Source organism: Flavobacterium sp. ACN6, assembly GCF_002304005.1.
In the GTDB taxonomy this organism is placed as follows: Bacteria; Bacteroidota; Bacteroidia; order Flavobacteriales; family Flavobacteriaceae; genus Flavobacterium.
In genome coordinates, this window is sequence record NZ_MRCQ01000011.1 from 1 (window position 1) to 115343 (window position 115343).

The 115343-nt window shown below is 34.1% G+C and carries 91 protein-coding genes, 1 tRNA gene and 2 pseudogenes (1 of these 94 running past the window's edge); 46 read left to right on the forward strand and 48 right to left on the reverse strand.

Annotation, left to right across the window (positions count from 1 at the left end):
- From BSF42_RS16275 to BSF42_RS16325, 11 genes and pseudogenes are all read right to left on the reverse strand, one after another.
- Positions 1-1298 (reverse strand): annotated as a pseudogene (locus BSF42_RS16275) (hypothetical protein); the annotation flags it as partial.
- A 457-nt stretch (positions 1299-1755) separates the two neighbouring features.
- Complete coding sequence (locus BSF42_RS16280) at positions 1756-2499, reverse strand: rhamnogalacturonan acetylesterase (RefSeq protein ID WP_172426709.1); 744 nt, start codon at positions 2497-2499, stop codon at positions 1756-1758.
- Positions 2500-2865: 366 nt separating this feature from the next.
- Complete coding sequence (locus tag BSF42_RS16285; protein WP_095954154.1) at positions 2866-4221, reverse strand: glycoside hydrolase family 28 protein; 1356 nt, start codon at positions 4219-4221, stop codon at positions 2866-2868.
- Between the two features lie 20 nt (positions 4222-4241).
- Complete coding sequence (gene pelA, locus BSF42_RS16290) at positions 4242-6242, reverse strand: pectate lyase (RefSeq protein WP_095954155.1); 2001 nt, start codon at positions 6240-6242, stop codon at positions 4242-4244.
- A gap of 224 nt (positions 6243-6466) precedes the next feature.
- Complete coding sequence (locus BSF42_RS16295) at positions 6467-8056, reverse strand: glycoside hydrolase 43 family protein (protein WP_095954156.1); 1590 nt, start codon at positions 8054-8056, stop codon at positions 6467-6469.
- 1119 nt (positions 8057-9175) lie between these two features.
- The gene (locus tag BSF42_RS16300; RefSeq protein ID WP_095954157.1) at positions 9176-10399 is read right to left on the reverse strand and encodes a glycoside hydrolase family 105 protein; all 1224 of its coding nucleotides are present in this window, start codon (positions 10397-10399) and stop codon (positions 9176-9178) included.
- A gap of 22 nt (positions 10400-10421) precedes the next feature.
- Positions 10422-11642 carry a glycoside hydrolase family 105 protein gene (locus tag BSF42_RS16305; RefSeq protein ID WP_095954158.1) on the reverse strand — a complete coding sequence of 407 codons (1221 nt, stop codon included), beginning with the start codon at positions 11640-11642 and terminating at the stop codon, positions 10422-10424.
- 30 nt (positions 11643-11672) lie between these two features.
- The gene (locus BSF42_RS16310) at positions 11673-12611 is read right to left on the reverse strand and encodes an alpha/beta hydrolase (protein ID WP_095954159.1); all 939 of its coding nucleotides are present in this window, start codon (positions 12609-12611) and stop codon (positions 11673-11675) included.
- Between the two features lie 92 nt (positions 12612-12703).
- A complete protein-coding gene (locus BSF42_RS16315; RefSeq protein WP_095954160.1) occupies positions 12704-14386 on the reverse strand; it encodes a RagB/SusD family nutrient uptake outer membrane protein in 1683 nt (560 codons plus the stop codon).
- Positions 14387-14398: 12 nt separating this feature from the next.
- Entirely contained in the window at positions 14399-17530 is a 3132-nt protein-coding gene (locus tag BSF42_RS16320; protein ID WP_095954161.1) for a TonB-dependent receptor, read from the reverse strand.
- Between the two features lie 33 nt (positions 17531-17563).
- Positions 17564-19006 carry a glycoside hydrolase family 28 protein gene (locus BSF42_RS16325; protein ID WP_095954162.1) on the reverse strand — a complete coding sequence of 481 codons (1443 nt, stop codon included), beginning with the start codon at positions 19004-19006 and terminating at the stop codon, positions 17564-17566.
- Positions 19007-19292: 286 nt separating this feature from the next.
- Here BSF42_RS16325 and BSF42_RS16330 point away from each other — a divergent pair, with 286 nt between their 5' ends.
- Positions 19293-20321, forward strand: coding sequence for a LacI family DNA-binding transcriptional regulator (locus tag BSF42_RS16330; protein WP_095954163.1), 1029 nt, complete (start codon positions 19293-19295; stop codon positions 20319-20321).
- Between the two features lie 323 nt (positions 20322-20644).
- Here BSF42_RS16330 and BSF42_RS16335 read toward each other — a convergent pair whose 3' ends face one another.
- From BSF42_RS16335 to BSF42_RS16370, 8 genes are all read right to left on the reverse strand, one after another.
- Positions 20645-22267 (reverse strand): UxaA family hydrolase, encoded by a 1623-nt coding sequence (locus BSF42_RS16335; protein ID WP_095954164.1) that lies wholly within the window; start codon positions 22265-22267, stop codon positions 20645-20647.
- A gap of 39 nt (positions 22268-22306) precedes the next feature.
- The gene (locus BSF42_RS16340; RefSeq protein WP_095954165.1) at positions 22307-23752 is read right to left on the reverse strand and encodes a tagaturonate reductase; all 1446 of its coding nucleotides are present in this window, start codon (positions 23750-23752) and stop codon (positions 22307-22309) included.
- Between the two features lie 218 nt (positions 23753-23970).
- Positions 23971-24639 carry a bifunctional 4-hydroxy-2-oxoglutarate aldolase/2-dehydro-3-deoxy-phosphogluconate aldolase gene (locus BSF42_RS16345; RefSeq protein WP_095954166.1) on the reverse strand — a complete coding sequence of 223 codons (669 nt, stop codon included), beginning with the start codon at positions 24637-24639 and terminating at the stop codon, positions 23971-23973.
- Positions 24640-24649: 10 nt separating this feature from the next.
- Positions 24650-25672 (reverse strand): sugar kinase, encoded by a 1023-nt coding sequence (locus tag BSF42_RS16350; RefSeq protein ID WP_095954167.1) that lies wholly within the window; start codon positions 25670-25672, stop codon positions 24650-24652.
- Positions 25673-25770: 98 nt separating this feature from the next.
- Positions 25771-27174 carry a glucuronate isomerase gene (gene uxaC, locus BSF42_RS16355; protein ID WP_095954168.1) on the reverse strand — a complete coding sequence of 468 codons (1404 nt, stop codon included), beginning with the start codon at positions 27172-27174 and terminating at the stop codon, positions 25771-25773.
- Between the two features lie 24 nt (positions 27175-27198).
- On the reverse strand, positions 27199-27990 hold the full coding sequence (locus tag BSF42_RS16360) for a gluconate 5-dehydrogenase (protein ID WP_095954169.1): 792 nt from the start codon (positions 27988-27990) through the stop codon (positions 27199-27201).
- A gap of 4 nt (positions 27991-27994) precedes the next feature.
- Positions 27995-28834, reverse strand: a complete 840-nt coding sequence (kduI, locus tag BSF42_RS16365) for a 5-dehydro-4-deoxy-D-glucuronate isomerase (protein WP_095954170.1) — start codon at positions 28832-28834, stop codon at positions 27995-27997.
- Positions 28835-28931: 97 nt separating this feature from the next.
- Entirely contained in the window at positions 28932-30401 is a 1470-nt protein-coding gene (locus tag BSF42_RS16370) for an MFS transporter (RefSeq protein ID WP_095954171.1), read from the reverse strand.
- 407 nt (positions 30402-30808) lie between these two features.
- Between BSF42_RS16370 and BSF42_RS16375 the strand changes: the two genes are divergently transcribed.
- A complete protein-coding gene (locus BSF42_RS16375; protein WP_095954172.1) occupies positions 30809-31747 on the forward strand; it encodes an alpha/beta hydrolase in 939 nt (312 codons plus the stop codon).
- Between the two features lie 86 nt (positions 31748-31833).
- Here the strand turns inward: BSF42_RS16375 and BSF42_RS16380 are convergent, their stop codons facing one another.
- From BSF42_RS16380 to BSF42_RS16390, 3 genes are all read right to left on the reverse strand, one after another.
- Positions 31834-33297 carry a PepSY domain-containing protein gene (locus BSF42_RS16380; protein ID WP_095954173.1) on the reverse strand — a complete coding sequence of 488 codons (1464 nt, stop codon included), beginning with the start codon at positions 33295-33297 and terminating at the stop codon, positions 31834-31836.
- 76 nt (positions 33298-33373) lie between these two features.
- A complete protein-coding gene (locus BSF42_RS16385) occupies positions 33374-34603 on the reverse strand; it encodes a DUF4374 domain-containing protein (RefSeq protein WP_095954174.1) in 1230 nt (409 codons plus the stop codon).
- Between the two features lie 24 nt (positions 34604-34627).
- Complete coding sequence (locus tag BSF42_RS16390; protein WP_095954175.1) at positions 34628-37021, reverse strand: TonB-dependent receptor; 2394 nt, start codon at positions 37019-37021, stop codon at positions 34628-34630.
- 107 nt (positions 37022-37128) lie between these two features.
- On the opposite strand from BSF42_RS16390, the gene BSF42_RS16395 reads away from it, so the two are divergent.
- The 8 genes from BSF42_RS16395 to BSF42_RS16430 all read left to right on the forward strand — a co-directional run bounded on the left by BSF42_RS16395 (position 37129) and on the right by BSF42_RS16430 (position 46001).
- The gene (locus BSF42_RS16395) at positions 37129-38160 is read left to right on the forward strand and encodes an AraC family transcriptional regulator (RefSeq protein ID WP_095954176.1); all 1032 of its coding nucleotides are present in this window, start codon (positions 37129-37131) and stop codon (positions 38158-38160) included.
- 663 nt (positions 38161-38823) lie between these two features.
- Positions 38824-39138 carry a hypothetical protein gene (locus BSF42_RS16400; RefSeq protein WP_095954177.1) on the forward strand — a complete coding sequence of 105 codons (315 nt, stop codon included), beginning with the start codon at positions 38824-38826 and terminating at the stop codon, positions 39136-39138.
- 231 nt (positions 39139-39369) lie between these two features.
- Positions 39370-40059 carry a hydrolase gene (locus BSF42_RS16405; protein WP_095954178.1) on the forward strand — a complete coding sequence of 230 codons (690 nt, stop codon included), beginning with the start codon at positions 39370-39372 and terminating at the stop codon, positions 40057-40059.
- 210 nt (positions 40060-40269) lie between these two features.
- Complete coding sequence (locus tag BSF42_RS16410; RefSeq protein WP_095954179.1) at positions 40270-42057, forward strand: amidohydrolase; 1788 nt, start codon at positions 40270-40272, stop codon at positions 42055-42057.
- Between the two features lie 83 nt (positions 42058-42140).
- On the forward strand, positions 42141-42701 hold the full coding sequence (locus BSF42_RS16415; protein WP_095954180.1) for a 2'-5' RNA ligase family protein: 561 nt from the start codon (positions 42141-42143) through the stop codon (positions 42699-42701).
- A gap of 428 nt (positions 42702-43129) precedes the next feature.
- Positions 43130-44053, forward strand: coding sequence for an AraC family transcriptional regulator (locus BSF42_RS16420; protein WP_095954181.1), 924 nt, complete (start codon positions 43130-43132; stop codon positions 44051-44053).
- A gap of 236 nt (positions 44054-44289) precedes the next feature.
- Positions 44290-45018, forward strand: a complete 729-nt coding sequence (locus BSF42_RS16425; protein ID WP_095954182.1) for an SDR family oxidoreductase — start codon at positions 44290-44292, stop codon at positions 45016-45018.
- A gap of 218 nt (positions 45019-45236) precedes the next feature.
- A complete protein-coding gene (locus BSF42_RS16430; protein ID WP_095954183.1) occupies positions 45237-46001 on the forward strand; it encodes an SDR family oxidoreductase in 765 nt (254 codons plus the stop codon).
- 196 nt (positions 46002-46197) lie between these two features.
- Here BSF42_RS16430 and BSF42_RS16435 read toward each other — a convergent pair whose 3' ends face one another.
- From BSF42_RS16435 to BSF42_RS16445, 3 genes are all read right to left on the reverse strand, one after another.
- On the reverse strand, positions 46198-46671 hold the full coding sequence (locus tag BSF42_RS16435) for a hypothetical protein (RefSeq protein ID WP_095954184.1): 474 nt from the start codon (positions 46669-46671) through the stop codon (positions 46198-46200).
- A 132-nt stretch (positions 46672-46803) separates the two neighbouring features.
- Entirely contained in the window at positions 46804-47511 is a 708-nt protein-coding gene (locus BSF42_RS16440; RefSeq protein ID WP_095954185.1) for a LytTR family DNA-binding domain-containing protein, read from the reverse strand.
- On the reverse strand, positions 47508-48545 hold the full coding sequence (locus BSF42_RS16445; RefSeq protein WP_095954186.1) for a sensor histidine kinase: 1038 nt from the start codon (positions 48543-48545) through the stop codon (positions 47508-47510). The genes BSF42_RS16440 and BSF42_RS16445 overlap by 4 nt, the downstream gene beginning before the upstream one ends.
- 174 nt (positions 48546-48719) lie before the next feature.
- Here BSF42_RS16445 and BSF42_RS16450 point away from each other — a divergent pair, with 174 nt between their 5' ends.
- From BSF42_RS16450 to BSF42_RS16460, 3 genes are all read left to right on the forward strand, one after another.
- On the forward strand, positions 48720-50105 hold the full coding sequence (locus tag BSF42_RS16450; protein ID WP_095954187.1) for a TolC family protein: 1386 nt from the start codon (positions 48720-48722) through the stop codon (positions 50103-50105).
- A 10-nt stretch (positions 50106-50115) separates the two neighbouring features.
- Complete coding sequence (locus tag BSF42_RS16455) at positions 50116-53403, forward strand: efflux RND transporter permease subunit (protein WP_095954188.1); 3288 nt, start codon at positions 50116-50118, stop codon at positions 53401-53403.
- Positions 53404-53622: 219 nt separating this feature from the next.
- The gene (locus BSF42_RS16460; protein ID WP_095954189.1) at positions 53623-54708 is read left to right on the forward strand and encodes an efflux RND transporter periplasmic adaptor subunit; all 1086 of its coding nucleotides are present in this window, start codon (positions 53623-53625) and stop codon (positions 54706-54708) included.
- Positions 54709-54863: 155 nt separating this feature from the next.
- Here the strand turns inward: BSF42_RS16460 and BSF42_RS16465 are convergent, their stop codons facing one another.
- Complete coding sequence (locus tag BSF42_RS16465) at positions 54864-55163, reverse strand: hypothetical protein (protein WP_095954190.1); 300 nt, start codon at positions 55161-55163, stop codon at positions 54864-54866.
- A 202-nt stretch (positions 55164-55365) separates the two neighbouring features.
- Here BSF42_RS16465 and BSF42_RS16470 point away from each other — a divergent pair, with 202 nt between their 5' ends.
- The 3 genes from BSF42_RS16470 to BSF42_RS16475 all read left to right on the forward strand — a co-directional run bounded on the left by BSF42_RS16470 (position 55366) and on the right by BSF42_RS16475 (position 57655).
- Positions 55366-56553: a hypothetical protein gene (locus tag BSF42_RS16470; protein ID WP_095954191.1), complete on the forward strand. Its 1188-nt coding sequence runs from the start codon at positions 55366-55368 to the stop codon at positions 56551-56553.
- A gap of 438 nt (positions 56554-56991) precedes the next feature.
- Positions 56992-57159 carry a hypothetical protein gene (locus tag BSF42_RS22510; RefSeq protein ID WP_172426711.1) on the forward strand — a complete coding sequence of 56 codons (168 nt, stop codon included), beginning with the start codon at positions 56992-56994 and terminating at the stop codon, positions 57157-57159.
- A 76-nt stretch (positions 57160-57235) separates the two neighbouring features.
- Positions 57236-57655, forward strand: a complete 420-nt coding sequence (locus BSF42_RS16475) for a DUF4359 domain-containing protein (protein WP_095954192.1) — start codon at positions 57236-57238, stop codon at positions 57653-57655.
- 110 nt (positions 57656-57765) lie between these two features.
- On the opposite strand, the gene BSF42_RS16480 is transcribed toward BSF42_RS16475, so the two are convergent.
- From BSF42_RS16480 to BSF42_RS16495, 3 genes are all read right to left on the reverse strand, one after another.
- A complete protein-coding gene (locus tag BSF42_RS16480; RefSeq protein ID WP_095954283.1) occupies positions 57766-57999 on the reverse strand; it encodes a hypothetical protein in 234 nt (77 codons plus the stop codon).
- Positions 58000-59017: 1018 nt separating this feature from the next.
- The gene (locus BSF42_RS16490; protein WP_095954194.1) at positions 59018-59566 is read right to left on the reverse strand and encodes a type 1 glutamine amidotransferase domain-containing protein; all 549 of its coding nucleotides are present in this window, start codon (positions 59564-59566) and stop codon (positions 59018-59020) included.
- Between the two features lie 226 nt (positions 59567-59792).
- Entirely contained in the window at positions 59793-60227 is a 435-nt protein-coding gene (locus BSF42_RS16495) for a cupin domain-containing protein (protein WP_095954195.1), read from the reverse strand.
- 654 nt (positions 60228-60881) lie between these two features.
- On the opposite strand from BSF42_RS16495, the gene BSF42_RS16500 reads away from it, so the two are divergent.
- The 11 genes from BSF42_RS16500 to BSF42_RS16550 all read left to right on the forward strand — a co-directional run bounded on the left by BSF42_RS16500 (position 60882) and on the right by BSF42_RS16550 (position 72529).
- Complete coding sequence (locus BSF42_RS16500) at positions 60882-61475, forward strand: TetR/AcrR family transcriptional regulator (protein WP_095954196.1); 594 nt, start codon at positions 60882-60884, stop codon at positions 61473-61475.
- A gap of 246 nt (positions 61476-61721) precedes the next feature.
- On the forward strand, positions 61722-62936 hold the full coding sequence (locus tag BSF42_RS16505; RefSeq protein ID WP_095954284.1) for an efflux RND transporter periplasmic adaptor subunit: 1215 nt from the start codon (positions 61722-61724) through the stop codon (positions 62934-62936).
- Positions 62937-62948: 12 nt separating this feature from the next.
- Positions 62949-66119, forward strand: a complete 3171-nt coding sequence (locus BSF42_RS16510) for an efflux RND transporter permease subunit (protein WP_095954197.1) — start codon at positions 62949-62951, stop codon at positions 66117-66119.
- 336 nt (positions 66120-66455) lie between these two features.
- Entirely contained in the window at positions 66456-67874 is a 1419-nt protein-coding gene (locus BSF42_RS16515) for a TolC family protein (protein WP_095954285.1), read from the forward strand.
- A gap of 642 nt (positions 67875-68516) precedes the next feature.
- The gene (locus tag BSF42_RS16520; RefSeq protein WP_095954198.1) at positions 68517-69122 is read left to right on the forward strand and encodes a Crp/Fnr family transcriptional regulator; all 606 of its coding nucleotides are present in this window, start codon (positions 68517-68519) and stop codon (positions 69120-69122) included.
- Between the two features lie 71 nt (positions 69123-69193).
- Positions 69194-69925, forward strand: coding sequence for a GNAT family N-acetyltransferase (locus tag BSF42_RS16525; RefSeq protein WP_095954199.1), 732 nt, complete (start codon positions 69194-69196; stop codon positions 69923-69925).
- Between the two features lie 374 nt (positions 69926-70299).
- Entirely contained in the window at positions 70300-70680 is a 381-nt protein-coding gene (locus BSF42_RS16530) for a DoxX family protein (RefSeq protein ID WP_095954200.1), read from the forward strand.
- A 13-nt stretch (positions 70681-70693) separates the two neighbouring features.
- On the forward strand, positions 70694-70903 hold the full coding sequence (locus BSF42_RS16535) for a hypothetical protein (RefSeq protein WP_095954201.1): 210 nt from the start codon (positions 70694-70696) through the stop codon (positions 70901-70903).
- A gap of 76 nt (positions 70904-70979) precedes the next feature.
- Complete coding sequence (locus BSF42_RS16540; protein ID WP_095954202.1) at positions 70980-71363, forward strand: VOC family protein; 384 nt, start codon at positions 70980-70982, stop codon at positions 71361-71363.
- 162 nt (positions 71364-71525) lie between these two features.
- A complete protein-coding gene (locus BSF42_RS16545) occupies positions 71526-72035 on the forward strand; it encodes a DinB family protein (RefSeq protein ID WP_095954203.1) in 510 nt (169 codons plus the stop codon).
- 26 nt (positions 72036-72061) lie between these two features.
- Positions 72062-72529, forward strand: a complete 468-nt coding sequence (locus BSF42_RS16550; RefSeq protein ID WP_095954204.1) for a DUF1440 domain-containing protein — start codon at positions 72062-72064, stop codon at positions 72527-72529.
- 160 nt (positions 72530-72689) lie between these two features.
- Here the strand turns inward: BSF42_RS16550 and BSF42_RS16555 are convergent, their stop codons facing one another.
- A complete protein-coding gene (locus BSF42_RS16555; protein WP_095954205.1) occupies positions 72690-72851 on the reverse strand; it encodes a DUF1328 family protein in 162 nt (53 codons plus the stop codon).
- A gap of 537 nt (positions 72852-73388) precedes the next feature.
- Here BSF42_RS16555 and BSF42_RS16560 point away from each other — a divergent pair.
- The 7 genes from BSF42_RS16560 (at position 73389) to BSF42_RS16590 (ending at position 83035) form a co-directional block, all read left to right on the forward strand.
- Positions 73389-75659: a glycosyltransferase gene (locus BSF42_RS16560; RefSeq protein ID WP_095954206.1), complete on the forward strand. Its 2271-nt coding sequence runs from the start codon at positions 73389-73391 to the stop codon at positions 75657-75659.
- Positions 75660-75924: 265 nt separating this feature from the next.
- A complete protein-coding gene (locus tag BSF42_RS16565; protein WP_095954207.1) occupies positions 75925-76683 on the forward strand; it encodes an ABC transporter permease in 759 nt (252 codons plus the stop codon).
- Between the two features lie 3 nt (positions 76684-76686).
- The gene (locus BSF42_RS16570; protein ID WP_095954208.1) at positions 76687-77466 is read left to right on the forward strand and encodes an ABC transporter ATP-binding protein; all 780 of its coding nucleotides are present in this window, start codon (positions 76687-76689) and stop codon (positions 77464-77466) included.
- A gap of 22 nt (positions 77467-77488) precedes the next feature.
- Positions 77489-78319 carry an MlaD family protein gene (locus BSF42_RS16575; protein ID WP_095954209.1) on the forward strand — a complete coding sequence of 277 codons (831 nt, stop codon included), beginning with the start codon at positions 77489-77491 and terminating at the stop codon, positions 78317-78319.
- Positions 78320-78468: 149 nt separating this feature from the next.
- Positions 78469-81291 carry an AsmA family protein gene (locus BSF42_RS16580; RefSeq protein ID WP_095954210.1) on the forward strand — a complete coding sequence of 941 codons (2823 nt, stop codon included), beginning with the start codon at positions 78469-78471 and terminating at the stop codon, positions 81289-81291.
- Entirely contained in the window at positions 81291-81839 is a 549-nt protein-coding gene (locus BSF42_RS16585) for a low affinity iron permease family protein (protein ID WP_095954211.1), read from the forward strand. The genes BSF42_RS16580 and BSF42_RS16585 overlap by 1 nt, the downstream gene beginning before the upstream one ends.
- Positions 81836-83035 carry an FAD-binding oxidoreductase gene (locus BSF42_RS16590; RefSeq protein ID WP_095954212.1) on the forward strand — a complete coding sequence of 400 codons (1200 nt, stop codon included), beginning with the start codon at positions 81836-81838 and terminating at the stop codon, positions 83033-83035. Before BSF42_RS16585 ends, BSF42_RS16590 begins: the two co-directional genes overlap by 4 nt.
- Before the next feature lie 90 nt (positions 83036-83125).
- Here the strand turns inward: BSF42_RS16590 and BSF42_RS16595 are convergent, their stop codons facing one another.
- Both BSF42_RS16595 and BSF42_RS16600 read right to left on the reverse strand, forming a co-directional pair.
- Positions 83126-84076, reverse strand: a complete 951-nt coding sequence (locus tag BSF42_RS16595) for a bifunctional helix-turn-helix transcriptional regulator/GNAT family N-acetyltransferase (RefSeq protein WP_095954213.1) — start codon at positions 84074-84076, stop codon at positions 83126-83128.
- A 327-nt stretch (positions 84077-84403) separates the two neighbouring features.
- A complete protein-coding gene (locus tag BSF42_RS16600; protein WP_095954214.1) occupies positions 84404-85429 on the reverse strand; it encodes an AraC family transcriptional regulator in 1026 nt (341 codons plus the stop codon).
- Between the two features lie 192 nt (positions 85430-85621).
- Between BSF42_RS16600 and BSF42_RS16605 the strand changes: the two genes are divergently transcribed.
- The 3 genes from BSF42_RS16605 to BSF42_RS16615 all read left to right on the forward strand — a co-directional run bounded on the left by BSF42_RS16605 (position 85622) and on the right by BSF42_RS16615 (position 88060).
- On the forward strand, positions 85622-86107 hold the full coding sequence (locus tag BSF42_RS16605) for a DNA-deoxyinosine glycosylase (protein WP_095954215.1): 486 nt from the start codon (positions 85622-85624) through the stop codon (positions 86105-86107).
- 306 nt (positions 86108-86413) lie between these two features.
- Positions 86414-86848, forward strand: a complete 435-nt coding sequence (locus BSF42_RS16610) for a DUF6526 family protein (RefSeq protein ID WP_095954216.1) — start codon at positions 86414-86416, stop codon at positions 86846-86848.
- 297 nt (positions 86849-87145) lie between these two features.
- Entirely contained in the window at positions 87146-88060 is a 915-nt protein-coding gene (locus BSF42_RS16615; protein WP_095954217.1) for a hypothetical protein, read from the forward strand.
- Between the two features lie 356 nt (positions 88061-88416).
- Here BSF42_RS16615 and BSF42_RS16620 read toward each other — a convergent pair whose 3' ends face one another.
- The 6 genes from BSF42_RS16620 to BSF42_RS16645 form a co-directional block, all read right to left on the reverse strand.
- Positions 88417-90435, reverse strand: coding sequence for a glycoside hydrolase family 97 protein (locus BSF42_RS16620; RefSeq protein ID WP_095954218.1), 2019 nt, complete (start codon positions 90433-90435; stop codon positions 88417-88419).
- 24 nt (positions 90436-90459) lie between these two features.
- Positions 90460-91704 carry a glycoside hydrolase family 71/99-like protein gene (locus tag BSF42_RS16625; RefSeq protein ID WP_095954219.1) on the reverse strand — a complete coding sequence of 415 codons (1245 nt, stop codon included), beginning with the start codon at positions 91702-91704 and terminating at the stop codon, positions 90460-90462.
- A gap of 343 nt (positions 91705-92047) precedes the next feature.
- Positions 92048-93559 carry a RagB/SusD family nutrient uptake outer membrane protein gene (locus BSF42_RS16630; protein ID WP_095954220.1) on the reverse strand — a complete coding sequence of 504 codons (1512 nt, stop codon included), beginning with the start codon at positions 93557-93559 and terminating at the stop codon, positions 92048-92050.
- 28 nt (positions 93560-93587) lie between these two features.
- Positions 93588-96605 carry a TonB-dependent receptor gene (locus BSF42_RS16635; protein WP_253251089.1) on the reverse strand — a complete coding sequence of 1006 codons (3018 nt, stop codon included), beginning with the start codon at positions 96603-96605 and terminating at the stop codon, positions 93588-93590.
- Between the two features lie 29 nt (positions 96606-96634).
- Positions 96635-97717, reverse strand: a complete 1083-nt coding sequence (locus BSF42_RS16640) for a hypothetical protein (RefSeq protein ID WP_095954222.1) — start codon at positions 97715-97717, stop codon at positions 96635-96637.
- Between the two features lie 8 nt (positions 97718-97725).
- On the reverse strand, positions 97726-98247 hold the full coding sequence (locus tag BSF42_RS16645) for a DUF5004 domain-containing protein (RefSeq protein ID WP_095954223.1): 522 nt from the start codon (positions 98245-98247) through the stop codon (positions 97726-97728).
- A 480-nt stretch (positions 98248-98727) separates the two neighbouring features.
- Here BSF42_RS16645 and BSF42_RS16650 point away from each other — a divergent pair, with 480 nt between their 5' ends.
- Positions 98728-100326 carry a DUF6377 domain-containing protein gene (locus tag BSF42_RS16650; RefSeq protein WP_095954224.1) on the forward strand — a complete coding sequence of 533 codons (1599 nt, stop codon included), beginning with the start codon at positions 98728-98730 and terminating at the stop codon, positions 100324-100326.
- Between the two features lie 328 nt (positions 100327-100654).
- Here BSF42_RS16650 and BSF42_RS16655 read toward each other — a convergent pair whose 3' ends face one another.
- The 9 genes from BSF42_RS16655 to BSF42_RS16695 all read right to left on the reverse strand — a co-directional run bounded on the left by BSF42_RS16655 (position 100655) and on the right by BSF42_RS16695 (position 109255).
- Positions 100655-101878, reverse strand: coding sequence for a sterol desaturase family protein (locus BSF42_RS16655; protein ID WP_095954286.1), 1224 nt, complete (start codon positions 101876-101878; stop codon positions 100655-100657).
- Between the two features lie 130 nt (positions 101879-102008).
- The gene (locus BSF42_RS16660) at positions 102009-103295 is read right to left on the reverse strand and encodes a Glu/Leu/Phe/Val dehydrogenase (RefSeq protein ID WP_172426712.1); all 1287 of its coding nucleotides are present in this window, start codon (positions 103293-103295) and stop codon (positions 102009-102011) included.
- A 426-nt stretch (positions 103296-103721) separates the two neighbouring features.
- Positions 103722-104576 (reverse strand): DMT family transporter, encoded by an 855-nt coding sequence (locus BSF42_RS16665; protein WP_095954226.1) that lies wholly within the window; start codon positions 104574-104576, stop codon positions 103722-103724.
- A gap of 104 nt (positions 104577-104680) precedes the next feature.
- A complete protein-coding gene (locus tag BSF42_RS16670; protein ID WP_095954227.1) occupies positions 104681-106144 on the reverse strand; it encodes an AAA family ATPase in 1464 nt (487 codons plus the stop codon).
- Positions 106145-106647: 503 nt separating this feature from the next.
- Positions 106648-107766 carry a VWA domain-containing protein gene (locus tag BSF42_RS16675; protein ID WP_095954228.1) on the reverse strand — a complete coding sequence of 373 codons (1119 nt, stop codon included), beginning with the start codon at positions 107764-107766 and terminating at the stop codon, positions 106648-106650.
- A gap of 106 nt (positions 107767-107872) precedes the next feature.
- Complete coding sequence (locus BSF42_RS16680; protein ID WP_253251091.1) at positions 107873-108271, reverse strand: YchJ family protein; 399 nt, start codon at positions 108269-108271, stop codon at positions 107873-107875.
- Positions 108243-108476: a hypothetical protein gene (locus BSF42_RS16685; protein WP_095954230.1), complete on the reverse strand. Its 234-nt coding sequence runs from the start codon at positions 108474-108476 to the stop codon at positions 108243-108245. Before BSF42_RS16685 ends, BSF42_RS16680 begins: the two co-directional genes overlap by 29 nt.
- Positions 108477-108567: 91 nt before the next feature.
- Positions 108568-108714, reverse strand: a complete 147-nt coding sequence (locus BSF42_RS22515; RefSeq protein ID WP_095954231.1) for a hypothetical protein — start codon at positions 108712-108714, stop codon at positions 108568-108570.
- Positions 108701-109255 (reverse strand): hypothetical protein, encoded by a 555-nt coding sequence (locus BSF42_RS16695; RefSeq protein ID WP_095954232.1) that lies wholly within the window; start codon positions 109253-109255, stop codon positions 108701-108703. Before BSF42_RS16695 ends, BSF42_RS22515 begins: the two co-directional genes overlap by 14 nt.
- Before the next feature lie 86 nt (positions 109256-109341).
- Between BSF42_RS16695 and BSF42_RS16700 the strand changes: the two genes are divergently transcribed.
- The 7 genes and pseudogenes from BSF42_RS16700 to BSF42_RS16730 all read left to right on the forward strand — a co-directional run bounded on the left by BSF42_RS16700 (position 109342) and on the right by BSF42_RS16730 (position 114046).
- Positions 109342-109587 (forward strand): hypothetical protein, encoded by a 246-nt coding sequence (locus tag BSF42_RS16700; RefSeq protein WP_095954233.1) that lies wholly within the window; start codon positions 109342-109344, stop codon positions 109585-109587.
- 585 nt (positions 109588-110172) lie between these two features.
- Positions 110173-110613, forward strand: coding sequence for a KTSC domain-containing protein (locus BSF42_RS16705; RefSeq protein WP_095954234.1), 441 nt, complete (start codon positions 110173-110175; stop codon positions 110611-110613).
- A 260-nt stretch (positions 110614-110873) separates the two neighbouring features.
- The gene (locus tag BSF42_RS16710; RefSeq protein ID WP_095954235.1) at positions 110874-111635 is read left to right on the forward strand and encodes a DUF4369 domain-containing protein; all 762 of its coding nucleotides are present in this window, start codon (positions 110874-110876) and stop codon (positions 111633-111635) included.
- 18 nt (positions 111636-111653) lie between these two features.
- Positions 111654-112040 (forward strand): annotated as a pseudogene (locus BSF42_RS22520) (peroxiredoxin family protein); the annotation flags it as partial.
- 186 nt (positions 112041-112226) lie between these two features.
- Positions 112227-112310: transfer RNA gene (locus BSF42_RS16720), tRNA-Tyr, on the forward strand.
- A gap of 311 nt (positions 112311-112621) precedes the next feature.
- Positions 112622-113203 (forward strand): TetR/AcrR family transcriptional regulator, encoded by a 582-nt coding sequence (locus BSF42_RS16725; RefSeq protein WP_095954237.1) that lies wholly within the window; start codon positions 112622-112624, stop codon positions 113201-113203.
- Between the two features lie 51 nt (positions 113204-113254).
- Complete coding sequence (locus tag BSF42_RS16730) at positions 113255-114046, forward strand: glucose 1-dehydrogenase (RefSeq protein WP_095954238.1); 792 nt, start codon at positions 113255-113257, stop codon at positions 114044-114046.
- A gap of 172 nt (positions 114047-114218) precedes the next feature.
- Here BSF42_RS16730 and BSF42_RS22715 read toward each other — a convergent pair whose 3' ends face one another.
- Complete coding sequence (locus BSF42_RS22715) at positions 114219-114986, reverse strand: response regulator transcription factor (protein ID WP_095954239.1); 768 nt, start codon at positions 114984-114986, stop codon at positions 114219-114221.
- 141 nt (positions 114987-115127) lie between these two features.
- On the opposite strand from BSF42_RS22715, the gene BSF42_RS16740 reads away from it, so the two are divergent.
- Positions 115128-115343, forward strand: partial view of a DUF1349 domain-containing protein gene (locus BSF42_RS16740; protein WP_095954240.1) — the beginning only. The gene runs 435 nt beyond the window's last position; the window shows 216 of its 651 coding nt (coding positions 1-216); it begins with the start codon at positions 115128-115130; its stop codon lies off the right edge, out of view.

The following is a 115343-nucleotide window of genomic DNA, read 5'->3' on the forward strand; positions in this document are numbered from 1 at the left end:
GTAGAAGCAATTCCTTTTCCGTCTGCTCCATCTTTTCCGTCTAGCCCTTTTATTTTTCCTAAATCAGAAGTCGTTCCGTCGGTATAGGTAATTACAAGATTTCCTGATGCATCAACAGTTGAAGAAGCAATTCCTTTTCCGTCTGCTCCATCTTTTCCGTCTATCCCTTTTATTTTTCCTAAATCAGAAGTCGTTCCGTCTGTATAGGTAACAATCAGATTTCCTGATGCATCAACAGTTGTAGAAGCAATTCCTTTTCCGTCTGCTCCATCTTTTCCGTCAATACCTTTTATTTTTCCTAAATCAGAAGTCGTTCCGTCTGTATAGGTAACAATCAGATTTCCTGATGCATCAACAGTTGTAGAAGCAATTCCTTTTCCGTCTGCTCCATCTTTTCCGTCTAGCCCTTTTATTTTTCCTAAATCAGAAGTCGTTCCGTCGGTATAGGTAATTACAAGATTTCCTGATGCATCAACAGTTGAAGAAGCAATTCCTTTTCCGTCTGCTCCATCTTTTCCGTCTAGCCCTTTTACTTTTCCTAAATCAGAAGTCGTTCCGTCGGTATAGGTAACAATCAGATTTCCTGCTGCATTAATAATTGTATACGTAATTCCTTTTCCGTCTTTTCCGTCTATTCCGTCTTTTCCATCCAGCCCTTTTATTTTTCCTAAACTAGAAGTTGTTCCGTCTGTATAAGTAATAATAAGATTTCCTGATCCGTCAACAATTGAAGAAGCAATTCCTTTTCCGTCCGCTCCATCTTTTCCGTCAAGTCCTTTTATTTTCCCTAAACTAGAAGTCGTTCCGTCTGTATAAGTAATAACAAGATTACCTGCCGCATCAATAGTCGAAAATGCAATTCCTTTTCCAGGCAGTCCCTGAGGTCCTTGATCACCTTTTACTTTTCCAGCGTCAGTATTTGAACCATCGGTGTAGTTTATAATAAGATTACCTGCGGGATTAATAACGGTACCCGAAATTTGTTTACCGTCTCCAGCTTCGCCAGAAAGTGCAATTCGCCACCATTTATTAATATACCAGTAGTAGTAACCTGGTGTAACATCTGCGGTAGGATGCGTATTAAAAACCAGCAGACTGTTTACATTTCCATTTGTAATGGTTGTTCGGTCTGTGGTTCCTGTCAACTGCACCTGCGGGATCAAAATTCCCTGATTTCTGTCTTTGGAGTAAACCTCTAATTGAGCAGAAGCGTTCATCTCTTTTTTTCCTATTACAACTTGCGAATAGGCAGAATAACTACCTAGCACAAATAGTAAAGGAAGTAATTTATTTTTCATAACAATTTAATTATCAATTACTTTTAAATTATTTTACAACAAAATGTTTTTTAATTTGTAGATGAGCCATGAAACACAACTCATTAAGAATCAAAAAAACAATTCAACCAACATTCTGTTTGATGCTGCAAAGTTCTCTTGTAATTGATTTTTTTTATGCCAGTAGAAGTTTTAAAACTTATATTTTAGGGTATAATTTTAAGTGTACAAAAAATATAACACTAAGATAATCAGCGCTTTTAAAAACTAAAAAAAGGAGTTGCATAAAAAAAGTGAGGACGTAGATCCTCACTTTTCTATAATAATCAAAATATTAAAAACCATAAATATTAAGAATTCCAAAAACAACTAAATACTACACTGGTAATTATTACTGCAAACTTCGTACTGATTTAAACTGCCAATTACCTTTAAAAGTTTAATAAATTGCATATTAGGACATTTAAATCTGCACGGCTTATTTAATTCCTTTTTTAATGTTTTCCAAAGCTGTATCATTGGAAGTTTTTAACTGCTCGATAACTATTTGAGCAATGCTTTTGGCTCCCAATAGTGATAAATGGGTATCATCTGCTTTTTCTTTATCGTAAAAAGCATTTTCACCTGCTTTAAAATGCAAATGCAGCTCTTTCGATTTTTCTGGTCCGTACGACTGCTCCAAAAGTTCTGTATAATATTCTAAGTCGATAAATGGGACTTTATATTCTTGCGCGACTAATCTGGTTTCTAAAGGATAATCGCCATGTGTAGGAACTAAAACTCCTTTTTCGTTAAAGTTACGTCTGGCAATTGAAGTCAATAAAACGGGAACTGCGCCTTTTGCCCTGCTTTCTTTTACAAATCGGATCAAATTATACCTATAAGCGGTATGCGGATTTGTATATCGTGTAGAGTCTTCTATTTTTTCATCGTTATGTCCGAATTCGATAAATACGTAATCTCCTTTTTTTAGTTTATTGTAAATCGAATCCCAGCGCTTTTCGTTGATAAAACTTTTGGTGCTTCTGCCATTTACGGCTTTGTTTACCACCACAATATTATCTTTAAAAAAAGGCTGCAATACCTGCGCCCACCCATGTTCTGGATTACGTTCCGGATCTTTTTTATTCGCCATGGTAGAATCGCCTATGGTGTATAAGGTCGTCTTTTGTGCGAAACAAATGTAGGAGATTAGAAACGTTAGAAGAATATATTTTTTCATTTCTGGTTGATTGATAATTGGTAATTGTTAATTGTTAATTGTTAATTGTTAATTGATAATTGATAATTGTAATTGTTAATTGGTAATTGGTAATTGTTAAATGATAATTGGTAATTGTTAATTGTTAATTGTTAAATGATAATTGTTAAATGATAATTGGTAATTGGTAATTGTGCTGTATGCGTGTCTACAGGAACAAATCTTTGTGGATTCTCTTTGCGGAGACGCACTGCTGTGCGTCTCTACAGTACAATCTGAACCTTTAAACCTTTGTCCCTCTGAACCTTTGTCCCTCTGCACCTCTGCACTTTGAACCTCTGCACTTTGAACCTTTGCCCCTCTGCACCTCTACACCTCCAAAAAAACCTATTTTTTCGAAACCGCAGAAGGCACTGTAGCTCTCTGACCTATAAATACATCTGTCATTAAAACGTTTTCTGCATTTTCGTTGGATAATGCGTTTTTTGCCGATTTGATTTCGATATTTTTTAAAGTTATGTTCCTGATTTTTTTATCTGGGAATCCCTGAATTACAATTCCAGATTCTGATGCTTTGCTGCAGGTAATATTCGAAAAATATACATTTGATATATCCGATTGAAAGCCTTTGCCTTCTCCGTGATAATTTGCGGTAATGTAAATACAGTCTTCTACTTCGTCTAATTGAATATTGTTTACAAATATATTTTTGATATACCCTCCTCTATCGGCATTGGTTTTTAAATAAATTCCTCTTTTTAAATAACCCGCTGTTTTACAATTTTCAACAAAAACATTCTGAACTCCTGCAGACATTTCACTGCCTATTACTACACCGTGAAGTCCTTTGAAATTGCAATTTCTAATTACTATATTTTCGCTCGGAGTTGCTGTGTTTGCTCTTCCTTCGTGATCTCTTCCTGCTTTTATGGCAACGTTATCATCGCCATTATTAAAGGTTACATTTTCTATTAAAACATCTTTTGCATATTCAGGGTCAATTCCGTCATTGTTATGATTTAAGGATTTGTAACTGATTCCTCGCACTGTAATACTTTGAGATTTTAAAAGATGCAGACACCAAAATGGCGAGTTTTCAATTCGAACATTTTCTACTAAAACATTTTTGCAATTTAAAAACTGGATCATCTGCGGTCTTAAGAAATAACCTTCTCCAAATTTTCTTTCTGCAATTGGAGTATTGTTATGATTCATTTCGCGGCTTCGATTTTTACCTTCGCCTTCTTTTGCCTTAAATGTTTTCCATATTTTACCGCCTTCACCATCGATTGTTCCTTCTCCGGTAAGGGCAATATTGGTGCAGTTACTGGCATAAATTAACGGACTGTAATTGTAGAGCATTGTTCCTTCCCAGCTTGTTAAAACCAAAGGCAGATAGTCTTTTGGATTGTCGCTGAATTTAATTTTTGCGCCTTTTTCTATTTTCAAATTGACATTGCTGACAAAGTGAATTGGTCCATTAATTTTATAAATTCCACTGGGTACGATAATGGTTCCGCCGTTATTTTTTTTGCACAATGCCATCGCTTTATCAAAAACCTTTTTGTTATCGGTAACAGAGTCGCCTTTGGCACCCAGTTTTGTTACATTTATTTGATATGCAGGAATTACCGGCAGCTGAATTCTTTTTACAATCGAATCTACTCTGCTAGAAGGGAAATTATTGTTCTGTGAAAATGATGCCCACGAAAGCAATAAAAAAAAGATATATTTTAATTTCATGAATACTGTTTTTTACCGATTTAATTTGAATACCAATTTGCTGTCTTATCCTTAAGAATATTTTCTATTGTATATTTTCCCGCTTCTTTCTTAGAGAGCTGATGGGACCAGCTTACTCTTTTTGTAGGTTGAAAACCAGCACCTGTACAATTATACTCTGCATAAAAAGCGTTTTTTTCTGCTTCTGGTTTTGACCAATTTTCCCAGCCTTCAGCTTTAATCTGGCTGCCCATTTCGCAATTAATGTAAACTGTTTTAGCATAAATACGCCAAGGTCTGCCCAGATAAACATCTTTTGCTTCAGGGTTTGCAGTGAGTTTACAGTTTTTAAAAACAAACCCAAAAGGAGTTCCTTCTGGTGTTGAAGCGGCAGTGATATACGAACTTTTAATGCTGTGAATAGTACAATTTTCAAACAACGCTGTTGCACTTCCAAAAATAAAATCGGTTGTTCCTTCGATATAGCAGTCTTTAAAATACTGTTTGGCGTCTTTTCCAGAAAGGTACAAAGTGTCCTGATTTCCTAAAAGATTACAATTTGAAAATTTAGCGCGATTTGCCACAACGGATAACGCAATTGCCTGCCCGCGTTCGCCTGAAGTATTTTTAATCGTTAGGTTAGATGCTGCAAAATCATCTCCTTCTACCAAAAGTGTGTAGGTATAAAAGGTGCTGTTTCGTCCTAAAGCAATTTTGGAGAAGTTATCATCAAAAGTAATGATGGTATTTTCTTTGCTTTCGCCTTTCAAAATAACATTGGTGTTCCATTCTGGAATTCGGACTTTTTCGTTGTAGGTTCCGTTTTTTACCATTATGGTAATTTTCTCATACGGAAACGCCGGACAAGCATAAACGGCATCCTGAATTTTGGTAAAGTCTCCAGATCCGTCTTGTGCAACCGTAATTAAAGTCACATTTTTCTTTTCTGCGGCACCTGCTTTTGTACCGTTTTTTAATGCCCAGTCTGGAAATTTTTTTAAAACTTCTTTTGGTGCTTCAGTATACCAAGAATAGCCGTTTCGTCTTTCTGAACCAATTTGATCCAATGATTTTTTCTTAATTCCGTCACGATCGCAAAAGAATGGTTCGTTGGTTTCCAAATCCATAAATCTAGCCCAAAGTGGTGCTGCATTTGTGGCAGGAATCATCTTTTTATCTATAATTTTCCCAGCATCATTCAGCACTCTTTTTTCTTCTAAATTGGTAATTTTTGTTTTTTCAAACCAAGCCACAGCACTCTTTACAGCAGTAACAATTTCTGGTGAAGGCTTTTCTAGTGACATTAAAAGCAATACAATTTTGGCAGATTCATAACCGCTTAAAGAAGCCAGTTCAAAAGCTCTTGCATTTGCCGGTGCGAGTGTAACTTCGTCATGCTGCGCGCACCAGGCTGTTAAAACGCCATTTTGTTTGTATTGTGTTTTTAAAATACAGTCAATTCCTTTATCAAATGCTTTTTTAGATTTTTCAACTATTTCTTTTGAAGGTTTAATGCTGTAATAATCCGTTTCATCTGCCACGGCTTTTATTACATTTAGAATATTAACCATCGAATCGTCATTGTACGTTATATGCGTGTAATATCCTTTTTTTAAGGGATAAAACTGAGGCCAGCCGCCGTTTGCATATTGTGCTTCAAGTAAATAATTTAATCCTTTTAAAAAAGAGTCTTTATAGCGCTCGTCTTTTACCTGAGCATACATTTTTGACATAAAAAGCATTTCCTGACAAGTTGCTCCATTGTCTGTAGTGGTTTCTACAGCTGTTTTTTTAAGCGCCGTTAAATCTTTCTTTTGCGTTTCGGTCAGCTGTTGCTGCATCTGAATATTTTTTGGCCACCCTCCAATATCTCTTTGGTACAACAAAACATTTTCGGCAATTCTTTTGGCTTCCGCCGAAGCAAACCAAGAGGCATCACTCTTTCGAATAATTTCAGACCAGCTTTTATAAGTGTTTTGAGCTGTAAGTCCGATACTTAGAAAGAACAAAAAAACTAAAGCTGTATTTTTTAATCGAATCATTATAATGTGTTTTAATTCGTAAGGTATAATTTAAAACTTGTCTAAAACCGTGTATTCAAAAATTCAAAAACATAATTTGTAAGAAAAATCATTTATAATATGTTTTTAATCACTTTCTCTATTGAAAATGTATCTAACTATTATTTTTTAAAATTCATTTAATACACGCGATTTATGAAAGCCTTTTTTTTCAAAAAATCAATAAAAGTCGTTTTTCTGCTCTTTTATTTTGTTATTCTAAACCAATCAAAAGCTGCATTTCCAGAATCGTTTTTCACTTCTTCCCCTAAAGCAAAAAGTCCAACTTTTGCTCCAATCCATCTTCCTTCCTTTGCTGTAAAATCTTTTCCTATCGCTTGGTACTTTTTATCGTCTAAACTGTAGAAGAAACTGCAGATTCCTCCTTTTTTAATTTGTACTCTTAAATAAATCGTATTATTTTCAATTACTATCGGTTTCGTTTCTGTTTCTGAAATGGCTTTATCAAAAGTTCCCGTTTTCTGATTGAGATACAATTTTCCGTTATCATTTTTAAAACACAAGTAACTATAATCCAATCCCATAATAATGAGACCAGTTGATTCCCCGTTTAATCTGGGATTAAAAGTAAGTTTTGTTGTTGCTGTAAATTCTTCTGCTGGGAATTTTTGAAGCAGTAAATTTGGAGCATTAAAAATATTTTTAGTAGTCGTATTGCAAAACAAATTGAGATAACCCAAACTTGTTGGAAAACCAAAGTTGATTTGTTTGTTTGCCTGCCACTGCCATTGTAAACCTAATTTTGGTAAATTAAATTCATCTGATTCTGCGGGAGTTTCTATTGGATATTTTTTTCCAACATTTGGTTTTTTATAAGTTGTAACAGGTTCGCCAATTCCGTTTTTATCAAAATCCTGCCCCATAACCGGCCAGTCATTTTCCCACTTCATGGGCTGTAAATGCACAATTCTTCCGTATGCTCCTTTGTCCTGAAAATGGAAAAACCAATCTTCGCCTGTCTGCGTCTGTACCCACGAACCTTGGTGCGGCCCGTTGACAGCAGTTGATCCTTGTTCTAAAACCTTTTTCTTTTCATAAGGCCCAAAAACGTTTTTAGATCGCAAAATGGTCTGCCATCCCGTTGGTACTCCCCCCGCTGGCGCAAAAATGTAGTAATAATTATTACGCTTGTAAAATTTCGGTCCCTCGATTGTTCCTTCTCCATCATGTCCGTCAATTACCATTACTTCGTCATTATTCACCACAGTACCTTCTGAATTCATAGTACAAACGACTAATAAACTCTTAATCTGAGCACGACTTCCTGCAAAAGCATGAACCAAATACGCTTTACCATCTGTATCCCAAAGCGGACTCGGATCTATTAAACCAACTCCTGCTTTTACCAAAAGTGGTTCAGACCACGGTCCTTCTGCTTTTTTGGCTTTGATCATATAAATTCCGAAATCTGGATCTGGGTAATAAATATAAAATTCGTTGTTATGATAATTAATGCTCGGCGCCCAAACTCCATTTCCGTGTTGTACTTTATTGTACGTTTCAAACGGCGGCTGTTTCACAAGTGCGTGGCCAATAATTTTCCAGTTTATTAAATCTTTAGAATGTAAAATAGGTAATCCCGGAATACAATTAAAAGAGGAAGCTGTCATATAATAATCATCGCCTGCGCGAACAACATCCGGATCTGAATAATCGGCATGAATAATAGGATTTGTATACGTTCCATCTCCATTATCAGACACCCAGACTTGCGCAGTATTCTTCTCAAAAGAAAAAATGGAAAGAAGAAAAAGAATAATTTTTATATTTTTCATTTTAATAACAATTTCTTATTTAATTAAACCCGACAGGTTTATAAAACCTGTCGGGTTTGTATAGCGAGTGATTTCTCTATTTAAGACCTAACACTTTTTAGTTTTTTCTCACTTCCGAAAAATAATTTTCGTGTCTCGTTTTTCGTTTCGTTAAACCCGACAGGTTTTTAAAACCTGTCGGGTTTCTATAGCGAGTAAATTTCTTTTTAAAACCTAACACTTTTTAGTTTTTTCTCACTTCCGAAAAATAATTTTCGTCTCGTTCTTCGTTTCGTTAAACCCGACAGGTTTTTAAAACCTGTCGGGTTTGTACAGCGAGTAAATTTCTTTTTAAGACCTAACACTTTTTAGTTTTTTCTCACTTCCGAAAAATAATTTTCGTCTCGTTCTTCGTTTCGTTAAACCCGACAGGTTTTTAAAACCTGTCGGGTTTGTATAGCGAGTAAATTTCTTTTTAAAACCTAACACATTTTAGTTTTTTCTCACTTCCGAAAATAATTTTCGTCTCGTTCTTCGTTTCGTTAAACCCGACAGGTTTTTAAAAACCTGTCGGGTTTCTATAGCGAGTAAATTTCTTTTTAAAACCTAACACATTTTAGTTTTTTCTCACTTCCGAAAAATAATTTTCGTGTATCGTTTTTCGTTTCGTTAAACCCGACAGGTTTTTAAAAACCTGTCGGGTTTCTATAGCGAGTAAATTTCTTTTTAAAACCTAACACATTTTAGTTTTTTCTCACTTCCGAAAAATAATTTTCGTCTCGTTTTTCGTTTCGTTAAACCCGACAGGTTTTTAAAACCTGTCGGGTTTCTATAGCGAGTAAATTAGGTTAGCATCCTTCGACTTCGCTCAGGAAGACAAGTGCAACATTCAATTTAAACAATTAATAATTAACCTTCAACAACCAACCATTAACAATCAATCATTAACAATCAACCTTCAACAACCAACCATTAACAATTAACCATTAACCATTAACAATTGACAATCAACCATTCACAATTAACCATTCACAATTAACAATTAACCATTAACCATTAACAATTGACAATCAACCATTCACAATTAACCATTCACAATTAACCATTAACCATTCACAATTAACAATTAACCATTAAAAATTATCTATTCAACTCCAAAGCAGCCAAAATAAAAGGCCCAGTCGCTTTAGGATCGTTGTCTTTTTTTCTTTCGTTTACATAATATTCATAAGAACCATCACGATATGGATTGCCGCCTAAACCAGCAACCTGACAGCAGTTTGTCAGGGTAATGCCGCCGTCTTCGTCTACTTTTTTGATTAAAACTTTCGTTAATCCGTCAAAAGCTTTGTTGGCCGCTTTTTTAAATTTAGCTGGTAAATATCCTTTGTTCGCTCCTTTCGCAAAAGAATAAGCAAACATAGCCGAACCTGAAGCTTCTAAGTAATTTCCTTTTCCATCAACTTTGTCTGTAACCTGATACCACAAGCCCGATTTATCTTGAAATTTAAGTAAAGCCTCAGATACATTGTTTAAATATTTTACCAATTCTTTTTGTTTTGGATGATCTTTCGGCATATAATCTAAAACATCAACCAAAGCCATTGCGTACCATCCTAAAGATCTAGACCAAAAGTTTGGAGAATTTCCTGTTTCTTTATCTGCCCAAGGCATTTGTTTGCTTTCGTCCCATCCGTGGTACAATAATCCTGTTTTTGGATCTGTAGCGTGAAGCTGAATCAACTCAAATTGTTTTGCGATATCATCAAAGCTTTTTCCGTTTTCAAATGTCATTGTATACTGCGCGTAAAATGGTTCTCCCATATACAAACCGTCTAACCACATTTGATTTGGATAAATTTGTTTGTGCCAGAATCCGCCGCTTGCCGTTCTTGGCTGTTCTGCAATTTGCTTACGGATTAACTGCATTGCTTTTAAGTATTTATCTTCTTTTGATTGGGCATATACATCAAAAAGCAAACGTCCCGGCAGCACTAAATCGATATTGAATTTGTCGAATTCGTATGTTTTAATACTTCCATCAGCCTGAACCAACTCGTCTACATAACCTCTTACGTAGGCTTTATATCTTGGATCTGGATTTTTTTTGTATAATTCTTCAATAGAATGAAGAACTAGAGCGTGTACATAATCCCATTTTGGTTTTTTAGCATCATCCAGCATATATCCTTCTGTATGGCGTTTCATCAAGGTTAAAGCCATTTTATCAGACCACTTCGCGTTCTTTGCAATTACAATATCTTTTTTTGCCGGCTCTTGAGAGGTTACTTTACAACTTGTAATGGTCATAACGCAGATCATCAAAACTGACATCAAATAACTGTGCTTTCTAGTGTTTTTCATTTCAAAATATATTTAAATTCTTTTATTTTTCTAATTCTATTGCAGCCAATAAAAATGCTCCAATGCCTATTGCACCATTTTCTTTTGGTTTTGCCATAAGGTAATATTGGTTGGTTCCGTCGCGAAAAGGTTTTCCTCCTAAACCAACATTCGACGAAACATTCAAAATATTTACTTCTCCTTTTTTATCTACTTTTACAAATTCTTTTACAAAACTGTCAAAAGATTTTTTGGCTGCCGATTTATAACTTCCTGCTAAATAGCCTTTATTAGCTCCTTTTGCAAAAGCATAAATAATCATTCCCGAAGCAGATGGCTCAACATAATTCCCATATATTTCTGATTTATCTGCTACTTGATACCACAATCCAGATTCACTTTTGTACTGATTTACATTTTTAGAAATCTGATTCAAATACCCCACCAAAACTTTATATTTTGGATGTGATTTCGGAAAATAATCTAAAGTTTCCACCAGCGCCACCATGTACCAGCCAATGCCGCGTCCCCAAATAGTTGGCGAAGTGCCCGTTTGTTTATCTGCCCAGCCAATTTCTTTTCTTTCGTCCCAAGCCTGATAAACTAAACCTGTTTTTTTGTCTACAAAATGATTTTGAACCAATTCAAACTGCTTGGCAATATCGTCTAAGCTTTTTCCTTTTTCGTACTTCACAGTAAATTGTGTGTAAAAAGGTTCTGCCATATACAAACCGTCAATCCACATTTGATTGGGATAAATCTGTTTGTGCCAAAAGCCACCGCTCGGCGTTCTAGGCTGACTTTCCAGCTGATTTCTCAATTTTCCTATGATCTGGAAATAGCGTGAATCTTTTGTAATATCATACAAATTGAACAGCAGTTTTCCTGGATTTAAATAATCGATATTGTATTGTTTGATATCGTATTTTTTAATATTTCCGGTGCTGTCAATCATTCCATCGACATAATCTTTTATATAATTCAGGTATTTTTTATCGTTGGTTTTTTGATATAATTTTTCAAAACCAGACAATACAAATCCCATTTTATAATCCCATTTCGGTTTATCATTTCCGTCCAGCTGCCAAGCCTGCGGATATTTATTTAAAATGGTAAGTGCTGTTCTTTCCGACCATTTTAATTCGTATGGAATTACAGCTTTTTCTGAATCGTTTTGATTCTGAGCAATACTTTTTCCGCCGAAAACAAGCAGTAAAATAATTACGGTTTTAAGATTAATCTTTTTAGAAAGAGATATACGCATAGGTTATATTGGTTTCATTTTTATTCTAAATTACTTAAAAATTTTATCTAAAAATCGCACTGTGTACGAAATCGTTTGTCCAAACCAAGGCTCGTAAAACCAAAATGAATGAGGTGAATCTGAAATTGTATGTACCTCATTATAGATTTTGTTCTCATCCAAAATTTTAATCATATCGTCGCGTCCTGCATGGAATCTTGGAATACTGCTGCAGATGTACAAAGTTGGCGGTGTATTTTTATCGGTATGGGTTAAAGCAGAAGCATTCTTCCAGTTTTCTGGAATTTCATCTGATTTCCCGCCTAACCAAAACGCAGCCATATCTCCCTCTGATGATTCTGGATGCTTGAATGCTAAAACCCCGTCGACATCAATTATCGCATTTACATTTGAAGAAGATTTACTTTTAAATAATGGATCTTCAAACAACGGATTATTATTTGTTGTACCAATCAAAGCTGCCATTTGCCCTCCCGAAGAACAGCCTAAAACAGCAATTTTGTTTGGATCTACATTTAATTTAACCGCATTGTCTTTTATAAATTTGATTGCATTTTTGACATCAACAATCCCTGTAGGATATTTTGCTTCTAATGATAATCTGTATTCAATAGCAAAACAAGAATAACCTTTTGCTGCAATTTCTTTTCCTAAAAACTGCATCTGCCCTTTGTTTCCAGATCTCCATCCGCCGCCGTGAATCATAATTACGGCTGGATTCTTTTTCTTTTTTGTATTAATAAATGCATCGAAATGCAAAATTCTTTCTTTTTCCTGATGGTAAACCAGATCAAACTTTTCTTGAACGTCTGCGTTTGATTTAATTTCTGGAATTGTTATAAAGGGATATTTCTTAATTAATTTTTCGTACGTAGTTTTAATGGTATAAGACGTATCTACCTTATACTGCTGGCAATGCGCCGCAATAACATAAAAGAACAATACTACAATTAATCTATTTTTTTTCATTTTACTCTTTAACTTTTCAGTTAAGAAAGGAGTTCAACATTCGTTAAACTCCTTTTTAACCGCTTCAAAAAACTCAAAAAACTATCAAATTACTAATAACCAGGATTTTGAGGAAAATCTTTATTTTGGTTTAAATCTAAAACCGTTTGTGGAATAGGTCTTAAGATTTTAAGCTTGCCATCTATACCAACAAAATTTGCTTCTTTAATTTTATAATTATAAGCCGAAGCTCTTGCTACAAGTGTTCCTGTACGCTTTAAGTCGAACCAGCGGTGGTATTCACCAAGTAATTCTCTGCCTCGTTCGTCTAATATGTAATCGATATTAAATTGTGCTAAAGTTGCATTTGCTACTCCGGCTCTTCTTCTAACTTCGTTTAAACGATCTAAACCTGTTCCTGGATTTCCAGCTTTAAGATAAGCTTCAGCTGCCACTAAATAAGTTTCTCCCAGTCTAGAAAGAATAATATCTCTTGTACTTACCGGACCAGTACTTGATGGTGTTGTTAATTCTGGATCATCAAACTTTTTAACTGGGATCGTATAACAATCTAAGTTTTTGATCAAAGTATGTTCTGCAGAATATTCTCCCCAAGGATGATACACAAAAGTTGATGCTTTTCTAGAAGCATTTGCTGTATTCCAAGCTTCTCTGTCTGCTGCAGTAAACCATTTTGGCTCATAGAAGTGTCTCACTTTTAAACTGCTCGGATTTGTACTTCTGTAATACGGATAATACAAGATTAATTTTTTAGTTCCGTTTGACTGCGTTTCTTCGCCTTCAACAATTTCGGTCATAAAAGTAGCTTCCCATCTTTTATCTCCTTTTTCATATAAACCTAATGCATAACCTGTTGGACATAAATTGTAGCTTCTTAACGGAGCGCCGCTTTCTGCGCCTCCTAAATAAGAACTGAAATAATAAAATTGACTATTTCCAAGTTTTGTAGGATCTGTGCTTGTAGAAGCTTTATCATACTGAACAGAAAAAATAGTCTCTGCGTTCAAATCATTTCCAGGTTTAAATAATTGGTCAAAAGCAACATTCAGAGCTTGCCCTGCAATTGCTAAATCTGCATAAGCAGCTGCTTTTGTAAAATCATCTGGAGCAGCGAATGATTCGTAACCTCTTGTTAAATGTACCTTTGCTAATAAATCTTGTACGGCTCTTTTATTTACTTTTCCGTTTGCTGCATAAGATCCAGTTCCAACAGCCGCTAACGACGCTTCTAAATCTGTTATAATTTGTTTGTAGACTTCTTCTGCCGAATTTCTGGTGAAAGATAAAACCGGCGTTGTGAAATTGTCTAAAACAATTGGAACTCCTCCATAAGTTTGAACTAACAAAAAGTATGCATTGGCTCTTAAATAACGAGCTTCTCCAACAAGTGTACTTACATTTGCAGTCTGCTCTGTTATTGTAGAATAATATACTGTTTTGTTCACAGCCTGAATCTGCTGATAACATGAATTATACAATTCGCCAACATAATCTGACGACGGAATTAAAAGCGTATACTGGCTTAAACCTGCTGGTTCTGGAGATCTTCCTTCTGCATACATATCTGTACCGGCGCAAAATAACCATGGACTATTGCTAGTACCATAGATTCCTTTTAACCACGCATAATTAGAATTAACCAATAACTGAAATCCTGATGCGGTTTTGTATGTCTCATCAGCGGGCACGTAAGAACGGCTGTCTTCTTCAATATAATCACTGCATGAACTTACAGAAGCAGCAATTATTCCTAACATTACTATAAATTTTTTCATTTTATATCTTTATTAAAATTTAACACTTAATCCTAATTGTGTAGTTACAGATGCAGGACGATTCACACCAAAAGGCGAACCTGCCCATTCTGGATCATACCCATCAAAATTTGTAAACACAAATGGATCGAGAACATTTACATAAACTCTTAAATTACTTATTTTTAATCTTTTAAGTAACTCTGAGTCTAAGGTGTAACCTAAAGATATATTTTTGATTTTTACATAAGATGCGTCTCTGTAATAACCAAATAAAGAAGTCCAATAAGCACCAGCTCCAGTTGCAACTGGTCCTGGTCTTGGGTTTGTATTGTTTGCATTTGCTTCGATGCCTGTACCATTAGTTGGAATAAAATAATCCATTGCTAATTTTTGACGGCCTCTATCACTTACGTCGGCAAAGTTTTGGTGAAAAGTACTTAAAACTGTCTGCCCCTGACTTGTCAGCACTGAGAAATTAAAATCAAACTGACCTACAGTCAATTTTGAATATAAACTTCCCTGCCATTCTGGATTCGGATTTCCAATTACCGTTCTGTCGTCTTGATTAAATTTTCCGTCTCCGTTTAAGTCTTTTGGTCTCGCCTGCCCTGGAGCCATTCCGTAAGATGCTGCCTGTGCTGCTTCGCTTTCCTGCCAAACTCCGTCGTAAACATAATTGTAATTTGGATTTAACGGTGCACCAAGAATTAATTTATTACCAATATCACTAACCTGATCTTGATTGTAAATTGACTCTAGTTTATTTACGTTTTTAGTAAATGTAAAAGTAGTTTCCCAATTTACATTTTTAGATTTGATGTTTTTAGTCGTTAATAAAACCTCTATCCCTTTGTTGCTTACCGATCCAACATTTGCAAAAGTATTTTTCCATCCTGTTTCTGCTGGTAACTGCTGTTTGTAAATTAAGTCATCTGAAAGTCTATCATAAACATCTACACTACCTGAAATTCTATTTTGTAAAAATCCGAAATCAATCCCTAAATTGTATTCTCTGGTTTTTTCCCAAGTTAAATTCGGATTTGCTAAATTCTCTGACTGCCATCCAGGAACAACATTTGGTCCTGCAGCATAAAACGTCTGCTGGTTTAATAAAGCCTGAGAAGTATATGGAGCTACGTTGTCATTTCCTGTATAACCAATACTTGCACGTATTTTTAAGTCCGAAACCACTGAGCTGTTTTCCAAAAATGATTCTTTACTTAATTTCCATCCTAAAGCAAGCGACGGAAAACTCTGCCATTTGTTGCCTTCTGATAAAACAGAAGAACCATCCCATCTGGTAGATGCTGTAACTAAATATTTGTCTCTAAATGCATAGTTCAAACGTACCGCATATGAATTTAAGGTATTTTTAGCATAAGCAGATTTGATTACATAACTGGTCTGCACACCAGACCCCATATTATCTGTACCTACATCAAAAGGCTGATTGTTTGAAGCCATATAAGAACTTTCGTCAACATTAGAATACAAACTTTGAAGTAGCAATAAGCTAAAATCGTGTACTTCATTAAAAGTATGTTTCAAATCTATTTGATTATCCCAAGTATAATTAAAGTTATTAGAACTTTCTAAAATGGCAGAATTCTTTCCATTTAATGTCACACCTGCATTTGTCTGCGCGGTATAAGCTGCAGATTCTGATGTATCCATAATTCCTGCTGCAAAAGTAGTTTTAAACGAAAGCCATTTTATAGGCTGGTACTGGAAATAAACATTTCCAACTGTCTGCCATGTTTTTTCTGTTTGAGAAGAATTAGCAATCTCCATTAACGGATTTACAGTTGATGTTTTATTAATTGCCCAAGAACCATCAGGATAAGTCAGTTTTCCAGGAAGGAAAAACAAAGTTCCTACTTTCTCATTACCCGCAGCATCGACTGCCCAAGGAGACATTAATGGACTTAATCTAAATGCATCCTGCATTGCTAAATCGCTACCTAATTGATTGTTTAATCTGGCGATTGTAACATTTACTCCTGTAGAAAATTTATCATTTATTTTGTGATTTAGTCCTAATTTGAAAGAGTATTTATCTGTAGCATCGTTTTCTATAAGACCACGATCACTCTGAATTCCGAAACCTAAATTATAACTTAAGCCAGAATCTGAACGACCTGTAATATTTAAATAATTATTCTCGGTCATACCAGTTCTAAGCACCGCATCGTACCAATCAAAATTGTAACCGCTGTTGGCACGAGAAACCAGAAGCGGACTTTGATTTCCTGCCAAAGATGCCAGTTGCGCCGGAGTCTGAGTTTGAGGTGTAGCGCTCATATAAGCAACTTGGTGAAATTTCCACCATTCTTCACCGCTCATCATTTTTGGTAGTCTAGCAGCAGTTTTATTTCCATAAGAAGTATCAAAAGTTACACTAATGCCTGCTTTGGCACTTGTTCCACTTTTAGTCGTTACTATAATTACACCATTTGATCCTCTAGAACCATAAATAGCTGCAGATGAAGCATCTTTTAAAACGTCCATTCTAGCAATGTCTTGTGGATTTAAAAAGTCGATTCCGTCCATTGGAACACCATCCACAACATATAAAGGTGAAGAACCAACCATATTTGGATTACTAGAATCGGCGATTAATGAATTATTTCCTCTAATTACAACTTTAAATCCGTCTCCAGCACGACCAGATGAAGATGAAATCTGCACTCCAGGCGTACTTCCCTGAATTGCTTCCAATGGATTAATTGTATTTCTTTCTGTAATTGTAGCGGCACTAATTGTACTTACAGATCCTGTAAGATCTGTCTTTTTTACAGAACCGTATCCAACAACAACAACTTCATTAAGTGAGTTTGATTGTTCTGCAAGACTTACATTAATTTTAGATTTTCCAGCGACACTTATTTCTTGTGTTTGAAAACCTAAATAACTGATTATTAAAGTAGCTTTTGAATTGGTTACATTAATTTTAAAACTTCCTTCAAAATCTGTTGAAGTTCCGTTTTTAGTTCCTTTTTCCTGAACATTTACGCCTGGCAGAGATAATCCTGCTGCATCTGTAATTTTTCCTTCAATTGTGGTTGATTGTGCATTTACATTACTGCACAAAAGTAAATTCAGGAAAAACAAAAATACAAAGCCGTATTTTTCTTTTTTCTTAGATAATTGTTTAATACTCATAGTGTGGTTTAAAGTTTGGTTAATTGATAGTGTTTAGTGTTTAATAGATTCTACTTTTTTTTCATTGATATAGGTATTTATAAAGTTTATATTTTTCACATTTTTTAATCGATAAACAGAATCGACCTTTTGAATTTTCACATTTTTAAGTGTAATATTTTCTACTGGAGATGACGCGTATCCTTCTGCCCAAACGCTGTATTTTCCACCGTTTTTTACATTCACATTTTCTAAACTGACATTTCTAATTGTCGGAATGAAATTCCCTGTTTGAGAACCGTAAACATTATAAAACATGTTTAGTTTTAAAACACATTCTTTAACGGTTCCCACTTCAAGGTTCCTAACAAAAATATCTTCTATAATCCCTCCTCTTTTTGAGTTGGTTTTAATACGAATTGCGCGATCCAGATTTGGACTGTCCATTACGCAGTCTTCAACAAAAACATTATTTACTCCTGCAGAAATTTCGCTCCCAATTACAACGCCGCCATGACCATCGATCATTTTGCACTTTTGCACAATTATATTTTTACTCGGAATTGCCACTCGTCGTCCGTCTCCATCACGTCCTGCCTTAATAGCGATACAATCATCGCCTGTATTAAACGTACAGTTTTTGATTACAATGTTCTGAGAATATTCCGGATCACAGCCATCATTATTTGGTCCATGGCTGTTAACCGTTACACCGTCAATAATCATGTTATTTGTCTTAATTGGATGTAGAATCCAGAAAGGAGAATTAATGATTGTAACATCTTTTATTAAAGCAGTATTGCATTCAAAAAACTCAATAAAATTGGGTCTTAAATAACGTCCGTCACCAAAAATTCTTTCTGATACTAGAACTCCTTTTTCAGCCATTTCCACTAATACTTCACGATTTGCTGGATCATTTTGAGACGGAACTCCCTTTTTCCATCCGTAATTTTTTCCTCCAGACCAAATCCACCAATTTGTACTATCTGCCTGACCGTTTAAAGTACCTTTTCCGGTTACAGCGATATTTGTTTTATTCTTAGCGTAAATCAGCGGGGAATAATTCATTAATTCTGTCCCTTCCCAAGAAGTATGAACAATAGGATAATCTTTTGGATTTAAGCTAAAAAGAATTTCAGCCTGATCTTCTAAATGCAGATTTACATTGCTTTCTAAATGTATGGCGCCGGTCAAATATTTTCCATTTGGAACCAGAACTTTACCTCCGCCATTTGCAGCACACGCTTGAATTGCTTTTTGAAACGCAATTGTATTTAGCGTTTTCCCGTCTGCAACAGCACCAAAATCGTTTATATTATATGTCTTATCTAAGAAATGTGTATTTGGAATACTTTTTAAAACCAAATCCATTTTTTTCCACGGATTTGCATCGGAAGAAACTGATGCTGTTTGTTTTGCACAAGATATTGCTAATACGCCTGAAGCTATTAAAAATAAAATCCATTTAAATCTTATGTCTTTACTTGGAATCATTGGCAGTATTTTCTTATTTAAAATTAAAAACACAAACGAATTATGTAATCGATTACACGAAAGTAGAAAAATTGTTCTAAGACACCAAATTAATTTAGAAAAAAATTATATATTTAATTTTTATTATAAATTATATTTACATTTAATTTAAAAAAACACATAATTTATTATCATTGTAGAATCTAAAACGTTTTAGTTATATCGCAAGGTAATCGATAACATTTTATATTACGTAATAAAAAAAAATGTATTTTTGTCTAAAAATAATCCGAAAACTTTTTTTTCAATGAGTGAAAAAGTAACTATTTATGATATTGCTGAAAAACTAAATATCACGGCTGCCACCGTTTCTAGAGCATTGAACAACAATCCTAAAATTAAGGAGGCCACACGTGAATTAGTTATTAAAACTGCGGCGGCAATGAACTATAAACAAAATAAACTGGCGCTGGCTTTAAAGAGCGGCCGAAGTAATAATATTGGAGTTATCGTTCCGCGTATTGACAGCAATTTCTTCGCCTCTGTAATTAGAGGTATCGAAGAAGAACTTTATCCTCATGGCTATCAAGTTATTATCTGCCAGACACATGAAAGTATTAAGCGAGAAAACGAAAATCTCCATACGCTTATAGATGCACAGGTTGACGGAATTATGATGTCTGTTACTGGTGTTTCTGATGAAAACGACAGCGCTTTCAGAAATGTATTAGAAAAAAATGTACCGCTGATATTTTTCGATAGAAGTAAACATATTGACGGCGTAAGTTCTGTCACTATCAATGACTTTAAAGGAGGTTATTTAGCTACCAAACATTTAATAGATGAAGGCTGCAGAAATATTGCCCACTTTTCTGGAGATCAATCATTAGACATCTTTAAAAACCGTTTTTTAGGATACAAACAAGCTTTATTAGACAACGGAATTTCTTTTAATGAAGAATACGTTATCTACACTAAAAGTAGCGTAGACGCTGGAAAGGAATCTGTTGACAAACTTTTAAAGTTAGAAACTCCTCCTGATGCGCTATTTTCTTCAAGTGATTTTGCTGCTTTGGGCGCAATTCAGGAATTAAAAGAGCGAAATATTAGTATTCCAAATGAGTTTTGTGTAGCGGGTTTCAGTAACGAACCTTTTACTAAATTCATGGAATTATCAATCACTTCTGTTGATCAGTCGCCATTAGAAATGGGAAGAATGTCTGCTCGTGTTTTCCTAGAACAAGTAGACAAAACAGACACTATCAAAATCGAAAAAAAGGTAGTTCTTGCACCAGAATTACACATTCGTAAATCTTCTACAAGAACTAATTTTTAATTTTTTTTCATATAAATTATATAACAGACTATCTCAAAAGGATAGCTTTTTTTGTAAGCTTCATCGAAGCGAAATATTTATAGCAAAAGATAAGTAATTTCAACATAAAGCTCTAGAGGAGCGACATATTTTTTCTGCAAACTAAATATATGTCGCTCCTCCGGCAGCTTTATGTTGTTTGTCTTATTATAATTCTATAAATATTTTGCTCCGCTGGAGCTTTCTCTAGAAAAAAAAAAAAAAAAAAAAAGACGCACAAGTACTGTACGTCTTCTATATAAACCTTTGCCACTTTGCCCCTTAGAACCTTAGTGCCTAAAAAATTAAAGTGAAACCCCTCTTTTCCAAGGAATAAAATCGTTTTGATTTAAAACTGCTGCTTTTGTCTTAATGGTACCGCTGGCAACATTAATAATAAATTCAAGCATTTCATCAGCCATTTCGTCAATTGATTTTTCACCAGTGATAATGCCGCCCGTGTCAATATCTATAATGTCAGACATTTTGTTTGCTAGCTGAGTATTTGATGAGATCTTTACAACCGGCGCAATTGGGTTTCCTGTCGGCGTTCCTAAACCTGTTGTAAACAATACCATATTTGCTCCAGAACCCACCATTGCAGTGGTGCATTCTACATCATTTCCTGGCGTACATAACAATGTAAAGCCTGGCTCATTAATATATTCTCCATAATCGAAAACACCTGTAATTGGCGATGTTCCACCTTTTTTAGCAGCACCAGCCGATTTCATTGCATCTGTAATCAAACCGTCTTTAATGTTACCTGGAGAAGGATTCATATCAAATCCTGAACCTGCATCAACAACTGTTTTTTCGTACCATTGCATTAAGTCTAAGAAACGTTTTCCATCCTTATCATCTATACAACGATTTACTAATTCCTGTTCTACTCCACATAATTCAGGAAATTCAGAAAGAATTGTAGTTCCTCCCAAAGCAACTAAATGATCAGATAACACACCCAATGTAGGGTTTGCAGAAATTCCAGAGAATCCGTCAGATCCACCACACTCTAAACCAATTCTTAGTTTAGACAATGGAGCTGGTTCTCTTTTAATTTCGTTTGCTTTTTTAATTGCTTCGAAAGTATCTTTTACAACACTGCTCAGCATAGTTTCGATTGTTCCAATAGACTGCTGATCGTAAATCAAAACAGGTTTTTTACTGTTCGGATTAATAGCATCTAAAGCATCTTTGAAAATCTGAATCTGTAAGTTCTGACATCCTAAACTCAAAACTGTTGCTCCAGCAACGTTTGGATTGTTTACGTAACCAGCCAAAAGTTTAGCCAAACTGTGCGAATCCTGACGAATTCCACCACAGCCTCCCTGGTGTGTAATAAATTTAACTTCAATATTATTGAATAAATTAGCATCGTTTGAAGCTTCTTGATTTCCTGCTCCTCCCGTTTCTGATTTCACTAAAGAACGCAGCAACAATTGATAGTCGTTTTCTTTAGGTTTCATCAATTCCTTCTCAAAAATATCTTTTAAGATTTCGATGTTTCTGTTTTCACAAAAAACTAATGGAAAAAATAACCAAACATTTTCTGTTCCCACCTGTCCATCTTCTCTATGATAGCCCTGCCACGTTCTGTCTTTCCATTTGTCCACATTTGGAGCATTCCAGCCAATAGTTTCTGTTTTACCAGTAACTTTATCACTTTCGTGTTTTACGTTCAAAGTAGAAAGCAATCCTCCTTTTTCGATTCTTGCACTCGCTTTACCAACCAAAACACCATACATAATGATTCTGTCTCCTACATTAAAAGGAACCATTGCAATCTTATGTTTCATTTTTACATCAGACTCAACAGTAATTGATTCTCCTTCAAAATCAATTACTTCGCCTGCTGTAAGATTTACCAAAGCCACCGCTACGTTATCAGTAGGATTAACTTTTATTAATTTTTTCTGCGTTGCCATAATTAACCTTTGTTCTTTGTTCTTTTTATGTGTTTTTTTTTATTTTATTCTTTCTTGAAACTTAGCAAAGCCAGCTTCAATACCATTTGCATCTATTTCTTCTAATGCAATTGTAATTGCTTTTGTCAATCCAGGGATTTCTGTTAAATCTTCATCCCAGAAACTTTTATTCTGTAATGTTAAACGAGCAATTTTTTCGTAATCATCAGATTTCCAAAGTCCGGTAAAGAATGTTGTAATATCTTCACCATCTTTAACTGGTAAACTTTGACCATTCCACGCTCCTTTGTAGAAACGAATTAAACTCGCTAATGAAAAAGTCAAATTAACAGGCAATTTTTTGTTAGCCTTATAATATCCTAATAAACTAGGTAAAACTCTTACTTTGAATTTCGATACAGAGTTTAATGCAATATCAGCAAGTGCGTGTTTGATAAATGGATTTTTAAATCGGTCCATTACTTCCTCAGAATAGGCCGTAATTTCATTTTTGTCCATATCAAGAGTTTCACTTATTTCACTAATAACGCTATTTACAAATTTTCCCGTAAAATCTCCGTTAACAGTTTCCATTACTAATTTATTACCATGCAAAAGTGAAAAAGGAACCATTGCCGTGTGCGCACCATTTAAAATACGAACTTTAATCATTTTAAAAGGACGTATATCATCAACGATTTTTACATTCAAATCTGTCTTATGAAAAGGCAATTTTGCTTTTAAATCATCTCCACCTTCAATAGCCCAAAGGAAAAAAGGTTCAGCGGCAACAATTAAATTGTCCTCATAATCCAATTTATTATTGTATTCTTCAATTTCAGCTCTTGGATATCCAGGAACAATTCTGTCAACCAAAGTACTATGATATGTGCAAGCATCTGATACCCAAGTTTTAAATGCATCTTCTAACTTCCATAAATCGACATATTGTAAAATATATTTTTTAAGCGTCTCAGAGTTATAATCAATTAATTCACAAGGAATGATTGTTACTGCTTTAGAAGCATCTCCATTAAAATGTTTGAATCTTTCATATAATAAAACAGTCAGCTTTGCAGGAAACGAAACTGGCGGCTGCATGTCTGGAGTATCACTTTCAATAAATTCAATTCCAGCTTCTGTAGTATTAGAAACAATAAACTGAAGTTGTTCTTCTTTGGCTAAAGCCAAATAATTTACAAATTCAGTATAAGGGTTTATAGTTTTTACAATATTAGAAATTAGCTCAATATCTTGTATCTTTTCACCTTTTTTAATTCCGTTCATAAACAAGGTATAAAGACCATCTTGGTCATTAATCATATTTACCATACCGTCTTTCAAAGGTTGAACTATTGCAATACCGGCATTAAAATCAACTTCTTTATTTAGTTTGTCAAAAGCATAATCAACAAAGGCTCTTAAAAAGTTACCTTCTCCAAACTGAACCACCTTAATTGGCTGCAACTTTTCTAATCCTGTATTTACTCTATTTAATTTTTTCATTTTAAATTTTCTTTAATGCGTTATAAATAACCATCTATAAACCTTATTTCTTTATTTCTGCCTTTTAAATTGCAAATGAAACATTACACCCGATTAGCAAAATAAAACCTGCTGTGAGGAATGGCAGACTAAATTTTTCAAGCGTAATGTTCAATTACAATCTCTAAAAATCTAAAAAAAACTTATAAAATAAGGAGTTGGCATGATTACCCCTTAATCTATTTTCTAATCTCTTTTATAATATCAAGAACCTGGCTGACTTTTGCAGTCAAACCGTCGAAATCTTTATTGTCTAATATATCTTTTGAAATCAATTGTGAGCCTAAACCAACACAAGTCGCTCCTGCATTGAGCCATGAACTCAAACTTTCTACAGTTGGATAAACACCGCCTGTAGGCATAATGTTAGTCCACGGGCAAGGTCCTTTTATGGCTTTGATAAACTCTGGTCCGTAAATATCTGCTGGAAATAATTTTACAATTTCACAGCCTAATTCTTCAGCTCTTGCAATTTCTGTCAACGTACCGCAGCCTGGCGACCACAATACTTTTCTTCGGTTACAAGCTATAGCTATATCTTCTCTAAAAACTGGCGTAACTATAAAATTGGCTCCCAAACTCATGTATAATGAAGCCGAAGCAGCATCTGTAATAGATCCAACTCCTAAAATCATTCCTGGTAATTCAGCTAAAGCATATTTGTTTAATGCTCCAAAAACTTCGTGTGCAAAATCACCTCTGCTGGTAAATTCCATTAATCTGGAACCTCCATCGTAACATGCTTTTAAAACTTTTTTACTCAGCTCGATATCAGAATGAAAAAACAACGGAACCATACCGTTTTCTTTCATTTGCGAAGCGACTTCTATTCTTGAATATTTTGCCATTTTTATTTTATTATCTTGATACTAATGCAGAACCATCACCATCAATCATATTTTCAACTTCTTTTAATGTAACCAAGTTGTAATCGCCTGCAATGGTATGTTTTAAGCAACATGCTGCAACTGCAAAATCCAACGCTCTTTGGTTGTTATTTTGATATTCTAATAAACCATAAATTAATCCGCCCATAAAGGCATCACCACTACCAACGCGGTCTACAACTGGTGTAACTTCTTTAACGGCCGCGCTGTAAATTGCTTTTCCGTCAAATAAAATACCGCCGATTCTCTGGTGTGAAGCACTAACAGAATAACGAAGTGTCGTAGCAGCAATTTTCAGATTTGGAATCAATTCGAACAATTTTGTGTATAAAGCTGGAAGCGATTTCTCGTCTTGATAATTTGGATTTACCTTCGGAATTCCAAGCATAAAATAAGCTGTATCGATATCTCCTAAAATAACATTACTGTATTTCAGCATTTCCGGCATTACTTCGCTTGGTGTTTTTCCGTACTGCCACAGTTTTGATCTATAATTTAAGTCGCAAGAAATTTTAATTCCAAGTTTGTGAGCTGTTTTAATTGCCTCTAAACAAGCTTCAGCAGCACTTTGAGAAATAGCCGGTGTAATACCGCTCCAGTGAAACCATTCAGCTCCTTCTAAAACTTTTTCCCAGTCAACCTGACCTTTTTCTATAGTTGACATTGCGCTGTGAGCACGATCGTAAACAACATTACTGCCGCGAGTTCCCGCTCCAGTTTCTAGAAAATAGATTCCTAAACGTTCGCCTCCGTAAACAATGTTTTTAGATTCTACATTCATTTTTCGGATTTCTCTTAATGCAGAAACACCAATTTCATTTTCTGGTAATCTGGTAACAAATTCAGCATTTACACCGTAATTAGCCAACGAAACACAAACGTTAAATTCGCCGCCGCCATACGTAGCACCAAATGCTGTTGACTGCGCAAACCTTAAATGTCTTTCTGTTGATAAACGAAGCATGATTTCTCCAAATGCAACTACTCTACTCATATTATATTTTTTTTGCCACAGATTACAAGGATTAACAAGGATTTAAAAACTTAGCGAACCTTGCGTAAATCTTTGCGAACTTTGCGGTTAACTTTTAATTAAAATTTGAAATATTCTTTTGCATTGTTATATGAAATGTCGGCAACTAATTTTCCGATCCATTCCATATCATTTGGAAGTTCACCGCGTTTGATTTCATCTCCTAAAAGATTACATAAAATACGTCTGAAATATTCGTGTCTGGGGAACGATAAGAAACTTCTTGAATCTGTCAGCATTCCAACAAAACAGCTGATTAATCCCATATTTGAAAGCGCATTTAACTGCTTTGTCATTCCATCTTTTTGATCTAAAAACCACCATCCTGAACCAAATTGAACTTTTCCACGAACACTTCCGTCATTGAAATTTCCAATCATAGTTGCCATAACTTCGTTATCAGCTGGATTTAGGTTGTAGATAATTGTTTTTGTCAATTTATCTTTACTATCTAAAGCATTTAAAAAGTTTGATAATTTTTGAGCCTGCGGGTAATCTCCAATAGAATCCCATCCAGTATCAGGACCTAAAATTCTGTGCATACGAGCATTATTGTTACGCAATGCCCCTAAGTGAAACTGCTGTACCCATCCAAATTCATGATACGTTTCTGTTAAGAATAATAAAACAGCACTTTGGAATTTTAAAGCTTCTTCTGGCGACAATATTCTATTTTCTCTTTTCTTTTTGAAGATTGCATTTACCTCAGATTCTGTAAATTCTTCAAAATAAATCTGATCTAAACCGTGATCACTTAATTTACATCCGTTTGCATTAAAATATTCAATTCTTTTTCTTAATGCCGTTTGCAAGTCAGCATAAGTATTAATTGCAACTCCGGACACATCCCCTAATGTGTCCAGATATGCATTATAACCATCATTAGAAATTAAGATGGCTTTATCAGGTCTGAAAGCCGTACTCATTTTGATTCCAACTGAATTGTTCGCGAATTTCTGGTGAAACTCTAAACTGTCAATTGGATCTTCTGTAGTACAAACTAATTCAGCATTTACTTTTTTAAGAAGATTCTGTGTGCTGTAAGCTTGAGAATTTATTTTTTCAGAAGTTTCGATATAAATTTTCTCCGCTGATTTTTCATTTAGCAAATCATAAATATCAAAATAACGAGCTAATTCTAAATGTGTCCAGTGGTATAACGGATTACGCATCGTGTACGGAACTGTTTTTGCCCAGTTTAAGAACTTATCTTTATCTGAACCGTTTCCAGTCACAAACTGCTCGTTAATCCCTAATGTACGCATTGCACGCCATTTGTAGTGATCGCCGTTGATCCATACATTTGTTATATTATCAAAAATCTTATCTTCAGCAATAAACTGCGGATTAAGGTGATTATGGTAATCAATAATTGGCTGATTTTTAGAGTAGTTGTGGTATAACTCTTCAGCGTATTTATTTTCTAATAAAAAATTGTCATGTATGAATGTATTTGCGCTCATGTCTTTTAAAATATAATTTGAGAATTATTCTTCGTTTGAAGGTTTTCCAATTGTAGCAAGGATACCGCCGTCAACATATAAAATGTGACCGTTTACAAAATCACTCGCTTTGGAAGATAAAAATATTGCTGCTCCGGCTAGATCGCTTGGATCTCCCCATTTTGCAGCAGGAGTTCTGCTGATGATAAAATCGTTAAACGGATGTCCGTCAACTCTAATTGGTTTTGTTTGTTCTGTAGCAAAATATCCAGGACCAATTCCGTTGATCTGAACATTGTACTTTGCCCATTCTGTCGCCATATTTTTAGTCAGCATTTTTAAACCGCCTTTTGCAGCAGCATAAGCAGAAACTGTACTACGGCCTAATTCGCTCATCATAGAGCAAATGTTGATTATTTTTCCTTGTCTTCTTTCAATCATTCCTTTTGCAACATGTTTAGAAACAATAAACGGACTTACTAAATCAATATCAACTACTTCTCTAAAATCTGCAACTTCCATATCCAAAAGCGGAATTCTTTTAATAATTCCAGCATTGTTGATCAAGATATCGATTGGTCCTACTTCACTTTCAATTTTTGCAACAGCTGTTTTAACTTCCTGCTCATCTGTTACATTAAATTTGTAACCTACTGCATTGATTCCTTCACTTTTTAGCGCTGCTACAGCATCGTCAATTTTTTGCTGAGACGAATTTCCATTCACCACAATTGTTGCTCCAGCTTCACCTAATCCTTTTGCCATTGCCATTCCCAGTCCGTGAGTACTTCCTGTAATAAGGGCAACCTTTCCTTGTATGTCAAATAAGTTTGTCATTTTCTTATCTTAAATCTGTGATTTTACAAACATCCATATCTCCATAATCTAAATTCTCACCAGCCATTCCCCAGATAAAAGTATAGTTACTGGTTCCTGAACCTGAGTGAATTGACCAAGGCGGAGAAATAACTGCCTGATGATTGTTCATCCAGATATGTCTTGTTTCCTGCGGCTGTCCCATAAAGTGACAAACTGCTTGGTTTTCTGGAATATCCAAATAAAAATAAACTTCCATTCTACGATCGTGCACGTGTGCCGGCATGGTGTTCCAAACACTTCCTGGTCGCAGCTCCGTCATCCCCATTTGCAATTGGCAGGTTGTAACAACACTTCCAATAATCATCTGGTTTACTGTACGGTGATTTGCCGTTTCCATTGTACCCAATTCTAATTTATTTGCTTCTGCTAAGCTTACTTTTACTGTTGGGTAAGAAGTATGAGCCGGTGCAGAGTTGATGTAAAATTTAGCTGGATTAGCGCTGTCAGCACTTTTAAAAATTACTTCTTTATTACCGCTTCCGATGTATAAAGCATCTTTAAAACCTAGTTCATAAGTTGTTCCTTCAACCACAACAGAACCACTTCCTCCAACATTGATAATTCCGATTTCTCTTCTTTCTAAAAAATATGGCGCTTTAAGCGGATCAATTGTTTCTAAAGTTAAATCACCTTTTACCGGTACTGCAGAACCTGCAATATATCTGTCGTAGTGAGAATAAACCAATACTACTTCATTTTCCTGCATTAGGTCATCAATCAAGAATTCTTCTCTCAATTGTTGTGTATCATATTTTTTAACAGCTTCTGGGCTTGACGCGTATCTTGAACTATATTTTGTCATAATTTTTATTTAATGTAATCGATTGCACAAAATTAATTTTTTATATTGAAAAACCATAATTCAAATGAAAAAATATTCTATTTAGAAAAATTATCCATTACAAATTTGTGATCGGTCTGTATTTTGGAACCAAAGTTTTCATTACAATCCATCCCGTTAGATAACAAACGGCACAGATAGAGAAAATGATAAAATATCCTGACTCAATTCCTTTAAATCCCATAAAAGCCATATTTGTTTCTTTTGCATAATCAAACAAAACTCCTGACCCTTTATTGATTAAAGTCGAGCCAATTCCTCCTGCTAAACCTCCAATTCCTGTAATGGTTGCAATTGCTTTTTTAGGAAACATATCTCCTACAGTTGTAAAAATATTTGCTGACCAAGATTGGTGCGCCGCTCCCGCAATTCCGATAATGATAACTGGAATCCAGTAACTGATATATCCTAAAGGCTGCGCGATTAAAGCTAATAATGGAAAAAATGCAAAAATCAGCATTGCTCTCATTCTTCCTTCGTATGGATTCATTCCTTTTTTCTCAACAAAGTAAGTTGGAAGCCATCCTCCAATAATTGACAATAATGTAATCATATAAAGTACAAACAACGGCAAAGCTGCTTCTGTAGAATCCATTCCGTAAACAGAGCTTAAATAAGCTGGAGTCCAGAATAAGAAAAACCACCAAACACCATCTGTCATAAATTTACCAAAAGCAAAAGCCCAAGTTTGTTTGTATTTAAAGCAGTCTGCGAGAGACACTTTAGTAGATGTTTCTGGAACATAACCCACCAATTTACTGTCGGCGATATCATCTTGTTGAATGTATGCTAATTCATCTGAAGTAACCTTTGCATGTCTTTCCGGTTTATCGTACATGAACATCCAAAATCCCATCCAAATAAATCCTAGAGCTCCAATGATAATGAAAGACATTTCCCAACCGAAAGATTTGGCAATAAACGGAATTGTAATTGGCGCCGCTAAAGCTCCAACTGTCGCTCCTGCATTAAAAATACTGGTTGCAAATGCTCTGTCTTTTTTAGGAAAATATTCAGCTGTAGTTTTAATCGCTGCAGGAAAGTTTCCTGCCTCTCCAACTGCCAAAACAAAACGAGCAAATATAAAAAGAGCAACACTCACATTGATCACCAATGCAGTATCGCTGATCGTACTGATTATTTCCTTTGAACCATGAAATCCTACGAACCATTCTCCTGTAATAATTCCAGAAGTTGCAATGCCGCAAAATGCATGAAGACAAGCTCCTATTGACCAAATACCAATTGCCCAAAGAAACCCTTTTTTAGTATCTAACCAATCTACAAATCTTCCCGCGAACAATAAAGAAACCGCATAAAAGATAGAAAATAAAGCTGTAATATTTCCGTAATCGTTATTTGTCCAATGAAATTCCGGTGCAATAAAATCACTCCATGTTAACGAAAGTACTTGTCTGTCCAGATAATTAATTGTTGTTGCAAAAAACAATAAGGCACAAATACTCCAACGGTATTTCCCTGTAGATTTGACTCCTTGATTTACGGCAACAGTTTCGGTTTGATTCATAGTAAGTTGGTATTATAGTTTTGAAATTTTTGGTAATCTTAATGTATTCAATCTGCTTCTATTTAAAATTGTTAAAATCAACATTTTAACAATTCAAAAAAGAAATAATGTAATCGATTGCACAAATATAGTTTTTAATCTCTACAATCCAAATAAATTGTATAAAAAATTATTTTGACTATTTAAATAAACATATTATATAAAAAAAAGAATACAAAATTACACATTAAACAATATATTTGTTAAAAGCTAATAGGTAAAATTTATCCTTTTTATGGGGTAAAATTGTCTTTAATTCTATGTCTTCAAAAACTTTTTTAGTCTATTTTTACTTTTAGAAACAAACGGTTGCATTTTCTGCAGCAAAATTAAATAAACAATTAATAATCAAATAATTACACACAAAATTGAAAAATACAAAAAAAACATTATTAAGAGGATTTACTTTAAGTTTTCTTTTATTTTCTGGAGTATTTACAAGTAGTGCTCAAAATCAAGTAATTCCGTTATGGAATAAAATTCCAGATGAAATCAAATCAGCAGATTATAAAGAAAAAGAAAGTATTACGGATGGAAAATTACAAAGTACGACTCAGGTTACTGTACCAACTTTAAGCATCTTTATTCCGAAAAATGCAAAACCCAATCAAACTGCGGTAATCATTTGTCCAGGTGGCGGTTATATGCATTTGGCTTTTGACAAAGAAGGAACAAAAGTAGCCGAATGGTTTAATAGTTTAGGAATTGTAGCTTTTGTATTAAAATATCGTCTTCCGAACGATTTAATTATGAAGAATAAAAATGTCGGACCATTACAAGACGCGCAGGAAGCTGTTCGTTATGTAAGGCAAAATGCAGCAAAATTGAACATTGATCCTAACAAGATTGGAATTTTAGGATTTTCTGCAGGAGGACATTTGGCATCGACTTTGTCTACACATTATGATGATAAGGTTTATGAATCGGCATTTAAAGTAAGTGCACGTCCTGATTTTTCTCTTTTAATTTATCCTGTAGTTTCAATGGAAAATAAAATCACCCATAAAGGATCGCAGACAAATTTACTTGGAAACAATCCATCACAAGATTTGATTGATTTTTATTCTAACGAAAAGAAAGTTACTTCTAAAACACCGCCGGCATTCTTAATTCATGCTACAGATGACACTGTTGTAATTCCAGAAAACAGTATCAATTATTATCTGGCACTTAAAAATAACGGAATTACAGCGGAGTTACATTTATATGAAAAAGGCGGACACGGTTTTGGATTAGGCGTAAATGATACCAGCAAATTCTGGACAAGAGATTGTGTAGAATGGCTAAAAGCTAATGGTTATAACTAAAAATAAGAAAGGCAAAACTTTTTCAAGTTTTGCCTTTTGATCAAAAAAAAAAAAACAAAAAGGAATTAAAAAACCATTTCTTTATTTTAAGCAGTAACTTCTTGTGCTGCGTTATTTTTCAATTTAGGAGCAGGAATTGCTTTACTTGCTGCTTTTGGTTTTGCAGCAGGTGCTTTCTTTTTACCAAATTTTTGCTTTCCCCACCAGATAATAAATCCTGTAATAGGTAAACTGGCAGAAATTAAACTGGCAAAAAATGCAATAAATTTTCCCGTTAAACCCAGCACACTTCCTACGTGAATATCATAATTCATTCTTCGGATTTTGTCTGGAATGTTTGCTTCAATATACTTTCCTGAAAAAGGTGTTTTAATCGAAATCTCTTTCAAAGTCTGCTGATCGAAACTATAACGATCCATATTATAAAATGTATGTTTTTGTTTGTATACAAAAGCACCAATTGGATCTGCAGGTTTACCAGGAATACTAATCATGATTCCGGCCGCCTGAGGGTTTTCTTTTCTAATATTCAATAATACTTTATCAGCTGTTGTAATATTAAATGTTTTAATATTAGTGGTATCCGATTTTGGAGATTCACGGTTTTCCGTCAATGGTGTCCCACCTGAAGTCACCCAGTACAAAGATTTACTCCACCAGCCAAAACTCCATACTAAACCAGTTACAGCAATAAAAAACAGAAAAATACAACTGTAAAATCCAAATACATTATGCAAATCGTAATTGACGCGTTTAAAACTTGCGTCCCATTTTATTTTAAAACTTTTGTCAATAATTGACTTAATCCATTTTGTAGGCCACCACAAAACAATACCAGAAATCAGCAGGAAGACAAAAATTAAAACGGCAACACCTACAATTGGGCGCCCAATATCGTATGGAAGCCATAAAGCGCGATGACCGTTTAAAATCCATCTGAAAAAATCCGGCGAGTCTCCTCTTGAAAAAGTTTTTACATTAAGAATTTCTCCTGTATAAGGATTCATGTAAACGCTTATAAAAGTACCGCTTCTTCTTCCGCCTTTGCCTTTGCCTTTTTCGCTCTTTCCTTTTCCTTTACCCTTTTCATTTCCTTGAGTTTTTAACTCAGATTTCCCTCTTTGGTTTTCATTTTTGGCAATATCTTTTCCTTTACCGCCTCTTTTACGCTCTCCATTATTTTCTGTTTTTTCACCTCTGCCTCTTCCACCTTCTTCTTTTTTCTCCACAAAATAACCTACGATTGCAGCTTCATCTTTTTCTCCAAAAGTTACACTTGTTGCTTTCTTGTCTTTCATTTTTTTATCTGCAATTGTAACCAATTGAGACGGCATCAAAAATGCTTTTTCCTGAGGTTTAACAAAACGCCAGTCTTCGATAAAATCTTTAATTTCATTTTCGAAAACATAAATGCAGCCAGTAAGACTCACAATCACTACGATAATTCCTGATGCTAAACCCAGCCACAAATGCAGCCAGGCCATCACACGTTTAAAGAGCGATTTTTTACTTTTTTTCTTGTTATTAGGTTTTGGTTTCGACGAAAACATAAATTGGATAGATAAATAGGATAAATAAAAAAACCGCAAGTCCTCATAAAAAATAAGGACTTACGGCAAAAAAATATTAGTATTTTAATTTCTGGATAGCAGTAATTTGTCCGCCTTCAACTTTCAAACCTCTTGTAGCAGCGGCAGTTGAACCGTTAATTGTGTAAATCCAGTTTCCATCAGGAGTATTGATACCTACAACCGCAGAATTTCCGTCTTCTGTTGTAATGTTATAACGGCTTGTTACAGAAGTTAATGTTGCAGGAGCATTTGTTACCCAAGTAAATGTTTGGTTGTAAACATCGGCGATAGCCATTTTAACTGCACCATTGTTTTTTCCAACATTTCCGTACATTAGCAATAAGAATTTCCCTTTTGAAATATAAGATGTAGAAGAAATTTTATATCCTCCAGATTTTTCCTGAACATTGAAGAAATAAGACTGATCAAATTCTGTAGTTCCTTTTTTGATTTTTACAATTGCAGATGGTTTTGTAGAAGTCAAAGCAGCATTACTTGTAGCAATTGCTCCAGAGAAACCGTAAGCATCTCCAATTTCATCTTGGAATAATCCGTTTGTGAAATAAGCTCCTAAATAACTTGTACGGTTATCTTTGATTACTTTTTCTAATTTAAGTTCTGGATAGTTGTAAACCGCAACCCAAGTACTATCTGGATTTGCAGTTCCAAAGTTGTCTACTCCATCTCCTTTAATACTCATATATGGCATGTAAACTTTGTCTCCAACTTGTGTTGCCCAAGTGTAGAAAGCTCTTTCTCCATTTTTAGCTAAAACTTTTGTGTCTTGTTGTGCTTCGCCAATAATAAGTGAATTTACAGCATCAATCTTATACATTGAAGCAATAGATGCACCGCTTCTTGGAACTTTAATTGTCAAGATATCCTTGTTTACAGCTGCAAATACATGAACAGTTTCTGCTTGGAAATCAGATTTTTTGACCAATTTTCCTTCGGCATTTAAATTATAAGTTGTAACAGCTCCAGGATTTCCTTGTCCGTACAATAAACTAAAAAAGTTGTTTTGTGCTGTAATGTAATAACGGTACGTTCCGTCTTGCTCTAGTCCGTTTCCTGTGGTAGTAATAGTTCCTGTAGAAACATCATCTGCAGTTAATAAATAATCTGCTATTCCTGCTGCTCCTGTAGTTGCAGTAATGATATATTTCGTTTTTCCTGTATCGGTTCCTCCGCCTGTTTCTTCTGTTTTATCAGAATCACTGCTGCAAGAAAAAGCTGTAAAAGCTAAAACAGCTGATAATAACGCTAATGTGGTACTTTTTTTCATTGTATTATGGTGTTTGTATTAAAATTAATTATTTGATTTACTGAAATAATATCTTAGTTTTATGTAAAAAGCTCGACTTGGTTTTTGTAGTGAGAAATTGTCATATAGTTTGTTATCCAATACATTTTTACATTCAAAAGCAATATTATATTTTCCATTTGCAAGCGTATAAACCGCATTCAAATCATGGCTAAACTGCTGTGGAATCTCGAGCTTACTATCTTTGCTTCCCATACTTGGCCACGATAAATAGTACGTATGAACATAAAGCAGATTGTACCCAACCGATAAATTGTTTCCTTTTTTCCAAAGATTATTGAAGAATACAGTCGCATCTGCGTTTCCAAAAAGGAACGGCATATTTGGAATTCTGTCTTTATAAAATGGAGACACATAATTTTGATCCGGCTCGTATTTAGTCATATTTCGAATATTCTGATATGTTGCATTAAAACCAGCCGTAAAACGATTACTGTAAGAGTATCTAATTTCTCCATCGATACCATAATTCGTTACTTTTCCTTGATTCACATTGGTGGTCATGGTCTGATTATTATTCAATGTTGCACGAATAAAATCTGTCGCATTTCTGTGTAAAAGATTTACATCAAATGATAAAGCATTTTTAATATTGAAACTGGTCTGATAACTCGCTCCAACATTAAAGTTGTTACTTGTTTCAGGTTTTAGATTTAAATTTCCTTCGACATTATCATTTACGTTACCAAAGATTTCTTCCGGCGTTGGAAGTCTGTAACTCTTCTCAAAAGAAGCTTTAACCTGAAGATTACGTTTGATATAATAACTCGTTGCGCCTCCATATCCAGTTGTAGAAGTATTATCTACGTACTTTTGATAAGCGACATCACCCGCATTTCCAGATGGATTGTAACTTCTTGTATAAGTAGTTTTTAAGGAATAATCTTTTAAGAATAAAGATGTACTCCATTTTTCATTAAAGTCCAATTTATAACCTAATCCTAAAACATTTTTCTGCGTCTTTTTAGGTTGTTTGTACGTTAAAGATTCTGGAACTAACTCGTCACTTTCCTTACGATTGAATGTATTAAAAGTATTATTCAGCATAAAAGAGTGTCTTTCGTTAAGCGTATAAGTCGCATTAGCCGTAGCCACACCATTATTATTGTAAAACTTACGAAGTGTGCGGCTTCTTTCGCCTCCATTACCTTCGTATTCTTTATAATCTCCAAACCAATTGTATCTTCTAAAAACAGTATCCACATTTTGTTCAAAACCAAAATTGTAGTTTCCTGTAACATTGATATTAAGACCTTTTGTAAATAAATCTTTTACCTGATATTTTAAAGTTGGCATTACAATACTTCCTCTTCTATACATTTCACCAAACACACTTACCATTCTGGCACCAGTCTGGATATCGGCTTTATTTTCGCCCCCAGTAAAACCGATCATTAATTTATCGGCATATTTTTTTCCTGTTACACCAATATTAAAAATTACAGTTTCGTTACGGTATTGATCATGAAAACGTCTCACTCTCTTGTTTGGGAAATAAGCGCCCGTATTTAAATCGGCTACATCTACATTTACCCAATAATTATTATCCGAATAATTTTGAAAAGCATTAATCTCTGTTGTAAAACCGCTTTTTGCGGTATAACCAGCGTTAATACTGGAACGGTGCGTATTAAAAGATCCGAAAGAATAAGAAGCATCTAGATATGTTCTAGGCTTACTGTTTGTAACAATATTAATTGCACCACCCAATGCATCTCCTCCCAACCAAATAGGCACAACGCCTTTGTAAACTTCTACACGGTCTGCAAGATTGATTGGAATGTTATTCATTTGAAAAGAAGAACCAAAATTGTCCATTGGAACTCCATCAATAAAAACTTTGATCTGATTCCCTGAAAAACCGTTTATAGAAAGTTCAGATCTCGAACCAACTCCTCCAGATTCGCGATTACGCACTCCAGAAACACGATCTAAGGCGTGAGATAAATCAAGTGTTGAATTGTGCAGTTTTTTAGCATCAATTGCTGTTACGCTATAAGCTTGTTTATTTACTTTATCAGTTTGAGTTCTTCCCATCACGGTTACACTTTCTAACTCTTGTAATTCGTTTTCCAACTTAACCGGAATATTTAAATTACTTCCGGCAACTTCAATCTGTTTTTTTTGAACTGCAAAACCAATTGCTGAAATCTTTAATGTGTATTTTCCTGGAGTAATATTTTTAAAAATGTAGTTCCCATCTTCATCGGAAATTACACTTTGATTTGTTTTTTCGATAATAATGGTTGCATAAGGAACTGTTTGTCCAGAATTTTCTACAACTTGTCCAGACACCGAAACCCCTTGATTTTGCTGGGAAAACGATAAGAACGTAATGCATAAAAATAAACTGGCAAATAAAAATTTTTGAGTTGACATATCTTTAATTAGACTAATTATAAATAACTTTGGCGCAAAAGTACTCTCAACTGCTTTAAAAAAGTTAGGGAAAAACGGATTATTATTTTGTAAAAACGGATTAAATTTTGAAAATCAAAGCCACTCTTTTAACGCCAGAAACGCCAATAATTAAAATTCAGATTGGAGATAAATATTACCCAAAAAGTATACTTACAGAAGAGAATATCAACATAGAAAACAAAGATTCTGAAAAAATTACAAGTCGTCATTTAATCACCGAAGGTTTGGTCTTAATAGATACTCAAATGTATTATTCGAGCGCCAAAACGGTCATTTTTGAAATTGATGAAGAATCTGTGGTAATGAATTTTATTTACAGCAGTAATGTAGAAACACACATTGACCAATTGGAAAGCGAGAGATATTCTAAAGAAAATACACACAATATTTTTTATACCAATAATTTTAAAGCCACTTTTACAATTCCCGCATTTACACAATCCAATTATTTATCGATTATTCTCTCTAAAGAGTTTTATTACAATATTATAAATGAAGACTGGCAGCTTCATGAAAAATTTTCAAGGAATATCCTGAACAAACAATCGAGTTATTTAACTTTAAAATATCTTCCTTTTACACCTGCCATACAATGGGTCACGCATGAAATAAAAAGTTGTACCAGAAAAGGCGCCTTAAAAAGAATTTATATCGAAAGTAAAATTAAAGAACTGCTGATTCACCAGCTTGAAGCTATTTTCGCTAAACCTTCAACCACAGAAAAAATTGACGAAGAAGATTATAACAAATTACTAGAAGCAAAAAAAATATTAGACAACGACTATAGAAACACTCCTACTCTTCCGGAACTTTCACGACTTATTTCTTTAAATGAATTTAAACTAAAAAAAGGTTTTAAAGCTTGTTTTGGAACAACTGTTAGAAGCTATATCATTAAACTTAGAATGGAACATGCGAAGGAATTATTTCAAAATAAAAAAGCAACGGTAAGTGAAGCAGCTTATAAGTGCGGGTATAAAGATGTTTCTCATTTTTCAGCAGCGTTTAAAAGTTATTACGGATTTTCTCCTCAAAAATTTAAAATCAATACCGACATTATTCAGTTTTGGTTAATTGGTTTTTCACTTTTTTGGTAAAAAAAAGGGTCTTAAAATTATGTCCGTCGACGTAATCTTAAAACCCTTAAAAAATTAGACATTTAATGTATACTGCAAACTTATATACAAAACCCACGATCAAATGAATATGTCAATTTCATTGTTAAAACGTTTCTCCAAAAACAGTTTTCTGTAAAAATTCAAAGTGACATCTAAAAAGGTAAAGAGTACCGCCGTTTTCAAATTTCTACACTTCAAAATTAGAATCTGCAAAAGAAAATACCTTACGGCTTTCCTCATAAGCGTAAAAAAATAACACTCTCAAGGCCATAATTAAAACTTATAACACTACAAATCAATGTATTGAATTTTCAACTTTAACATTAATTTGTGTAAATAATAGTCAGTTTTTTCTTTTAAAGTGTAAAAAACACACTTAAAAAATCATTTCTTATCCTAGATTAAGACCTGTTTTTTGATCCCTGACCTATATTTGCAACGAGCTTAAGGATCTAAAAAAGGAAAAATAAAAATCTTAGAATCTTAGAACCTTAGAAACTCAGAACCTTTTTTCTTATTCTAGATTAAGTCGAATAGAAAATGAAACTAATAAATTTGCATAGTAAATCACAAGTTCTGTAAAACTGATATTTCAACAAAAAATAGAAAAACAGCAAGTCAGAATCTTAGAAACTAAAAAAGATGAAAACACTTGAATTCTTATTACTCGGAAAAAACGAAGCGATATTGGCTATATTACTTCGTCTTGTAAATGCATACGAAGACTGGAATGCCGTTTCTTTTCACAACGAAAAAGAAGCTCAAGACTATTTTCAAAATCACAAAATCGATGTTGTTCTTTTGAGTTCCGGAATCGAAGATCACGTTGAAAAAGAGTTTACTTCTTTTTGTTTAAAACAACAGCCAGAAGTAGAAGTTATTGAACATTTTGGCGGCGGAAGCGGATTGCTGAAATCAGAAATTCTTCACCGTTTACACTTAAAAGGAAAAATTTAGGTACTATTATTTTTCTCTTTTAAAATTTCATTAAAGCTTAGAAACAATTCATTTTACGAATATCAAATTAAAATTTACGATATATCGTGAGGCTTTCTATTGCCTTTTTTTGAAAAACCCATTAAAATCAACACTTTACAAACAAGGCATTTAATTTGGATGTAATAAACTGAAAATCAAATTCTAAAAATATTTAAAAACCCAATTATTCACAACAAAATCAAAATTATCATGAAAAAATTAATCCTTACAACAGTTTTAGTCTTAGTAATATTTATCGGATTTGCACAAAAACCAAGTCCTACATTATTAGACCCATCAAATCATACTTTGGTACTAATTGATTACGAAAGTCAAATGGCATTTGCAGTAAGCAATATTCCAATCGATCAACTAAGAAACAACACCGCTCTTGTTGCCGGCGCATCAAAAATATTTAAAGTTCCAACTATCGTTACAACAGTTGCCGAAAAATCATTCAGCGGACCTGTATTTAGAGAAATTGAAGAATTCTACCCGCAAAAAACTTCCAACTATATTGACCGTACTACAATGAATACTTGGGAAGATGCTCCCGCTCGCAAAGCAATTATTGCAGCTGGTAAAAAGAAATTAGTTTTTGGCGGTTTATGGACAAGCGTTTGTATCGTTGGGCCAGCTTTATCTGCAATCAATGAAGGTTACGATGTTTATGTAATTACAGATGCAAGCGGTGATATTTCTAAAGAAGCTCATGAAATGGCTGTAACTCGTATGGTTCAGGCTGGTGCACATCCAATAACTTCATTACAATATTTATTAGAACTACAACGTGACTGGGCGCGTCAGGAAACTTATGTTCCCGTAACCGACTTAGTTAAAAAATACGGCGGTGCTTATGGTGTAGGTGTTCAATATGCTCACGAAATGTTGAAACACTAAATTTTTTGAATTAAAAATTGAGAATTAAAAATTAAAAATTTTGCTTATAGTTCTGGCTAACCGTTTTTTGAAGTTTAAAAAACCAATTTCTTTGTTTTTTATTTTCACGCAGATTTAGCAGATTCAGGAAATTTTAATTTTTAATTCTCAATTTTTAATTTCTTATTTAATTTTTAATTAAAAAAAAGCCAAACTAAATATACCACAGCCATGAAACTTACTTCTAAAATACTCGCATTACTTTTAATTATTTCCCTGCCTGTTTTCGCTCAAGGCAAAAGAGCCACATTAATCGTTCATCATGCTGTAATTCATACTTTAGACGATAAAAATACAATTGTTGAAGCTATGGCTGTAGCCGATGGGAAAATCCTAAAAACAGGAAAAAACAGCGAAATCTTAAAATTAAAAGACAAAAAAACAACTGTAATCGATGCCAAAGGAAAAGTAATTATTCCCGGAATATTCGATTCTCATATGCACATTATCCGCGGTGGAAGATTTTATAACACCGAATTACGCTGGGATGGCGTTCGTTCTTTAAAAAGAGCTTTAGCAATGCTGAAAGAACAGGCACAACGAACTCCAAAAGGACAATGGGTTCGAGTTGTAGGCGGATGGAACGCTTATCAATTTGAAGAAAAAAGACTTCCTACTTTAGCCGAAATCAATGAAGCAACCGGCGAAGTTCCTGCTTTTATTCTTCACTTATATGGACACGCTTATTTGAATAAAGCGGGTTTGGAAACTTTAAAAATCGATGCCAATACGCCGAATCCAAATGCGGGATTAATTGAAAAAGATGCAAATGGAAACCCAACAGGATTATTAGTTGCAGAACCAAATGCTTTTATTTTATACTCTACTCTTGCTAAACTTCCTGAATTATCTGAAGAAGAAAAATTCAATTCGACTAAACAATTTATGACAGAAATGAACCGTCTTGGTGTAACTGCAATCATGGATGCCGGCGGCGGATTTCAAAACTTCCCAGACGATTACGGCGTGACAAATGGATTATGCAAAGACAGCGATTTAACTGTTAGAATGCCTTATTATTTGTTTGCCCAAAAAGCTGGAACAGAATTGAATGATTACACCAAATGGATGCAGACGGTTGAAATTGGTGAAGGCTGCGACGACGATCATCATTCAGATAAAGTTGAATATCATGTTCAGGGCGCAGGAGAAAATTTAGTAATGAGCGCGGGAGATTTTGAAAACTTCGATAAACCGAGACCAGAATTGAGCCCAGCGATGGAAGGACAATTGAAGGAAGTTTTATCTTTATTGGTAAAAAATAGATGGCCGTTTAGAATTCATGCGACATATAATGAAAGTATTACACGGTTTTTAAATGTTATTGAAGACATCAACAAAGAAACGCCTTTAAGCGGACTTTTATGGTTCTTTGATCACGGAGAAACGGTTTCTGTAGAAAACTTAAAACGTATAAAAGCCTTAAACGGCGGATTAGCAATTCAGCATAGAATGGCGTATCAAGGTGAAAGCTTTATTAAAAGATATGGAAAAACTGCTGCTGCAAACACTGTTCCGCTAAAGAAAATATTAGAATTAGGAATTAAAGTTGGAATGGGAACTGACGGAACCCGTGTCGCAAGTTACAATCCGTGGGTTGGTTTGTATTGGCTGACAACTGGAAAAACTTTAGGGGGTTTAAAATATATGAATGACGAAAATATTGTAGACAGATCAACAGCATTAAAATTATTTACTTACGGAAGTGCACAATTGATTAACATTGAAAAAGACAGAGGAATGCTGACAGCGAATAAATTAGCCGACTTTGCAATTCTTTCTGATGACTACTTCAATACTTCTGAAGAAAATATATTCAACATCGAATCGAAACTGACAGTTGTAAACGGAAAAGTAGTTTATGCCGATAATGACTTTAGAACATTTGCAAACGAAAAGCCAAAAGCAATTCCGGATTGGAGTCCTGTAAATTACTTTGGCGGTTATCAAAAAAACTAAATCAAATTAAAAAAAGATAATAATTTATAGGGCTTTGAATGCACAATTTAAATTCTAAATTTGTGTTATTCAAAGTCCTACAAATGGAAAAAACATATTCGGTTGTATTTTATTCTAAAACATTGGTGGAGCCGGTTAAGAAATTGAAAGATTTTTTAAGAAGCAAAATCAAATGGTACAACAGCTGTAATTCTGAAGCACATATTACAATTTGTGAATTTAAGATCGATGAATCGCAGCTCGAAACAATCAAACAAAAGCTTTCTCAAATTTCTGATACCTTTACGCCGTTCCAAGTGTCGTTAGACCACTTTGGTTCTTATCCCAACAGCGGCGCTTTCTTCATTGCTCCTAACGCAGATGTTGAAGATAATTTTAAGCTGCTAATGAAAAAGATTCATCAGGCTTTAAAACCATTAAAACTTAAAAAAAGCGAAGATCCACACCTGTCAATCGGACGAAAGTTAACACCCGAAAATCTTAAAATTGCTTCTGAACTTTTTACAACAATTCATCTCAACTTTCTATGCAATGAAATTGTTATAAGAGAGTTTGATCCCATAGTTAAGCAGTTTTTCGTTATTGATAGTATTCCTTTTGGCAGTAATCCTCAGCCAGAATTAATTCAGGGAAGTTTGTTTTAACAAAATAATTCACCACAATCTTGTCATCCTGAGGAACGAAGGATCACACTAGAAACTCTACAACGTAACTCCGTAAAATATTTCCGGCAATCTTTGTGGAGTTGATTTGTTGCCAATCTTTATCGAGTTACTATATAAACATAGCCATCGGTTTCAACCATTGGAGCACATTGTATTTATGATACATTCAAGATGTATTCACAATATATTCAAAATACAATCCACAATCCGTTTCCCACGGTTGAAACCGTGGGCTATATTTATAAATTGCGACTTACGTCTTTGTGAGAATTCACTAGCGTTCTTTGCGTAAATCCTCGCGAACTTTGCGTTTAAATTCAACACAAACAAATAACTGAAACAAAGAAAGCCTGAAACCTGAAACTAAAATCAATATTTCGTATATTTGAATTTTACAATTCACAAATATGAAATCACTAGATTCATTTTATCAAGATATTACCGAAGGTACATCTGTCGAGCCGAGTTCATTATTACCAAACGACATTAAAAAAGAAATTGGTCATTTTAATGTATTTGACATAAAAGAACTTTTAGAACGACTAAAAGAAAAGCCTGGAATGCCTTATGACAGAAGAGCTTATTACAAGATAAGTTTAATTCGCGGTAAGAATAAGGCCGAGTATGCTGATAAAATAATCGAAATTGATAAACAAGGATTATTATTTGCTACGCCAAAAATTCCATACAACTATTTACCACAGGACACGAATCAATCTGGGCAGTTTTGTGTTTTTACCAGTGAATTTTTATCCAAAAATAAAAGCGGAATCGATCTTGATGAACTTCCTATTTTTGCTGCAGACGGTTATCCTATTTTTCAATTATCTGACGAAGAAGTAGAAGAAGTCGCTTTGATTTTCAATAAAATACAAAAAGAAATCAACTCAGATTATATCTACAAATATGATTTGATCCGAAATTATGTTGCTGAACTAATTCACTTCGGACAAAAATTACAACCTATAACTGCGCTTTACTCCAAACACAATTCTGCAGCGAGAGTTTCTTCTTTATTTGCTGAATTATTAGAAAGACAATTCCCAATCGAATCTCCAAATCAAAGATTAGAATTGAGAACGGCAAAAGATTTTGCTTCCCGATTATCAGTTCATGTCAATCATTTAAATAAGGTTTTAAAGGAAAACACAGGAAAAACCACAACCGAATTAATCAGCACCCGATTGACAAATGAAGCGAAAATCCTTTTAAAACAAACGGATTGGAATATTTCTGAAATCGCCTTTTCCTTAGGTTTTGAGGAGCTGGCGCACTTTTCTAATTTCTTTAAAAAACAAACGTCGTTGACGCCTTTGGCTTTTAGGGCTTGAGTTTAGATTGCAGATTTTAGATTTTAGATTTTAGGTTTCAGGTTTCAGGTTCAATAGAACTTTGTCAAAGTTTTAAACTTTGACAAAGTTTAGCGTAACGTTTTGGAATTTGGAATTTAAAAGATTGAAATTTAAATACACCTGATTTGAATTTCGCAAACATCGATTTGATATTTACAATTTCCCAATGCTGCCTCACTCCTACCTTTGTCTTATCAATTTAAAAGATCGAAAAGATGAATTTATCAAACAACAAAATTTTAATAACAGGCGGTGCAAGCGGTATCGGACTTGGACTTACGGAGCGATTTATTCAGGAAAACAATACCGTAATTATTTGCGGTCGAAGAGAATCTGTTCTAAATGAAGTAAAAGCAAAATTTCCATCAGTTATTACAAAAGTCTGCGACTTGTCTTTAGAAGAAGAACGAATTGCTCTTTATAAATGGATCGAAGAAAATCATCCTGACTTAAACGTATTAATCAATAATGCCGGAATTCAAAAATGGGTTTCTGTTGCTGATGCTGATTTCTACGAAAGTATGAAAAGCGAAGTTGCAACCAATATTGAAGCACCATTGCATTTAACGTCACTATTTATTCAATTAAAATCGCTGACAACTGTAATGAATGTAACTTCTGGACTGGCATTTTCTCCTTTTGCAAAAGTTCCTGTTTATTCGGCTACAAAGGCGTTTTTTAGATCGTTTACACTTTCACTTCGTCATTTATTACAATCAAATAACATTGAAGTAATCGAAATTATTCCACCAGCATTGAATACAGACCTTGGCGGCATTGGTTTACATGATGCACATCCAAGTGTAAGCGATTTCATTGTTTCTATTTTTGAACAATTGAAAGAAGGAAAAAGCGAACTTACTTTTGGAACCAGTGAAACGAGATTAAATGCAAGCGTACCAGAATTAAAGGCTTCATTTAATGCACTTCATTCTAACTTATAATTTTAAATTTTAAATTAAAAATTGAGAATTAAAAATTAAAAATTTTGTCTCTATGTACTTGTTTTACTGAGTGCTATAAAGTCTCGAAAAAAGGACATTACATTTTAAGGTCTCCTCCCGAAGCCTCGGGATCGCTCAGACTGATCACAAACAACAAACAATAAACAACAAACAATAAACAATAAACAATAAACAATAAACAATAAACAATCAAAAAGATGGCAGTAAATACAAAAATAGCCTTGGTAACAGGCGGAAGCAGAGGTTTAGGAAAAAACATGGCAATTGCAATTGCTAAAAAAGGAATTGATGTAGTTATAACCTACAACAGCAAAAAAGATGAAGCTGACTTGGTGGTTAAAGAAATCGAAAATTTAGGTCAGAAAGCAGCTTCGCTTCAACTGAATGTTGCTGTCTCAAGTACTTTTGATTCTTTCTTCAATGAAGTAGAATCAACTTTAAAAAGCACTTTTAAAACAGATAAATTTGACTTTTTAGTAAACAATGCTGGAATCGGAATTCACAATTCATTCGTTGGGACAACTGAAGCAGAATTTGATCAATTGACTAATATTCAGTTTAAAGGACCATTCTTCTTAACACAAAAAGGGTTAAATGTAATGAATGACGGTGGCGGGATCGTAAATATTTCAACTGGTTTAGCAAGATTTTCTTTCCCAGGTTACGCCGCTTATGCCGCTATGAAAGGCGCAATTGAGACTTTAACAAAATATCAGGCAAAAGAATTAGGAGCAAGAAAAATCAAAGTAAATGTGGTTGCTCCAGGCGCAATCGAAACTGACTTTGGAGGCGGAGTCGTTCGCGACAACGAACAGATGAATCAGCAGATTGCTTCGGTAACGGCTTTAGGAAGAGTGGGTTTACCTGATGATATTGGCGGTGTTGTTGCCTTTTTATGTACTGAGGAAGCACGCTGGGTAAATGCGCAAAGAATTGAAGTTTCTGGTGGAATGATGCTTTAAGATAATTGTGAATGGTGAATGGTGAATGGTTAATTGATAATTGTTAATTGTTCATGGTTCATGGTTAATTATTGATGATTAAAAGTGGAATTTTAAATTTTAAATTTTAAATTTTAAAATAAAACAAAACCCGATAAGCATCAAAACTTATCGGGTTTGTCGTTTCAAATATATTTGAATTAGTAAGCTCTTATATTTAATTTTTCTCAATGATCACATCAAATCCGCCGTCTTTGTCGAATTGGATGTCATAAAACTTCTTGTCTTTTTCTACTCCAACTTCATACGTTGTAATATTCTTATCATTAACTACAACCGCAATTTCTCGAATTGCTTTTGCACCATAATTTTTCTTTAAATAAGCTTGTGCTTTTGGCGGCAGCTGACTTAGCGGAATCTGCAATTCATACGCTTTCATAATCCCTAAATTATCGTAAATAGCCAGCGCTTTTGTGGTGTTATTTACGTTATATCTGGCTTCATAACGAATCTCATCATTATCATCTCCAACATATTCTTCAGACCAAACAGGTACTTTGCCAGGATATTCTTTTTCAAAAGCAAGTTTCACCTTTTCTGGCGGTGTCACTTCTTTTTTCATATTCGTTCCTTCTTGTGCAATTAAAAAACTGCTGCATAAAAAAGTAAAAATCAAAAACACGTTTTTCATGGCTTCATTTTTAAATTAAACTTTAAATAACGTATTAAAAGTACTACTTTATAATGAAGAAAAAATGAACCTCACAATATTTTTTATGAACATATAATTTATTTTGAATTAAGCACTTAACTAAAAAGTAAATTACAACTCCAGCTTTTTTAGTCGGTCTGTTAATTCTCTTTTGTAAGTAATTCCAATTGGGATTCTTTCGTTTTTAATTACAATAAAATCTTTCTCAGTTGTATCAATTTTATCGAGTGCCACGATATAGGATTTGTGAACGCGCATGAAACTCTTTTCTGGCAGGCATTTCTCGAATTCCGTTGTCGTAATCGAAGCCAGATAAGTTCTTTTAATCGTGTGCAGTTTTACATAGTTTCCAAAACTCTGCGCAAATAAAAGCTGATCCAATTCTATATTCATCAAATAGCCGTCGACTTTTACATTAACGGAATTAACCGTTTCTTCTTCTGCCTTTTGTTTTACATTTTCTGTCGCAAAAAAACGATCAATTGCTTTTAAAAATCTTGGAAAATAAATGGGCTTCAATAAATAATCAATCACACCGTAATCATAACTTTCCAAAGCAAATTCAGAATATGCCGTTGTCAAAATAGTTTTCGGATGCGATGGAAGAATTTTCAGCAGTTCCATTCCAGAAATCTCGGGCATATTGATATCGAGAAACATTAAATCAACAGAATTTTCTCTGAGATAATTCATTGTTTCAATGCCATTATAACCTTGAAAAACCAATTCTAACTGCGGATTCTGTTTGATATAATTAGCCAAAACATAATGCGCAGCGGGTTCGTCATCTACAATAATGCATTTTTTTGTTTCTCTCATCCTACAAACTTTTTAAGCTGTATTTCTAAATCAACAGTATAAATCTGTTTATCGTCCTGAATATCTAATTTATAGTCTTTTCCATAAATTAAATTCAAACGCTCAATCGTATTTTTCAAACCGATTTTAGTCGAAATCACATCTGTTTTCTTCGGAATTGAATTTGTAACATGAAGGTTTAACAAACCTTTTTCAACACTAATGGTAATATTTACAAAACACTTTTCAATAGCGCAAGTTCCATGTTTAAAAGCATTTTCTATAAATGCAATTAAGAGCATTGGCGAAATTTTATACGCATTTTCGTTATCAACATTAGAATCAAATGTAATATCACAGCGATAGCCAACGCGCTCTTTTTCAAGCTGTACGTAACTGTTTATAAATTCCAGTTCATCTTCTAAAGAAACACATTGTTTGCTGTTACTTTCAAGCTGGTAACGCATTAACTGCGAAACTTTCATAATTAAATCCGGCGTTCTGTCTGGAAACTGAAGACTTATTCCGTAAAGTGTATTAAAAGTATTGAATAAAAAATGCGGGTTCAATTGTCCTTTTAAAGAATTCAACTGCATTTGATTGAACAATAATGCAGCATCGGTTTGTTTTCTGTGAATGCGATAAAATTTAAATACGATTATTGGACTTAAAATACAAACCAAAGTTCCTAAAACACTCGCCAATTGGTACGCATAACTTCTTTGATGTGAGTTTTGATACAAATGACATTTTGCAAACATATCCAGCATTGTAATTTCATACAAAATGACGGAAAACACAAAAACTCCAAATAATGTCAAAATTATATACGTAAAAGGTTTGTTTGCTTTGAATAAAATAGGAAGGAGAAAAAAGCGGTTAAATTGGGCATGCATGTATAAAATGCAATAGAAAAATACACCCATTAAAATAGAAATGAAGGAACTAAATAACATCCAATCATTTTTTAAGGTATAAATTGTAAATGAAAAAAGGACAACAGCAACTTCCTGCCACCATTTGTTATCCAGTATGTTATCAATTTTTTTGTTCATTCTTAATTTTGAAATAGTTTACAAAGTACGAACAAAAATTTAATTTTTATTTCTTTAAAATGACAAATTCAATTCGTCATTTACTAGTGCAGTACATCACTTAACCTGACTTTTATCAACGTAAGAGAAATAAATTTGTTTCATCAAAAACTATTTATATCACACCTTGAGTTTATGTATTTCAAAAAAATTACCTTATTATTTTTCTTGATTTTTGCCTCAGCTGGTTATTCTCAAACCCTTTCTTTAAAAGAAGCAGTAAAAACGGGGCTTGAAAACTACGGTTCCATCCGAGCAAAAAACAATTACACCAATGCATCAAAAGAGACTCTAAAACAATCTCGCCGTGATTATCTGCCTAACTTAAATTTGTCGGCGCAGCAAGATTACGGAACTGTAAACGGCCAAAACGGACCGCTTTATGGTTTTGGCGGACTTGGCGTTGCTTCATCAGGACTTCCGTTACCTGAACAAAACTGGAACTCAGCATTTGGTGCTCTTTATCTGGTCAATATGAACTGGGATTTTTTCACTTTTGGAAAAATTAAAGAGAAAATCAATTTATCTAAAATTGATGTTCAAGCCAAAGAAAATGATTTGAAGCAGGAAATGTTCCAACAGGAAATCAAAATTTCTGCGGCTTATCTTAATTTACTGGCAAGCCAGCGATTGTTGATTTCACAGCAAAAAAACCTTAGCCGTGCAGAAGTTTTCAAAAAGACAGCCGCTGCAAGAGTTAAAAACGGATTATTGGCCGGAGTCGATTCTACATTGGCAACTGCCGAAGTTTCAAAAGCTAAAATCGCTTTAAACCTGGCTCGAAACTTCGTTAAAGAACAAAACAACAAATTAGTCGATTTAATGGGTGTTCTTCCTCAGGATTTTGTTACTGATACGCTTTTCGTTACTCAGATTCCAAAAGAATTAATTAAAGAAAATGCGGCAACAGACAGTTTGCATCCGTTATTGCAATTGTACAAAACGAGAATTGATTACAGCAATCAGCAGGTTAAATTGTTCCAGCGTTTCTATTATCCAACCATGAGTGCTTTTGGTGTTTTACAAACCAGAGCTTCGGGATTTGATTCCTCTTATGCAACAGATCAAACTGCTTTTAACCGAAATTATTGGGACGGCGTAAATCCAGATCGTACCAACTATTTAATTGGGGTTGGAATTACATGGAATTTAACGACGCCTTTTAGAGCAAACAAACAAGTAACGGCTCAGAAATTTGTTTCTCAGGCTTTGCAGGAAGAATACAATCAGGCCGATAGAGAACTGAAATCACAATTGAATTTTGCTGAAGATAAGATCAGAATTACTTTAGAAAATTACGCAGAAGCGCCAATTCAGGTTGATGCGGCAAAACGAGCTTATTTGCAAAAATCGACTTTATACAAAAATGGTTTGACTGATTTAACCGATTTGACACAAACCATGTACGTTTTAAACCGTGCCGAAATTGATCGTGATATTGTCAACAATAATGTATGGCAGTCGTATTTGCTAAAAGTCGCTGCAACAGGCAATTTTGACTTATTTATAAATGAATTTTAATTAGATCCAAATGAATTTAATACGTTTTGCACTCCGCAAACCCATCTCCATATTAGTATTGGTTGCGGGTCTATTTTTCTTCGGAATTGGTGCCATCAAAGACATTAAGGTAGATATTTTACCAAAAATGAATTTGCCGGTTATCTATATTGCGCATCCTTTTGGAGGTTACACGCCAGACCAGATGGAAGCTTATTTTGCTAAGACTTACGTCAATATTCTGCCTTTTGCCAACGGTGTAAAATCGGTAGAAACCAAAAATATTCAGGGGTTAATGATCATGAAATTAACCTATTATGAAAACACTAATATGGCGCAGGCTGCAGCCGAATTAAGTTCGCTATCGAACAGGATTCAGGCGGCATTTCCTCCGGGAACACAGCCTCCGTTTATCATTCGCTTTGATGCTTCATCTCTGCCAATTGGTCAATTGGTTTTGAGCAGTAAAATACGTTCAAACAACGAATTACAGGATTTAGCCAACGTTTATGTTCGTGCTTCGTTTACTTCGATTCCTGGATTGCTTTCTCCTGCACCCTTCGGCGGAAGCCCAAGAACAATCGAGGTTAACGTAGATCCAGATTTATTGCGTTCGCACAATATGACGCCAGATCAAGTTGTAGAAGCTATACGTGTAAACAACCAGACGGCTCCGGGCGGAAACGTGAGAATGGGCGACAAAAATTATATTACCCCAACCAACAATACGATTAAAGAAGTTAAAGATTTTGAGAATATTCCGTTATTTAAAGGCGGTGTTCAAAACTTAAAATTAGGCGATGTTGCCAGCGTAAAAGATGGTGCCGATATTACAGCGGGTTATGCATTGGTAAACGGAAAACGTTCGGTTTATATTAGTATTGCAAAAGCGGGAGATGCTTCGACTTGGGATGTGGTTCAGAAATTAAAATCGGAACTGCCAAAAATTCAAAGTACTTTACCCGAAGATGTAAAATTATCGTATGAATTTGACCAGTCGGTTTATGTAATTAACTCGGTAAAAAGTTTAATTACCGAAGGAATTATTGGTGCGGTTTTAACCGGTTTAATGGTTTTATTATTCTTGGGAGACAGGCGTGCCGCGTTAATTGTAATTTTAACGATTCCAATTTCGATTATTTCTGGTGTTTTATTCCTAAAATTATTCGGGCAAACCATCAACTTAATGTCTTTAAGCGGATTGGCTTTGGCTATCGGAATTTTGGTGGATGAAAGTACGGTAACGATCGAAAATATTCACCAGCATCTCGACATGGGAAAACCAAAAGCACTCGCCATTTGGGATGCCTGCCAGGAAATTGCCTTGCCAAAATTATTGATCTTACTTTGTATTTTGGCCGTATTTGCGCCGGCATTTACAATGGTTGGTATTCCGGGAGCGTTGTTTCTGCCTTTAGCTTTAGCAATTGGATTCTCGATGGTTATTTCGTTTTTACTTTCTCAGACTTTTGTGCCTGTAATGGCCAACTGGTTAATGAAAGCGCATCCAAAACACGATCATGGTCCAGAAATTACAGATGACGAAGCCGAATTTAATGACAGCGGTATAACACCAGAATCTGAAAGAGAACTTATTACCCAGAAAAAAGGGTATGTCGAAAAAGACGATACCAACAACAACGGAAAAATAGGTGGTTTTGAGCGTTTCAAAATTCGCTTTATGAGAACTTTAGACCGCTTATTTGTTCATAAAAAATTGACGAGTATCGTGTATCTGGTTTCTGCAACGGTTTTAGCAATTGTCTTACTTAGTTTTATTGGAAAAGATGTATTTCCAAAAACAAATTCAAGTCAGTTTCAACTGCGGCTTCGTGCTCCGGACGGAACGCGTTTGGAAAGAACAGAAGAACAAGCAGTAATTACTTTAAAGGAATTGAAAAAAATGGTTGGGCCGGAACATATAGGGATCACTTCTGTTTATGTGGGGCAGCACCCTTCTTTATTCTCCATTAACCCAATTTATTTATTCATGGCGGGTTCGCATGAAGCTGTTTTTCAGGTGAGTTTAAAAGATTACCATGCCGATATGGATGAATTTAAAGATGAGTTTAGAGCAAGGCTTAAAAAAGTCCTTCCAGACACTAAAGTTTCTTTTGAACCAATCGAATTGACAGACAAGGTTTTAAGCCAAGGTTCTCCTACTCCAATCGAAATTCGAATTGCAGGAAAAGACAAAAAACGAAATGAATTATATGCAAATCAAATTGTAGAGAAACTAAAAGCGATTTCGTATTTCAGAGATGTACAGATTGGACAGCCAATTCACTATCCAGCAATGAATATTGATATTGACAGAACACGAGCAGCAGAATTGGGAGTTGATATGAATGACATTTCGCGTTCTCTTGTCGCTTCGACCTCATCATCACGATATACCGATAAAAATATGTGGGTTGATGAAAGAGCGGGATTATCATACAACGTTCAGGTTCAAGTGCCATTGAATAAAATGAAAAGCAAAACCGATATAGGCGAAATTCCGTTATTGAAAAATTCAATTCGTCCTGTTTTGAGCGACGTAGCTAAAATTACACCCGGATTTGTAAGTGGTGAAAATGACAATTTAGGGGCCATGCCGTACATTACCGTTACTGCAAACATCAACCAAACCGATTTAGGTACGGCGACAAAAGATGTAGGCAAAACAATTAGTGCTTTGGGTGAATTACCACGTGGTTTGTTTATTACACCTATCGGACTAAGTACTGTACTGACGGAGACATTAAGCAGTTTACAATCAGGATTGTTGGTTGCGATTTTTGTAATCTTCTTAATGCTGGCCGCTAATTTCCAATCGTTCAAAGTTTCACTGGTAATTTTAACGACCGTTCCAGCGGTAGTTTTAGGTGCATTGTTAATGCTGACTATTACAGGTTCAACACTAAATTTACAATCGTATATGGGAATCATTATGTCGGTTGGGGTTTCGATTGCCAACGCCGTTTTATTGGTTACGAATGCCGAACAGCTTCGAAAAATAAATGGCAATGCCTTAGAATCTGCGCGTGAAGCGGCGGCGTTACGTTTGCGTCCAATTATCATGACGTCTGTTGCGATGATTGCGGGAATGCTTCCAATGGCAATTGGACACGGCGAAGGAGGCGATCAGGTTTCTCCGTTAGGAAGAGCAGTTATTGGCGGCTTATTATTTTCTACTTTTGCCGTATTATTGATCCTGCCTCAGATATTTGCGTGGGCACAAGCTAAAACAACAACACAATCTGTTTCTTTAGATCCTGAAGACGAAGAAAGCATCCATTATATCTCATCAATAAGTAAGTCGAAAGTTGGAAAGTAACCTGTTGAGTGTAAATATTTTTTAACACATAGAAACAATAGATTTTAGTTTTAAATAAAAAAGGTTAAAGAAAAAACTAGTTTTCACACATAGCTATGTGCATTAAAACAAGTGAAACGCCTTTACCCGTAAAGAAGAGCTATGATTCTATGTGTTAAATTAAATTTTAAACACTTTCACCCAAAAGCTAAAAACATATTCATTCTATAAAACCAAAAAATGAAAAATAACATTATAAAATCTACAGCGATACTATTTACAGCTTTAGTTGTACTAAGCTGCGAAAAGAAAAAAGAAGAAACGGTTACACCAGAAATTGAACCTAAAGTAGAAACCTTTCTTTTAGCAAAAGAAAAACTAACAACAGAATTGCGTTTACCAGCTGAATTAACAGGTTTTCAACAAGTTGATTTGTATGCAAAAGTGAGCAGTTTCGTAAAGCTCTTAAAAGTTGATATTGGTACGAAAGTAAAAAAAGGACAACTTTTAATTGTGTTGGAAGCACCAGAAATCAGTTCGCAATTGGCTGCAGCCGAATCGAGATTAAAATCGATGGAAGCCATTTACGCCACCAGCAAAAGCACGTACAACCGTTTGTATGAAACAAGCAAAGTTGAAGGAACAATTTCTAAAAATGATTTAGAAATGGCAAGCGGTAAAAAGAACTCCGATTATGCACAATACCAAGCGGCCGTTGCGGCACACAAAGAAGTGGGCATTATGAGAGGTTATCTAGAAATCCGTGCTCCTTTTGACGGCGTTGTAGCGGCTAGAAATGTGAATTTGGGAACGTATGTTGGTCCAGCCGGAAAAGGATCTGATTTACCATTATTGACGATTCAGCAGCAGGATAAACTGCGTTTGGCGGTTTCCATTCCAGAATTGTATACGGGATATTTACACCAAGGCGACGAAATGAGTTTTAATGTAAAATCGTTACCCGAAACTTTTAAAGCTAAAATTACCAGAATGTCTGGCGCCTTAGATTTAAAATTACGTTCTGAGCGTGTTGAAATGGATGTTTTAAACACCAAAAAAGATCTTTTACCAGGAATGGTTGCCGAAGTTTTGTTACCGCTTAACGCGAAAGACAGTACGTTCGTCATTCCTAAATCGGCTTTGGTGAATTCTGCAGAAGGATTGTTTGTAATTAAAGTCGTGAATCATAAAGCAACTAGAGTTGATGTAAAAAAAGGAAGAGAAATCGACGATAAAATAGAAATTTTCGGCGATTTGAACCCTCAAGATAAACTGGTAAAAATTGCCAGCGAAGAAACTAAGGAAGGCGATGTAATAAACGAATAACCTGCGTTTAGTCTTCATTTTAGTGATTACCAAAAACTGTACGCATTCTTAGGAATGCAAATTTTTAAATTTGCCTAAAAGGGCAGTTCTTCTTTAATTGGAGGGACTGTCCTTTTTTTAGAAGCTAAAATAACTCTTCAAATATTTGCGACGAATTACTCCAATTGTTTTGGCCAACCAAGTTTGTTTATTTGCTCAACAAATTCTTCTGCTTCTTTATTTGTTTCAACTACAAAGTCATATAATGAAAAATCAATTGATGGTTCTTTGGTTATTGCACCAAACTTAATTTCATGGTCTGTAATTTCAATTGATAATTTATGTTTACAATCCTCAGAAAAACAGTCTATCTCAAAAAAAATTAAAAATTCATTAAATTCTTCATAGTATGTTATTCTTGATTGATAAACATCATTTAAATAATTTTTAAAACTTTCCTTATTGATTTTTTTCATGTTACTAAAATAATACAATCTGTGTTTTAGTCTTCAATTTAGTGATTACCAAAAACTGTACGCATTCTTAGGAATGCAAATTTAAAAATTTGCCTAAAAGGGCAGTTCTTCTTTAATTGGAAGGACTGTCCTTTTTTTGTTTAATAAATTCAGGTATAAGTACGGGGTTATTTACATTGGTAAATTAATACTTTTGGTGAAAATGATTTTATTTATCAAGAAAAATAAAATCCGTTTACAGTTTGCCGATAAAGTATTTATAACGATGATATCGGTATTATTGGTTCAAAAAGATATACTCCCAATAATTTATAAAAAATCATTTATGGCATCATCAAGTAGCATAAATAATCTGAATAACGTATCTCATAAAATTCGTAACTACAACTTAGAAAAAGTTGTACGAAAAAATCTCGGTTCTGAAGCTTTTAATTACGCTGAGGAAGTTGTAAATACAATCTCAAAAATTGTTGACCGTATTACTCCATATATTATTGAAATTGACGAAATATCAATACAAGATTTGATTCAAATTATAACAGAAATAAATTCAAATTTCGACCAAATATCGAGATTTGATAATGGAAAATTTCTAGCCCAAAGACCTACCTATCTTTCTACTCTGTCAAATCTTAGAGAAAGAGCTGTAGGTCTTTTGTCTAAAATTATAGGTTTAATTCATGAACTAGAAAAATCAACAATAACAATTGATTTCGAAGATCAGTTGGGAAAAATAAAAGATGAAACTTTAAGTGATGCCGAAGAAATTAAGCTTTTAAGAAATAGACTTACTCACGAAATTGAAGATTTCGAGACAAGATATACAACAACTTTCCAAAAAGCAGAAATAAATGAACAAGTTGTAATTTTTAGTAGTCAAGCCGAAACATTTTTAAAAAACTCAAAATTATGGATTGCTGGAATTTGCGGATGTGCCAGTATATTAATTATAGTCGTTATATGTTTATTCAAAAATTTCTGTTTTGAACTGAGTTGTTTTAATAAGATTACTGAGATTAATTACAATATCCTCTGTGAAGATTGCAATCGAACAATTTTGTATCTTGAAATATTTAAGGCAATTTTTTTTAGGCTATTTATCATATCCTTTTTAATTTATTTACTAAACTTCTGTGTAAAAAATTATAACGCTTCTATGCATAATTATACAATTAATAAACACAAGGGCAATTCTTTAGATGCCTCGATTCGTCTTCTTGAAAGACTATATTCAGAAAATGCGAAAGATGAAGTTTTGACAAATGCTGCCAATGCAATTTTTTCTCATCAACCAACAGGATATACAAATAAAGATCCTGAAAATATTCAAAAATCAGTTTTGGAAAGAATAATTGAAAAAGTTGATCCAACAAAAAACATTGATAGTTAATAGTACTAAAATAAATATTAGTAGAACAATATTTAAATAGATAATTTACATTTCTTATCAAAAAAATAAGTTGTTGGTCATTTAATGAAAATCCCAGCTCCGCAAAGTCTCCCGACTTTGCGTTTTTTATCAGTTCTTAAAAACTATAAACAACCTCAAGCGCCGATAGCGCGGATTTGCAATCCGTGTCCACAAAGTAATGAATGCATTTTTTTCTCTAAGAACTAAAAACCTTGACCTTAAAAAATCGAGGTTTTTTTAATAAATTTTAGTCCCTGCTTCTGGCTAACACGAGTACCTTACTTGAACTCAAAAACGTCAAAATAATCTAAGTAAATTAAATTATCTTATAAAAATATTTAAAAGAAGGTTTTCCGTAATAATTAGATAATGAATGGTTTTAAGTTTACTAATTATTAACCCTTAATTATTAAAATTATGGCATTACCACTAGGAACAACTCGCAAAACTGGCGAAACATGTCCTGAATCAGGAGTGTGGGAGGCACAATCTTCTCCATCAACAACTATACCTTTAGCAAAAGGTAATCAATTTCCTCCTTACAACAACAAAGCTGTAACATGGAAGTTAATCCGATATGCTTAACAGCTTATTGTTTATTTTAAGACTTCCAGAAATGGAAGTCTTATTTACTGGAAAATGAAAACCAAATAAAAAAATTATGAAAAAATCGAATATTATACTTATAGTTTTTGCTGTTATCATTTTGGCTGCAGTTTTAACTAACCCAAGTAGTGATGAACATAAACAAGCGGTAAAATCAGTAATAAATCAAGTTGTTCAAAATTCTATCTCAGAAAATGGGTCTGATATGGAAAAATTAGGAATTTTGTTTGGAAGTTCTTTGGTAGAAAAGTTAATTGAGAATTCAGTAACTAGAGACAATTATATACTATTTTCAATTACTAAAATTACATGGCAAGGCAAAAGTAAAAGTATTGGATACGGTCTATTTGGAAATGTTTATCTTTCTGAAAAAGTAAATAAGGCGTTTGATAACAATGAAATAAACAGCTATGAAAATAGTTCAGAAGCAGTTGATACTATGGCTGTCAGGGTAGACTCAAGGGCTACAGAATAAACCATATAGCGCAGATTTGTAATCAGTAGCAAAAAGTAGTGAATATATTATATCTCTAAGAAATAAAACCTCGATTTAAAAAAAATCGAGGTTTTTCCATTTTCTAAACTTCACTCCTCACTCAAATAAGGATTCAAAATCTCCGCCAATTCATTGAGCCAATAATAATTGTCTTCAAAATTGGGTAGTCCAATTTGGAGGGTTTCGTGTTGTCGCATTACGCCGAGAGCTAAAATGCAATTTACTTGTCTTAAAATTTTAGCCATATCTTCGGGATCTATAATATGATTAAAAAAATCAATCAGCCTAGTTTCGGCTTCTTTGGAAAGGGTGTTTGAATTCATAAAGTCGTAGTTTTTAAGAATATAAAACCCTTGTATTTTAGTGTTCTTAACGCCTACGACAGCGCTTACGGACGTTTCCGACACCGTACACATAATACAAGGGCAAGACTGTTTTTTTCTTAAAGTCGTAGTTTTAAGAACTACAAATGTAAAAGAAAATATTTTAAAAAGAAAGATTTTTCTTTCAATTACTATATTGCTTTTATCAAATATAAGAAATCTATATTTCAGGAGGTACTTATCGCATTTTTGTCATTTCGACGTAAGGAGAAATCTTCGCGATCCCGAAGCTTCGGGACGCAAACTTAATCCAATCTTTGTCGATATGCGCATGTGATCCTTCGTTCCTCAGGATGACAAACTGCACGTAAACATTTGTCAGGCTGAGCAATCCCGAGGCATCGGGAGAAACTCCATAATCATTTTAGAACATAACCTCTGGTTTCAACCAGAGGAACGCAAAGATTTATCCTCATTTTATTTAAAAAATCAATTGCCTCCAGTTTTAACTGAAGGTATAAATAAAAGCGAGAAAAAAAGGCTTTAGCCAAATGCGCATTTTGGCTAAAGCCTATTATTATAAAATTTTATCAAATACCCTAGTTAAAACTTGGGGCTATTTATTTCTAATCTTTGTCGAGCTACTTGTGGAGATTTCTCTCTTCGGTCGAAATGACAAAGTAGATGGAAAACAGCAACGCTTAACACTAGCAAAAGGAAAAAAAAACACATTAAACTCCACAATCATTTTAAAACATAGCCTCTGGTTTCAACCAGAGGAATGCAAAGATTGATCCTCAATTAATTAAGAAAACTAATTGCCCCCAGTTTTAACTGGAGATATAAATAAAAGGGAGAAAAAAGGCTTTAGCCAAATGCGCATTTTGGCTAAAGCCTATTATTATAAAATCTTATCAAATACCCTAGTTAAAACTAGGGGCTATTCAACAAAAAAATGCAAGACCAAAATTGATCTTGCATTTTTTGCAACTTGATAAATGTAAATAGAAAACATTTTTTACACCGTCTGACGCTCGTGTTTTCCTTCTTTAATTTCTTCTACCATTTTTTTATTAAAGGCTGGCAAATCATCAGGGTTTCGGCTGGTTACTAATCCATTGTCTACGACCACTTCTAAGTCTTCCCATTGTGCTCCGGCATTTTTCAAATCGTTTTTAACAGAGAAGAACGAAGTTACTTTTCGGCCTTCTAAAACGTCAGCATCTACCAGAATTTGAGGGCCATGACAAATAGCCGCAACTGGTTTTTTACTTTCAAAAAAGGAACGTACAAAATTTACTGCTGCCTCTTCTCTTCTTAATAAATCAGGGTTTATAACTCCTCCCGGAAGAACCAAAGCATCGTAATCTGCTTCATTTGCCTGATCTAATACTACATCAACATTATATTCTTTGCCCCAGTTACCGTCTTTCCAAGATTTAATAGTTCCAGATTTTAAACTGATGATATCTGCATTCCATCCTTGCTCTTCTAAATAGGCTTTAGGCGATGCTAATTCTGATTCTTCAAAACCGTTTGTTGCTAATATGGCTATATTCTTTTTCATAATTTTAATTTTTAAAACGTTATTAATTTTGATTTAGTTAAAATTAGTTATTTCAAACAGCCAGCGAAAACGGACTATGTTAAACCTTTCTTTAATAAAAGTTAATTAATTGGTATTCAGATTTTTATTAAAAATTAAATTGAAATTATGTAAGATTCATGTCAATCTAGTCTACTATTTTATAGGATGACAACTTAGAGAATGATTAAATAATCGTAGTAAGGACTCACCTCAAATCCTTCTTAATAACCAAATACTTCAAATTAGTATTTCCAACATTTTTGATTCCGTGTTCCATATTTGAGGGACAGTAGAAACTAGTATTTGGGCCAGCGGTTTTGGTTTTTCCGTCAAGGTAGAATTCGGCTGTGCCTTCGAGGATGTAGAAAAATTCTTCTTCGACATGATGGTGTGGCGCGTGCGTAGATTTCCCAGGTTCGACGATACTCATTTTGAGCGTGTTTTCCTGAGTGAAGTTTTTATCGCCAAACCAATATTGATAACCTACTTTTGTTTTGGTGGCTTTTTCTAATTCGAAATGATTGACACAGTTTTCAATTGTGTATTGCGGCTGTGCGGTTTCTTTTTTGGTTTCCTGAGAAAAGGTCAGCTGGAAAAATAAAACAGCAATTGTGGTTTTTAGGATGGTTAGTGTTTTCATTTTTTATTGTAATGTTACGAAAAAAAATGATACAGGTGGTTGTGAGCTTGTTTTTGCTATTTGAAGAAGTGATCTAAATCATCAATGATTGTCAATTTTGGTTGACAAAGATTTGGCAGATTTTTTTATTTTTAGGTTGTTTAAAAGTCCCAGCGGGACGAAATATTTATAGAAACAATTAATTACATTTTGATAGAGCCCAAGTGGGGCGAAATAATCCCTGTTGATTTCGATAATTATTATATCGTTCCGCTGGAGCTTTTGTAAACCGCTATTTAACAATCTATAAATATTTCATTCCTCTGGAATTTTACCTTCGAGAAAATCATTCATAGTAACTTTGACAATGTTCTAATGAAAATGATACATTCTCGCCTAGCCCCGATCGAAATGGCATCCTTTTATGTCTCGTTTTTTTCTAACGAGACATAAAAGATATAATGGAGAGCGGGACAAATGGTCTTGAAAAACCAAAAAATTTCTGCTTCTTAAAAAATTTACTCAACTAAAAAATTGAATAAAATAAAGGTTTTCCAAAGCTTTTTAAATCAATCTATGACGCGATAAGAAAATATTATGATAATATTATTTCATAATTAGAAAAACGGTCATACATTTGCCTAACGGTGTTAAACAATTTAATACTCAAATGAAATGGCTAGTAAAGATCGAATTTTAAGACAAAAAGAAGAGACAAGGAACAACATCCTTGGGGCTGCTTATGATATCGTGAAAGATGAAGGCTGGAATGGTTTGAGTATGCGTAAAATTGCCGACAGAATCGAATATACTGCTCCTATTATTTATGAATATTTCTCGAATAAAGAAGCAATACTAGAAGAACTGACTGGCAAAGGTTTTATAAAGCTGACTAAAGAATTGCAGATTGCAATAGATAAGTTTGAAAAACCAGAAGATCAATTGGAAGCCATGTGGATGACCTATTGGGACTTCGCTTTTACGAATACTGAAATGTACCAGTTAATGTTTGGTGTTCAAATGACGTGCTGCGCTCAGCGCTGTTCGGCTCAAGAGGGGCCTTACAAATTATTTACTCATGTAATTGCTGAAGTAATGAAAGACAGCAATCCGAGTCAGGATATCATTAAACAAAAATATTTTACTTTCTTTTCTGTAATTCATGGTTTAATCGCCATAAACATCATTAATAAAAGTGATATTTTAGAAACTATAAATGCACAAATTTTGAAAGATGCCATTGGCGGTATCATCAAATCAATACAATAATTTTTTTTTCATTTTTTACTTAACAGTGTAAAATAATTTAATTTGGATAATATAAAATCCTTTTTTTTATAATCATTACTTAACACTGTTAGAAAATTTAATCGAGTAATAAAAAGCTTTTTTTTAGACTCTTACTTAACACCGTTAAATATTTTAATAGTGATTTAAAGTAAATTGAAAATGCTTAAAGTACGAAAGTTTGTGCACATTTACTTAACAATGTTAGATAATTTAATTCAATTAAATATGAATCCCGAGAATGCCAGAATACCACAAATTAAACGAGAAAATGTTCAACCAATTAAAACCAATATGAAAATGAAAAATTTAATTATAACCAGTTTTATCCTGGCATTAGTATTAAGCAGCTGTGCCGATAAAAATCAGGCGCCTACTGCTCCGCCTCCGCCGGTTTTACCTGTGTTGGCCATCACAAGTGCAAATACAACTACTGACGCTGAATATCCTGCTGCAATACAAGGAACTGTTGATGTTGAAATTCGTCCGCAGGTAAGCGGTAACCTTGACAGAATTTTTGTTGACGAAGGTGCTTATGTAAGCAAAGGACAAACTTTATTTAAAATAAACGAGCGTCCGTTTCGTGAGCAGTTAAACAATGCTTTGGCAAGTCTTCACGCTGCAGAAGCGGCTTTGATTAACGCTAATTTAGAAGTGGATAAATTAACGCCTTTAGTACAAAACAAGGTAGTTTCAGACTATCAATTGAAAACAGCTAAAGCGTCTCAAAAAATTGCTGCTGCTAATATCGAACAGGCAAAAGCAATGGTAGGTTCTGCTAAGATTAATTTAGGCTATACGAATGTGACAGCCCCAGTAAGCGGCTACATTGGAAGACTGCCTAAAAAACAAGGAAGTTTAGTTTCTGCTGCTGATCTAGAGCCTTTAACTACTTTATCTGATGTTCATGAAGTTTACGCTTATTTCTCTTTGGGCGAAACAGATTTCATCAACTTTAAATCGCAATATGCAGGAAGTTCTCTTGGCGATAAAATTAAAAAACTGCCTCCGGTTACTTTGATTTTGGCTGATAATAACGCATATCCTCAAACTGGAAAAATCGATATGGTTGACGGTCAGTTTGATAAAACTACAGGAGCGATCACGATTAGAGCAACTTTTCCAAATGCAAACGGAACGTTACGTTCTGGAAATACAGGTAGAATCCGTTTAGGGTTACAGCACGACGATGCTATTTTAGTACCGCAAGCGGCTACTATTGAAATGCAGGATAAAGTATTTGTTTTCACTGTAGGAAAGGATAATAATGTAACTAAAGTGCCTATTACAGTTGTAGGTAAAAGCGGTACTAATTATTTAATTAAAGATGGTGTAAAAACGGGTGATCAAATCGTAATGAGCGGTATTGATAAACTTCAGGACGGACAAGCTATTCAGCCAGAGAAAGCTGCTAAAGTTGCCCAAGTAACTAATAAAAAATAATTCCAAAATAAAATGTTCAAAATATTTATACAAAGACCTGTACTGGCAACCGTAATTTCCATTTTATTGGTTATTCTGGGGGTATTGGGTTTAACTAAACTGCCTTTACAACAGTTTCCAGATATTGCGCCTCCATCGGTTTTGGTAACGGCGGTATATCCTGGAGCAAATGCAGAAACGGTTTTACGTTCTGTGGCACCTTCTATCGAAGAATCTATAAATGGTGTAGAAAACATGACTTATATGAGTTCTACAGCCAGTAACGACGGTACTTTAGCTATTACTGTTTTCTTTAAACTGGGTACAGATGCAGACCAGGCTGCAGTAAACGTACAAAACAGAGTTGCTCAGGCAACAAGTCAGCTTCCTGCCGAAGTTGTACAGCAAGGTATTGTTACGGCGAAACAGCAAAACAGTTTCATCATGGCGATTGGTATGTATACGGATGATGAGACGAAATACGACCAAACGTTTGTTGCCAACTATGCGCAGATTAATATTATTCCGGAGTTAAAACGTATTCCAGGTGTGGGTTCTGCCAGTATCTTTGGTGGCGTAAAAGATTACTCTATGCGTGTTTGGTTGAATCCAACACAAATGTCGACTTACAAAGTAACGCCTAGCGAAGTTATGGGCGCTATTCAGGACAAAAGTTTGGAAGCGGCTCCGGGGAAATTTGGAGAACGAAGCAAAGAAGTTTTTGAATACGTTATTAAATACAAAGGGAAATTAACTAAACCAGAAGATTATGAAAATATTGCTATACGTTCTAATGCAGATGGCTCAGTACTTCGCTTAAAAGATGTAGCGAGAGTAGAACTAGGTGCTTACTCTTACAACAGTTTAACTCGTTTAAATGGTAAAAAAGGAATTGTAATCGGGGTTATCCAGTTGGCTGGTTCTAACTCTAATGATATTCAGATTGCCATTAACAAAATGATGGAAAAGGCTTCTAAAGATTTTCCAAAAGGCATCAAACACAATATTTTCTATAGTACAAAAGTATCTCTTGACCAATCTATTGAGCAGGTTGAGCATACATTAATAGAAGCTTTTATATTAGTTTTTATTGTGGTATTTATCTTCTTGCAAGATTTTAGATCAACATTAATTCCGGCCATTGCTGTACCTGTAGCAATTTTAGGAACGTTCTTCTTCATGCAGTTATTCGGATTTTCGATCAACCTTTTAACACTTTTCGCATTAATTCTAGCGATTGGTATTGTGGTCGATGATGCCATTGTGGTAGTCGAAGCGGTGCATGCGAAAATGGAGCACAAGCGCTTGTCTCCAAAAATCGCCACCCATGAAGCAATGCACGAAATAACGGGTGCTATTATCTCGATTACGCTGGTAATGGCTGCTGTTTTCCTGCCGGTTGGTTTTATGGAAGGCTCTACGGGAGTTTTCTATCGTCAGTTTGCCTTTACAATGGCTATTGCAATTGTAATTTCGGCAGTAAATGCGTTAACATTGAGTCCAGCGCTTGCAGCATTATTTTTAAAAGATAATCACGCAGCACACGATCACAATCCAGAAGCGCCTTATGTAAAAAAAGGATTTAAAGAAAAATTCTTTACCGCTTTTAACAGCAGTTTTGAATCGTTGACAAATCGTTACGTTGGCGGATTGAAATTCTTAATCAGAAGAAAATGGTTAAGTATCGGCGGATTGGTTTTAATTACTGTTGCAACGGTAATTATGGTAAAAACAACTCCTGCAGGATTTATTCCAACAGAAGATCAAGGATTTATTGCGATTGCAGTAAATACACCATCTGGAACATCATTAGAAGGAACTCAAAAAGTAATGACCGATGCCGAAAATCTTTTAAGTAAACTTGATGCTTCAAGAGATGTAACCGCAATTTCTGGTTTCAACTTATTGACGAATTCAACAAGTCCATCATCTGCAGTAGTTTTCGTATTGCTTAAACCAAATGAAGAACGCGGCGATGTAAAAAATATTGACGAAATCATGAATCAGGTTCGTGGTAAACTGGGCGCTATTTCTGGCGGAAGTTTCTTCGTATTCAGTTTCCCAACAGTTCCTGGATTTAGTAATGTCGAGGCTTTAGATTTAGTTCTTCAGGATAAAACGGGAGGAAAACTGGACAAATTCAGCGGTATTTCTCAAAACTTTATCGGCGAATTAATGAAACGTCCTGAAATTGCAGTTGCCTTTACGAGTTTCAAAGCAGATTATCCGCAATTACAATTGGAAGTTAATGATGAAAAAGCAAATCAATTGGGTGTCAATGTAAAAGACATTTTGCAAACTATGCAGGCTTATTTTGGTAGCGCACAAGCATCTGATTTCAACCGTTTTGGTAAATATTACCGTGTGGTTGTTCAGGCTGACATACAAGATAGAGCTGATCCAACTGCAATTGACAGAGTTTTTGTAAAAAACAAAACTGGCGAAATGGTGCCAATAAATACTTTAGTAAAACTAACTCGTATTTATGGTTCTGAAACCGCTTCACGATACAATTTATTTAACTCAATTTCTATTAATGCAATTCCGAAACCAGGATTTAGTTCCGGAGATGCCATTAAAGCAATTGAAGAAGTAGCAGCACAACAATTACCTGCAGGTTACGGGTTCGAATTCTCGGGTCAGACTCGTGAGGAGATTTCTTCTGGAGGGCAGTCTGCGACAATATTCTTACTGTGTTTGATATTCATTTATTTCTTACTTGCTGCACAGTATGAAAGTTACATTTTGCCTTTGGCTGTAATCTTGTCAATCCCTGCAGGTATTTTTGGAGTATTCGTTGCGATTGGTTTAACTGGAATCGAAAATAACATTTACGTACAAGTTGCACTGGTCATGCTGATCGGACTTCTGGCGAAGAATGCGATTTTGATTGTCGAGTTTGCGGTTCAAAAACGAAAATCGGGACAAGCGTTAGTAAGAGCTTCTATTGATGCTGCAAAATTACGTCTGCGACCAATTATCATGACGTCTCTTGCCTTTATTGTTGGTTTAGTGCCAATGATGAGTGCCAAAGGACCATCGGCTCAGGGTAACCACTCTATTAGTATTGGAGCCGCGGGAGGTATGATTTCAGGAGTAATTCTAGGTTTGTTTATCATTCCGGTTCTCTTTATCATCTTCCAGCATTTACAAGAAAAGGTTACTGGAAAACCAGTTGCCGTAATTCATAATGAAGAAAAATAATATATGGAAAACTATATCACAACAGCTTTAGTCGCCATCATCATTGGCATCGCTTATATATCGTACAGAATCTCAAAAGATCTTGAAACTAGAAAAGATACTTGTACAGAAATCTAACCCGTTGGGTGAAATTTAAAAATAAACTTTAACACATAGAAACATAGTCCCGAGGCTTCTGGATTATATCAAAAAAGAAAATAAAGGAAATAGGTTTCCAAACATAGCTAAACTATGTGCATTTAACTAGTGAAACGCATTTTTTAATTTTCAAAAAACTATGCTTCTATGTGTTTAAAAATTACACCCTTTGGGTACAGAAATTTAATAAAAGAAAGAATGAAAAATCATATAACCAAAATCGTGACCTTCGCCATTCTGATCACGACCTTAATATCCTGTAAAGTTTCGAAGGATATTGAAACTCCAAAAGATGCATTTCCTGAGAATTTCAGGAATGCATCGGTTTCGAGTGATACAACGAGTATTGCCGATGTGGAGTGGAAAAACTTCTTTACAGAAAAAGATATTATCAAGTTAATCGACAGTGCTGTTGCCAGAAACAACGATTTGCAGATTGCCGAAAAAAACATTGAAATTGCGCAATACCGTTTTACGCAGTCAAAATGGGGAAATGTGCCTCAGGTAAATTTATTAGTAAACGCAAGTACAAGCAATCCGTCTGACAATAGTTTTACAGGATTGAACTTAAACCAAGCAATTGGTGCTAAACATATTGATGATTATTCTGCTGGAGCTTCACTTTCTTGGGAAGCAGATATCTGGGGGAAAATCAGAAATCAGAAAAAAGGTGCTTATGCTGGATATCTTCAGTCTGAAGAAGTAAAAAAAGCATTGCAAACCAATATTGTGGCAAATGTTTCAAGAGGATATTATAATCTTTTGATGTTGGACGCACAATTGGAAATTGCGAGACAAAATCTTCGTTTAAATGATAGTACAACAAATATCATTAAATTAAAATACGATGCTGGTCAAGTAACTTCTTTAGCGATTCAACAATCTGAAGCACAGAAATTAAACTCAGCGCAGTTGATTCCGTTATTGGAACAAAACATTTCGATTCAGGAAAATGCTTTGAGTGTTTTGACTGGTTCTTTTCCGAATTCAAAGGAAAGAACAATTCGTTTGAGTGCGATTGATGTAAAACAAAATACTGCAATCGGAATTCCATCTGCTTTAGTTAGCAGAAGACCTGATGTTAAAAGTGCTGAATTAGCTCTTAAATTAGCAAACGCCAACGTTGGAATCACAAAAGCTGATTTATATCCAGCTCTAAGAATCACAGCGCAAGGCGGTTTGAACTCTTTTGAAACCAGCAATTGGTTCAATATTCCGGCTTCTTTATTCGGAACTGTTGCAGGAGGTTTAACGCAGCCACTTTTAAACAACAAAAGAGTGAGAACGCAATATAATATCGCTGTCGCGGAAAGAGAAAAAGCAGTTTTAAGCTTTAGACAATCGGTTTTGGTTGCCGTAAGTGAAGTTTCGGATGCTTTGGTTAAGGTAGAGAAATTACAACAGCAAGAAACTTTCTTAAAAGAAAAAGTAAAAACTTTACAACAAGCGATTAAAAATGCCAACTTATTATTCAAAAACGGTATGGCAGAATATCTTGAAGTTTTAACAGCACAGGCAAACTTATTGCAAAGCGAATTGGAACTGGCAGACCTAAAAAGACAACAACTTACAGCTAATACAGATTTGTACCGCGCTCTAGGCGGAGGCTGGAAATAATACCCAATACAATTACCCGTTAATTATTTATTTTTTGAGATGAAAACGCTGTGAGACTTAGGTTTCATGGCGTTTTTTGTTTTTTTTTACTGCCGCTAAGGCGCTAAGGCACAAAGTTTTTTTAATGCCGATCGCATTTTATGTCATGCTGAGCGAAGTCGAAGCAACTTCAACACATACAAGGTCTTCTACTTCGCTCAGACTGAGAATCTTTTTATTTTATCGCAAAGGCGCGAAGTCGCAAAGATTTTTAAGTCTCTCACAGATTTTGGAGATTTTGGAGATTTTTATCTGCTTTATCTCTAAAATCTGCGAGAGCTATTATTCTCATTTTATGTCATGCTAAGTCGAAGTCGAAGCAATTTCAACACATACAAGTCTTCGACTTCGCTCAGACTGACAATCGTTTTAATTTCTCGCAAAGGCGCGAAGATTTATTTCACGCAGATTTTGCAGATTTAAGCAGATTTTTTTTAAAGTATATTAAATTATCTGCGCAAATCTGCTTAATTTTTTTTTAAATCTGCGTGAAATAAATCATTAAATAACTTTACACCTCTGCGACTTTTCGAGAGCCATTATTCAGTTTGCATCAAACAAAAAACTTATCTAATTTTAGTCTTTCGCAAAAGCAAAAATAAAATGACATCTCACCAACAGAAATATCTCAATCAACTAAAGCAAACCATTGAAAGTTACTACCCAATTTCTGAAAGGTCATGGAAATTGATTGAGAACATTGCAGAATTTCAAGAAATCAAAAAAGGAGCAACAGTATTACAAAACGGAGAAATAGCAAAAAATCTTCATTTTGTGGCAAAAGGTATTTTAAGAGCTTTTATAACCGATCAACAGGGGAATTTTTACAATAAAAACCTTTTTTTAGAAAATTATTTTGCTGGTTCCAAGGTTTCATTGATGCAGCAATCTCCTTCTAATTTTACAATTGAAGCGCTTGAAGACTGTATTATCATCAATCTTAATTATAAAAAATATATTTCGTTAATTAATGAAAATGAAGATCTCAAAAACTTTTATATCGCTCATTTAGAGAAAAATTGGATTATCGATAAAGAACAAAGAGAAGTGGCGCTAGTCATGCAAAACGCAACAGAGAGATATCTGGAACTTCTAGAAAGACATCCTAGTATTGCAGATCGCGTTCCGTTATTGCATATTGCTTCGCATTTAGGAATCACGCCAACACAATTAAGCCGAATCAGAAAAAGTCTTGAAAAAGATTTGTAAATCAACATATGTAAAGGTTTTTCTAAAAGACCAGATTTATCTTTGCTCCATAATTCAAACTTGTTATTACAATGAATTCTATAAATCTCATCAAAGATAATATTGACAATCTTACCGGTTTGTGGAAAACCGTAGGCGCTCCTTTCCTCTCCTATCATAAAAACGATTCTTTTGAATATTGCAAAATAGAAAATTCTGGCTGGCCAAATAAACTGTGGCTTCGCAATGATATTTCTAAAAAAGATCTGCCAGATATTACCAAAACAATGAAATCAAATTCGGATTTGGTTTTGCCTTACTTTAATATTTACGAATCAAAAGCTTATGAAATATTGGATGCGTATGGTTTTACATTAAAAAGCGAACAAGTGGCAATGGTTTTAAAACTGGATCAAAAATTTGATTTACAAAACAATCTGACTTTCAAAAAAATAATGAATGAAGAAAATGCTAAAATCTGGTCTGATTTATATCCCAATGCTTTTGGATATGTAATCAGCAAAGAAATTCTGATTCAGAATCATCAAAACGTGCATTTCTATTTGGTTTCTTTGGAAGAAAAACCAATTGGAACTTTTATTCTATTTGAAACCGGAAAAACTATCGGAATTCATGGCGTTGGCGTGATCCCAGAAATGCGAAGAAAAGGTTTCGCCGAAGAAATCATGAAATTTGCCCTTAACTTATCCATCGATTTAGAGATGGAATATGCGCAGTTACAAGCTTCTGCAATGGGAAAGGACATTTATACAAGATTGGGTTTTGAAGATTTGTTTGTGATTAAGAATTATATTTTGGCTTAAATTCCAAATAAAAATTCCATATTCCAATTTCGCATTCTATGTCATGCTGAGCGAAGTCGAAGCAGTTTCGGAGCATAAAGGTCCTTCAATATATAAAAGATCTTCGACTTCGCTCAGACTGACAATCGTATTAAGTTCCAATCGCTTAATAGTTTCCTTATTTCATGTCATCCTGAACGAAGGATCACACAACTTTACGGTTTATTATTGAACAAAAAATCTAAAATCTAATCCCGAGGCTTCGGGATTAAAATCTAAAACAATAAACTTGTCCCAAATGCCCCTAAAATAGTCGCAAATATGTATTTCATGAAAATAGTAGTAATAGTATATTTGTAATACATTAACCAATAACTATTTAAAAAATAATCTACATGAAAACAACCAAAATCATTTTCTGGACTAGTACAATTCTTATTTTTTTATTTGAGGGCGTTATGCCGGCTTTGACTTCGCAGACAGAATTAGCGAAAGAAGGGATAAAACATCTTGGCTATCCAGAATATTTCGGAAATGCATTAGTAGTTTTTAAAATTCTCGGCGTTTTGGCGCTGATTATTCCAAAAGTACCAGCGCGTGTCAAAGAATGGGCTTATGCGGGATTTGCATTCGATTTTATTTTTGCATCAATTAGTCATTTTGCTGTTGACGGAATAAATTTCCAATCCTTTTTTCCTTTAATTGTTTTGGCAATTCTTGTGGTTTCTTATGTAACCTATCATAAAATAGAACGATACAAAAATATCGCGCTGTAAAAATCAAAACTTTATGATTGAAGTTTTTAAAACAAATGTTCAAGAAGTCGAGCAGTCAATTATGATTGTGGGGAAACTTCTTGAGCATTTTCCCAACAGCGCTATCAATTTTGACCTTGAAGACTGCGATAAAATTTTGAGAATTCATGCTGCTGCAATTTCAAATCATAGAATAATTGAACTTGTCACTTCGTATGGTTTTCATTGTGAGGAACTTCTATAAATCATACTTAATTGATTTATAGAAATTTAGAATAAAAAATTGTAATTTTAGAAATCTAACTTTTAAAATATCACAAATGAATATTCCGGCAGAACATCAAACTATAATGCCTTATTTAATTTTACAAGGCGCATCAAAATTTATCGATTTTACAAAAGTTGTTTTTGGAGCATCAGAAACTAATACAAAATCAATTCGCGAAGATGGAAGCATAATGCATGCAGAAGTGACCCTAAACGGAAGCACAATCATGATTACTGATGAAATTACGGATTGGGCAAAGCAGACTTCTCACCTATTTGTATATGTTCCAAATGCCGATGAAACTTATAAAAAAGCTATAGAAAACGGGGCTTCTTCCTTAATGGGATTAAGTGATCAGGACTATGGCAGAACCTGCGGTGTTACAGATCCGTTTGGAAATGTATGGTGGATTACTTCTGTAAATAAGCAAAAATAAAAACACAAACTACTGATTAATAGTATTTTAAATTTTTTATTGTATATTTGAAATACTTTTCGTTACCCTAATTCTATACATTTAATTTAATAAAAATGGCTGCAGGTTTTTTTAAACCTATCGGTTCACATTTTTTATTGTCTAATTCTAAAATTAAACAAGATGAAAAGCGGTATTCAAAATACAATCTTAGAAACCTATAGTAACTTAAATGATACTATTTCTTTATTTTCTCCAGAAGAAATCAATATTGTTCCATTTGAAGGAAGCTGGACAGCTGGACAAACTGTACAGCATATTATCCTGGCTTGTTCTAGATTTACACAGCTTTTTGCCGGAAAAACAGAAAAAACAACACGCAAACCTGACGAGAACGTTAAAAAACTCGATGAAATATTTTTAGATTTCGATACAAAAATGGAATCACCAGAAAATATAAAACCTGCGAAAATTGATTACGATAAAGAGCAGTTAAAGTCTTCAATAAAAAAGATACAAAACGATTTATTTAAAGCTGCAGAAACATACGATTTAACATTGACCTGCGTTGGTTTCCAAATGCCCGGTTTTGAGAACTTCACTATTTACGAATGGATTCATTTTGCCATTATTCATACCCAGCGCCATACACATCAACTAAAATTGATTTACGAAAACATCAATAAAGGATAATTCAGAATTAACTCAAACGGATTATTATGAGATCAAAAGTTAAGACCATTGTTTCTTCTGGTCTAGTAGCGGGAACATTAGACATTACTGTTGCCATTTTAATTTATGCAGTGATTCTTCATAAAACAACAGCCGAAAAAATTCTGCAGTCTATTGCGAGCGGCATTTTTAAAAAAGAAGCGTATACTGCAGGAACAGAAATGACTTTTATGGGATTAGGACTTCATTTCTTAATTACTTTTATTTTTGCATGGTTTTATTTTAAGATTTTCCCTTATATCCCATTCTTTAAAATAAACACTGTATTATCTGGGGTTTCGTATGGTTTTTTCATTTGGGTTGTAATGAATTTAATCGTCCTCCCAATTGTGTTTCCTGTATTACCTGAAAAGAAATTAGATTTACCGCTCTTGCTCTCTATTTTAATTGTAATTTGCTGCGTAGGAATACCAATTGCCTTTATAACGCGGAAATATTATGCTAAATGGTATTAGGAAAAAAAGGTAGAAAGGTGCAAAGGTTCATAGTTGCAGAGGTTGAGTTTAGTCTTTAATTCCTTTGATCATTGTATATATTCCTTTAAAAACAAAAAAGCAATCCAAGTTTATCACCTGGATTACTTATATGTTAAAAAAATATCTTCTTTAAGAGTGCTTAAACCTTTGTTCTACCTGATATTAGTGAAATGATAAATAACACTAAAAAGATAAAGAACAATACTTTTGCAATACTCGCGGCTCCTGCGGCAATACCACCAAAACCAAAAATTCCAGCTATTATAGCAAGAATAATAAAAATGACTGTCCAGCGTAACATAATATTAGATTTTTTAGTTCGTAAATACGACTATTCAATAGTCTGTTTTGTTTGTTATTCAAATTTATTTTATTCCTACAAACCTTGTTAACTCAAATGGCTTTTTAAATTAACTCAATAAACTAAATTACAAGTATTTACGCTTAGTTTTCATTATTACTTTTTAGTCTTACAGAATTACCATGTTTAGGCTTTAGAGTTAATTTTTTAATGGATTGGATTAATCGCTGCTCCTATCCCAAAGTAATTTTATCGAAAATTAATAAGGTAAAGGAATAAGCCAAAAAGTCTGGTAAATCTTAGAAAAAAAGATAAAAACTTAGAAATCCAGCAAAACTCATTGGGATTCATTTAGAAAACTAATTATTTCACCTTTTAATATTATAAAATACATAGTTATGTCAATTAAGCAGTTCCAAACTGGAACTTCAAATTTTGATTAATCAATATAAAATTTATTATGGCGCTGCCGATGAAAAATTGCGGCGGCATCTTTGAAACTGAACGAGTTATTAACCGAGCTAAAAATTAATCCTCATGAAAACAATATCAAACAAATCTAAAATAGTTTTTCTATCTACTTTTCCGCCAACACAATGCGGCATTGCAACTTACACACAAGACACAATTAAGGGGATTACAGACGTTTACGGTAAATCTATCAAATGCGAGATCTGCGAACTTGTTAATGAACCAAAAGAAAATCCAACACAAGCATATACCTTAAATACTAAAAATAGAGAAGAATATACAAGAGTAGCAGAGGAAATCAATAATGATCCAGCTGTAAAATTGGTTCATATTCAGCATGAATTTGGTTTGTTTTCAGGAAATTATGGAGATTATCTTTTAGACTTTTTAAATACAGTTAAAAAGCCTGTTACTTATACTTTTCACAGTGTAATTCCAAATCCAAATGAGGAACTAAGAACATTTGTAAAACTGTTATTGAGCTACAGTAATTCGGTTTTTGTAATGACAAATAGATCAGCAGAAATATTAATTAATGACTATGAAATCAGTGAAGAAATAATTACTTGTGTACCTCATGGAACTCATATCGTAGTTTATGAAGCTCCTCAAAATGCAAAAGAAAAATTAAACATTGGAGATCGATTAGTATTATCAACTTTCGGACTTTTAGGTGAAGGAAAAAATATTGAAACCGGACTTCAAGCACTTCCAAAGATTGTCGAAAAAGCACCAAACGCCTTGTATTTAATTATTGGAAAAACACATCCAAATTTAATTAAAGACGGAATTGATACTTATAGAGATAAACTGGAGGGTATTGTTGAAGAATTAAATCTGCAAAACAACGTACGTTTTATCAACCAATATTTAGATACTGACGAGCTTTTAGAATATTTAAAAGCAACCGACATTTATATGTTTACGTCTAAAGACCCGAATCAGGCTGTTAGCGGCACTTTTGCTTACGCGATGAGCTGCGCATGTCCGATAGTTGCCTCTAAGATTCCACATACAAAAGAAGTATTAACTCCAGATTCTGGAATATTAGTTGATATCGGAGATGTAGATCAATTTGCTGATGCGGCGATTACATTAATTGCAGACGAAAATTTACGTCACGAAATGGGAATCAATTCATTTACAAAAATGCGCGCTTCTTCTTGGGAAAATGCTGCCATTACACATATGAATGCGTATAAAAACTTAATTGAAAATCCATCAGAGATAAAATACAGTTATCCTTCAATTCAATTAAGACATATTAAAAGATTGACTACAGAATTGGGAATCGTTCAGTTCAGTAAAATTTCTATCCCAGATTTAGATACAGGATATACATTAGATGATAATGCCAGAGCCCTTATCGCTTTCTGTATGCATTACAAACTAACGCAGGATAAAGATGACTTAGCATATATTTTAATCTATTTAGATTTCATTCAACGCTGTCAAAAACCAAAAGGCGATTTTATCAACTATGTGGATCAGGAAAACCGCGAACACGTAGAGCAAAATGCCGAAGTGAATTTAGAAGATTCAAATGCAAGAGCTCTGTGGGCATTAGGAACTGTGGTTTCGCTTTCAGACATTCTTCCAGAAGCAATTACTAAAAAAGCGACAAGATGTTTATTGAATTCATTAAAATGGGCAGAAACTATACAGTCGCCTCGTTCAATTGGTTTTGCAACAAAAGGTTTGTATCTATATCATTCAACAATTCCGAATTTGTACGTAGCTGCAATTATCAATAAATTGAATGCTAAATTATTAGCCAATTACGAAGATACAGCTACTGAAGACTGGCAGTGGTTTGAAAATTATTTAACGTACGGAAATGGTATTCTGCCAGAATCTATGCTTTATGCTTATTTAATTACTAACAAACCAGTTTACAAAAAAGTGGCTTTAGATTCATTAGATTTCTTGATTTCTAAAACTTTCGTAGACGGAAACTTTAAAGCTATTTCAAATCAAAGCTGGCATCATAAAGGCTCAGAACCACAACAATATGGAGAACAGCCAATAGATGTTACATATACAATTCAGACCTTAAATTCTTTCTATGAAGCATTTAAAACGCCTGAATACAAAAAGAAAATGAAAGCTGCGTTTAACTGGTTCTTAGGTAAAAACCATTTAAATCAAATTATGTACAATCCTGTAAGCGGCGGTGGTTATGACGGACTTGAAAAAGAAAACGTTAACCTAAACCAAGGTGCAGAATCTACCGTTTGTTTCTTAACGGCAAGATTATTAATGGAAAAACTGGCGATCTCACAATCTAAAGTTATTCCCTTAATGAAATCTCGCAGTGGAATAGCGATTAATTCATAAAAATATAAAGGCGAAGCTAACCAAACTTCTATTTTTAAACCCGGAAAATCCCTTTCTTAATGAAAGGGATTTTTTGTTTGCACAAACCGCAACGTTCTTTTGTTTTAATTATTGTGAGAGGATGAAAATTATATAAGCACTCAAAAAAGTTCTGTAAAATATTTTAACAAGTATTGAGCTAACTTTCATCTATAATTTAATCAGTTGTGAAAACTGTTAAATTATTGATTTTCATTTTATATCATTCACATAAAACAAAAACATTTTGATTCTCAACCTAAAAAATACGTTTACCGAAATCGGAGAAACTACAGTTTTCGCCAAGAAGTTTTTTAAGGAGGTATTTATTCCGCCTTATGAGACCAAAGAGTTTTTAAAGCAATGTTACGTTATCGGTTATAAATCACTGCCTTTGGTAACGATTACGGGTTTTATTATGGGTTTGGTACTTACACTTCAATCCAGACCAACTCTGGTAAAATTTGGAGCCGAAAGCTGGCTGCCGGGAATGGTTGCTCTTTCCTTAATTAGAGAAATTGCTCCGGTAATTACAGCTTTGATCTGTGCGGGGAAAATTTCATCTGGAATTGGAGCCGAATTAGGATCTATGAAAGTGACCGAACAAATTGATGCTATGGAAGTATCAGCGGTGAATCCGTATAATTATTTGGTTGTAACGAGAGTTTTGGCTTGTACTTTAATGGTGCCGCTTTTAGTATTTTTTGCCGATGCAATTGGAATTGTAGGCGGATATGTGGGAATTAATATTCATGGAGACGTGAATTTTTACAGATATCTGACTCAAATTATTCAATCATTAGAATTTTTAGACGTGTTTCCTGCCACAATCAAAACATTTTTCTTCGGATTTTTTATCGGAATGATTGGATGTTTTAAGGGTTTTAATGCATCAAATGGAACAGAAAGTGTGGGTCAGGCAGCGAATTCTGCAGTTGTAACAGCATCATTAAGCATTTTTATAATTGATATGGTTGCCGTTCAAATAACCGATTTATTCTTTTAAAATATGACCAAAGAAAAACTACATAAAGAACCTAAAACAAAAGAAAAAGATCTAAAACCAATTATTGAGATTAAAGATCTGCACAAAACTTTTGGAAAAGATAATAAAGTCTTAAAAGGCGTAAATCTAACCTTAAATAAAGGAGAAGATTTAGTGGTTTTGGGACGATCAGGATCAGGAAAGTCTGTTACTATAAAATGCATCGTTGGTTTAATTGAACCCGATAAAGGTGAAATTAAAGTATTTGATGAAAACGTTCTTAATATTCCTAAAAATGAACTGAATGCCATTAGAGTAAGAATCGGTTTCTTATTTCAAAGCGGCGCTCTTTACGATTCGATGTCGGTTAGAGAAAATCTGTCTTTTACATTGACCAAACACAAACGTGATTTAAGTGCAGAAGAAATAGACAGTGAAGTAATGGAAGCTCTTGAAAATGTTGGTTTAGCCGATGCCGTCGACAAAATGCCTTCTGAACTTTCGGGTGGTATGAAAAAAAGAATCGGCTTGGCAAGAACTTTAATTTTAAAGCCTGAAATTATTTTATACGACGAACCTACAACAGGTTTGGATACGATAACATCAAGAGAAATTAGTGAATTGATTTTGGATATTAAACACAAACAAAAAACATCTGCAATCATTATAACACACGATATGGCCTGCGCAAAACTAACTGCCGATCGAATTATTGTTTTGAAAGAAGGTGTAATTCACGCTGAAGGAACATACGAAGAACTAGAAAAAGACGAAGACGAATGGGTACGCTCATTTTTTGAATAAAGCAAAATAAACAATAGAAATCATGGAAAAGCAATCGGGATATACTTGGAAATTAGGAATGTTTGTAACAATAGGTTTACTGCTTTTTGTAATGGCCATATATTTTATCGGAAAACAGAAAAACTTATTTGGTTCTACCTTTCATATAACTTCTCAGTTTAAAACTGTAAGTGGTTTGGAGGTTGGAAATAACGTTCGTTTTTCAGGAATTAATGTTGGAACAGTAGAACAGATTCAATTAAAAAATGACTCAACAGTAATCGTTGTTTTAGTAATGAAAGAAGATGTTCGAAAATTCATTAAAACAGACGCTACGGCAAGCATTGGTTCTGACGGATTAATGGGTGATAAAGTTTTGACTATTTCTCCTGGTGCAAAATCCCAAAAAATTGTTGAAGATAATGGTCAGCTTGCTTCTGTTGATGGAATTGAAATGCATGATATTATGAAGAGCGTTAAGAAAAGCGTTGACAATATTGGTGTGATTTCAGACGAGATAGCCATTTTTAGTCATAGTATGAACAATGGAAACGGTGCTTTAGCCAGATTGGTTAAAGATGATAAAATGGCCAACAGTGTTTCGAATACGCTTTCTAACCTTGAATCTGGAACAAAAGGTTTTAGTGATAATATGGAAGCTGCGAAAAGCAATTTCCTTTTAAGAGGTTATTACAAGAAAAAAGAGAAAGAAAAAGTTAAAAAACAAGAAGAAATAAAAGAGAAAAAAGAAGAACAACAAGAGAAAGCTCAAAAAGAAAAAGAGAAAAAGGAAAAAGAATTACAAGAGCAAAAAGAAAAAGAGGAAAAACAAAAACAGGAAGATGCTAAAAAAGCGGAAGAGAAGAAAAAGTAAATTCTAAATTTGAAATTTCAAATTCCAACTTTTCTGTTATTCATAACTTATTACTTTCAATAATAACTTATAACACATCATTATAATTTGAAACTCTTTTTACTATTAAATTTAACTGCTGTTTTTTAGACAGTAAAAACTTACAGTATATGCCTGCTTCATTTAAACATACCGCCATAAAAGCCTTAAAAATTACCGGAATTACGATTTCGGTTATTTTGTTTTTGCTATTTATAATTCCGCTGCTATTTCCTGGAAAAATTGCTTCGGAAGTAAAGAAAATTGCGAACGAACGTTTAGATACTAAACTGGACTTTACAAAATCTAAGCTTTCTTTTTTTACGCACTTCCCTTCGCTTACAGTTTCACTAGACGATTTATCGCTGACCGGTTCAAAACCATTTAGCAATGACACCTTATTAAAAGCCGATGAAGTTGCCTTTGGAATCAACCTAAAACGTCTATTGTTTGATAACGAAGTAAAAATCAACAAACTTTATGTTTCTGATGCTTTGATCAATGTAATGGTTAACGAAAAAGGTCAAGCCAATTATAATATATACATAGCCCCAGAAAACAGAGACGAGAAAAAAGATCCAAACGCACCAGAAGAAGGAACAGCAATTCGATTAGAAAGAATTGATTTAAAAAACTGTCACATAAAATATAACGATCGTTCGGCGAAGATTTTGGTTGATGCAAAAGGTTTTAATTATGTTGGAAAAGGAAATTTAAGTGAAGATATTTTTGATCTTGCAACAGATGCCAAAATTGATGAACTTGATTTCTTTTACGACAGAACGGGTTACATAAGAAAAAAAGAAGTGAGAGCCGATTTAATTACCAGAATCAATACAAACGCCCTTTCCTTTATTCTTCAAAAAAATGAATTACGAATCAATAAACTTCCTTTGAAATTCTCAGGGCTGTTTACCATTTTAAGAGATGGTTATAAAATTAATATCAAGGCAGCTTCAGAAAATACAACTGTAAAAGATTTACTTTCTGTTATGCCGCCAGAATATTTAACCTGGCTGGAAAAAACAGAAATCTCAGGAAAAAGTGACTTGCTCCTAACTTTTAAAGGAGATTACAATGTTCAGAAAAAACAGAAACCAAATTTAGCTTTCAATTTAAAAATCAATGAAGGTTCTGTAAATTATCAAGACGCACCCGTTCCATTGACCGATTTCCAAATGGATTTGAATGCGATGCTTCCGTCACTGGATACAGAGCAATTATTGGTCAACCTGAGAACATTGAAATTTAAAGTGGGCGAAAAAGATTATTTCAATGCCTATCTGCATAGTAAAGGTTTAAGCGAAATGGATATCAATGCCAGCGTAAAAGGCGCTTTGGATCTAGCTGTTGTCGATGCGGCTTTAGGTTTAAGCAGTTTTGATTTAAAAGGAATTTTGAAAACCGATATTCAGGCACGAGGTAAATTTAGTACTTCAAAAAAATTGTTTCCAAAAACAAAAGGCGGTATTTCATTGCGAAATGGCTGGCTTAAAACCGAATATTATCCAAATCCAATTACCAATATCACCTTTATTGCCAATATGCTGAATAAAGCAGGAACATATCAGGATTTGATTGTTGCCGTTGCGCCTGCTTCCTTTGTTTTTGAAGGAAGTCCGGTTTATGTAAACGCCACATTATCAGATTTTAGTGATTTGGCTTACAATGCAAAAATAAAAGGCGAATTAAATGTAGGCAGAATCTATCAGGTTTTCTCTCAAAAAGGCCTTGATTTAACTGGTTATGCAAAAGCGGATCTTTCGTTGAAAGGAAAACAAAGTTATGCTACAAACGGACAATATGATAAGTTAGACAATAGAGGAACTTTAATTTTAAAAAACATAAAAGCGACTTCTGAATTATTCCCGAAAGCCTTTTTTATCAAACAAGGAAATTTCCGTTTCCAAAATGAAAAAATGTGGTTTGAGAAATTTAATGCTTCTTATGGAAAATCGGATTTTGACATTAACGGTTATCTTTTAAATACTATAAATTACTTTTTAGAATCTAATGGAACTTTGAGCGGTAATTTCAACCTGAAATCAAAATTGATTAATGTTGACGAATTTATGGCACTAGAAAGTGGAGAAAATAAAGATCGAAAAACGGAAGTAGAATATGCCAAAGAAGATCATCCGAAAATGAGCGGTGTGGTTATGATTCCGAAAAATTTGAATGTGAGTTTAAACGCAAATGCCGATAAAGTAGAATACAACGGATTGAAATTTAACAAACTTACCGGAAAAACTGGTATTACAAAAGGTGGATTTTATTTAGAAAATGCTACCTTTAATATCATTGACTGCATTTTAGGGGTTGATGCTTCGTACAAGGATGAATCTCCTACATCTGCACATTTTGATGCTCATTTCCGTGCCAAAGATTTTGATGTACAAAGAGCTTACAAAGAAATTCCGATGTTCCATGATATGGTTACTGCAGCCGAAAAAGCTCACGGAATAATTTCTGTTGACTATAAAATCAAAGGTGATCTGGATGGAAATATGAGTCCAATTTACGAATCTCTTCAAGGAGGCGGAACGCTGAATTTACGAGACGTAAAAATTCAAGGCCTTAAATTGTTTGACGGAATAAGTTCTAAAACAGGACAAAACGGTTTAAACAATCCTGATATGAAAGGAATTGAAGTTAAATCTACAATAGATAAAAATCTTATAAATATTGAGCCATTTACCTTTACTGTGGCTGGTTTTAAACCTACAGTTAAAGGAACTACAAGCTTTGACGGACTTTTGGATCTTAGAATGCGTCTGGGTCTTCCTCTTTTCGGACTTATTGGTTTTCCAATTGTTATCACAGGAACACACGACGCTCCAAAAATTAAAATATTTAGTAAAACGGGTCAGGAAATTAATCCTGCTGTTTACGACGAAAAAAATAATAAAGTCGTTCGAAAAGAAAAAGTAAGCAAATCCAAAACAAAATCGTAATGGAATCTAAATCTCAAAATAAAAGCAGTGCATTCGAAAAGTTTGCGACCAAAGTTTCCAAAGCAGCGGGAAGCACGACTGCTTTTATTGGAGCATTTATTATTGTTATTGCATCGGCAGTTTCTGGTCCTATTTTCAATTATTCTGAAACCTGGCAGCTGGTAATTAATACCGGAACAACCATTATTACATTTTTGATGGTTTTCTTGATTCAGAAAGCGCAGAATAAAGATTCGCTTGCCATTCAGCTTAAACTAAATGAACTCGTTGCTTCTAGTGAATCATCCAGCAATAGTCTTGTTGATATAGAAAGTATGACGGAGGAAGAAATGATTATCATTCAAAAATATTACCACCGATTAAGTGAACTGGCTAAAAAAGAACAAAGCATCAGAACTTCGCATTCTATTGCCGAAGCACATGAACTTCACAATCGGAAACAGAAAAAGAACGATAAACCAGTATCCACAAAAACAAGCAAAACTGCTACTAAGGACACTGCAAAAAATACTCCCAAAAACAACTCTAAAAACACAACCAAAAAATGAAATTAAGCTCTGCAGAAACATACTGGCCGATAAAAAATGCCATGAAGCAAAGTTATCCTTCAATCGATTCAGATACCACTACTGATATCTTGATTATTGGCGGAGGCATTACTGGAGCGTTGATGGCTTATAAACTAATCAACGAAGGAAAAAAAATAGTTCTCATAGACCGTCGCGATGTTTGTGGCGGCAGTACATCTGGCAGTACGGCATTATTGCAATATGAAATTGATGTGCCGCTTCACCAGCTTATTAAACTACGCGGAGTAAAATGTGCCGTCGAAAGTTATCAAAATGGTAAAAAAGCCATTTTTGAACTTCGCAACATTATTGACACCGTAGGAAGTGATTGTGATTTTGAGTTTAAAAAAAGCATCCATTTTACAACCTTAAAAAAAGATGTTCCTTATTTAAAGAATGAATTTAAAGTTCGGAAACAGCACGGTTTTGAAATTAGCTGGCTCAATAGAACTGATCTGCAAAAAATGGGTTTAAAAGCCATTGCGGCCATAGAATCTAAAACTGCTGCAGTAATGGATCCTTTTAAACTTGCAAGTGATTTATTATTTCATTGTCATGAAAAAGGAATGCAGATTTTCGATCGAACAAATGTAACTTCCATACAGCATCAAAAAGGTAAAATCATCGCTGTAACCGACTCAAAACACACTATAACTGCCTCACACATTATACATTGCACTGGTTATGAAAGTACAGAAACTTTAACAGAAAAAGTTGTTGACCTAAAAAGCACCTATGTTATTGCTTCTGAAAGTCAGCCTGATCTTCCTGAGAGTTTTAAACATGCTATATTTTGGGATACGGCCTCACCTTATCATTACATTAGAACTACCGAAGACAACCGCATCATTATGGGTGGCGGCGACGAAGATTTTAAAGATACTACGAAACGTGATAAATTAATTCCAAAAAAAGAAGAGTATCTCTTAAAACATTTTTCCAAAAGATTTCCAGATCTTGATTTTAAAATTGATTATTCGTGGGCGGGAACTTTTGGAGAAACTAAAGATGGACTTCCCTATTTCGGAAAACCAAATCCGAGAAAAAACGAACATTATATTTTAGGTTTCGGAGGAAACGGAATTACTTTCAGCGTGATCGGAATGAATTCTATTCTGGATTCTCTGCGCGGCAAAAAAAACACAGATTTAGAGTATTATAGGTTTGGGAGATGATTTTCTTTCTATAGGACAAAGGTTCAGAGGTGCAAAGTGACAAAGGTTTAAATCTTTGCACCTTTGAACCTCTGCACCTTTGAACCTCTTTTAAAGAACCAACTCCATCTGTATATTACATCGCTTATACGGTGTTGAAATTCCAAATACTTTTTCAAAACCTAATTTGTAATACAAGTTTATTGCAGGTTTTAAGATAGTGTTGCTTTCTAAGTATATCTTTTTCGCCCCAAGATCTTTAGCTTTATTTACAATTGCTTTTCCTAAAAGCCAGCCAATATTTTTGCCCTGTGCTTTTGGTGAAACGGCCATTTTAGCCATTTCAAAATCATATTCGCTGTTTTGCATTTTTATAAGAGCACAGACGCCAACTGGTTCATTTTGATGTAAAGCCACTAAAATTTTTCCTCCTTTATCCAAAATATAACTCTCGGGGTTACCCAGTGCTTTATAATCAGCTTCTTCCATTTCGAAATAAGTAGAAATCCATTCCACATTCAAAGATTTAAACGCTTCTTTATACTCTGGTTTATATTCGACCATTTCTACATCTTTGCTTTCGCGGATTTTCTTCTGATCATTTACTCTTTTAAATAATGATTTTTGCTGCAATAAAAATTCCCATTCTTCCATGGCTGCCCAAAGATTGTGTTTGGCTTCAGCAATTAAACCTTCAACAGCTACATCAATATCTAATAATTGTTGTGTAAGTTTCTTCGAAATCAAAATCCCTTTATCGGTTAAAACAACATTATTTTTGCGTTTATCGTCTGTTTTTACACTTTCCTCCAGTATTCCAGCTCCAACCATTTCCTGAATAATTTTACTTACAGACGGCTGAGAATGACCAATTTCATTTGCAATTTCTGTAATCGTCAGTTCTCTCTCTTCTGCAATGGTATAAAACACGGGAAACCATTTCGGATTAAAATCGACTCCATACAATTCATAAATCTTTGAAGCATCATCTGTAAAACTTGCTGTCATTAAACGTAAACGGCTGCCTAAAGCCACTTTGCCAACTTTATTAAAAAACTCCATAACAATAATTAATTACATAACTAGTTATGCAAATTTATAAAAAAAATCTTTACAAAAAGATTTTTTTAGGTTCAAAGCTACAAAGGGTCATAGGTACAAAGTTGGAACACTTTGACTTTTAATTAAATATTGGAGCTTAAAAAGCTAAGATTATAAATGCCAGGTTTTTTAGTGAAATCTAAAAACTAGACGTTTAGAATCTTAGCGCTTTTGTGTATATATCTTGCTTATAAGCTAGCGACATTATTTATTTATAATTTCACGTTCAAAGGAGTATTATATTCGCAATTTAAAACCTTTGCAACTTGAGTCTTTGAACCTTTGCAACTACGCAGTAATTGCCAGCGAATTCAAGTTAAACTTATATTCTTTTGGGCTGCAGTTAAATTTTTGTTTGAAAATTTTAGAGAAATAACTTCTGCTGGTAAAACCAATGCAATACACTATTTCTGAAATATTTAGATCTGATGTTCGAATTAAAATTTCAGCTTTTAAAACTCTCATATGTGTAATATAGTCGTTGACCGTACGATTGTGAATCATTTTAAAACCTTCTTGAAGTTTGTTTGGAGACAAACCAGATTTTTTACTTAGAGATTTAATAGAAAAAGCTTCTTCTGGGCTTGCTTTAATAAATTCTGAAAGCTCTTTAATTTCTTCCATTTCTCTTAAAGTCAATCCGCTTGATTCATTTGCAAAAGCATGTAAATCGTCTGAATGCTGTTGAATTTCCATTGCCAGAATAATTCTCATAATTCCCTCTTTCAATAAATTGCGAACAATTCCAGTCTGGGTAATTGAATTAAGCTGTTCAATTTTTTCTGCAATTTGTAAATTATAAGAACCGATATAAAAGAAATCCTGAACAAGATTGTTTTCAAAAAAAGTATCTTTTACTCTTTGGTTTAAAGAATGCAATTGCGATTTGGCATCAACTTGAGTGCCCACTATAATTAAAGTCAGTTTTGTTTTCTTTCCTTTTTCAAAAAATAAAACATTATCCTGATTTTGTTTTGAAGTAACAATTGCAGTTTGAAAAGTTTTTAATTTTCTTTCTTCGCCGTTTAGTCCAAAACTGTGTGATAAACTTCCTTTAGAACAATACGCAAAATATATAGGTGACGATTTTACATTTAAAATATCCAATCTGACATCACTTGAAAATGTCATATCAAATTGAACATATGAAATATTATCATTGAAAGAAGCGCCGATAATCGAACCTTCTGCAAAACTATTTTCAACTTCAAGTGTATATTCGTCTAAGTCAAAAGTCACTTTTCCACCAAAGTTAGTATGAAGTTCATCAAATATATTTTGAGTTTTTTCTGTATTTATAGTAACAATTTTCATGGTGACTAGATTTAAATTCTATAATTTGCTATTCAGATTTAAAAGAGGTTCAGGTACTGCATGCTCTACAAATCTGAAATTCAAAGTTCGTGTAAACACAAACCAAAAATGTTATATAATTTTATCGTTTTGTTTTATAATTCCTTATAAATGATTATTTTAACAAATACAAAAAAATCACGTTATTAAAATATGAAAAGCTTTTCCTTTCCACCAGTTAGTTCTAAAGATTCTAAAATACTGATTTTAGGCACAATGCCTGGAACAAAATCATTAGAACTCAATCAATATTACGGTCATAACCAGAACAACTTTTGGAAATTTATGTTCACTATATTAGGAGAAGAATTTTCACAAGATTATGAAACTAGAAAAAAATTGCTCCTTAAAAACAATATTGCTCTTTGGGATGTCTTACAATTTTGCGATCGAGTTGGGAGTTTAGACAGCGCCATTAAAAATGAAATTGCAAATGATTTTGAAAATTTTCTAAAAAGTCATCCTCAAATAGAGTACATATTTTTTAATGGACAGAAAGCTGCAGCATTTTTTAAAAAATATGTTCACTTAGAAAAGGATTATAAAAAAATGACGCTTCCATCGACTAGTCCAGCCAATGCCAGCAAGGCTTTTAAAAATAAACTGGAAGAATGGAATATCATTCAGACCTTATTATAAGGCATGAATTTTATAGAATTAAATAGTAAATATTGGAATCATGTAACTTTTTCCTTTTAAAATATAACAAATTGTAGCCGCTCTAAAAGTAATTTTACATCGTAGAAAACAAAGAAAAATAAGCCCTGTTGAAAATTTGATTAACGAAAAGGAAAGGCTTTCTTCTTATTAAAATTACTTAACAAACTTTAACGAGTTTAGATTATAAAGAGAACATTGGTTATGTTAGTTTATTTTTGGGAAAAAGCTGCTCTATAATTTTATAGAGCAGCTTTGTTTTTATACGATACTTAAAACGAAAAAAACATGAAAATTCAGACCTATTACAATCATATACGATTTTACACACCGCACCATTTTATATATTATCCTATTTTAATATTATTTTTAATCGCCAGCATTTATCTTGCTGTAACGACAGACGAACATTTAATCTGGGGATTTATAAGCGTTGTTTTTATATTTTTATTTGCTTTGGCTTTTATGCTGCGCCAGCATTATGCACTTACGCTTCAAAATAGAATTGTACGTTTAGAAATGCGCTATCGTTATTTCTCTTTAACAGGAAAAAGATTTGAAGATTTTGAATACAAACTTACAGACGATCAAATATTTGCCTTAAGATTCGCACCAGACACTGAACTAATTCAGCTTGTAGATGATGTTTTAAAAAACAATTTAAGCGGAGACGCCATCAAAAAAGCAATTGTACACTGGAAAGCAGATTATCATAGAGTTTAGGAGCAAAGGTTCAGAGGTTCAGAGGTTCAAAGGGACAAAGGTTTTAAAGACGCACATTGCGTCTTTTTTTATTCCATAAATCAATAAAGCCTCATAACCTATGAACCTATGAAACTCTGAACCTTTGAACCTTTGAACCTCAGAACCTTTGAACCTTTGAACCTTTGAACCTCTCAACCTCTGAACCTCAACTGAGTATTTTATTGATAATCAGAACACAAAAAATAAAAATGAAGGATTATTTTTACTAACTTTATTGTTAAATATTTCCTAACCAAAATTTAAAAAACTAATCTGATGAAAAAATTATTTGTTTTTTTGGTACTGACGCTCTTTTGGATTCCGTTAAAAGCTCAAACAACTGCAGAAAATATTTCAACCCAAAGTACAGCATCTTTTAAAACTGAAAATGAAGATTTGCAAGACAATTATGCCGACGATCTTCCGTGGCATGCGAGACGGTTCAAGGTAACTGCGGGTGCTTTTTTTCCTGTAAATAATACTGAGGTTGAAGTTGGAAGCAATAATGGAAACTTTGGAAATCTAATTGATTTTGAGAACGATCTCGGATTTAATAAAAGTTCTGTTTCCTTCTTTGGAACTTTTGAATGGAGAATCTCAAGAAGGTCAAGACTTGGAGCAGAATATTATTATTTAAGCAGAAGTTCTACCAAAACACTTCAGAGAGAAATTGAATTTAGGGATCACGTTTATCCTGTAAATGCCACAGTTTCGGCTTTTATGGATAATCACATTGGAAGAATTACCTACGGTTATGCCTTTATATCAAAACCAAAATATGAAATTGGAGCTCTTATTGGGGCGCATGTTTTATTTGGAGATATCGGAATGAGATTAGAGGGAGCAACAATTGAAGCAGAATATAAAGATAATTTTAATTTTACTGCGCCTCTACCGGATGTCGGAATTTGGGGAGAATTTGTATTGGGCAGAAAAGTCGGCTTATATGCTAACTTTAACTATTTTGCGATTAAAATCGATGATTTTGATGGAAGATTATTGAGTTATAATTTATCTGTTTTATATAATGTTTACGAAAATTTTAGTCTGACAGCTGGATATACAGGATTAAACATAAGAGTTGATATGGAAAAAGAAAGACTAAATGGTTTCTTTAAATGGGGTTATAATGGTCCGACTTTAACTGCAACTTATAGTTTTGGAAATCATGTTAAGCTTTATAAAAATTAATTTTTTAAAGGTGCTACGTTTTTTACCGCAAAGACACAAAGGGTAGCGCAAAGTTCGCTAAGTTTTTTGAGCTTGATGGAATAATCTCGCAAAGTCGCAAAGTTTTATATTCTTTGCGATTTTGCGACTTTGCGAGATTAATTTTTACACAAAGCTTTGCGAACTTTGCATTTTTATAAAACCTAGCGGATAAAAAAAATCTTTGCGCACTTTGCGATAAAACTATCCACAAAGACAAAAAACTTGAAACCTGAAACTTGAAACAAAAAAATATAAAAACAAACCCGATAACTGCTCTGCTATCGGGTTTACTGCTAAACTTAAACTTAATTAACTCAAAATAAAACTCAACTAATTTATTTCTCGATTGGAGAAAATTTTATTGCTGTTCCTCCGCCAGCTGCCAACTTGATATTTAATATGGTTGTGTTGTTTACTTTTTGTTTAGAGATTGTAACTGGATACGGATTAGTTTTATAATTTGCTCCAGCTCCGTCTGCGTAAATTGCTGCTTCGTATTCTTTGTCTTTGTCTAAAAACGATAACGTCACTTTTAAATCCCTGGCACTTCTATTTGTAATAGAACCCAAATACCAGTTTTTCTCATCCCAGTCTTTACGGGCAATTGTAGTGTATTCACCAATTTTAGAATCTAAAAATTTGGTATCAGACCAAGTGCATGGAACATCTTTTACAAATTGAAATTCTGGTTTTCCTTCATAATTCTCTGGTAAATCGGAAGCCATTTGCAGCGGACTAAAAATAATTACATATAACGCCAATTGATTCGCTAAAGTAGTCTGCACTTTTGCCCCAGAAGGCGTTTTATAATCAAAATTAAAATTCCCAGGCGTGTAATCAAAAGGTCCAGAAAGCATTCTGGTAAAAGGAAGCGTCGTTAAATGCTCTGGTGTATTTCCTCCATCTCCAGACCACGCATTGTATTCCTGCCCTCTTCCGCCTTCCTGCGACATAAAGTTGGGATAGGTACGCTGTAAACCTGTTCCTTTCATCGGTTCGTGGTTATCAATCATAATATGATATTTAGCAGCTGTTTCAATTACTTTTCTGTAATGACGCGCTCCATACTGGCTGTCGTGCCATTCTTTTTTATCTAAATATTTATTCACATAACCCGTTTTAACTGAATTCACGCCCATTTTTTGATACAGTTTAAAAGCATCTTCTAACTGACTTTCGTAGTTTTTGGTTGCTCCAGCCGTTTCATGATGTCCAATTAAACGAACATTTTTTATAGCAGCATATTTTGTGATTTCTTCCAAATTAAAATCTGGATATGCTTTTACAAAACTAAATGCAGAACCGTCTGCAGTCCAATCGCCATCCCAGCCTTCATTCCAGCCTTCAACTAGAACTCCATCAAAACCATTTTTCGCTGCAAAATCGATGTACTCTTTTGTGTTTTTGGTTGTTGCACCATGTTTGGCTCCTTGTCCCCAAGTGTATTTTTCTAAATGCATTCCCCACCAGATTCCAATATATTTTGAAGGCGTAATCCAAGAAAGATCTTCAATCTTTGATGGTTCATTTAAATTCAGCATAATAGTTGAAGCTGCCACTTCTCCAGGATTCTTACCTACTACAATCGTTCTCCAAGGCGTTTTAAAAGGTGTTTCTGCATAAACTTTTACGCCATCTGCCCACGGCACTAAATCACTTTTGTATTGTTTGTCTGTAGTTTTTAAAAGTGTCATTGAGGCAAAATCGGTTAAATTGGCTTCGTGAATAGCTACATACAATTTATCTTTTGTTTCAAAAGTTGCAGGAGTATTAATAGTATCGGTCTTACTCATTAACGTTTTGCGGTATTCACTTTCATAATAACTGTTTTCACGGTGAACTGGAATCCACCAAACTTCATTATTATCCTTGAAAGTAAATTGCGTTACTTCATTAGAAATTTTGACTTTTCCTAGATTAGGCTGTTTCGGAAATTCATAACGAAAACCCAAACCATCATCAAAAACTCTAAAGATAATATCAACCAAACGCTCCTCACCTTTTGTTTCTTTTAGATGAACAATTAGTTCGTTATGGTGGTCCCTGACTTTTTTGAATTCGCCCCAAGGCTGTTCCCAAGTTTCGTCTGCCGATTTTTCTTCTGTGGATACTACTTCAAAACCTTCTGTCATTTTTGGCAGGCCTTGAAATTCGAATCCCAGAAGAGAAGGTTCAATAACCGATTTTCCGTTAGAAGAAAAACTATACTGCGGCTGTCCCGATGGTGTTAATTCAAAAGTTAATTCGGAGATTTTTTCAGGAGAACTGATTTTATACGTTTTTTTAGTACTGCAGGCAAAAATCAGCATTGATGCCAGTGCCATGAGGCAGTATCTATATGTTTTGTTTTTCATTATTTAATTGTATTAATTACAGCTCTATTTAATTTCGCTCAATATTTGTTTTGCTCTTGCTGACTGCATGGAAACAAAATAATTGAACGCTTGATCGAGTTTTTTCTGGGCTTCTACATTTCCTTTTTTCTGTACGCGTAAATCATACAATTTGCTGATTTCTGTAAACACATTTTCTGAGTTTGTCACTCCGGCAAATGCTTTTATCTTTTCTACATAAGAATATCCAAATTCGACTGTTGGTTCGAACATTGTTCCTTCTCCGAAATCATTCCAAGTAATAAGCTGCAGGTAATCTACATTTGCATTTTTTGCTAATGAAAGTGTTGCATCCAATGTCGCTCCGTTATTATGCTCTATTGTCCAGCCAATTGCCGCTCCGCCTCCGCCTTCGGCATAAAAATCTTTAAAGCCAGGATAAGCACTTCCCATCGCAACTCCTAATTTTGGTTTGGTATTCGTATAAAAATTAGTCAGGAAACTATTGTCTTTATACACCCATGCGTACTCTCCAGCTGCGTTCTCCCCTGCTTTTACAGAATGATCCCAAAGTGTCAGGAATGTTGGTTTTGTAGTTAAGGTATTGAACACGTTTGTCCATTCTGCAGGAGTCTGCAAAACAATTGGACCGAAATTCATTAACAGAGGTTTTCCATTAATTTTAATATAATTAGCATCAGTAAAATAATTATTTTGTACATAAGCTAAATCTGTTTTTGCTGCACTTGCTACCGAAATTGCTTTTCCTGCATTTACAACATTCGTTAAAAATCGGTCTTCGTATACAATTGCATATTCTAAACCTACTTTGTCCAGCATTTCAATTAACTGCTCGGTATTTTCTTTGACCATTCTATAATCGTTTACATCATAAGTGCCGTACCAGTCAATGAGAATTCCATCAATTCCTGAATATTTCATCAATAATAAATGATTTTCAATCACATTTTTATCACCTGAGTGATAAGGTCCAATCAGCGGATAATAATAAGATGCTATTTCTCTTCGGCCGTTTGTTCCTATATTGTTCGGATTTTTGTTTGCCATTGTCCAATGATAACCCCATTTTTTATCGGCACTGCTTTCATTGGTTTCAAACCACGGCATATAATGCATATAAATTTTGGTACTGTTGGTTTTCTCAATCGCAACAGGTTTTACTACTTCTGGTTCTACTGGTTTATCTGAACCTTTGTCATCGCTGCTGCATCCGGCAACCATCACAATATTCATTAAACCAAAAACCATCGCTGTGATATATCTTTTCATACTGATTTGTATTATTTATTTAGAACTCTTATTTGCAAGTTTTTTTACTTCTAATAACTCTCGCTGTAAGATCATTTGAAGATTTATACTATAGTCCCGGCGGGACAAAATATTATAGAAAATATTTATACATAATGTCAAAAGAACCCCAGCGGGGTGAAATTTTGTTGTCGCCCAAATGTCACTCCTACGGAATTTTAATCATAATTCTTAACTATCCTATAAACATTCAGCTCCTCTGGAGCTTTTACTATTATTAGTGTATAAAAAAAACTTTAGTAAATTCATATAAACATATCAGCCTTCCACGACTAACCAACATGGAAGACTGACAGCTTAAAACCTAATTCAAAGGATATCCAGGATTTTGTTTTAGGTTTTTATTTGTAGTTAAAACAGTGCTTGGAATTGGGAAAATTGCTCTGTATTTTTCAGTTGTTCCTTTTTCCCACCATGGCAGGAAGAATGTTCCAAAACGGATATTATCTGTTCTTCTTCTTCCTTCGAATGTAAATTCTTTAAGCAGTTCTTGGTCGATAAAAGCAAGATCTATAGTTGCCGGCATTTCTTCTCCTGCTCTGGCTGTTACCTGCTGTAAAAACGGTCTTGCTAAATCTGGCGAACCTAAACGCACGTAACATTCTGCCTGCATCATTAAGATTTCTGAATAACGAATTAAAACAAAATCGTGATCGCGTTCCCATTGTTCTCCTGCTTTCATTTCATATTTCGCTAGACGAACTCCTTCATTTTCTTTGGCGTCTCCCAAACTTGTTAAGTTTTCGGTATAAGTTAGCGGCTCTCCATTATCCATCATAATTACAGAACCTGTTGCAAGATTGATTTGATCTCCCGCAAGCATACATTTTTTTCTTTTATCTGTGTCTGCAAAAGCTGAATATACTCCTGGCTGAGCGCACATTCCGTTAGCGCTCCAAGGGTAATTTCCTATTGGAGAAATAGCTAATTTTTGATTGTAATGTGCAGACATTGAATTCATGTAGTTTCCAACAGTTCCCGCTTTTGAATCGTAAGGAACAGCAAAAATAATCTCGCTTGAGGTTTGATTTTCTGTGGCAAAATTGGTAAAGAAATCTGGTGTTAAAGTGTATCCCGTAACTTTCTGACATGCCTCTAAACAATCCTGCCAACGCGCTGTGCCGATAAATGCTTCTGAATTCAAATACAATCTTGCTAAAATAGAATACGCCACGTTTTTAGTTAATTTAGAATACACCACATTTCCATTTAAAAACGGAATTGCATCTGTAAGCTCTTTTTCAACAAAATCATACACTTCTTTTCTTGTTGAATTGGTTGGAAGATCTGTATCTTCAAAATTGGTTACGATGGGCACATTTCCAAATAAATCCAAAAGATTGTAGTAGTAATATGCTCTCAAAGCCTTTAATTCTGCAAAAATGGGTTCTTTTGCCTTTTCTGTCAAAGACGATTTATTGATTTGATAAATGATCGCGTTGATCTTAGCAATTCCAGTATAATTGTAACGCCACGCCGAAAGAATCATTCTATTATCTGCTTTCCAAGTATGTTTTTGTGCATCTTGATATTGCCCGCCATCGTACCAGTTGGTTCCTCTTGTTGGAATTGTGGCTTCGTCTGAAACTACTTCATTCAAAAAGAAAACATATTCACAAGTTGGGAAATTATTTGATATTGCATCAGAGAATCCTCTTAAAGAAGAATAAGCTCCACCAACCAGCGCATCAATTTCTTTAGTTGTATTTCCAAAATTTCCATCTTCTACCTGATCATATAACTGTTCGTCCAAATCAGTACATGACACCGTAAAAAGCATGCTTAAAAGTATCGCTGCTGTTATTTTGATTTTCATTTTTAATATTTTATGGTTATCAATTCGCTTAGTTATTCAGCGTAAAATTTAGTCCAACAGAAATTGTCGTTGGTCGAGGATAATTATTGTATCTGTCAATTCCAGGAGCTGCTAGTCCCGTTTGGTCTACAACTCCAGTTTGATTTATTCCGTCCTGAGCATTTAAACCAATCTCTGGATCTACGCCTTTGTAGCCTGTTATTACAAACAGGTTTTCTCCCATTACATAGAATCTAACTTTAGATTTTTTGTATTTCAATGGCAGAGTATAACCAAGTGATAAAGTTTGAAGTCTAAAGAATGAAGCATCTTCAATCCAATAATCAGAGTACTTTGGCGCCGAAGTAATACCACTGTTTAAGAAATCATCCGGCACGTTAAAAGCTGGTAACCTGTTTGGATCGTTTAACATCATATTGGTTGCATTCAATGCTTTTTGACCAAACATTCCGTATCCTGAAATTCCAAGATCAAAATTTCCATAAGTAAAATTCATCCCAATACCTAAAGTAAGGTCTGGCTGAATATTTCCTAAATCTCTTTTATCAGCATCAACTAAAGCACTTTCTGCAACTACTTCATTTGCTGCGTTGTAATACTGTATTTTTCCGTCAGCATCTAAACCAGCATTTTTGAATCCCCAGAAAGTTCCAACTGGATATCCTTCTGCAATAATTTGAGAATATTGTCCAGACATACCCGCTAAACCGTGTAAAGAGCCACTGTAGATAACATCTGTTTTATAAGTTGGGTTTGAAAGTTTTTCGATTTTCTGAACATTATGCCCAAGTGTCAAATTAGCATCCCAAGTAAATTTATCTCCTTTAACGATATTTGCATTTAGAGTTAATTCAACTCCTTTATTCGACATTTCGCCTACGTTAGCCAGCATTGTTCCAACCAAATATGGAGGCTGAGGCACTTCATACGTATATAATAAATCTTTTGTTGTTTTAGAATACCACTCGAATGAACCAGTAATCCTATTAAAAAGTCCGAAATCAAAACCAACATTTATCTGCTCTGTTGATTCCCATTTTAAATCAGGATTTGGATTTTGTTTTGGCGAATAGGCCAAACTCCACGTTTTAGTAATTGGATCGTAGTAACTGTCGTTTCCAACTCCAAGAATAGAAAGCGATTTGTATTCGCCAATTCCGTCTTGATTTCCTGTAACTCCGTAACCCACTCTTACTTTTAAGTTGTCTAACCAACCTTTTGACGATTCCATAAATCCCTCGTTAGAAATTCTCCAGGCTGCAGAGGCAGATGGAAAAGTTCCCCATTTATTATTTTCTCCAAAACGACTTGATCCGTCGCGTCTTACAGTTGCTGTCAATAAATATTTACCGTCGTAACCGTAATTTGCACGAGCATAAAACGAAACTAAATTTGATTTTCCTTTGTATGAGTACACATCGCCCAAACGATAATTGTAACCTGCACCCAAATTATTATAGCTAAAAGCATCTGTTACAAAACCGCCTCTTTGTGCTCCAAAACCTTCGTAAATATTTTCCAGATAAGAATACCCAGCTAATGCACTAACATTATGTTTGTCGAAAGTTTTAGCATAATTTACATAAAGTTCCCCTTGTGCGTTTGTAAATTCGCCATAACTTCTTTGTGCAAAACCGCCTTCTGTCTGTCCTTCCATAACAGCATAAGATGGCTTATAAGTTCCTCCTTTTACGGCATTATGTTCTAACGAAATATTAGCAGTAGCGGTAAAATCGTTTAAGAATTTCACATCTGTTTTAAAATAACCTAACAATCTGTGTCTTTCATTATCAATAGTTCTGTTGGTTAAAATTTCAACTGGATTTTGATAAATATTTCCAGTTACTTCAGAAAATTCTCCATTAGAATTGTAAACTGGAATTGTTGGATTTAGGTTGTAAGCTCTTTCAAAAATTCTATAATCAATTGGATGCCATTTATCGATATTAGCAAATAAACCCATATCGAATTTTACATCTTTGTTGTCTCCCAGAAATTGATACGCCGTTACGTTTCCGCTGATTCTTTCTAAACCAGATCTTTTAATAACGCCTTCGTTATTTAAATAAGAAAGGGAAGTTCTAAAACCGCTGTCTGCTTTACCAGAATTAATGCTTAAAGTATGTGACTGTGAAATAGCTGTCTGTTCAATTGCTTTTTGCCAATTTGTATTACCGCCGTAGTCCACAGCGTCTGCGAGTCCATTATCACGAACATATCCTCTCCATTGATTTGCCGATAAAAGATCTAAATTATCTGTCACATAACCAATGCTTGATAAACCGCTGTATACCACAGAAACTCCTTTTGTACCCGATTTAGTAGTAATCATAATTACCCCATTTGCACCTCTAGAACCGTAGATAGCTGTTGCAGAAGCGTCTTTAAGCACGTCAACCGATTTAATATCTGCCGGCTGCACCACGTTAATATCAACACCCGCAATTCCGTCAACCACAATTAACGGACTGTTGCTAGCTGTTAAAGAAGTTCCGCCGCGCAAGCGTATTGTAGAACCCGCAGAAGGATCTCCAGAAGGACGAATAATATTCAATCCTGCTACTTTTCCTTGTAAAACCTGTTCTGTAGAGGAAATGGTTCCTTTTACTAAATCATCAGCTCCAACGGTCGAAATTGCCCCTGTTAAATCAGATTTTTTTACTTTTCCATAACCTACAGAAACCACTTGTACTTCTGCCAAGGTATAACCGTCGTTTTGCAGACGTACTTCAAGATTTGAAGTTGATCCAGTAATTTGAACTCTCTGCGTTGTTGAACCTATAAAAGAAACTTCAATCGCACTTCCTACGGCTACCTGAAGGCTAAATTTACCATCAAAATCTGTTGTAGTTCCGTTTTTAGTTCCTACTTCAATGATAGAAGCTCCCGGCAATACAGTGCCAGTATTGTCGTAAACGGTTCCTGATATTTGTTTTTTCGTCTGCGCGAAAATGCCTGCAGAAAGAAAAAGCATAAATATCATCAATACCGCCGATTTAGCAATCCACATTTGATGCAGGACGCTTTTTGTATTTTTACTATTCATTAGAATTGGTGTTTTAATTTAATAGTGAATTATTTATCTAGAGTTTTTAGCGGAATTGTCGTGTCTGAAATCGTTTTGTCTTTGTTGTCTTTTACCAAAACATGAATTTCAGTCAAATTTGAAACGCCGTTTAGTTCAGAAACTAAATTGACAAAACCTTTTATTTCTGCAGTTCCTCCAGAAAACTCACCAGAGAATGTTTTCGCGCCGGCCGTAATAGTGTAGAGTAATTTGTTTACGCCTGGTTCGTTATTTTTTCTAGACATTCCAAGAAAATCTTTTTGACTGATTTGCAATGGGAAGAAATTGAAACTCGGCGGTGGCGGCGGAATAAATTCTCCAGCATAAATAATTTGGTCGCCAGAGTTAGTTGTCCAGTCCTTTGCTACAAGAAGGAAAGTTATATTTTCCATAACAAAGCCCGCCGGCGGATTGTAGTATTGTTGCGGAATCAAATCCATTCTATAAAAACCATTTCCAAGATCTTTCAATTTTGTTTTTTCAGATACATCTGGAAGCCAAGCCTGATATTCTTGTAAAACTGCCCAGTTGTTTAATCCACTATGAAAATGAACACTTTCAACACCTGCAAAACCATCTTTTAAATTAGAGTTAAATAAAATACTTACCGGTTTATCGATTAGTGGTTTTGTTGGATAAGATCTAATTACCTCATTTGCTGTATAAAATGAAGAGAAATCAGTGTAGGGCATATTGGCAACTTCACTTTGTTTAGATCCGTTTTTGTTTTTCAAACGAAACCAAAAACCAGCGCTTGCAGCAATTTCTGCTGGAGTTTTAGAAAAATAAACTGTTGGGGTTAAAGTAAAACTCCAAACTTTATTTCCTTCATATTTTAGTTTTGCAAACTCAGAAGAGTTTTCCCAATTTCCAGCATCCGGCTCAGATGGAGACCAGATCCAGATGTATAAATTTTCGTTTTCTGCAAACGTAGTTCCCGATAAATCAAAATACCAAGTAACTTGTTCATCGTATTTGTACACTACAGGAAATGATGACATTGCCCCTACAGCTCCTGTAGTTTCCTGCGCCTGAATAAAATTAGGAGCCATCAACAAGGCAAGTAAAATTGTATATATAAACTTTTTCATATTACTTTTTAATTAATAGCATTTAATTTAAATACATAAGATACAAAATCTACTCCGTCTGAAGAATGCGTTAATTGAATCTGCATTTCATCATTCTTTCCCGGAACGGAAATCAATCGAAGTTCGTCTGTTTTTTGAGTTTTTTGTGCATCGCTGTACAAGTAGATTTTTGTTGCGCCGGAATTGGTCGGCTGAAAATCTGAGCTGAGCGCCCAATATCCCTTTGGAGCAAATAATGGAGGGACATTTCCTGTTACTTCATAACTTGTTGGCCTGTTGTTTTCATCTACGCTGAAGTTGATTTTAAAATCTTCGTAATTGAAATAGGCATTCAAGTTTTCTTCATTTGGTTCGATCTTATTTGCTTTCGCAACTTCATCAACCATTTTCAGATTTGCTAATTGCCAATTCCCATTTACTTTCTCATAAATGGTAATCGGATCTACGTAGCTTCCATCTTCTGTGTTATCGCATGCAAGAGCAAAAAAACACATTATAAAAGCTAACCAGTAAAGACTTTTACATTTCATAAATTTTGGTTTTTGTTAGTTTGTTAACCCTTCAAAAGGATAGAGCGAAGCTAGAAGTTAAATAAATCTTAAAAAAAATATCTGAGAAAAATCAAGATGAAATTCAGACATTTTATAATACAACTAATTAAAAACCAATTATTTATAATTATTTTTACAATTTAAAAATCAAGATGGTGTTTAGATCAAAAACGATGATTTTTTAATGGTAAAAATGACAATATGTAAAATAATCAGTATATTTTTTTCACTATACATATATCTAACCTCTTTTTATTGTATAATTGCAAATAATTTATCTGTTTTTAACATTTACAGCTTATTTTTATTTCAAAAACCACTTTCTAAAGCGATGTTATTAAACAATTTACAAGATTCTAAAAACGAGGCTTTCTGTATTTTCTAACTTATTTTTAATTTTAAAACGAATTAACTAAATCTATCTAACAACCATTTTTTACCATAAACCAAAACTAAATCATGCGAAGAATATTGATACTGCTTTTCTTCATTGGAGGTTTTTCTTTAACTGCGAAAGAGACAAATCCTTATTTAGAAGAATTAGATCAGGTGCTATTGAAAAAAGACATTTACCTGAAACAGAAATATCGAAAAATTGAAGCTCTAAAGAAAAACATTTCCAAATTCACGCTCAATCAAAACAATGAGGAGCTGTACAATTGTTATATATCATTATTTGACGAATACAAATCTTTTAAATATGACTCTGCTTATTATTATTTGGAACAATCTAAAATCAAGGCCAAAATCTTAAAAGATCCAAAGTTTTTATCTAAAAGCCGAATCAAAGAGGGTTTTGTACTATTATCTTCTGGGCTTTTTAAAGAAGCCATTGATACTTTGAATGTTATTGACGATACTAAGCTGGATCTTAAAAACAAATTTGAATACTACAATATTAAGGCCCGTGCTTATTACGATCTAGCCGATTACAACCGCGATCAGCGTTTTAATATTCATTATGTACAACAGGGAAATCATTTCTTAAAAAAGGCATTAGAATTAATTGGAACTAATACAAACGAATATTGGGCAGCAGAAAGCCTGAAACGCCTTAAGCAACAAGACTGGCGCGGTGCTGAATTTGCTTTTAGTTATTGGATTAACAACTATAATCTGCCTGCGGAATATTATGGAATTGCCACTTCGAGTCTCGGTTACATTTATTCTGAACGCGGTTACACCAAAAAAGCGATTCAATATCTCGCACTTGCCGCTATTGCCGATGTAAAAAATGCGACGAAGGAAACGGTTGCTCTTCGAAATTTAGCCAACGAGCTTTTTAAAATGGGTTATTTGGATAAAGCCAACGAATACATCAATATCGCAATGGATGATGCTACTTTCTACAATGCCAGACATCGAAAAATTGAGATTTCGTCGATTTTGCCTATTATCGAAAAAGCACAGTTGAATAATGTAAAAGATAAAAATGACAAACTGGAAAAAATCATTATTCTTTTGACGATTCTTACGGTTATCATCTTCCTGTTTTTAGGAATCATCTTTAAACAATTGAAGGAAAAAAATAAGGCCAGAAAAATTATGGCTTCTTCTTATTTGCAATTGCAGGAAATGAATGTGAGTTTGAGTGAGGCAAATGCCATAAAAGAAGAATATATAACGTATTTTATTAAGGCAACTTCGGCTTTCATCAATAAGATTGATCATATCCAGAAAAGTACGCTTCATAAGATTATCACTAAGAAAACAGATGAAGTCATAGCGAGTTTGAAACGTTATAATGTAAAGGAAGAAAGAGAGAATTTATTCCATCAATTTGATGAAATCTTCTTGAGATTATTTCCCACTTTTGTAACAGAATTCAATAAATTATTCCCAAATGATCATAAATGTATTGTCAAAAAAGGCGAACTACTGAATACTGAATTACGAATTTTTGCTTTATACCGATTAGGAATTCAAGATAGTAATCAAATGGCAGAATTTCTCGAACTTTCTGTAGCTACAATTTATACGTATAAAACCAGAATCAAAAGTAAATCTGATTTTAAAGATACTTTTGAAGAGAAAATAATGGCGATTAAAACTATTTAAAGATACTAAGATTCTGAGGTTCTAAGTTTTTTTCAGCATAATGGAATTAATTGTATCATAAAGAAAAAGCTCCAGCGGAGCTTAATATTTATAGGAATAATTAACAGCATCTAAAAAGCTCCAGCGGAGCGACATATAAATTTGTCGCTCCGCTGGAGCTTTTTGTATAACAAATATTTTTCTATAAATATTTCGTCCCCCTGGGACTTCTGATAAAAAGAAAAATTTCCATTATATTTTTTTTTCTGATAAAACATTTCGAACGCACTACATCTCAATTCTTGAATTGCTTCGCCTATTCTCTATAGCGAGTCATGGCTGTCTTTTATTATTCGGAAGTCTCCAATTGCAAAATTGTATTTTGATAGAGTTTACTCAGCGAAAATAACTGTTCAACAAAAATCATGAATGCAATTGGAACAAAGAAAAACACAATTAAGTCTTCTTCGTATAAAAAATAAGTTGAAATCATTGCGAGGCGCGTATATTCCAGATAGTACATCCATTTTCTCTGCTCTAATAAAGCACCGCAGTTAATTAAAGTGATGATAATAAAAGAAAGAACAAACAGTTTATCGTAGATTTCTAAATAATCAAAATAATAGGTAAAAACGGTTAAAACCAACGTGCAGATTCCCAATTGAATATAAAGGTAATTTTTAAATCGAAGTCTTTGATGCGGATTGCTTTTATCCTGCAGAAAGCGCTTTTCCAGAATTGGGCGGATATCTTGATCCATGTGCGCCGGACTTCCAAAAACAGCTTTCCATCTGGCTTTAAATCCGCTGGAGCGTTTCCATAATTCGTAAATTTCGAAGTAATAATGAAAATGCTGCCATAAAAAACTATAGCTTTTCAGCGGATGTGTCAATCCGTATTTTGGTTTTTCTTCTTCCGTTTGAAAAGTTCCGAAGAGACGATCCCAAAAGGTAAACATATCTCCGTAATTTTTGTCTAAATATTTTTCGTCAGATGCGTGGTGAACGCCGTGAACAGAAGGTGTTACAAAAACATATTCCAGCCATTTTATTTTACCAATAAGCTGTGTATGCGTAAAGAAAGAATAAGCTCCGTGAACGATGAGCATGGTAATTACCATACTTGGATGAAAACCTATTAAGGGCAGAATACACCAAAAACCTGTTCGAACAATGGCTTGAAAAGTAGTAATTCTGGCTGCTGCTGTGAAATTAAATTCTTCACTGTGATGATGCACAATATGCGCTGCCCAGAAAAAATTGACTTCGTGTCCTAATCTGTGATACCAATACCAGACAAAATCCGTTGCAAGAATTAGGGCAAACCAAACCAAGGCATTACTCGGTATATCAAATATTCGATAATCATCATAGATCAGATAATACAACTGGTAAAAACTGGCGGCAATAAATAAGTTAATTAATCGCTCTGCAATACCAATACTGATATTAGAAACGGAACTTTCGTAATTAAAAATTTCAGGCCTTTTTCTGCGCTGCGCGAGTTTATATTCCAAAAACAAAAAAAGAAAAAAGGCCGGCATGGCAAATGCCAGAAAATTAATATTTTTCATTTGTATGATTCTTTCGATTCTAAAAATTTTATTAAAAACATCAAACGAAAAAGACATTTCCACCAATTACGCTTTTAGGGAGACTAAAAATGTAATCAACGAAAATGATCTTTTACGAAGTAAACCTGATTTAATTCTGCTTATATTGTGGTGCTGCAACAGCGATCTCTTTTATAGACTGCGTTTCGGCTACTTTTTTCAAAGCAATAATATAAGCGGCAATACGAGGCGTTACACTATGTTTTACTGCAACTCTAAAAACAGTATCAAAACCTTTCTCTAAAATATCCTCCAGACGGGTATTAATCTGGTGAATTCTCCAAGACTCCAAAAGTGAATTCTGAAGCCATTCGAAATAAGAAACTGTAACTCCTCCTGCATTGGCTAAAATATCAGGAACAACTAATATATTTTTATCGTGCAAAATCTGATCGGCATCTGAAGAAACTGGTCCGTTAGCGCCTTCAACAATAATTCTTGCCTGAATATCACCTGCATTTTTCTGCGTGATAACATCTTCTTTAGCCGCCGGAATTAAAACATCAACCTCTAAAAGCAATAACTCTTCATGTTTAATGGCAACAGAATTTGGATATCCTTTTATCGTTTTATTATTCAAATTGTAATATAAAATCAGTTCAGGAATATTAATTCCGTCTGGATTATACAAGGCTTCTGAAACATCGCTTACTGCAACGACTTTTATTCCTTTTTCATATAAAAACAAAGCCGAATGCAATCCTACATTTCCAAAACCCTGAATCGCAGCGCTAGCTCTCGCTGGTCTGATTTTTAATTTTTGAAGTGCCAAAAGACTGATAATGCTCACTCCTCTTCCCGTCGCTTCTACTCTTCCTAAAGATCCTCCAGAATGAAGATGTTTCCCCGTTACTACGGCATGAATTGGTCGTCCGTGTAAGAGTGAAAATTCATCCATCAGCCAGCCCATTTCATCTGGACCAGTTCCCATGTCTGGTGCTGGAACATCTTTTTCTGGTCCGAAAATATCGGCCAGAGCTTTGGTGTATGCTCTTGTAATTTTTTCTAATTCTGCTTTAGAATGCTTTTTGGGATCACAGATAATACCGCCTTTAGCTCCTCCAAACGGAATTCCAGTTACAGCAGATTTCCAGGTCATCCAGGCGGCAAGTGCTTTCACTTCATCTAGATTTACAGCGGTATCATAACGAATACCACCTTTTGAAGGTCCTAAAGCGGTGTTGTGAATTACGCGATACCCTTCAAAATTTTGAACGGTTCCGTTATCCAAAACAATCGAAAAATTCACTGTGATTTGTTTTTCCGGACGCTGCAGTTTTTGTCTGATAGAATCATCTAAGTTTAAAATATCTGCTGCAATATTAAACCGATCAATCATCGATTGAAAGGGATTATGTTTTATAATTTCTGAACTCATACTATATAGTTTTTAGTTGGGGTTAATTTTATGGATTAATGCGCTTACTCGTTACTTAAAATGCAACACGGAATTTTAATTAAACAACAGTGCATCAACATATTTTTATTTCGATTGGTTCTCATATTTTCATTTTTTACTAATTCAAAAAAAAGCCTTTCATGGTGCAATGAAAGGCTAAAAAAAAAAAATAACTAACAAGTACTTTCTCTATTAACGCCATTTCATAACGTGGTTCATCATGCAGCACATCGCAAAGCTGCATCGAGAAAACGTTATCATATTTCGGCTATAGTTTTTCATTGTTGAAGCAAATCTACAAATTATATTTATAAATTCTATAGAATTAGTCGAGTTTATTTTCAATCAACCAAAAACATAACATTAAATCAACTGTAAATTAAAGCCTTACCGCTTAAAAAAAAATTATTGTAATTGTGATAAAAAGATGAAAACAATGGCAATTAAAGCCAAAAATAATCCAAAAACATTGGTTCTAGAAAGTTTTTCTTTAAAGAAATAAGCGCCAATTATAGTTCCAAGAATAATAACCCCCATATTCATTCCAGCAAAAACCGTTGACGGATTTTGTGCAAATGCTTTATGTGCTTTTAGATAAAACAATATATTTCCGAAATTAAAAACACCAACGAGCATTCCGAAAGGAATATTTTTTACTTCCAGTTTTTCTTTTACTGCTAATACTTTATACAATACAATAAACACAGAAACTACAAAAGAGATTAGAAACACCAAAAACAAAGAAGTCGTATAAGGAACAACAGTGTATAAAGCAATTTTCTTAAAAAGAATATCTACAAGTCCGAAGCCTAATAAAACTACAGCGGGATATATCCACTTATTTTCGTTGTTATCAGATTGTTTTCTTAGAATGAATAAAAGCGCTGCAAAACCAATTACAACACCAATAACTTTATAGGTATTAAATTCTTCGTTAAACAATAACCAAGCGGCTAAAATGGGAATAAAAAGTGACAATCTCTGCGCTGCATCTGTTTTTGCAATTCCCATAAATCGGATTGAAAGTGCCAAAAACAAGAACACAATTGGAAGTAAAACTCCAACTGCGGTATAAATTGCAAAAGGTGCATTATTATCTAAAGCTTTAAAATCTGGACTAAAAGTGAAGTAACAAAGCGTAATTGCAGTTATATAATTGAACGAAATTATCTGGGAAGGATTGGCATTATATTTTCTGGAAATCTTAAATATAACACCTACTATAACACTGCATAAAATGCTTAGAATAAGAAATAACATAAATTTTTATTTGGACTGTAAAAGTAAACTATTCCAAAATAAAAAGGCCCAACCGGTTTTAAAAAACCAGTTAGACCAGATTAACTTTCTACCACAAATTCTATCTAAAATTTGCTGATATAACTTCCGTAAATATCTCTAAACTGATTTCCTTTCGCAAATCGGTCTTTACTTAATTTTCTATATTCTACCAATCCCCATAAAACAAATTCTTTCATAAAGTATTGATCTTCTTTTGCTAATTGCGGCTGGTATTTTTTCAGCAACTCGTCTAATGGAGTTACTTCATCCAAAATACTTTTGTAATCTGCATCTGAAGCATCGTCTAATAATTCGAATCCGCTTTCTGCGAAAAACCATTCTACAACATCAGAATAGGGTGTTTTTTCGTCTGGTTTTTCTAATTTTTCGATTTTTGGGAAATATTCTGGAAACAAAGTTCTAATAGCAGAACCAATTAGACTTTCTGCCACAACATCGGCGCCCTCCTGCTCTCCTTCATAAACCAATTCTACTTTTCCTGTAATCGCTGGAATAATTCCAACAAAATCAGATAAACGCAAAGTTGTTTTGTCAGTTCCAGAAATCAAAGCACGGCGTTCGGCAGTACTTATTAAATTTTCAAAAGCCGTAATACTCATTCTTGCACTCACACCGCTTTTATTATCGATGTATTCGCTTTCGCGCGCTTCAAAACTAATCTGCTCCAAAATATCTCTGGCCAAACTCGGCACATAAACAACATCAGTCTGATTTTGATCTAATTTAGATTCCTGCTCTGTAATTGTTCTTGCAATAGCAATATTTTCAGGATAATGCGTTAAAATTTGAGAACCAATTCTATCTTTTAAAGGTGTAACAATACTTCCTCTATTGGTATAATCTTCTGGATTTGCGGTGAAAACAAACTGCATATCAAGAGGCATTCTCAACTTGAAACCTCGAATTTGAATATCGCCTTCCTGCAAGATATTAAACAATGCAACCTGAATTCTCGCCTGCAAATCGGGTAATTCGTTAATTACAAAAATACAGCGATTGGCTCTCGGAATCATTCCGAAGTGAATTACACGGTCGTCTGCATAAGACAATTTTAAATTTGCAGCTTTAATTGGGTCTACATCTCCAATTAAATCGGCAACTGTTACATCTGGAGTTGCTAATTTCTCAAAGAAACGATCGCTTCTATGTAACCACGAAATTGGCGTTTCATCTCCTTTTTCATCAATTAAGTCTTTCGCAAAGCGAGAGATCGGATTTAACGGATCGTCATTAATTTCTGAACCCGCCACAAACGGAATATATTCATCTAATAATTCGATCATTTTACGCGCCAAACGCGTTTTTGCCTGTCCGCGAAGTCCAAGCAGATTTATATTGTGTCGTGATAAAATAGCTCTTTCCAATTCTGGAATTACGGTATTCTCGAAACCGTGAACACCTTCGAAAACAGGTTTTCCAGATTTTATTTTTTCGCGAAGATTATTTCGCAATTCGTCTTTTATACTTGTACTTTTATATCCAGCGGCTTTTAATTGACCTAAGGTCTTTATAGTATTTATTTCCATTTTATTGAAGTATAGATTGTTTATTAATTGATTTGGCAGGTCTTACATGCATTGTGTAATCTCGCTTCGACTTCGCTCAGCGTGACAACTGAGATTGAGAGCCTTAATTAGACGCACTGCAGTACGTCTCTACGATATACGTTATTTTTATTTAAGGTGAAAAAGAAACCTTAGTATCTCAGAACCTTTATAGTTACTTTACTTAGACGCACTGCAGTGCGTCTCTACGATATACGTAATGCTTATTATTAGGTAAAAAAGAAACCTTAGTATCTTAGAACCTTAGCAACTTAGAACCTTTATTAGTTACTTTACGTAGACGCACTGCAGTGCGTCTCTACGATATACGTAATGTTTATTATAGGTAAAAAAGAAACCTTAGTATCTTAGAACCTTAGCAACTTAGACCCTTTATTAGTTACTTTACGTAGACGCACTGCAGTGCATCTCTACGATATATGTGATGTTTACAGGCGCAAAGAAAGCTTAGTACCTTAGAACCTCTATTTAATCTTCTTCTTCCTATTCGTTTCATAATCTTCAAAAATCATTTCACCCAAACCTTTTAGTCCAGTATAAAATGCTTTTCCCTGATTTGCTTCTGTAAACTGATTTACAAAACGCTGTAAATAGGGATCTTTAGCAATCATAAAAGTCGTAATCGGAATGTGGAGTTTTCTTGCCTGTTGTGCCTGCGTGTAGCATTTGTCTACAATATATTCGTCCAAACCATTACTATTCATATAGTAGGAACCATCACGTTCGCGAACGCAGCTTGGTTTTCCATCGGTAATCATGAAAATCTGTTTGTTGGTATTTCGTTTTCGTCGTAGAATATCCATTGCCAACTGCAAACCCGCAACAGTATTAGTATGATATGGACCAACTTGCAAATAAGGCAAATCTTTGATTGGAATCGTCCAGGCATCATTTCCAAAAACTAAAATATCTAAAGTGTCTTTTGGATATCTTGTTGTGATTAATTCTGCCAGCGCCATAGCAACTTTTTTAGCAGGCGTGATTCGATCTTCACCATATAAAATCATGCTGTGGCTAATATCAATCATCAAAACTGTACTCATTTGTGCTTTGTACTGCGTTTCTTCGACAACTAAATCATTTTCGGTCAGCATAAAACTTTCCACGCCATTATTAATTTGTGCATTTCGAAGGCTTTCTGTTAAAGAAATTCTTTCTAAACCGTCTCCAAAATTAAACTCACGGAATTCTCCTGTATGTTCATCACCATTTCCAGCATGTTTTGTTTTATGATTACCGCTTCCAGAACGCTTTAAATTCCCAAAAATCTGATCCAAAGCCTGCTGTCTGATCGCTCTTTCTGTTTTTGCCGTAATTCCTAAACCTGGAGTTCCATCTTGCTTAACTTCATCCCTGATGTATCCTTTCTTCTTCAGGTCTTCGATAAAATCGTCAATTGTATAATTTTCGTCGGTAAGTTTGTATTCTATATCCAGTTCCCGAAGCCAGTTGATGGCTTCATCAAAATCGCCCGAAGTATGGGTGATCAACTCTTTAAAAATCGTAAAAAGTTTGTCAAACGGAGACTGAAAAGGAGCTTCGTAAGTCTTAAAATAAAAGCCTTTTTTAAATTCGTTTTTCATAAATCTAAAATTACGTCTTTTTAGAATTATGAAAAACGAAACGTTTATTAATTTTTAGTTAAAATATTTAATCAAAAACTACAATTAACAATGTTAGATATATTAATTATTCAAATTTTCCATCAACATAATACCAAGATCCATTTTCAAATTTAAAAGTAGAAAACTCATAATGTACTTGTGGTTTATTATTTGAATCTAAAAAGTAAGCTTTAAATTCGACAGTCGTTTCTGTAAAACTAACAATTTCGAGTTGCTGCCATTTATTGGAAATGGCCCATTTTAAAATTTCAGGTTTCGAATAATATTTTCTTTCAGAAACATAAGTTGTTTCCAGCAGATAATCAGCATTATGAGAAGCATAAGCCGAATATCTCGAGCGCATTAACGACAGTGCAGAAGGTGCTTTTTGATTGTTCTCCAAATATAATCCGCAGCAATTTTCAAACAGTAATCCTGTATCGCAGAAGCATTTTTTATTCTCCATCAACTGGCTCTTCTCCATTAATTTTTACATGCAGCTGGTTTAATAAAACCTGATAACGGGTAATTTCTCTCACTTCATCATCTTCTTCTGCAAAATCAATCATTTCGTCTAATGTTTCGCTTACTTCCAATAATTTATTATTAGCTTCTCTTTCATTTTTTACAGCGATTAAATCGATGATTTCTTGTACGCTTGCTTTTAAGGTTTCAAATTTACTATTCATATATTTTTACTTTTTGTTTTTTTTGTTTCAGGTTTCAGGTTTCAGGTTCCACGCACAGAACGTTAACTTGAAACCTGAAAACTGAAACTTTTTACTCTTCTTTTTTGCTTTCGTTAAATTTCTTTACGATTTCTTTCAATTTTTCCTTGCGGGAAATTTCGGCCTGTTTCGCTTTTGCTTGGGCTTTGTGCAATTTATCGTTGTGCTTTTTAATATTTTTTTCGTTATTCCTTCCCATATATCTCTCTTTTAATTTGTTCTAAACTTTTCTCTGTGAAAATTAATTCGTTGATAATCTCTTTTCGTAAGTCATCAATATCCTCATAGTCAAAATGTTTTGCCCAAGAAGTTAGCTGCTGCAAATTTCTAATTTGTTTCAGTCTTTTTGTAGTTTCAAAACTTGTTCTCAAGACCGCTTTTCCATCATAATCTGGATTTTTTTTATGCTGATAATTAGCGAGATTCTTTTCAAAATCTGCTTCTATATAATAGAATTTTTCTTCTGCATTATCAGGATAAAATTCTTCCCACTTTGCAAAACCTATTTTAGTTTTCGATTCTGTTTCTGGCTCGCGGGCAATCAAACGCCATTTGCTGTTTGCCAATCTTCCCCAATGATTAGAAACGCGGTACATTCCTGCTTCTGTATAATAATAGGCACTTCCAGCTTTACTTTCAAATTGTTTCTTTAAACCTTCAATTTCATTCGGCAGCACTTCATGAAAGGCGCAAAAGGTATTTTTGAAAGAATTAGGATGTGGCTTAAAGTTTTTCTGCATGCTGCAAATATACTCAGATTGTGTGGAACTCCCTAAAACAAACATAAATTGATTATCTTTGCTTCGTAATTTCAAAATAAAAAAAGATGTCTAAAGATTTAGAACAAAAAATGCCGCAAAAAGGAGTTTTTACTGGTATTATAGAAAAAGATGAGAACAATAATTATTTCTGCGGCGAATATCTTTTAGACTATAAATTGGTTCAATCTAATTTTAAAGTTGGTGATTGGATTACTATAAAGTCAATTATTGAAAATCCAAGCGATATCAGTTATGACAAATATCCAAAGAAATCAAAAAACTTCGATAAGGCTAATCATAAGCCGGAATAGTTCTTTTTGTTTCAAGTTTATAGTTTCAAGTTTCAGGTTGGAACGTTTAATTTTTAACGCAGAGAGCGCAAAGTTTTTTTTATTTAAAGGAACGTTTATAAACACAAAGTTCACAAAGCTTTATCAATACAAAGCTTTTGCGAACTTTTGAGGTTTAATATAAAAGCTTGTAGAAATATTTGCACTCTGCGGTTAAATAAAACAAACCTTATTACCATCATAACACGTTATCAACACAAATCTTTGCGAACTTTACCTTTGTTCATTCACAAGCTTAAATAAAAATTCTTTGCGCACTTTGCGGTTAAATAAAAACAAACTTTATTACCATCGTAACACATTATTAACACAAAGCTTTGCGAACTTACCTTTGTTTATTCACAAGCTTAAATAAAAATTCTTTACGCACTTTGCGATAAAACGACCATTATATCAAATTTCTTTTAACTCTTAACGATTCCGTAACGAATATTTTTTCGATCAAAAGTAAAAAGTTAAAAAAAAGTGTACCTTTGCAAAAAATTTGTCGATTTGAACTAATTAATATCGATTTCAAACTAATAGACAAGTAGTTACCTTTTATTTATGAAAAAAATAGTTGAATACCGCAAGTTACTAAACGTAGAAAAGACTGCAGAGTTAAAAGAGTTAAAAACAATTTATCGTAATGCAATGAAAGAAGCGCATCCTGATAAATTTCAAGGAGATGACGCTGGTTTAAAAGAAGCAGAAGAGAAAAGTAAAACTATTATCGAAGCTTACCACTTTTTAGTAAGTATTCACCCTGAAACTATTAAACTTAATTTACCTGAGTACACAGAAACAATTTCAACTTGTACTATTACAGATTATAAATTTGTTGAAGGTCGTTTAATCATTGACTTTTCTAACGGAAGTGTTTACGAATACATTAGTGTTCCTAAAGCAACTTACGTTAAAATGGTAAATGCAGATTCTCCTGGAAGATTTGCAAAAAGACACATCTTAAACTCTTTTACTTGGAGAAAGAAAACAAACCAAGAATAGTTTTAAACACTATATTTACAAAAAAGCGCTCTGTTAAACGAGTGCTTTTTTTATGTCAAAAAATTTAAAAATCGCTTATATTGATTTAAAAATCATTTCTAATCAAGAGTTTCAAATCAAAAAAAACACACAAACACCCTGATTTAATGGGTTTTAAGACCAGAAAAACTATAACAAAATTTTAGGTTACAAAATTCTGTATGTTTTATAATTTTAGATACTTTTGTTGCACAAATCAATTAACTAATTAATTTTTTATAATGAAAAAAATACTTTTTGTACTTACAGCTTCTGCGGCTATCATTTCTTGCAGCAAAGTTAAAGATGGAGAATACCTAATTACAGGTACAGCTACAGGAATTGAAAACGGAAAAACTATTATTTTACAAGGTGCAGATCCTGCTACAAGAATGCCTGTTGCTCTTGATACAGTAAAAGTTGAAAACGGAAAATTTGAAATAAAAGGAAAAGTAACTGAACCAGCTTTCCATACATTAATTTTACAAGGAGCTAATGGTCCTATTCCATTAATTCTTGAAAGTGGAGAAATTAAAGTTGCAATTGATAAAGACAGTATCCAAAAATCTAAAGTTTCTGGAACTTACAACAACGATGAGTATGTAACTTTCATTGAAGATATTACAAAAACTCAAAAAAGCTTAATTGATTTTCAGAAAAAGAACAATCAAAAAATGCAGCAAGCACAGCAGGCTCAAGATACAGCAGTTATCAATGGCTTAATGAAACAATATATGGATATTCAAAAAGAAGTTGGAGAAAACAGCAAAAAGAAATATTATACTTATGCTGAAAGTCATCCAAAATCTTACATCACAGTTGTACTTATCCAAAATTTATTGAATGACCCAGCGGCTGATACTAAAAAATTAGAAAGCCTTTACAATTCTTTAGATGAGTCTATGAAAAATACAACTCCTGGAAAAGAAATTAAAACAAGATTTGGTCAAGCAAAAATGCCGTCTGTTGGTGCTACAGCTCCTCCAGTAGGAAGTGCTAAATGAAGAGCAGACTTTTCAGCTCCTAATCCAGAAGGAAAAGTAGTTTCGCTTAAACAAAGTTTAGGAAAAGTAACTATCGTCGATTTCTGGGCTTCATGGTGCGGACCATGCCGAAAAGAAAACCCAAATGTTGTTGCAATTTATAAAGAACTGCACTCAAAAGGTTTAAACATTATTGGAGTGTCTTTAGATAAAGATGCTGCAAAATGGAAAGAGGCGATTGCAAAAGATGGTTTAACTTGGACTCACGTTTCTAATTTAAAATTCTGGGACGAGCCAATTGCGAAACAATATAATGTTGAATCGATTCCTGCAACTTTTATTCTTGATGCATCAGGAAAAGTGGTTGCTCAAGACTTAAGAGGTCCAGAATTGAAAGCAAAAATCGTAGAACTGTTGTCAAAATAATCCTACTTTTTAAAAAAGTTTAAAAAATCTCCCTAGTGGAGATTTTTTTATTTTATTCAATTCCAATGAATTAAAAAATAACTTTAAAATAACTTAAAATTAAGTTCATTTTTTGTTTGCAAATGTAGAAAGAGTTCCTATCTTTGCAACCGCTTAGAACAACAAAGCACAACAAATAAAGCTTAAGGGGAGATACTCAAGCGGCCAACGAGGGCAGACTGTAAATCTGCTGTGTGAACTTCGCAGGTTCGAATCCTGCTCTCCCCACCAAAAAAGTCCTAATGAAAATTAGGACTTTTTTTATGCCTTAATTTTAATATCAAAATTCAAATCTACAGAATTACAGGTTTTTGTTTTAAAGCAATTTTCAATCTTCTTAAACACTTAAAAGTTTTACTGCACATTTGTGGCTCATCGTGCTTTTCAAAAATATTTCCCTCGAAAATAGGTCTTAAACAACTTTAGGTTCAATTATATTAAAAGTATATTACAGCTGTTAGTAATACACAAACTCCCTTAAAGAAAAGTTATAATTTGGACTTTTTTATTTAAATGAATATTAATTCATTTAACTTTACTGTATGAGACCATTAGATCCTGATAAAAGACAAAAAATTTTAAAGTCTGTATTTGTACTTACAGGTAAACAGGGATTAGCTAGTGTTACCATTTCAGGTATAAGCAAAATAGCCGGAATTGCCACTGGAACTTTGTATATCTATTTCAAAAATAAGGAAGAGGTGGTGCAGCTGGCCTATGCTACTGTAGAGGACAAAATGACACAGGCAATGTACCGTGATTTTGATATTAATGTACCAATAAAGGAATCTCTTAAGCAGATTTATATCAACATGCTCAACTACAGGCTTAATAACTATGACGAAACTGTATTTATTGACCAATATCAACAGTCAGGCTACATACAGCTGAATTTCACAAAACAACTGCTGGAGTATGAAAAACAGAACAAACCGCTATATGATCTTTTAGAAAAAGGACAGCAGGAAGGAATTATAAAAATACTGGATGCAATTGTACTTATCAGCTTTTTTGATGGTGCAGTACGTTCGTGTTCTACAGGAATCATCCAAAAGTTATTTCCACTCAGCCAGGAGCTCATAAATGACTCCTTTAATATGATTTGGAGAGGCATGAGCCAATAAGTTGGATTTTAAATAAGTAATTTTTCAATAATACATTTAATAATATATATCATGAGCATTTTTAAAGACAAAACAATTATTATTACTGGAGCAGCTATGGGTCTCGGACTAGCAGCAAGTAAAGCAGTAGCACTAAAAGGGGCTAATCTGTCTATTGTAGATTACAATGCAGAAGCACTCGAAAAAGCAAAAGCAGAAATCCAGTCAGTTGCATCAACTGCAAAAATCATAACTATAGTTGCTGACGTTTCAGATGAAGAAGCAGTCAAAAATTATGTAGATAAAACAGTGGAAGAGTTTGGCCGTATCGATGGATTCTACAATAATGCAGGTATCGAAGGAAAACAGGCACCATTAGTTGACTATGACATCAATATATTTAAAAAAGTAATTGACATCAATCTTATGGGTGTTTATTACGGCCTAAAATACGTGATTCCAGTAATGCAGAAACAAGGCGGAGGAAAAATTGTAAACGTCGCTTCTGTAGGCGGAATAAGAGGTGTCGTTAATCAAATGCCTTATGTTGCAAGTAAACATGCCGTTTCAGGTATGACCAAAAATGCCGCTATAGAATATGGTAAAGATGGAATATATACAAACGCAATTGCACCTGGCGCTATCTTGACACCAATGGTTGCGGAAGCTTTTAAACAGGTAAATCCATCCGATCCGAAAGCAGCTGAAACAACATACGCACAGAGAAATCCAACAAGACAATTAGGTAAACCGGAAGATGTAGGTAATCTTGTTGCATTCCTGCTTAGTGATGAATGCCAATACGTAAATGGGCAGACCATTGCAATTGACGGAGGAGAATCGAACCTTTATGGTAATTCATAATTCCAAATAATTTATTTAGAACGGATTATAGCATAGGCTGTAATCCGTTTTTTTATATAATCTTTTTATTGAGACTTTTTATAAAATGATTGTACGCAGGATAATTTTAAATTCAAATTTGCAGTTTATTTTTTAACCAATAATATCAAAGGATCGAAAGTAAAGGTTTATTTTATAACAAATTTAAAGCTTCTGCTGTTCGAACTGCTTCAATAGAATTACTGACGTTTAGTTTTTCCAGAATATTTTGTCTGTGCCTGTTTACTGTATTAATGCTGATATTGAGCTTTGATGCAATTTCTTTACTAATCACACCTTGGCTGATTAATACTAAAATTTCTTTTTCGCGAGAAGTCAGAAGATCCACACAATTTTCATACGTATCTACATAAAAAATTTCTCCTGTTTTAGTATTGATAATTTTTCCCTCAATACCATTTACCCCTGCTGTTTTTTCTACTAAATAATTATAAAGACAAACAGCAAGCCACAACCCTCCTTCTGAACTGTTTTTCATATAAAAACTGCGATGCAAAATATATTGGTATTCCTTTGTAGCGTTTAGGGTTCTGATTCTGCATTTTGTAGCATAATTTAATCTTTCCTCAGAAGGTATTGTTTTTAAGAAATTAAAAAACTCTAATTCTAAAAGATGTCTTTGAAAAAGATCATCGGGATGAATGCGGTTATAAATGTCCTCTTCCCAAATAGAATCAATTGTTGTAAATCCAGATGTATGAATATCAAAAAAACTCCCAAAATTACCTGCAAATATATAGCTCTTATTACTCGCTAAATCCGAGAGTACAGCAACTGAATTATCTAATTTAACGTATGCCTCCATCATTGCTATAGCCTCATTTAATGCTTCTTTACGCTTTTCAGGGCTGTCAATTGATTCAAAAGAAAATTTATCTTCCAGGTTCGAGATAGGATTCATAACTATAATTCGTTAGTTACTTACTAAGTTATAAGAAAGGAGATTAGAGTGATTTTAAAAATGGTTATATTTAACTATTGCTGTAAAAAACTCAAATTACATTCTTTGTAAATTATTAATAAAATTCAAATTTAAGAAATCATGAAGAGAATTCACTTAGTTTTAATATGTATATGCATTATGACTGTAAAAGGAAACGCTCAAAAACTAACTGCAATGAACTGGCTCAATGAACCAGCTGACTGGGAAATAAAAGACAATAAACTTATTATGCAGGTTACGCCTCAATCTGATTATTGGAACAAAAGCCATTATGGATTTACTGTTTACGACGGACCTTTTCTCTATACAGAAAGA

Excerpts from the sequence above, each read along its gene's own strand:
- BSF42_RS16280 (WP_172426709.1), bottom strand. The coding sequence starts at position 2,499 with ATGAAAAAATATATTCTTCTAACGTTTCTAATCTCCTACATTTGTTTC.
- BSF42_RS16285 (WP_095954154.1), bottom strand. The coding sequence starts at position 4,221 with ATGAAATTAAAATATATCTTTTTTTTATTGCTTTCGTGGGCATCATTT.
- pelA (WP_095954155.1), bottom strand. The coding sequence starts at position 6,242 with ATGATTCGATTAAAAAATACAGCTTTAGTTTTTTTGTTCTTTCTAAGT.
- BSF42_RS16295 (WP_095954156.1), bottom strand. The coding sequence starts at position 8,056 with ATGAAAAATATAAAAATTATTCTTTTTCTTCTTTCCATTTTTTCTTTT.
- BSF42_RS16300 (WP_095954157.1), bottom strand. The coding sequence starts at position 10,399 with ATGAAAAACACTAGAAAGCACAGTTATTTGATGTCAGTTTTGATGATC.
- BSF42_RS16305 (WP_095954158.1), bottom strand. The coding sequence starts at position 11,642 with ATGCGTATATCTCTTTCTAAAAAGATTAATCTTAAAACCGTAATTATT.
- BSF42_RS16310 (WP_095954159.1), bottom strand. The coding sequence starts at position 12,611 with ATGAAAAAAAATAGATTAATTGTAGTATTGTTCTTTTATGTTATTGCG.
- BSF42_RS16315 (WP_095954160.1), bottom strand. The coding sequence starts at position 14,386 with ATGAAAAAATTTATAGTAATGTTAGGAATAATTGCTGCTTCTGTAAGT.
- BSF42_RS16320 (WP_095954161.1), bottom strand. The coding sequence starts at position 17,530 with ATGAGTATTAAACAATTATCTAAGAAAAAAGAAAAATACGGCTTTGTA.
- BSF42_RS16325 (WP_095954162.1), bottom strand. The coding sequence starts at position 19,006 with ATGATTCCAAGTAAAGACATAAGATTTAAATGGATTTTATTTTTAATA.
- BSF42_RS16330 (WP_095954163.1), top strand. The coding sequence starts at position 19,293 with ATGAGTGAAAAAGTAACTATTTATGATATTGCTGAAAAACTAAATATC.
- BSF42_RS16335 (WP_095954164.1), bottom strand. The coding sequence starts at position 22,267 with ATGGCAACGCAGAAAAAATTAATAAAAGTTAATCCTACTGATAACGTA.
- BSF42_RS16340 (WP_095954165.1), bottom strand. The coding sequence starts at position 23,752 with ATGAAAAAATTAAATAGAGTAAATACAGGATTAGAAAAGTTGCAGCCA.
- BSF42_RS16345 (WP_095954166.1), bottom strand. The coding sequence starts at position 24,639 with ATGGCAAAATATTCAAGAATAGAAGTCGCTTCGCAAATGAAAGAAAAC.
- BSF42_RS16350 (WP_095954167.1), bottom strand. The coding sequence starts at position 25,672 with ATGAGTAGAGTAGTTGCATTTGGAGAAATCATGCTTCGTTTATCAACA.
- uxaC (WP_095954168.1), bottom strand. The coding sequence starts at position 27,174 with ATGAGCGCAAATACATTCATACATGACAATTTTTTATTAGAAAATAAA.
- BSF42_RS16360 (WP_095954169.1), bottom strand. The coding sequence starts at position 27,990 with ATGACAAACTTATTTGACATACAAGGAAAGGTTGCCCTTATTACAGGA.
- kduI (WP_095954170.1), bottom strand. The coding sequence starts at position 28,834 with ATGACAAAATATAGTTCAAGATACGCGTCAAGCCCAGAAGCTGTTAAA.
- BSF42_RS16370 (WP_095954171.1), bottom strand. The coding sequence starts at position 30,401 with ATGAATCAAACCGAAACTGTTGCCGTAAATCAAGGAGTCAAATCTACA.
- BSF42_RS16380 (WP_095954173.1), bottom strand. The coding sequence starts at position 33,297 with ATGTTTTCGTCGAAACCAAAACCTAATAACAAGAAAAAAAGTAAAAAA.
- BSF42_RS16385 (WP_095954174.1), bottom strand. The coding sequence starts at position 34,603 with ATGAAAAAAAGTACCACATTAGCGTTATTATCAGCTGTTTTAGCTTTT.
- BSF42_RS16390 (WP_095954175.1), bottom strand. The coding sequence starts at position 37,021 with ATGTCAACTCAAAAATTTTTATTTGCCAGTTTATTTTTATGCATTACG.
- BSF42_RS16400 (WP_095954177.1), top strand. The coding sequence starts at position 38,824 with ATGAAAACACTTGAATTCTTATTACTCGGAAAAAACGAAGCGATATTG.
- BSF42_RS16405 (WP_095954178.1), top strand. The coding sequence starts at position 39,370 with ATGAAAAAATTAATCCTTACAACAGTTTTAGTCTTAGTAATATTTATC.
- BSF42_RS16410 (WP_095954179.1), top strand. The coding sequence starts at position 40,270 with ATGAAACTTACTTCTAAAATACTCGCATTACTTTTAATTATTTCCCTG.
- BSF42_RS16415 (WP_095954180.1), top strand. The coding sequence starts at position 42,141 with ATGGAAAAAACATATTCGGTTGTATTTTATTCTAAAACATTGGTGGAG.
- BSF42_RS16420 (WP_095954181.1), top strand. The coding sequence starts at position 43,130 with ATGAAATCACTAGATTCATTTTATCAAGATATTACCGAAGGTACATCT.
- BSF42_RS16425 (WP_095954182.1), top strand. The coding sequence starts at position 44,290 with ATGAATTTATCAAACAACAAAATTTTAATAACAGGCGGTGCAAGCGGT.
- BSF42_RS16430 (WP_095954183.1), top strand. The coding sequence starts at position 45,237 with ATGGCAGTAAATACAAAAATAGCCTTGGTAACAGGCGGAAGCAGAGGT.
- BSF42_RS16435 (WP_095954184.1), bottom strand. The coding sequence starts at position 46,671 with ATGAAAAACGTGTTTTTGATTTTTACTTTTTTATGCAGCAGTTTTTTA.
- BSF42_RS16440 (WP_095954185.1), bottom strand. The coding sequence starts at position 47,511 with ATGAGAGAAACAAAAAAATGCATTATTGTAGATGACGAACCCGCTGCG.
- BSF42_RS16445 (WP_095954186.1), bottom strand. The coding sequence starts at position 48,545 with ATGAACAAAAAAATTGATAACATACTGGATAACAAATGGTGGCAGGAA.
- BSF42_RS16450 (WP_095954187.1), top strand. The coding sequence starts at position 48,720 with ATGTATTTCAAAAAAATTACCTTATTATTTTTCTTGATTTTTGCCTCA.
- BSF42_RS16455 (WP_095954188.1), top strand. The coding sequence starts at position 50,116 with ATGAATTTAATACGTTTTGCACTCCGCAAACCCATCTCCATATTAGTA.
- BSF42_RS16460 (WP_095954189.1), top strand. The coding sequence starts at position 53,623 with ATGAAAAATAACATTATAAAATCTACAGCGATACTATTTACAGCTTTA.
- BSF42_RS16465 (WP_095954190.1), bottom strand. The coding sequence starts at position 55,163 with ATGAAAAAAATCAATAAGGAAAGTTTTAAAAATTATTTAAATGATGTT.
- BSF42_RS16470 (WP_095954191.1), top strand. The coding sequence starts at position 55,366 with ATGATTTTATTTATCAAGAAAAATAAAATCCGTTTACAGTTTGCCGAT.
- BSF42_RS22510 (WP_172426711.1), top strand. The coding sequence starts at position 56,992 with ATGGCATTACCACTAGGAACAACTCGCAAAACTGGCGAAACATGTCCT.
- BSF42_RS16475 (WP_095954192.1), top strand. The coding sequence starts at position 57,236 with ATGAAAAAATCGAATATTATACTTATAGTTTTTGCTGTTATCATTTTG.
- BSF42_RS16480 (WP_095954283.1), bottom strand. The coding sequence starts at position 57,999 with ATGAATTCAAACACCCTTTCCAAAGAAGCCGAAACTAGGCTGATTGAT.
- BSF42_RS16490 (WP_095954194.1), bottom strand. The coding sequence starts at position 59,566 with ATGAAAAAGAATATAGCCATATTAGCAACAAACGGTTTTGAAGAATCA.
- BSF42_RS16495 (WP_095954195.1), bottom strand. The coding sequence starts at position 60,227 with ATGAAAACACTAACCATCCTAAAAACCACAATTGCTGTTTTATTTTTC.
- BSF42_RS16500 (WP_095954196.1), top strand. The coding sequence starts at position 60,882 with ATGGCTAGTAAAGATCGAATTTTAAGACAAAAAGAAGAGACAAGGAAC.
- BSF42_RS16505 (WP_095954284.1), top strand. The coding sequence starts at position 61,722 with ATGAATCCCGAGAATGCCAGAATACCACAAATTAAACGAGAAAATGTT.
- BSF42_RS16510 (WP_095954197.1), top strand. The coding sequence starts at position 62,949 with ATGTTCAAAATATTTATACAAAGACCTGTACTGGCAACCGTAATTTCC.
- BSF42_RS16515 (WP_095954285.1), top strand. The coding sequence starts at position 66,456 with ATGAAAAATCATATAACCAAAATCGTGACCTTCGCCATTCTGATCACG.
- BSF42_RS16520 (WP_095954198.1), top strand. The coding sequence starts at position 68,517 with ATGACATCTCACCAACAGAAATATCTCAATCAACTAAAGCAAACCATT.
- BSF42_RS16525 (WP_095954199.1), top strand. The coding sequence starts at position 69,194 with ATGAATTCTATAAATCTCATCAAAGATAATATTGACAATCTTACCGGT.
- BSF42_RS16530 (WP_095954200.1), top strand. The coding sequence starts at position 70,300 with ATGAAAACAACCAAAATCATTTTCTGGACTAGTACAATTCTTATTTTT.
- BSF42_RS16535 (WP_095954201.1), top strand. The coding sequence starts at position 70,694 with ATGATTGAAGTTTTTAAAACAAATGTTCAAGAAGTCGAGCAGTCAATT.
- BSF42_RS16540 (WP_095954202.1), top strand. The coding sequence starts at position 70,980 with ATGAATATTCCGGCAGAACATCAAACTATAATGCCTTATTTAATTTTA.
- BSF42_RS16545 (WP_095954203.1), top strand. The coding sequence starts at position 71,526 with ATGAAAAGCGGTATTCAAAATACAATCTTAGAAACCTATAGTAACTTA.
- BSF42_RS16550 (WP_095954204.1), top strand. The coding sequence starts at position 72,062 with ATGAGATCAAAAGTTAAGACCATTGTTTCTTCTGGTCTAGTAGCGGGA.
- BSF42_RS16555 (WP_095954205.1), bottom strand. The coding sequence starts at position 72,851 with ATGTTACGCTGGACAGTCATTTTTATTATTCTTGCTATAATAGCTGGA.
- BSF42_RS16560 (WP_095954206.1), top strand. The coding sequence starts at position 73,389 with ATGAAAACAATATCAAACAAATCTAAAATAGTTTTTCTATCTACTTTT.
- BSF42_RS16570 (WP_095954208.1), top strand. The coding sequence starts at position 76,687 with ATGACCAAAGAAAAACTACATAAAGAACCTAAAACAAAAGAAAAAGAT.
- BSF42_RS16575 (WP_095954209.1), top strand. The coding sequence starts at position 77,489 with ATGGAAAAGCAATCGGGATATACTTGGAAATTAGGAATGTTTGTAACA.
- BSF42_RS16580 (WP_095954210.1), top strand. The coding sequence starts at position 78,469 with ATGCCTGCTTCATTTAAACATACCGCCATAAAAGCCTTAAAAATTACC.
- BSF42_RS16585 (WP_095954211.1), top strand. The coding sequence starts at position 81,291 with ATGGAATCTAAATCTCAAAATAAAAGCAGTGCATTCGAAAAGTTTGCG.
- BSF42_RS16590 (WP_095954212.1), top strand. The coding sequence starts at position 81,836 with ATGAAATTAAGCTCTGCAGAAACATACTGGCCGATAAAAAATGCCATG.
- BSF42_RS16595 (WP_095954213.1), bottom strand. The coding sequence starts at position 84,076 with ATGGAGTTTTTTAATAAAGTTGGCAAAGTGGCTTTAGGCAGCCGTTTA.
- BSF42_RS16600 (WP_095954214.1), bottom strand. The coding sequence starts at position 85,429 with ATGAAAATTGTTACTATAAATACAGAAAAAACTCAAAATATATTTGAT.
- BSF42_RS16605 (WP_095954215.1), top strand. The coding sequence starts at position 85,622 with ATGAAAAGCTTTTCCTTTCCACCAGTTAGTTCTAAAGATTCTAAAATA.
- BSF42_RS16610 (WP_095954216.1), top strand. The coding sequence starts at position 86,414 with ATGAAAATTCAGACCTATTACAATCATATACGATTTTACACACCGCAC.
- BSF42_RS16615 (WP_095954217.1), top strand. The coding sequence starts at position 87,146 with ATGAAAAAATTATTTGTTTTTTTGGTACTGACGCTCTTTTGGATTCCG.
- BSF42_RS16620 (WP_095954218.1), bottom strand. The coding sequence starts at position 90,435 with ATGAAAAACAAAACATATAGATACTGCCTCATGGCACTGGCATCAATG.
- BSF42_RS16625 (WP_095954219.1), bottom strand. The coding sequence starts at position 91,704 with ATGAAAAGATATATCACAGCGATGGTTTTTGGTTTAATGAATATTGTG.
- BSF42_RS16630 (WP_095954220.1), bottom strand. The coding sequence starts at position 93,559 with ATGAAAATCAAAATAACAGCAGCGATACTTTTAAGCATGCTTTTTACG.
- BSF42_RS16635 (WP_253251089.1), bottom strand. The coding sequence starts at position 96,605 with ATGAATAGTAAAAATACAAAAAGCGTCCTGCATCAAATGTGGATTGCT.
- BSF42_RS16640 (WP_095954222.1), bottom strand. The coding sequence starts at position 97,717 with ATGAAAAAGTTTATATATACAATTTTACTTGCCTTGTTGATGGCTCCT.
- BSF42_RS16645 (WP_095954223.1), bottom strand. The coding sequence starts at position 98,247 with ATGAAATGTAAAAGTCTTTACTGGTTAGCTTTTATAATGTGTTTTTTT.
- BSF42_RS16650 (WP_095954224.1), top strand. The coding sequence starts at position 98,728 with ATGCGAAGAATATTGATACTGCTTTTCTTCATTGGAGGTTTTTCTTTA.
- BSF42_RS16655 (WP_095954286.1), bottom strand. The coding sequence starts at position 101,878 with ATGAAAAATATTAATTTTCTGGCATTTGCCATGCCGGCCTTTTTTCTT.
- BSF42_RS16660 (WP_172426712.1), bottom strand. The coding sequence starts at position 103,295 with ATGAGTTCAGAAATTATAAAACATAATCCCTTTCAATCGATGATTGAT.
- BSF42_RS16665 (WP_095954226.1), bottom strand. The coding sequence starts at position 104,576 with ATGTTATTTCTTATTCTAAGCATTTTATGCAGTGTTATAGTAGGTGTT.
- BSF42_RS16670 (WP_095954227.1), bottom strand. The coding sequence starts at position 106,144 with ATGGAAATAAATACTATAAAGACCTTAGGTCAATTAAAAGCCGCTGGA.
- BSF42_RS16675 (WP_095954228.1), bottom strand. The coding sequence starts at position 107,766 with ATGAAAAACGAATTTAAAAAAGGCTTTTATTTTAAGACTTACGAAGCT.
- BSF42_RS16680 (WP_253251091.1), bottom strand. The coding sequence starts at position 108,271 with ATGGAGAAGAGCCAGTTGATGGAGAATAAAAAATGCTTCTGCGATACA.
- BSF42_RS16685 (WP_095954230.1), bottom strand. The coding sequence starts at position 108,476 with ATGAATAGTAAATTTGAAACCTTAAAAGCAAGCGTACAAGAAATCATC.
- BSF42_RS22515 (WP_095954231.1), bottom strand. The coding sequence starts at position 108,714 with ATGGGAAGGAATAACGAAAAAAATATTAAAAAGCACAACGATAAATTG.
- BSF42_RS16695 (WP_095954232.1), bottom strand. The coding sequence starts at position 109,255 with ATGCAGAAAAACTTTAAGCCACATCCTAATTCTTTCAAAAATACCTTT.
- BSF42_RS16700 (WP_095954233.1), top strand. The coding sequence starts at position 109,342 with ATGTCTAAAGATTTAGAACAAAAAATGCCGCAAAAAGGAGTTTTTACT.
- BSF42_RS16705 (WP_095954234.1), top strand. The coding sequence starts at position 110,173 with ATGAAAAAAATAGTTGAATACCGCAAGTTACTAAACGTAGAAAAGACT.
- BSF42_RS16710 (WP_095954235.1), top strand. The coding sequence starts at position 110,874 with ATGAAAAAAATACTTTTTGTACTTACAGCTTCTGCGGCTATCATTTCT.
- BSF42_RS16725 (WP_095954237.1), top strand. The coding sequence starts at position 112,622 with ATGAGACCATTAGATCCTGATAAAAGACAAAAAATTTTAAAGTCTGTA.
- BSF42_RS16730 (WP_095954238.1), top strand. The coding sequence starts at position 113,255 with ATGAGCATTTTTAAAGACAAAACAATTATTATTACTGGAGCAGCTATG.
- BSF42_RS22715 (WP_095954239.1), bottom strand. The coding sequence starts at position 114,986 with ATGAATCCTATCTCGAACCTGGAAGATAAATTTTCTTTTGAATCAATT.